The sequence below is a fragment of the Streptomyces sp. NPDC001351 genome, from assembly GCF_042896045.1.
Lineage (GTDB): Bacteria > Actinomycetota > Actinomycetes > Streptomycetales > Streptomycetaceae > Streptomyces.
Genome location: NZ_JBIAWS010000011.1, coordinates 227,519 through 318,356, shown reverse-complemented (window position 1 = coordinate 318,356; position 90,838 = coordinate 227,519). Strand labels below are relative to the sequence as shown.

The window sequence follows — 90,838 nt, the reverse complement described above, 5'->3', positions numbered from 1 at the left end:
GGCGCTGCGCGGCAGTTTCATCGAGCTGTCCGACGGCGTCACCCACTACGAGTTGACGGGGCCCGAGGACGGGGAAGTGGTCCTGATGGCGGGCGCTCTGACCATCCCGCTGTTCTACTAGGACGGCCTTGTCAGCGAGCTGCACGCCCGCGGGCTGCGCACGCTGACCTGCAGCGCCTACGGCCGCGGCTACTCCGACCGGGTACAGGCGCGATACGACGAGACGCTGTTCGCGCGGCAGCTGGCCGAGCTGACGGACCGGCTCGGCCTGACGGCGCGGCCCCTGCACCTGGTCGGCACTTCCATGGGCGCGCTGGTCAGCATGACGTACGCCGCCCAGTACCGCGCGTCGGTGTCCACGCTCACCATCGTCGGACCCGCCGGTCTCGCGAAACCGCGGTTGACCTCCCCCGACCGGCTGCTGCGCAACGACTGGCTGGCCGGCCTCATCGCCCGGCGGCGCGGCCAGCAGATACTTCAAGGACACCTGGGACACAACGTCCGCGACCCCGAACTCGGCGCGAAACTGACCGAGATGGTCCTCGAGACCCTCCGCTTCGAGGGCTCGCTGTACGCCGTCTTCGACACCCTGCAGCACCTGCCTTTCACCGGCCGCGACGAGCTCTTCCGGCGGACGGGGGCCCTGGGCATTCCGACGCTGCTGCTGTGGGGCGACGAGGACGACGTCACGCCGCTGGTGCACTTCGACAGGGCGCGCGCTCTGCTGAAGCCCCAGAAACATTACGTAATTAACAAATGCGGGCATATGGCCCCATTCGAACGGCCTCGCGACGTCGCCGATCAGCTCGTCCCGTTCGTGTCCGCACGCACCGAAAGGCTCGACTCATGAGCAACCCGCAGGCCATCGATGTACTGATCATCGGTGCCGGCCCATCTGGCTCCGCCCTGGCGATCGACCTCGTACGCCGCGGACTCGACGTCCGGATCGTCGACAGGTCCCCCCACGCTTTCGAGGGCTCGCGTGCCAAGGGCATCCAGCCCCGCAGCCTCGAAGTCCTCGAAGACCTCGGCGCTCTCGACGACGTGCTGGCCGGCGGCGACATCTATCCCAAGCTCGGGCTTCATGCAGGACCCATCGGTGTGCCGTGGAAGATGTTCCCCCACAAAGAGGCAACCCCGGACGTCCCGTACCCGAACACCTGGCTGATCCCGCAGTTCCGCACGGACCGCGCCCTGCACGCCCGGCTCAGTGAGCTCGGCCGCGAGGTCGAGTTCGGCAAGGAACTGACCGAGCTGACGCAGGACGAGGACACGGTGGTCGCCAAGGTGGTGGGCGCGGACGGGGTCGAGGAGATCGTCACCCGCTATGCCGTAGGGGCCGATGGCGGCTCCAGTGCGGTGCGCAAGCAGCTCGACATCGGTTTCGTGGGGACGACGGACGAGTCCGACCGCGTGCTGATCGTGGATGCCTCCGTGAGTGGCCTGGCCCGCAACCGGTGGCACATGTGGCCCGGCCTCGGCGGCAAGCTCATCGGCGCCTGCCCGATCCCCGACAGCGACATGTTCCAGTGGATGATCCGGCTCACGCCCGACGAGAAGCCGCCCCAGGAGATCGGCGCCATCATCGACCGGATCCACTCCCACACCCGCAACCGGCACATCCAGCTGCACGAGATCCACTGGAAGTCCGTGTTCCGGCCCAACATCCGTCTTGCGGAGCACTACGGCCGCGGACGTGTCTTCCTCGTCGGCGACGCGGCGCACGTCCACACCCCGGCCGGTGCCCAGGGCCTGAACACCGGTATGCAGGACGGCTACAACCTCGGCTGGAAGCTCGGCCAGGTCCTCGCCGGAGCCGACCCGGCCCTCCTTGCCACCTACGAGGCCGAGCGGCAGCCGATCGCCGCCGGGGTCCTGGGCCTGTCCACGGAGAAGTGGGGCGGCATCGCCAAGCTGGACCCCTCCAGCATGAAGCGCGGCAAGGACGAGCAGCAGCTCTCCCTGACCTACTACGGCGGCCCGCTCGCCCCCGCCGACGGCGACAGTGGCGACACCAGCACGCTGCACGTGGGCGACCGCGCCCCGGACGCCCGACTGCTCGGCGCCGACGGCGCCGAGACCCGCCTGTTCAACCTCTTCCAGGGACCGCACTTCACCGCCATCGCCTACGGCCCCGGCGCCACCCGGGACCTCGAACTCCTCGACTGGCCGACGACGGGCGCCCGGCTGAAGCGGCTCACCGTCGGGCCGCCCGAGGGCTTCTCCGACCCCGAGAACACGCTGCGCAGTGCCTACGGCCTGACCGGCGACACGCTGCTGCTGATCCGTCCCGACGGCTACATCGGGCACATCGCCACTCGGGATTTCCTCACCACCACACAATCCGCCGTGCGGGCAATGACGCCTGGGGCAAGGAGCCGCACCATGTTCCAGCCGAGCCACACCTCCCCAGGTTCGGGGGCCACTGGATGAGCCGCGTACTGCTGCGCGGGGCGCAGGTCATCACGATGACGCCGGATCGGCCGGACGCCGAGCAGGCCGACATCCTCGTCGACGGCGAGACCATCGCCGCCGTCGGCGAAACCATCGAGGCGCCCGACGCCGAGGCCGTCGACTTCTCCGGCCGCGTCATCATCCCCGGCCTGGTCAACGCCCATCTGCACACCTGGCAGACCGCGCTGCGTTCGGCGGGCGCCGACTGGACGCTGATGCAGTACCTCACCCATCTGCACGGGGAGTGCGTCGGCCAGTACACCCCGGCCGACATGCACATCAGCAACCTGGCCGGCGCGCTGAACCAGCTCAACTGCGGTACCACCACCCTCGGCGACTGGTGTCACAACGCCCTGTCGCCCGAGCACGCCGACGCGGCCGTCGAGGGACTGGTCCAGGCCGGGATCCGCGCCGTCTTCCTGCACGGCACTCCCTACCGCTCCCCGGACACACCCCATCCGTTCGCCGAGATCGACCGGCTGCTCGACGGCCCCGTCCGTGACCACGCCCTCCTCACCCTGGGCATGGCTCTGCAAGGCCCGCAGTATTCCTCGCCGGAGACCGCGGTGGCCGACTTCCAGGCCGGCGCGGAACGCGGACTCGTCGTCTCGATGCACCAGAGCGGCGGCGAACCTTCACCCGGCTGGGAAGCCGTGCGCAACGCCGAGCTGTTCAGCCCCCTGACCAACGTCGTGCATGGAGCGGACCTGCCCGCGGACTGGCTGAAGACGCTCGTCGAGGCGGGCGTCACCTTCACCACCACCCCGGAGAACGAACTGGGCCAGGGGCACGGCACACCCATCACCGGATCCCTGCTGAGCCTGGACGCGGCACCCTCCCTGGGCACCGACATCGACACCGCCGTACCCGGATCGGTCCTCACCGCCGCCCGGATCGCCCTGGCCCACCAGCGCAGCCTGGACCACGCCCACCACCGGCAGACGACCGGCATGTACGCCAACACACCGTCTGTCACCAGCAAACAGGCGCTTGCCTGGGCCACGGTCGAAGGGGCGAAGGCACTGGGCCTGGCAGACAAGGTGGGCCGGATCGAGGCCGGTATGCAGGCCGACCTGGTCGCCGTCGACGCCCGGGCGCTCAACCTGTGGCCGGCGCACGACCCGGTCGCCACGGCCCTGCACGCCGACATCGCCAACATCGAAGCCGTGATGGTCGCCGGCACCTGGCGCAAACGCGATCACGTCCTGCTCGCACCCGGCCTCGACGAGGTCAAGGGCCAGCTGCGCGAGTCCGGAGAACGGCTGCTGCGCGGCATCCGGCCCGCGGGCTCTCTCGGCTGACACACCGCAACGGCCCCCACACATGAATCGCGCGCCGACGCGCACGACACCGCGTCCTCGTCGGCCCGATGGCCACGCGCCCCCAGAGCCGCACACCGCGGCCTCGTTCCCACAGCAGGAAAGTGCCGTGAGCAGCCCCATGCCGCCTACCGCGGGGATGCCCCGCGACGCTCTGTACCAAGAGCAGATCGTCCAGGCAGCCATCGCCCTTCTGGACGAGGCCGGCATCGAGAGTCTGACCATGCGAAGACTCGGCAGCCGTCTTGGCATCACCGCGGCGGCACTCTACTGGCACATCAAGAGCCGACACGATGTGCTCCTGCTGGCCGCTGACACCGTCTGGGGGCGAATACCTCTCCCCGCTCTCGACGGCCTCGAATGGCGTCCAGCCCTCCTGGCCATGGCCGACAACCTGCGTTCGATGCTTCTCAGGCACCCCTGGCTGCTGGCCGCCATGACCATCCAGCCTCTCGACGGCCCGGCCAGGGACCGCCATGACGAGCACTTGCTCGCGGTCTGCGAGGCATCCGGCCTCACCAGGCGGGATGCCGAGCAAGCCGCCCAGAGCGTAGTCACGTTCGCGATCGGCGCCGCCCTCGCAGCCACCCCTCGCCCGTATGTGTCCTTCGGACTGCAGTCACTTCTCGACGGCGTCGAAGCCAGGCTTGCCGCCTGTACCTGACCCGACACAGCAGAAGAGGCGGACGCCCAGCTCGACCGCCTTCCTCTGAAGATCGCCTCTCAACCCGCTCAGGAGGCCGCGGACCGCACGATGGCGCGGACCGCGGCACGCCCCTCGGGAGCGGGGACGAGCGGGTAGGCATGGACCGCACCGTCGCACACGATGACATTCACGGCCGCCCCTTCCAAAGCAGCCCGTTCTTCCAGGCGCCGGACGTCCGGGTAGCACAAGTCGCGAGTGCCGATGTAGACGTCGACGGGCGCCAGGGGAGCAAGTGGGCCATTGACGGGACTGAGCCGGGGTTGGGCGGGGTCGTCCCCGTCGGCCCAGCCGCGCGCGGCCGCGAGCAGGCTGCTGGTGGTGAGGAACGGATCTCGGGCTTCGACCTCGGGAATCGCAGGGTTGGTGAGGGTCAGATCCAGCCAGGGGGAGATCAGTACTACTCGGGCCGGCTGGGCCAGCCCCGAGCCAACCAGGCTCTGCGCCACACCCAGAGCCAAGCCCGCGCCGGCGGAGTCGCCCATGATCGTGACCTGGCCGGCGTCCAGGTCGCCGAGCAGGTCGCGGTAGACGGCAGTGACGAAGGGATAGGCGTCACGGTAGGTGTACTTCGGCGCCAGCCCGTAGTGCGCCACCTCGACTCGTACACCGGCGTCCGCGAGCTGCGAGATCAACTGCCAGTGCCGGGGCGAGAGGTGTCTGATGTAGGCGCCGCCGTGCAGATAGACGACCGATCGCTCCGCCCGGCGCCCGCGCGGACTGACGGTGTGGCATTCGAAACCGTCGATGCGGCGCGACCTCACGTCGTGCCGCTGTACCAGTTTGGCGGGCGGACGAGGTGGCTCCTTCGACGCGGCCACGGGGTCCGGGGCCGCCTTGCCTTTGAGGGCCAACCGCATGAACGCGGCGACTACGTGCATCTGTGGACTGCTCATGTCTGGCTCTCCTTCTTGGCACCGCGATGCGGCGGTCCGCTTCGCCGACGATCATAACGGTTACACTGTTACCGTTATCGCGCTAGGGTGAGCCGCTGCATTGATCGACCACATCGCCCGTCTGGGCGCCGAGCGACGCACCCGGCCGGCAACTCGACCACGCCCGTCACATCCCATAACGGTCTCGTGATGACCCGTCCGCCATCAGGCCGTCACCCTTGACGCCCACGCCGCCGCGACGCCGGCACCCTGGAGATGCCTCATGATCCTCACCATCACCCTCGCCTGCGTCATCGCCCTGGTCTTCGGGGCGATCGGAGTGCTCAATGCACTCGCGTTGCCGATGGCGCGCGAGCTGGCCGCCGAGACCGGCTTCTCCGTCGCCGCCTACCGCCGCATCGGCGTGCTGCAACTGGCAGGAGTCGCCGGCGTGGCGCTCGGTCTCGCCGTGCCGCCGCTCGGCGGCCTCGCGGGGGCCGGGCTTCTCCTCCTGCTCGCCGGAGCTGTGGTCGTACACCTGCGCAAGGGCGATCCGATTGCCAAAATCGCGCCCGCCGTCGTGTGCGCGGTGCTTGTCGCCGCATACCTCGCGGCCTTGTTCGCCTGAGGGATGGCTTCAGGCCGCCACGCTCCCGAAGGGCAGATCCAGGGCTGACCAACGGGCATCCGAATGCGCCACTGGACCACAACCAACTAAACGGCTACGTTGTATCCAATATTAGAGGTGGCAGGAAACGCAGCCATCTGGGCTCGACGGCGCTCAAGCCGCGACCGCACGGCCCGCCTGCCTTCACCAGCGCCCCTTCGTCCACAGTGCACCCCGAGGGGTAGACGATGCCCATCCTGATCGTGATAGCGATCTACGCCATCCGGATCGCACGCGCCCCCTTGGACGCGCGCCTGAAGAAGCGCCACGTCGGACCCCTGGCGGTCACGACCGGAGCGGTCATGCTCTATCTGGCCTGGGACTGGCTCAGGCCCGAGGGCCTCAGCGCTGTCTATTTCGTCGGCGAGTTCGCCGGCGTCCTGTCCGTCTACCTGATGTCCTGCACCCTGGTACTGGCCACCCGCCTGATGTGGTTGGAGCAGTGGTTCGGCGGCCTGGACCGCATGTACCGTCAGCACAAGCTGTACGCCGTATGGTCCATACTCCTGCTCACCCCCCACCTGCTCCTCCACTTCTTCTCCGGCTTCGACGGGAGCCAGTACGGCTACGCCCACCGGGCCGCATCGGTAGGGATGGGCCATCTCCTCGGTGCCGTCTCCGCCATCGGCCTGCTGCTGCTCGTCCTCATCTCACTCGGCCAGGTCGGCCGCATCCTCCGACTGCCCTACGAGCGCTGGCTGTTCCTGCATCGCCTCACCGGCCTGCTGCTCCTGTCGGCGCTGGTGCACGGCTGGTTCCTCGATCTCATCATCAACGGATCCACGCCCCTCCTGGCGATCTACGTCACCATGGCCACCATCGGCATGACCGCCTACACCTACGACGAACTGGTGCTACGACACAGGGAACCCCGGGCGGACTACACCATCCACCGCGTCGAGCGGCCGACACCCGACATCCTCGACCTCACCCTCACGCCCACCGGCGGGACGACCCTTCCCGTGACAGGGGGCCAGTTCGTCTACCTGCGGGCCGGCGGCTGGCACGAACACCCCTTCAGCGTCGCAGGAACGCAGGCCGACGGCTCGGTACGCCTCACCATCCGTGCCCTGGGCCGCGGTACACGCCGCCTCTACACGGACCTGAGTGAAGGACACCCGGCAACCCTCAAGGGTCCTTACGGCATGTTCGACCACACCCTCGGCGGACCCCGGCAGATATGGATCGCGGGGGGCATCGGTATCGCACCCTTCCTCGGCTGGCTCACCCACCCCGGTGCGGCGCCGCCCCGCACCGACCTCTTCTACTGCGCCCCCACCGCCGAAGACGCGCCGTTCCTCCCGGAACTCGTCGTTGCGGCTGCACACCGCCCCGAAATCCGGCTCCACCCGACGTTCAGCCGCAGCCACGGCCGTCTGACCGCCGAAAGAATCCAGGCCCAGGCCGGACCGATCACCCCCGACACACACGTCTTCCTCTGCGGCCCCGCCTCCATGATCGAAAACCTCACCCGCGCCCTCCACCGCCAGGGCGTCCCCCGCCACCATCTCCACGCCGAGCACTTCGCCTTCCGCTGACGAACCGCCGACCGTACAAGATCACGCGCTCAGCACCAGCAGCTGTGGCGACGCTCCATGCCGACCGAGATGACTCCGTAGGTGGGCAGCCTCAGGTTCGCAGTGCCCTGGCTGGTCAGGCGTCGTCGCGCAGGCGGGCAAGCCCGCTGAGAAGGAGTTCGAGGCCGAAGGAGAACTCCTCCTCGATCGGAACGGGCATCGACCCGGCGACGGTAACCGTTGCCGGAAACAAGGCCGGATCGACGCCCTGAAAGACGGCGGACAGTTGCGCGTCGTCGAGTTGCCCGCCACCGCCATGACCGTTGGCCTGTATGGCGAATCCGAGGACGTAGCGGGAGAAGGTGGCAAACGCATGCGCGGCCAGTCGCGGCGGGAAGCCGCTGTCGAGCAGCGCCGCGACACAGTGCTCCCGCAGCGCCATGGCGTTCGGCCCCAGGGGAATCTCTTCGACCATCAGGCGCGCCGCGTTCCGGTGCCGGGCCAGGGCCTCGAACATGGTGTGCGCGACCGTCCGCAGGGCTTGCTGCCAGCCCATCGCGAGGAGTTCGTCGCCCTTCAGTTCCACGGCGCCGAACATGCGGTCCACGACATGGGCGACCAGCGCTGCCCGGTTGTCGAAATGCCGGTACAGCGTCGCCGTGCCCGAGCCCAGACGCTGGGCCAGCGTCCGCATCGAGAGAGCGTCGGCCCCCTCATCGTCCACGATCTGCAGTGCGGTAGCGACGATGCGCTCCAGCGGCACGGGCGGACGCCCCGGGCCCCGACCCGATGCCGTGGTCGCTCGCACAGGACCAGCTGCTGCCACTGAACGTCCACCTCCTCGGCCAGCACCATAACAGCAACACCGTATCCACTTTGGAGATCGCCGGTTGGGCGCCTGTTTGACCATGACCGGCCGCCGGCGCCCCGGACGAGCGCAAGGATGCGCTGGTAGTCCGGTGGCAGCGAGTCCACGTCCACGCCACGCCCGCGGTGCGGCACCAGTAGCACCGCGTGGCCCGTGACCTGCACCGCAGCCGGTGCGGCTCGGCCATCCGTTTCCAGACCCGTTCCGCGACGGCGCGTTCGTCGCGCTCGGCCCGCACCTGGTCCAGTTGCTTGACCAGCTGGTCTTCCAGTTCGTCCAGCTCCGCGCGTCGCGCCGCTCCGTTCCGCGTTCTCGGACCCCATCATGAACCGGCGAAACCGCTCCAGCCTGCCCGTCAGATGACCAAGACCGCGGACTTCCCCGCTCGACCAGCCTGAGCATCCCAGAGAGCTCGCACACCAGCACTCTGACCAGCACGTTCGAAGATGGCGGATCTTCAATGGGTCACGGCTCGATCAGCGCCGTGCGAAGCGCGTCGAGCATGGCGATGCGGAAAGCGGTCATCGATGCCGCCTTCCCGTCAAACAGAGCGTCGGCTCCGTGGTACGCGCCCGGCTCGACGCGCAACTCGCAGGCGACCCCCGCCTCACGCAGGCGCCGAGCGTATTCGGCACTTTCTGAACAGAAAGGATCGAGGTCACCGACGCCGATCCATGCCGGAGGAAGACCGGTCGGATCAGCACGCCTTGCCGCGGAGTTGTACGGGCGGTCGTCCTCTTCCTGCGGTGGCCGGCCGAGGTATCCGGTCCATGCGAAGCGGTGGGACGCCGGCGTCGGGTGCGGCCGCTACCGAGTTGCCGTGTTGACGTGAACCCCTGGATACCGGTGACCTGGATAACGGTGACGTTGTAGCCGTTATTATCCGCTCCGCCCCACACAGGCGTTCTTTTCACGACGGAGGCTGGGCCGCCGAGGCCCCGCACCTGGTCGGCGTAATCGGCGGCCGACGTCTCCGTTGTAGACGGCAGGAGCCTAACGGGCCGCCAGTCGGCGTTGCGCGGGGCGCTCGAGGAACCGACGAGCACGGTAGTGACATCCGCACCGTCCGTCCCCGGACGATGTGGCACCCATGGCCATCGAGCCTCCCATGGACCTCTGCCTGCGTGTCTCGTCGCAGACGGGCCTGTCACGCGAGAGGCGAGAGCGCAGTACTGGTGTGCCTGGAGCTGCTCTCATCGGGTGAAAGTGACCCGTCAGGCGATCAAGGCGTCCTTTTCTGCGGGTCGTGAGGAGTGGATGTACTGGTCGGCCCAGGCGCTGATGATGTGGGCGGCTCGCTGCGCCTGCCCTCGTGCGGTCAGGAGGTGGTCTGCTCCTTCGAGCGAGACGAAGCTTCGCGGGTGCCGAGCCTTGAGGAAGATCTCCCCGGCGTCGGCGATATCGACGGTGTCGTCGGTGGGCGAGTGCATCACGAGCAGGGGTCGGTCCAACTCACGGACCTGGTCGTGCAGACGGGCACGGCGGACGTCCTCGACGAAGGCGCGCTTGAGGACCAGGGTCCGTCCGCCGACGAACCACTCGTGCTGTCCCTCACTGAGCACGCGATCCACGACCGCGTCGTACTGGTGCTCCACGTGGCTGGGGTCGGCGGGTGCCCCGATCGTGGCGACCGCGCGGACGCCGGTCGCCTCGGCCGCCGCAGCGATGGCGGCGGCGCCTCCCCACGAGTGACCCACCAGCAGACTCGCGGGAGTCCCTCGCTCTGCCATGAGGTTTGCTGCGCGGACGGTGTCCTGGATCTTGACGGTGAAGGAGCCGTCACCCCAGTCGCCGTCGGAATCGCCAATCCCGAGGTTGTCGTAGCGCAGCATGCCGATCCCCTCGCGGGCCAACTGCTTGCTGACCCGCGAGGCGGCCGGCGAGTCCTTGCCGAGAGTGAATCCGTGGACGAAGATCCCCCAGCCCCGGACCTTGCCCTCCGGCAGGTCGATCGACCCGGCCAGCTCGGGGCCGACGACACTCTTGAATCTCACTTCTTCGGACATGTAGCGATCACTCCGGCCGGCTGTTCGTGGAGGTCGGTGTGGAGACGAGGAGTTCGGTGATCTCCTTGGCAAGGTGCGGGCCGAGCTCGCCCCAGCGTTCCTTGTAGCCGTAGACGCCGGCCAGGGTGCGGGCCTCGTAGTCGCCGTTCATGATCTCGATGTCGTTGGCGGTGATGAGCGCCGGGTGGGCGACCCCCACGGCCGCCGAGACCTTGGTCAGCTCCTTGCGCAGGGTGCGCAGGTAGACAGCGGCCCGGGTGGACTTCGAGGCCGGGTCGAGGCCGCGGGCCAGCCACTGGTTCTGGGTGGCGATGCCGGTGGGGCACTTGTCGGTGTGGCACCTCTGCGACTGGATGCAGCCGATGGACAGCATCGCCTCACGGGCCACGTTGACCATGTCGGCGCCCAGGGCGAAGGCGACCGCGGCGTTCTCGGGCAGGCCGAGCTTGCCGGAGCCGATGAAGGTCAGGTCGTCGGTCAGACCCAGCTCGGCGAAGGCGCCGTAGACCCGGGAGAAGCCCATCCGGAACGGCAGCGACACCGAGTCGGTGAAGATCAGGGGCGCCGCCCCGGTGCCGCCCTCGCCGCCGTCGACGGTCACGAAGTCGACACCACGATCCCCACGCGCCATCAGCGTGGCCAGCTCCTGCCAGAAGCCCATCTCTCCGACGGCGCTCTTGACCCCGACCGGCAGACCGGTCTCGGTGGCGAGCAACTCGACGAAGTCGAGCATCGAGTCGACGTCGCTGAACGCGGTGTGCCGCGACGGGGAGGCGCAGTCCTTGCCGACCGGGATGCCGCGGATCCGGGCGATCTCCGGGGTCACCTTCGCGCCCGGCAGCATCCCGCCCAGCCCTGGCTTGGCGCCCTGGGAGAGCTTGATCTCGATTGCCTTGACGGGGGCGCTCGCGACCACGTCCTTGAGCTTGTCGAGGTTGAAGCTGCCGTCCTCGTTGCGGCAGCCGAAGTACGCCGTACCGATCTGAAGGACGAGGTCGCCGCCGTTGCGGTGGTACGGAGACAGCCCGCCCTCGCCCGTGTTGTGCATCGTGCCCGCCAGCGCCGCCCCCTTGTTGAGCGCCGTGATGGCAGCGCCGGAGAGCGATCCGAAGCTCATCGCCGAGATGTTCACCACGCTCGCCGGCCGGAACGCCTTGGCGCGCCCCCGCGGCCCGCCCAGCACCTTGGCCGAGGGCAGTGGAGCGAGCGGGTCGTGCACATCAGGCAGCGTGCCGGCGAACGTGCGCTGCTTCAGGTAGGCGTGCCCCTGCACATGCTCGACGTCGACGTCGGTTCCGAACCCGAAGTAGTTGTTCTCCTCCTTCGCCGACGCGTAGATCCAGGAACGCTGGTCACGACTGAACGGCCGCTCCTCCTCGTTGGAGGTCACGATGTACTGCCGCAGCTCCGGCCCGATCGTCTCCAACAGGTACCGGGCGTGCCCGATCACCGGGAAGTTCCGCAGCAGCGCGTGCCGCTTCTGGACAAGGTCGCGGGCTGCCACCAGCGCCACTGCTGTTGCGGCGATGGCGCCGATCCTCCGGGCCTGCATGAAGATTCCTCCTCGAGGCACGGCTCCATCGCCATGCGGTGGAGCCCGCGTGTGTCACATCGGGTGCCGGACGGCGCACACAGTCAAAGGCGCGCCGGCGCCATCCAAGAAAGGCGAGCCGACTCTAGAAGGCCACACGAATATGCACAGCGACGGCGATCACACCACCCAGACGACCGGCCCCGGGCCGCGCCCGCACACAAGCGCCGGACATGAGCCTGCTGTTCAACCTCGCCGGTTCCTCTGACCTGCTGGTCTTGGTTCGTTCCTGAGACGGCAGGACGGCCGTTCCTCACGCATCGAGGTGTCGGACAACGTCGCGTGAAAGAACGGCCGCTGGTGAGGAGTCTCGTCCCTGAACAGCCCGCTGACGCCGAGCTGGGCATCGTGTTGCACGATGCTGGTGGCGCTTACCCGAGTGGTCACGAGGGGAACCGCTCCGGGCGGAAGTCGGCCAGCATCTCGTCCCTCTTCCCGCTGAGGATCTCCGAAGCGAGGAGCCGGCCGATGACGGGTCCGAGCGTGATGCCGCAGTGGGAAACGGCCTCGTAGTAGCCCGGTACGGACGGTACCGCTCCCACCGAGGGAAATCCGTCGGCTGGGATGGGCCGGTGGGCCACCCGAGTCTGTGCGATGCGGGAGTTGTCGAGTTCGGGAACGAACTTCCGCGCCGATTCATGGAGTTGCCGGGCGAGTTGCGCCGGCTCTTCGCCGGTGTCGATGAGTGCGTCGATCTCGCGGCTGTGGAGGACCACCGAAGCGTCCCCGTCAGGACGGATCTCGATGTGAGGTGCGTGCATGGCCCGGCGAACAGGCACCTGAGCACAGGCGATCCGGGTGACGAGGCCGGGTTCCCGGCGCATCGGCAAGTGCCGTGTGAGGAGCCCGCCGACGTGGGAGGCGCTGGGGCCCGCTGCGTTCACGACGATGTCGACGTCCAGACAGCTCCCCTCGGACAGGGCAACCGTCCGGATGCTCCCGTCGCCACCGGTGCCGATCTCGCAGACCGCGGTGTCGGACCGGAGTTCGGCGCCGTATGCAACAGCCTGGCCGACCAGGCGGCCGACGAGATGACGTCCGTGCACCCAGGCTTCGTCGGGGTAGAACACGACGGGAACCTCACCGGGCGTCGTGACAGCAGGCTCGAGGCGTCGGCGCACCTCGGCCCCGGTGCACACCTCGACCTGGTAGTCCCAACTGGCCAGCAGACCGGCCGTTTCCAGGAGCTTCGCCTGCGCTGCGGGATCCTTTGCTGACGGTGGGCTGCCATGCCCGCGACGTTCAGGTCGAAGTAGGACTTGCGAGCGGTCTTGTTGCTGGCGTTGACCCACGAGAAAGACCAGTCGGTGACGCCTTCGCCCGGCCGGCCCGCGTCGATGAAGACCACCTTGGCGCCCTGCCGGGATAGGTACCCATGTCTCCAGGTGATCAAGGGGAAGCGTCAGCCGTCGCCGGTCCGTCACCCCGCTCTTCAGCCTGATGACCCCGTTCGTCACACTGACGCCGTGCCTCGAACAGCCACCGCCACCTCGTCCCGGCAGGTCCGCCGCCTCACCACGATGGCGTACTTCGGCCCGCCGGTGATCGTCGGGCTGTCGTTGCTGGCCGCCAACCCGGACTGGAGCGGGCTCGGACTGGTGCTCGGGACCTTCGCACTGATCGCGACTCTCTCGCTGATGATCATCGCGGCGCCCAACGGGTGGCTGATCGTCGGCGGGGTGATCGTGGGGATCGCCGCGCTGTCCGGACCGGGACCGGTGCTGCAGGCGGAGGTGATGGCGCACCAAGGGCAGCGGGTGGAGGTGCGGGTCACCGCGGTGCAGGCGTACCAGGGCAAGCACGGGCCGGAGTACACCTGCCGTCTGGGGCGGGTGGACGGCAAGCCGCTCAACCATGCCGAGCTGGGCAACGACTCCTGCGACGGGCCGTTGGAAGTCGGGCAGACCGAGGACGTGCTCGTCGACCCGCACGGCTGGACGGCGCCGGAGCCGGCCGAGACGGACTACAGCGGGATCGACATCGCCGCATGGGCCTTGCCGGTGGTGCTGGTGCTCTTCGAGCTGCTGGTCTGGCTGTCCCGGCGGGCCGGGCTGCGACGGTTCGAGGGTCGATGACGGCGGCCGCGTCCAGCAAGAACGTGGCCTGGCCCCCGCACGTGGTGCGGCGGCTCGCCCGCACAGCCGCGCTCGCCCCCCTGCTGATGGTGGGCATCGGCGTGCTCGGCACCAGCCCGGACTGGTTTCCGGTGGCGCTGATCCTCGGTCTGCTGACCGGGGCGCTCGCGATCGCGGTGCTGATGGCGACCGTGACGAAGGGGTGGGTGTTCTACGCCGGGCTGATCATCCAACTGGCCGTCGTGCTCGGCTCCGGGCTGGTCTTCCGCGCCGCGCTGATGCAGAGCCAGGGGCGGCGTACCGAGGTGCGGATCACCTCGGTGTACACCACCGAGGGCAAGACCGGCCCGATCTACCACTGCAGGCTGAAGCGGACCGACGACAGGCCGATGGCCCATGCCGACATCGTCGGCATGGGCTGCAACGGCACGGAGGACGCCGGCACCACCGAGGACCTGCTGGTGGACCCGAGCGGCTGGCTGGCCCCGCAGCCCGCCGATGCCGACTTCAGCTCCCTCCCCGTCGGCGTCGTGGGAGTCGGCGTCGCGATCGGGTTGTGGGAGCTGACCGTCTGGCAGACTCGCCGGATCGGCCTGCGTGAGGCCGCGGCGAACCGGACGGCGCCCGGTCGGCCGAGGGGCAAGCCGAGCGCCGACAACCGGAGCAAGAAGAAGCGCAAGCGGCGCTGAGCGCTCCGCGGGATGTGCGGCGATGGGCCGTCGACCGTCCGCGGCACAGTCGTGGCTGGTCGCGCCCGCGCGGCGGAAGCCGCAAATTCCATACAGCCCCGCGCCCCTTCGGGGCGCAGCTCAGCCAGAACTGCCCAGCTGCAAAACCGCCGGTATTGCCTCTAGGGCCCCACCCGTCGCCAGTCCGTCACAGGGCCGGGGTTTGAGTGGTCCGCGGGGGTGACCCAGAAGGCTTTGCCCAGCTCAGCGCTGAAGTGGGCGCCTGCCCGGCCGTCCCCCGAGGAGCGGCCCGTCAGGCGGCGGCCGATCCACGGCAGCAGGTGCTGCCGGGCGAAGCGGACGTCCGCCACCCGTCGCGCAGCCCAGCCCGGAGGCGGGGTCGCAGCCATGGGCGTGTGCCATTCGGCGTCCTCGGGGTCGTAGCCGAGCGTCTGCCAGACCGCCTCGGCGACCCTGCGGTGCCCCTCCGCCGTCAGGTGCAGCCGGTCGACGTCCCACATGCGCGGGTCGGAGAGCGAAGCAGCCCCGTACAGGTCGACGACCACCGCCCCGTGCTGCGCCGCGAGCTCGTCGACCGTGGCGAACAGTTCCTCCATGCGTGGCCGGAAACGGTCCAGGACCGGCCCCTGTCGACCGGGGCTGCGCATCAGCACCAGCTGCTCGCAGGCCGGGGCCAGCCGCTCCACGGCCTCGGTGAGCAGCCCCCGTACGCGCCCCATGTCGCACTTGGGCCGCAGCGTGTCGTTGAGGCCGCCCACCAGTGTGATCACATCGGGCCGCATGGCGGCGGCCACGTCGACCTGCTCGTCGACGATCTGCCCGATCAGCTTGCCGCGCACCGCGAGGTTCGCGTACCGGAAGCCGGGGGTGACGGCCGCCATCCGGCCGGCGAGAAGGTCGGCCCAGCCCCGGTAGGAGCCGTCCGGCAGCAGGTCCGACATGCCCTCGGTGAAGGAGTCGCCGACCGCGACCAGGCTGGTGTGTATGGGGTTCTTCTGCATGGCGGAAGAGATGGTATCCCGGTTCCATACCCGTCGGTCGGTCGGCCCTGCCTGTTCGCCGGACGGCTCAGGCCCGCTGCCCGAACAGCTCCCGCAGCACGTCCTCCATGGTCACAAGACCGGCCAGCCGGCCGTCGCCGCCGAGCACGGCCGCCAGGTGTGTGCGGCTGCCGCGCATCGCGGTGAGCACGTCGTCCAGCGGTGTGCCTTCCCGTACCCGCGCGATGGGCCGCATGTCCCGCACCCGGAACGGCACATCCCGCGGAGAGGCGTCCAGCGCGTCCTTGACGTGCAGATAGCCGACGATGCGGCGGCCCTCGTCCACCACAGGGAAGCGGGAGAAGCCCGACTGGGCCGACAGCCGTTCCAGCTCCTCCGGGGTGACGCCCACGCGCGCGTGGACGACGCCTTCCAGCGGGAGCACCACGTCGCGCACCGGACGGCGCCCCAGCTCCAGCGCGTCGTGCAGCCGCTCCAGCGCGCGGTCGTCGATCAGCCCCGCCTCGCCCGAGTCCCGCACGATCCGGGCCAGCTCGGCGTCCGAGAAGGTGGCCGCGACCTCGTTCTTGGTCTCCACCCGCAACAGCTTCAGCAAGGCGTTGGCGAAGGCGTTGATCGCGAAGATCACCGGGCGCAGCGCCCGTGCCAGGGCGACCAGCGGCGGCCCGAGCAGCAGCGCGCTGCGCACCGGCTCCGCGAGCGCGATGTTCTTCGGCACCATCTCGCCGAGCAGCATGTGCAGATACGTCGCCAGGGTCAGAGCGATCACGAAGGACACCGCGTGCCCCGCGGACTCGGGCACGCCCACGGCGTGGAACACCGGCTCCAGCAGATGCGCGATGGCCGGTTCCGCGACCACACCCAGGACCAGCGTGCACAGCGTGATGCCCAGCTGCGCGGCCGCCATCAGCGCGGACACGTGTTCCAGGCCCCACAGCACGCTCTTGGCCCGCCGGTCGCCCTCGGCGTCTCCTTCCACATACTGCTCGATCTGCGAACGCCGTACGGAGATCAGCGCGAACTCGGCGCCGACGAAGAAGGCGTTGACGACGAGGGTCGCAAGGCCGATCAACAGCTGTACGGCGGTCACTTCGTGGCCTCCCGGTTCGTCCTGCCGTCCGCCTCGTCCTCGAAAGGCGCGTGCATCAGTACCCGCGCGGCCCTGCGCCCCGAGGCGTCCACCACGTCGAGCCGCCATCCGCCGACCTCGACGAAGTCGCCCACGGCCGGGATGCGGCCGAGCTCCGTCGCGACGAGGCCGGCCAGCGTCTCGTACGGCCCCTCCGGCGCCCTGAGGCCGACGCGCACGAGCTGGTCCACCCGGGCCGAGCCGTCGGCCGAGTACAGCGCGTGGCCCGCGTCGTCGCTGCCCGCGGGGGCCAGGTCGGGTGTCTCGTGCGGGTCGTGCTCGTCCCGTACCTCGCCGACGACCTCCTCGACGATGTCCTCCAGGGTGGCCACGCCCGCGGTGCCGCCGTACTCGTCGATGACGACGGCCATGGTGCGCTTGCCGGACAGCCGGTCCAGCAGCCGGTCGACGGTGAGGGTCTCGGGGACGAGGAGCGGCTCACGCATCAGTTCGGAGACCCGGGTGTGGATGCGGCGGTGGGCGGGTATCGCCAGGACGTCCTTGATGTGGGCGGTGCCCACGACCGAGTCGAGGCTGCCGCGGTAGACCGGGAAGCGGGACAGCCCGGTCGCGCGGGTCGCGTTCGCCACGTCCTCGCAGGTGGCCTGGACCTCGAGGGCGATGACCTGGACGCGGGGCGTCATCACGTTCTCCGCGGTCAGGTCGGCGAGGTTCAGAGTCCGCACGAACAGCTCCGCGGTGTCCGCCTCGAGGGCGCCCTCCTTGGCGGAGTGCCGGGCCAGCGCGGCCAGCTCCTTCGGGCCGCGCGCCGAGGCCAGTTCCTCGGTGGGCTCCAGGCCGAGGCGGCGCACCGCGTGGTTCGCCGTGTTGTTGAGGTGGCTGATGAAGGGGCGGAAGACCGCGCTGAACAGGCGCTGCGCGTTGCCCACCCGCTTGGCGACGGCCAGCGGCGAGGAGATCGCCCAGTTCTTGGGCACCAGTTCGCCGACGACCATCAGGAAGACGGTCGACAGGGCCGTACCCAGCACCAGGGCGAGCGAGCTCGCCGCCGAACTCGAGATGCCGAGGGCCTCCAGCGGGCCCGCGATCAGCTTGGCGATCGACGGTTCGGCGAGCATGCCGACGACCAGGTTGGTGACGGTGATGCCGAGCTGCGCGCCGGAGAGCTGGAACGTCAGGCTCCGGACGGCCTTGAGGGCGCCCGCCGCGCCCCGCTCGCCGCGCTCCGCGGCCCGTTCGAGCTCGGCCCGCTCGACCGTGGTCAGCGAGAACTCGGCCGCGACGAAGGCGCCGCAGGCGAGCGAGAGCAGGATCGCCACCAGCAGGAGGAGCACTTCGGTCATCGGGTCACCTCCGTCCCATCGTCGGACAGGGGCGGGAGGAACGCGCGATGTCGTGTACTGCGCGCACTACTGGGAGGCTCGCCCATGGGCGGACGCTCACACCTTTCATCAGAGGGCCGGAAGGGATCCGGATACGGTCCTCCAATAGTAAAGGATCGGCAAAGATGGTCAGGGTGTGAGGTGCTTCACCCACCGCCGCCAGTGCTCCTCCGGCGTGTACCCGGCCGCCCGCCAGGCATGCTGCCCGGTCTCATTGCGCACCAGCACCATCGCGTCCCCGCGCCGTCCCCCGAGCCGTACGAACCGTTCCTCGGCCGCGGCCAGCAGCGCCGAGCCGATGCCCTGGCGGCGGCGGTCCGGATGCACCGCGAGGCGGTACAGATGGCAGCGCCAGCCGTCGAAGCCCGCGATCACCGTGCCGACGAGTTCCCCGCCCCGCTCGGCCAGAATCAGCGCCTCGGGGTCCCGGGAGACCAGCCGCTCCACGCCGTCCCGGTCGTCGCTGATGCTCGTCCCTTCGGCGGCCACTTTCCAGAAGGCGAGGACGGTGTCGAGGTCCGCGGCCGTCGCGGCCCGAATCTGCAGATCGGTCATACGGAGATCCCAGCACGCACGCCCGGCCCGGACCCGGAATTCCAGCATCCGGACGGACAGGACGGTCAGTGTCCGCCGAGTTCCGCGACGACCGGCGCGAACGCCTCCATGTACGCCTCCAGGACCGTCAGATACGTGAAGCCGTACCGCTCGCGCTGGGCCAGCACCTGAGCGACGATCTGGTCCACCGTGCCGACGAGCAGGATCGGCAGCTCCAGCGCCCCCTCCACGGTCGCTCCGGGCACCTGTTCGACGAACGGCCGGACCGCGGCGGCACGATCGTCGGTCACGATCACGTGCTGGATGAGCAGGTTCAGTTCGGCCGGCTCCTTGCGGCCCTCGGCCAGCCGCCGGTAGCGCGCCACGCTCTCCTCGAGTGCTGCGGCCCCGACCGGCAGCAGCTGCCCCGTGGTGCTGCCCGGCACCAGGCGCGCACCCGTGAAGGCCGCGATGTCCGCGTGCTCGGCGGTGAGCCGCAGGATCCGGTCGCCGTTGCCGCCGATCAGCAGCGGCACCCGCCGCGAGTCGGGGAGTTCGTCGGAGCCGAGCAGCCGGTCCAGCTCCTCGATCGTGCGCTGCAGATGGTCCACGCGCTCCCGGGGAGAGCCGAACGGCAGCCCCGCCCGGTCGTGCTCGGCCCGTACGTAGCCGGTGCCGAGGCCCAGTTCGAGGCGGCCTGAGGTCAGGGCGTCCGTGGTGGCCACCTCGCGGGCGAGCAGCGTGGGGTTCCAGAAGCCCGCGTTGAGTACGGCCGTGCCCAGCCGCGGCCGTTCGGTGACCGCGGCCGCGGCGACCAGCGCCGGGAACGGCGCGACCATGCCGAGGTGGTCGGGGACCTGGATCACGTCGTAGCCGAGTTCCTCGGCGCGGCGGCACCTGGCCTGCCACTCCTCGGCGGGCGCGGGGTCGAGCAGGTTGACACCGAAACGGAACGGACGCGGCATGAACTCTCCTCACCGACAAGGGACTTGAGCGTCGGCCGCGATTCCATCACTCGTGCGCGATGGCCGCCAGTACATTCATGCGGGATGCACGCAACGCGGGCAGCAGTGCCGCCACGATGCCCACCACCGCGGAGCCGATCACCACCGCGACGATCGTGGTCCACGGGATCGCGAGGACCTTCATGCCCTGCAGCGCCAGGACCTGCTGGGTGCACACACCCCACACGAGACCGAGAGCCAGCCCGAGCACCGCGCCGAACACCGCGATCACCACCGACTCCAGCCGGATCATCCGGCGCAGCTGCCGCCGGGCGAGTCCGATGGCCCGCAGCAGCCCGATCTCCCGGGTCCGCTCCACCACCGACAGGGCGAGGGTGTTGACCACGCCGAGCACCGCGATGATGATCGCCAGCCCCAGCAGCGCGTACACCAGATAGAGCAGCACGGCGATCTGGTCGTGCACCAGCGTCTTGTAGTCGGCCTCGTTGCGGACCTGGACCTGCGGATACGGCTCGAGCGTGTGCTCCAGGCCCTTGCGCAGCTGGTCGGCGCTCGTGCCGGAGGCCTTGTTGACGTACAGCGCGGAGTCCTGTCCGCCGGGCACGTACTTCTCGACCGTCGCGATGCCGAAGAACAGCCCGCCCTGCATGCCGAAGCCCTCGGCCTGGTCCTGGTCGGTGAGGGCGCCGACCTTCAGCTCGGTCCTGCGGCCGGCCGGGAACTCGACGGGGATGGTGCTGCCGATCCTGACGTCGTGCTTCTTCGCGAACTTGACGTCCATGCCGATGCTGCCGCCCGCCAGTGCCGCCGCCGAGTTCCCGGCCGCGTACGTCACGTGTGCGACGTCGTCGACCTTGCCGTCGTAGCCCGCCGCGGTGGTCTCGATGCGCTTGCCGTCCGGGAGCCGTACGGCCACCGGTGCGAACCGCTGCCGTACGACGAGGCCGACGCCCCGCGTGGCGCGGACCTTGTCGGTGACTTCCTTGCTGAAGGGCACGAAGTTGGTGTTCTGGACGATGAAGTCGGCGCCCAGCGTCTTGTCGATCTGCTGGTCGAAGGACTTCGACATGGAGGCGCTGGCCACGGACATACCGCCGACGAGCGCGAGGCCCACCATGAGGGCGGCGGCGGTGGCCCCGGTACGGCGCGGGTTGCGCAGGGCGTTGCGCTGGCTCATGCGGCCGATCGAACCGAACAGGGCGGGGAAGGCCGCACCCAGGACCCGGATGACGGGGCGGACCAGCAGCGGTCCCGCGATCACCGTCGCGATCAGGGTCAACACGACGCCGAGCCCCAGCAGCGAGGCCGACGAGGCGGTCCTCGTCGCCGTGGCGCAGCCGACCAGGGCCGCCGCGCCGAGCGCTCCCACGACCGAGCCGACGATCGCCCGCGTCCTGAGCGGCTTGCCGATCCCGGCGATCTCGGCGTCGGCGAGCGCGGCCATCGGGGAGACGGTCGCCGCGCGCCGGGCCGGCAGATACGCGGCCACGAACGTGACGCCGACGCCGACGACGTACGCGGCCACGGGGGTTCCCCACCCGACGACCATCTCCGTGGTCTTGAGGTTCATCCCGAACACGCTCATCAGCTTGATCAGCCCGGCCGCGAGCCCGATGCCCGCCGCCAGGCCCAGCGTCGAGCCGACCAGGCCGAGCAGGATCGCCTCGGTGAGCACGGACCGCCGCACCTGCCGCCGGTCGGCGCCGAGCGCCCGCAGCAGACCCAGCTCCCGGGTGCGCTGGGCGATGAGCATGGAGAAGGTGTTGACGATCAGGAAGATGCCGACCAGGACGGCGATCCCGGCGAAGCCGAGCATCACGTACTTGATGACGTCGAGGAAGCCGCCGAGGTCCGAGGCGGCCGACTTGGCCTGCTCGTCGGCGGTCTTCACGTCATAGGCGCCGGTGTCGACCACGGCCGCCACACGGCTCTTGAGCTGGGCGTCGCTCACGCCCTTCGCCGCGTTGGCCTGGATGCTGGTGGCCTTGCCCGCCGAACCGAGCAGCTGGGTCGCCGCCGTCTTCGGGTCGAGGAAGACCAGGGCCGCGCCCGGGTTGGTCGTGGTGAAGGTGGCGATACCGACGACCCTGACCCTGAAGGTGCCCGGCTGGGCGAGCACGGTCAGGGTGTCGCCGATCCTCACGTGCTTCTTGTCGGCGGTGTCGGCGTCCAGGAGTGCCTGGCCGCCGCCCTGCGGGGCGTGGCCCGAGGTCAGTTTCACCGGGCTGCGGTCGGTGAGGTACCAGTCGGAGGCGATGGTGGGCGCCCCGGTGGTGGGGCCGACCGACTTGTTCCTGCTGTCGACGACGGTGATGTTCTGGACACTGACGTCCGCGTGGGTCGAGGCGACCCCGTCGACCTTCGCCACCCGCGCCGCGAGCGAGGCGGGCACCGTCTCGGCCGCGCCGGTCGGCACCCGGGACTTGAGGTCCTGCTTCGGCTCCACGGTCACATCGGCGGAGGTGGAGTGGAAGAGCCGGTCGAAGGTGCGGGTGACCGTGTCGGAGAAGATCAGGCTGCCCGCGACGAACGCCACGGACAGGATGATCGCCAGCGCGGAGAGCAGCAGCCGCCCCTTGTGGGCGAGGAAGCTGCGGAGTGTCGCCTTGAGCACAGTGTCAGCCCTCCTCGGCGGGAGCGGCGCTCTCGTCGAACTGGCTGCGGATCACGTCGAAACGCTTCATTCGTTCGAGAACCGCCTCCGCCGTCGGGCGCTCCATCTCGTCGACGATCCGTCCGTCGCCGAGGAAGAGCACCAGGTCGGAGTGGGCGGCGGCGCCCGGGTCGTGGGTGACCATGACGACGGTCTGGCCGAGGCTGTCGACGGCCTCGCGCAGGAAGGCGAGCACCTCGAGCCCGGCCCGCGAGTCGAGGTTGCCGGTCGGCTCGTCCGCGAAGATCAGCTCGGGCCGGGAGGCCAGCGCCCGCGCGCACGCCACCCGCTGCTGCTGCCCGCCGGACAGCTGGGAGGGCCGGTGCTTCAGGCGGTCCCGCAGCCCGAGGGTGTCGATGACCTGGTCCAGCCACTTCTCGTCGGGCTTCTTGCCCGCGATGTCCATGGGCAGGGTGATGTTCTCGGCCGCGTTCAGCGTCGGGATGAGGTTGAAGGACTGGAACATGAACCCGATCCGGTCCCGGCGCAGCCGGGTCAGCTCGCGCTCCTTCAGCCCCGTGATCTCCGTGTCGCCGAGCCACACCTGGCCGGCCGACACCGAATCGAGCCCCGCCAGGCAGTGCATCAGCGTGGACTTCCCGGAGCCCGAAGGCCCCATGACCGCGGTGAAGCGGCCGCGCGCGATGTCCACGTCCACCGAGTCCAGGGCCAGCACGGTCGTCTCACCCGAGCCGTAGGCCTTGGTCAGACCGCGGGCGCGGGCCGCGATCCCGTCGGCCGACGCATGGCCGGGGGCATGCTCCGCAGCTGCAGTGGTCAACGCTGCCTCCTCGCTCGCATGGAGTGTCGACTCCTCCGTCCCGGCCGAGAGTAGTGTGATCCCGCCCACACCGGATATCCGCCGAAGGTCCCGGGTGGTCTCCACCGCAGGTCGGGTCCCTGATTCCGATGTAAGGGGCACGCTCCATCCGGGGGAGGAGCTCTTGTCGTGCTAGCACTTCGGCGCTAGCTTTGAAGTATGGCGAAGACCCAGCTGAACGTGAGAGTGGACGAGGGCACGGCCCGTGCCGCCCGCGAGCGCGCCCTGGCCCGCGGCATGAGCGTCAACCGCTACATCGAGGAACTCGTGAGACAGGACACCGGGGAGGTCGGCCAGACGTTCGTCGAGGCCGCCGCCGACTTCATGAAGCAGTACGAGGCGGTCTTCGCCGAGGAGTTCGCCGGCGAGGACGACAGCACGCGCGAAGGTCGCCGCTGATCCCTTGAGCAACCTCAGCATCGATCTCGCCTGGCTTCTCATGCTCGCCGAACAGAAGACGCCCGGAGACCCCCAGGTCACCGACTGGGGCGCCCTCGTCGCGGCCGTCGCGCGCCACGAGGCCGAGATATTCGACGTCCCCGTCTACGACAACCCGCACGCACGCGCGGCGGCACTGCTCCAACTCCTCATGCACATCCCCGCGCTGGAGCGCTCGAACGCACTCTTCGCCTCGGCCGTCGCATACGCCTACCTCGTCGCCAGCGGCCTGCGGGTCACCACTTCGCCGGTGCAGGTGCGCGACCTGGCCCGCCTGGTCAAGAAGGGCAACGCCACGGTGTACGACATCGCGGCGGAGCTGCGCGGCTGGACCCTGTGAGCAGGGAGGTTCAGGTGCCCGCCCCGCCGGGATCCGGCCGCCACGCCGTGCCCAGCACGCAGTACGAGGTGGGCAGTCTCGGCCCCTTCTGCGGCATCAGCATCCGCCGGTAGGGGCCGAGTTCGAACCCGGCCTCGCGCAGCGCGGCGACCGGGTCGCGGGCCAGATGGCAGCCGCCGCTGAGGGGCGGCCACAGCGTGCGGTCCAGGGCGCGCTGGGTGAAGGTCATCGCCGGTCCGCCGCCCCGGCCGTGCTCGAAGAACCGCACCACGCCGCCGGGCCGCAGCACCCGCCGTATCTCCGCGAGCGCCCGCGGCATGTCCCGCACACTGCACAGCACCAGCGAGATCACCACCGCGTCGAAGGCTTCGCTCTTGACGGGCAGTGCCTCCGCGGCACCCGGCGCGACATCCACCGGCACCTCGCAGCGGCGGGCTGCGTCGAGGGCCAACTGCCGCAGCCGGCGCTCCGGTTCGATCGCCACCACCTCCGAGACCGTTCTCGGATAGTGCGCGAAGTTCAGTCCGTTGCCCGCGCCGATCTCGATGACCCGCCCGGACAGACCGGACAGGAGCCGGTCGCGGACGCCGCCCATACCCAGCCGGGTCTCGGCGGTCACACTGATCCGGGCGTAGTACCGGGCGAACAGCGGATGGTGCACGGGATCCCGCGCCGGCTTGGCGGCGCCGGGGGACCGCAGTGGCATGAGGACCTCCTCGGCAGGACGGGCCTACCGCGATTCTCCCCCGGACGGGCCCCGCGCACCCCCGCCGGTTCAGGCGCGGCTCACGAGACGAAGTCGCGCACCTGCTCGTACACGCCGTGGTCGTTGTTCATGTCGGTGTGCGAGATGCAGCCGGCGTCGACGTTGGTCGCGCCGTTCAGGAGCGCCGAGCTGTTCGGGACGACCGCGGCGTCGCAGTCCGACCAGTAGCTCGCGTAGGACACGGCGCCCGGTGTCTCGTCGCCCGAGTTCAGGGCGGTCAGATACGAACTGCCGATCTGCATCTCCTTGCAGGACGTGTACAGCCACGCGCACCACGAGGCGACGGACGTACCGTGGTTCACCCCGGCGACCGAGACGAAGTCGTCCACGTACGCCGTTCCGCCGAGGTTCTTCAGGTAGTAACGGGAGCTGAGCACCCCCATCGAGTGGGCGACGATGTCGACCTTGGACGCACCGGTCTTCGCCAGCACGTTCTCGACCTCGGTGGCCAGCTGCTGCGCGGTGGTGGCGTTGGACTGCCCCCAGTCGTACGACCACGCGTACAGCTCGGAGGACGAGTAGCCGTCCGCCTCGAAGTCCGCGACCCAGTCGTTCCAGCCGCTCGCGTCACCGCTGAGGCCGTGCACGAACACGATCGGGTCGTGGGTCGCCGCCCGAGCGGGGGCGGCGGAGAGGGAGAGGGACAGCAGGAGCGATGCGACCACGGCCGGGAATGCCGTGGCGATACGACGCTTGTGGCGCTGCATGGTGCCTCCTGACGGGGGTGGGGTCGCCAGGAGTGTCGGCTCGGGTCTACGCGCGACGCATCGGCGAAATCGCCGGTCTTTACGGTTCAATTAACTCGCCAGTAACGTCAGTTGAGTGGTGACTCCGGTGAACCCCCCTCCTCTTGACCGCACTTCGCCACCGCGGCGCACGGCGTCCCAGCTTCCCGAGGGCGTCCGCGTACGGGTCCTGCACGCCGTCTACGGTGATCCGCGCGCCGCCGCCGAACTCGTACCGCTGCTGACCGACCGCCAGTCGGCGGGCCTCGACCCGCTCCCGACGCAGCCGTCCGCACTCGCCCCCGGCCTGCTGCGTTCGCACCGCGCGGAGATCCGGGCCCTCCCGGACGACACCCGTCTGCTCCTGCTGCTCGCGGCCGCGGACCAGTACCCGGTCGCCACCCACGCCTTCCTGCGCGCGGTGGCGGCCGTCCGCCTCGACACCCGGCCGCTGGAAGCCGCCGAGACGGCCGGGATCGCACAGGCGGGAGCGGGCGGTGTCGTCTTCCGGGACGCCTGGACGAGGATCGCGGCGTACGAGACGGGCTCCCCGGCGGACCGCCGTGACGTCCACCGACTGCTGGCGCGGGTCCTGCACGGCGCCGGTGAGACACCCCGCCGCTCCTGGCACCGCGGGGCGGGCGCCCTCGGCCCGAGCGCCCGCCTGGCGGCGGAACTGCGCGCCGCGGCGGGGCAGGCCCGCGCCGCCGGCCAACTCACCCTGACCCGCGCTCTGTTGGAACGCGCCGCCACCCTCAGTCCCACCCCGTCCGAACAGTCCCGCCTCCGCGCCCGCGCCGCCACGGCCGCCTGGCACTCGGGCGACGCGGACCGCGCCCGCCGCCTGGCAGCCACCGCGAGACCCGACGACGGACTGACGGGCCTGTTCGCACTCCGGGCGGGGAACGCGACGGAGGCCTTCGACGCGCTGCTGACGGCGGTGGTCGAGGGCGGTGACGGGGAGGACGACCAGGGGAGCGGGAACGGACTGCCGGACGCCCCGAAGAAGCCGCGTGGCGCCGGACAGATGGAGGGCGCGCGAGGCGGTGACGTCGGGCGAACACCGGGACGCGGAGAGCGCGGCGGCGCCGGTGCACCGGGACGGAGCGAACAGGGCGGCGCCGGAGCCCGCCGGCCTGCGGAAGCGGCGGACGCCACGGGGGCGCGGGCCGACCGGCGTGCCGGATCGACACCGCACGGGACGGGAGCGGTTCGTGAGCGCGCGGCCCGGGACTCCGCGCCCGGCGCCCACCTCCTCGCCCGCGCCACCGAAGCCGCCATCTACACCGGTGACCTGCGCCGCTGCCGGGAGGCCGCCGTCGTGGCCGGGCGGCTGGGCATCGCGGCGCCCGGCACCTTGGGCGGGCTCGTCGCCGCTTTTGAGGGGCGGTACGAGGATGCGAGAGGGCTGTTGGAGGCGGCGGCCGGGCGGTGCGGGCCGGGAGGGGACCCCACCCTGCTGGTGCATGCCGGGATCGCCGCGCTGATGCTCGGCGACCACACCCGGGCCGCCACCGCCACCGTCCGGGCGGCCGCCTCGGCCCGGGCGCGGGGCGCCGCCGCCACCGTGGCGCAGGCGCTGGAGTTCCGTGCCTACGCCGACTTCTGGACCGGACGCCCGCAGGCCGGCGCGGCCACCGCCACGGACGCCCTGCGGCAGGCGTACGCCACCGGGCAGGACAACGGCGCGTGCCATCTGCAGGCCGCCCTCGCCATGTTCGCGGCGGTCACCGGCGACGCGGTCACCTGCCGCGAACGCGCCGCCACCGCGCGGTCGTACGCCCTTGCCCGCGGCCTCGGCCTGCCCGCCGCGCTCGCCCAGTGGGCGCTCGCCTTCCTCGACCTCGCCGACGGCCGCTTCGCGGGAGCCGCGGCCCGGCTGCGCGCCCTCGCCGGCTTCGGCCCGGGCCACGGCCACCGCGCCATCCGCCACCTGGCCACCCCGCACTACGTCGAGGCCGCCGTACGCACCGGCGACACCCGCGTCGCCCGGGCCGCGCACGCCGACTACCACCGCTGGGCGAGCGCCGTGCGCAGCAGCGACGACCTGGCCCTCAGCGCCCGCTGCAGCGCCCTGCTCGCGCCCGGGGACGAGGCCGTCGAGCACTACCGCACGGCACTCGACCTGCACGCGCGGGGCGACCGCGACTTCGAACGCGCCCGCACGGAGCTGCTGTTCGGCAGCGCGCTGCGCAGGCTGCGCCGCCGCACGGAGGCCCGCGACCGGCTGTCCAGCGCCCTGGAGGCGTTCGAGTACTTCGGTGCCCCGCACTGCGCGACACAGGCCCGCGCCGAACTCCGCGCGCTGGGTGTTCCCGCCGCCCCCGCGCCCGGACGCACCGACGACCCCGTCACGCGCCTGACGGCCCAGCAGCTCCTGATCGCCCGCATGGCCGCCGACGGCGCCACCAACCGCGAGATCGCCGCCCGCCTCGCCCTCAGCCCCCGCACGATCGACCACCATCTGCGGGGCGTGTTCAGCCGGTTGGGCATCCGCTCACGGATCGACCTGGTGCGGCTGCTGGAGGACGGCGGGCACGCGCCATGACGCCTGCGGGCCGCGAAGTGCCGTCCGCTGAGACGCTCAGCCGGCCACGTAACGGATCTCCGGACGGCGCGGTGAAGTGCCCGTCAGTACATGCGACGTGTCGGGGCAGTCGCGCAGGTGGGCGTCGAAGAAGGCCCGCACGGTGGCCCGTACGCCCTCCCAGCTGGGGGGAGAGGGCCAAACAAGGCGCCGCCAGGTCGGCACCGGCCCGCACCCGAGCGTCAAGGTCCATGGCGGCTGCTGCCGCCGCCCCGCCCCGGGAGTGCCCGAAGGTCCCGGTTCAGCTCGGCCCGGCAGTCCAGCACGAAACGCAGGTCGGCGGCGCGCCCCGCGACCGCTCTGCTCCGGACGTCGTCGTCGCCGTCGGACCGGGAGAGCACGACACTCTCGACGGGGCGATCAGATGCAACTCCACCGCAGACACCGGCGCGGGCCCGGTGGTCCGGCGAGGTGGAGAGGAAGGGAACCGGCCGTCGGCGAAGCGGCGACCGGGGGCGCTGCGGCTCCGGCGACAACTGCTCCGAGGCCACCGGCCGGCAGGACACGGCGAGTTGGGCCAAGGGGAGGCCTTGCGCTCCTTCCGGCTCCTCGTCAAGTCCCGTGGACTGTATGGCACTTGCTTGGTCCGGCCCTGCGGTGGGGCCGCTCCGCAGGTGTCGGCCCGTCCCGCAGCCGTGCCCTTCACCGCACCCGCGGCCCGTGCGCCGACGGCTCACCCGAATGGCGTACATAATGCCAATTCTCATGATTTCAATACAGGCTGTAGCCATGTTCGCGAAATACGCTGCCCTTCGCGAGCGTGTGGACACGCCGCGTCACGACGGTTCACTCCAGGAACGACGAAGGGCGCCGACATGACAGACCCAGACCGCTCCGTGCGGCGTCCGTCCCGGATCGTGCTGGGCTCGCTCGCCGCTGCGGCCGCACTGCTCGCGGCCGGTCTGCCGCAGTCGGCCCCTGCCGCCGCGACGCCGTCCACCTCCGCGCTCACGGCCGCCGCCGCGGACGGCGGTGCTCCGACGGACGACGTCAGCACGCTCTCCACGGGATGGCAGACGCCCTGGGAGATCAAGTTCATGCCGGACGGAAGCTCGGCGCTGGTGACCGAGCGGCTCACCTACCAGGTCTACCGCCTCGACCGGGACGGGCGCAGGACATGGGTCGGCGAAGTGCCGAACACCGTCCCCGAACCCTATGACGACGGCCCCGGCGGCCTGTTGGGTGTCGCCCCTTCCCCGACCTGGAACGGCACGACCGACAAGCAGGTGTTCTTCGTGCACACCACGAGGACCCGGACCCAGGTCGTCAGAATGGACTACGACGGCAGTTCGCTCTCGAACTACAAGGTGGTGCTCGGCGGAATCAAGCGGGTCGGCAACCACAACGGCGGCCAGATCGCCTTCGGCCCCGACGGTTACCTCTACGTCTCCACCGGCGACGCCTACCAGCCGAACCTCGCGCAGGACAAGAAGTCGCTCAACGGGAAGATCCTCCGCATCACCAGGACCGGCGCCGCGGCCCCCGGCAACCCGTTCGGCACCCGCGTCTACAGCTACGGCCACCGCAACCCGGAGGGCCTGGCCTGGGACCGCAGCGGCCGCCTGTGGGAGACGGAGGTCGGCGACCAGACCTGGGACGAGATCAACCTGATCAAACCGGGCGCCAACTACGGCTTCCCCGCCTGCGAGGGCGGCTGTGACGTCAAGGGCATGACCACCCCCAGGGTTGTGTTCCACCCGGAGTGGGGCGTGCCCGCCCAGCTCGTCATCGTGGACAACGTGATCTATGTGACGTCGCTGCGCGGCAAGCGGCTGTGGCGCATCCCGATCGACGAGGACAGCGAGTTCACCGGCACGCCGGTCGACTTCTACCCCGGCCGCTTCGGTCGCCTGCGCGCCATTGCCAAGGTGCCCGGCGCGGACGAACTGTGGGTGGGCACCAGCGACCTCGGATACGGCAAGGACAAAATCCTCCGCGTCTCCCTCAAGTGACCCTCCCTGCACCCCCAGAAACCCCACCGAAGAGGACGTATCACCCATGAACGAAGCCACGGAGCAGCTCAGGCCGGTCGAGCAGATCGCCTCGCAGGACGCGGACGGGGCCGCCTGGCAGACGCCCGCCTACGAGGTCGTCGACACCGCCCTCGAGGTCACCGCCTACTCCCTCAGCTCCCGCTAGCCGGCGCCATGCTGCTGCTGGTACTCGGCACCGCCGCAGGCGGCGGCATCCCCCAGTGGAACTGCGCGTGCTCCGGATGCTCCGGGGCACGCGCCCACCCGGGCCGACGCCGCCGTCATGCCTCCCTCGCCGTACGGACCGACGACGGCCGCTGGTACCTCGTCAACGCGACACCCGACATCGGCGACCAGATCGAAGCCCGGCCCGAACTCCACCCGGGACCGGGCCCCCGGCAGACACCGCTCGCCGGACTGGTCCTCACCGACGCCGAACTGGACCACACCCTGGGCATCGCACGGCTGCGCGAGGCGGACGCCCTCCAGGTGATCTCCACCGCCCCGGTCCGGCGGGCGCTCTTGGAGCGCCTGCACCTTGGCGACGTACTGGCCCCGTACACCTCCCTCACCTGGCGGGAGTTGCCGCCCCGCGGCGCCGAACCGCTGGACCGCGGCGCCTCGGGCCTGCAGATCAGCGGCATCCCGGTCTCGGGCAAGCGCCCGCGGTACGCCGCCGACGCCCCGGACGACGACGCATGGGTCGTGGCGCTGCGCCTGTACGACCCGGCCTCCGGCGCCACCGCGCTGTACGCACCCGCCCTGGCCGCCTGGCCGGACCGCTTCCAGCAGGCTGCCGCCGAGTCCGACTGCGTCATCGTGGACGGCACCTTCTGGGACGACGAGGAGCCCCGCCGCACGGGCATCTCCGAACGCACCGCCACCGGCATGGGCCATCTGCCCATCGAGGGACCGGACGGAACCGCCGAACGCCTGGCCCGCCTCTCCGCCCGGTGCCTCTACACCCACCTCAACAACACCAACCCCCTCGTCGACCCGGCCGCGCCCCAGCACAAGCGGCTCGCACGGCTGGGCCTCGAGGTGGCGTACGACGGGATGGTGATCGACCTATGAGCACGACAGCACTGAATACGACCGCACGGAACACGGCACCCGACCCGCTCGCGGAGCCCTGGCGCCCCGCCGAGTTCGAGGCACGGCTGCGCGCGGTGGGGGAGGAGCGGTACCACGACAGCCACCCCTTCAACCTCCGTATGCACAGCGGTGATCTCAGCCAGGACGAACTCCGCCGCTGGATCGTCAACCGCTTCCACTACCAGCGCCACATCCCCGTCAAGGACGCCCTGATCACGGCCAAGCTGGACACCCCGGTACTGCGCCGGATGTGGCTGCGCCGCATCACGGACCACGACGGGCAGCAGGACCGCGAGGGCGGCCTCGACCGGTGGCTGCGGCTCGGTGAGGCGGCCGGCCTGCCCCGTGAGACGCTGCTCGCCGGCGACGGCGTGCTGCCGGGCGTACGGCTGGCGGTCGACGGATACGTCAACTTCTGCCGGCTGCGCACGCCCCTCGAAGCCGTCGCCGCGTCGCTGACCGAACTGTCCGCCCCGGATCTGATGCGCACCCGCATCGAGGCCTTCCAACGCCACTACCGGTGGATCGAACCGCAGGGCCTCGCCTACTTCCGCACCCGGGTCTCCCAGGGCCGGCGCGACAGCCGTGAGGCCCTCGACCTGGTGCTCGACTGGGCCCGCAGCCGGGAGGACCAGGAGCGGGCCCTGGCGGCGCTGCGCTTCAAGTGCGACGTCCTGTGGTCGCTGCTGGACGCCGTGGACCAGGCGGGCCGCAGGGAGCAGGGGTGAGCGCGACGTCGGTGACCGACTGGCGGCCCGTGCCGGCACCCGCCGTCCTCCTGCGGCACGACCACACCCGGGACACGGACCTGCTGCTCCTTCCCGAACGTGTCGTCGTCCTGCAGGGCGGGGCCGGCGCGGTCGTCGCCCTGTGCGACGGCGCCCGGAGCGTGCACGACATCGTCGACGAACTGTCCGAACGCTTCCCGGGCGCCCCCGTGGCCACCGACGTCCCTCCCTTCCTCGAACGGCTGCGCCGGGAGGGCTGGCTGCGATGACCCTCACCGATCCGACCGCACCGGCCCCGCCGGCGCCCGCGCCCGCCCGGCCCTGGGCGCTGCTGGCCGAACTCACGCATGCCTGCCCCCTGCACTGCGGGTACTGCTCCAACCCGCTGGAGCTGACCCGGCGTTCACGCGAGCTGACCACCGGGCAGTGGGCGGACGTGATGCGCCAGGCGGGCGAGTTCGGCGTGGTCCACACCCATCTCTCGGGCGGTGAGCCCCTGTTGCGCCGGGACCTGGAGCAGATCGTCGCCGCGGCCGAGGCCGCCGGGATCTACACACAGCTGGTCACCAGCGGTGTGGGCCTGGACCGGGAGCGGCTCGCCGCGCTCACCGCCGCCGGGCTGCGCAGCGTCCAGCTGTCCGTCCAGCACGCCGACCCGCGCGCCTCGGACCGGATCGCCGGACGCCGTTCCTTCGGCGAGAAGGAACGGGCCGCCGCACTCGTACGGGCTGCGGGCCTGCCTCTGGGCCTCAACGTCGTCCTGCACCACGAGAACCTCGACGCCGTCGACGCCGTCGTCGAACTGGGCCTGTCCTGGGGTGTGGACCGCATCGAACTGGCCAACGCGCAGTTCTACGGCTGGGGCCTGCTCAACCGCGCCGCCCTGCTCGCCACGCGCGAGCAGCTCGCCCGGGCCCGGGACGCCGTCGAGCGGTGGCGCCGGCGGCTCACGCCGGACGGCCCCGAGCTGGTCTGGGTCGTCCCCGACTACTTCGACGGTGCGGCCAAGCCGTGCATGGGCGGCTGGGGCGTGATCTCGCTCACCGTCGCCCCGGACGGCACGGTGCTGCCCTGCCCGGCCGCGGCCTCGCTGCCGGACCTGGACCCGCCGAACATCAGGGACCATCCGCTGGCTTGGATCTGGGACCACTCCCCGGCCTTCAGGCGCTACCGCGGCACCGACTGGATGGCCGACCCCTGCCGCAGCTGTTCCCGCCGAGAGGAGGACCACGGCGGGTGCCGCTGCCAGGCATACGCCCTCACGGGCGACGCATCCCGCACGGACCCCGCCTGCCGGCTCTCCCCCGACCACGCCCTGATCCGCGCACTGACGCACGACAGCACCAACGGCCGACCGGCCATCAGGCGGCGGGCACCGGTCCGACCCGGGATCGCGCGGCAGCTGCCCTGATCCAGGCGTGAGCACGGGCCGACGACTATGTTGACCCCATGTACTCGGCGCAGGTCTCACGGCATGTGCAAGCCCCGCCTTCGGCGGTCTACCGGGCTCTGCTGGACGCGGACGCGATCGCCGAATGGCGCGTGCCGGACGGCATGAGCAGCCACGTGCACGCATTCGACGCGCGCGAAGGCGGGCGATTCCGCGTCTCGCTCACCTACGACGCGCCGGTCGGCACCGGCAAGTCGGCCGCGCACACCGACACCTACCACGGCCATTTCGCGAAGCTCGTACCGGACGAGCAGGTCGTCGAGGTGCTCGAGTTCGAGACCGCGGACCCCGCGCTGCGGGGCACGATGACGATGACCACCACGCTCACCGCCGCGGACGGCGGCACCGACGTCCTCGTCGTGCACGAGGGGATCCCCGACGCCGTGCCCGCCGCCGACAACGAGACCGGCACGCGCATGGCCCTGGCGAACCTCGCGCGGCTCGTCGAGGCGGACGAGCGCTCCGGCTGAGTCAGCGGGTCAGCGGCTCTACGGCGCCTCCCGGCCCCGGAACTCCTCCGCGTCCCAGGTCCCGTCCAGCCGCGGTGCCAGCCAACTCGGAGCGTTCGTGCGGAAGCCGGCGGGTGGCAGCGAGCCCGCTCCGGCGGGCAGGGCGCCCAGGAGCGGTGCGTCGGCCACCTCCGGCAGGTCCGCCACGTTGCAGCGGGAGGCGAGGTCGGGGGAGTCGGGCCAGCTGCCGATCACGATCCCGGCCAGGCCGAGCCGGCGGGAACGGAGTTCACGCGCGGTCAGCTCCGTCGTGTTCAGCGTGCCCAGGCCGGCCGACGCCACCACCAGCACCGGCGCCTTCAGCAGCTCCGCCGCGTCCGCGAGCGTCCCGCCCGCCGGGTCGAAGCGGACGAGCAGCCCGCCCGCACCCTCGACCAGCACCAGGTCGTGCTCGGTGGCCAGCTTGGCCGCGGCCTCGGCGACCGCCTGGGGGCGCACCGGGGGCATACCGGCTCGCCGGGCCGCCGTGCCCGGCGCCAACGGCTCGGGATAGCGGGCGATTTCGGCCGCCGTCACGGCACCCGCGAGCCGGGCGACCTCGGCGGCGTCCCCGGGCTCGTCCGGCCCCACGCCCGTCTGCGCGGCCTTCAGCACGGCCACCGACCGGCCGGCCCTGAGGGCGCAGGCGGCGACCGCGGCGGTCGTGACCGTCTTGCCGACCTCCGTGCCGGTGCCCGTGATCACCAGGATCGTCATGCTGTGCTCATCCCTCTCGCGCCGCCGCGCACACCGCGCGCGCGATCCGTGCCACGTCGGCGTCCCCGGTGACGTACGGCGGCATCGTGTAGATCAGATCGCGGAACGGCCGCAGCCACACGCCCTCGCGCACGGCCGCGTCCGTCGCCGCCTTCATGTCGACGGCGTGGTCCAGCTGCACGACTCCGATGGCGCCGAGGACGCGTACGTCCCGTACGCCCGGGAGGTCGACAGCCGGTGCCAGCCCCTCCCGCAGTCCCGTCTCGATCCGTTTGACCTCGCCGAGCCAGTCCTGGCCGAGCAGCAGCTCGATCGAGGCACAGGCGACGGACGCGGCCAGGGGATTGCCCATGAAGGTCGGGCCGTGGGCCAGCACCGGCACCTCGCCCTGCGAGATGCCGTCGGCCACGCGGGATGTGCACAGCGTCGCCGCCATCGTCATATAACCGCCGGTCAGCGCCTTGCCCACGCACATCACGTCCGGCGTCACGGCCGCGTGGTCGGCCGCGAACAGGGCGCCCGTGCGGCCGAACCCGGTCGCGATCTCGTCGAACACCAGCAGCACGTCATGCGCGTCGCACGCCTCGCGCAGCACCCGCAGATACGCGGGGGAGTGGAAGCGCATCCCGCCCGCGCCCTGCACCACCGGCTCGACGATCACGGCGGCCAGTTCGCCGGCGTGCCGCTCGATCGCCGAGCGCAGCTGCTCCGCGTACGACTCCTCGTAATCGGCCGGGGGCGCGTCGACGAACACCTGGCGCGGCAGTACCCCGCTCCACAGTTCGTGCATCCCGCCCTCGGGGTCGCACACCGACATCGGCTGCCAGGTGTCGCCGTGATAGCCGCCGCGCCACGTCAGCAGCCGCTGTTTGCCGGGGCGGCCCAGTGAACGCCAGTACTGCAGGCACATCTTGGCCGCGACCTCGACCGACACCGACCCGGAGTCGGCGAGGAAGACATGCTCCAGACCGTCGGGCGACATGCCGACAAGGTGCTGTGCGAGCCGGACGGCGGGCTCGTGGGTGAGCCCGCCGAACATCACATGGCTCATCCGGCCGAGCTGCTCGCGCGCGGCCTCGTTGAGCACCGGGTGGTTGTAGCCGTGGATGGCCGACCACCAGGACGCCATGCCGTCGACCAGCTCGCCCGAGCCGTCCGCGAGCCGCAGCCGCACCCCGCTCGCCGACTCCACGACGAGCGGTTCGACCCGGCCCGGCATCGGCCCGTACGGATGCCAGACATGCCGCCGGTCGAGCTCGAGCAGCTCGGAGACGGGCAGGTCAGGCATTGGGCGCGAGGTCCGTGCCGACGCCGCGGTGGCGCATGGCGACCAGGTCGGTGCGGGGCTCGGCCGAGGGCGCCGGGGCAGCCGTACCGCAGACACCGCCGTCCGCGTGCGAGCCGCAACCGGAACCGTCGTGGGAGCCGCAGCCGCCGCCCGACGTGACCCGGTGCTCCGGCAGCGTCACCTCGCCGGCGCCCTCCACCTCGAAGCCGGCGTCCGCGATCATCTCCAGGTCGGCCTTGCCGGCCTGGCCCTCACTGGTCAGGTAGTCGCCGAGGAAGATCGAGTTGGCCAGGTTCAGCGCCAGCGGCTGCATGGTGCGCAGATGGACCTCGCGGCCGCCGGCGATGCGCACCTCGACGTCCGGGCACACGAACCGCACCATCGCCAGGATCCGCAGGCAGCGCTGCGGGGTGAGGTGCCACTCCTTGGCGAGGGGGGTGCCCTCCATCGGGATCAGGAAGTTCACCGGCACCGAGTCCGGGTCCAGCTCGCGCAGCGAGAAGACCACGTCCACCAGGTCCTCGTCGCTCTCGCCCATGCCCGCGATCAGACCGGAGCAGGCGGACAGACCGGCCGCGTGCGCCTTGGTCACGGTGTCCACCCGGTCGGCGTACGTGTGCGTGGTCGTGATGTCCCCGTACGTCGCCTCGGACGTGTTCAGGTTGTGGTTGTAGGCGTCCGCGCCCGCCTCGCGCAGCCGCTCTGCCTGTCCGTCGGAGAGCAGACCGAGACAGGCGCACACCTCGACGCCCTCGTTCTGCTCCTTGATCGCCTTGATGGTGCCGGCGACCCGGTCCACGTCCCGGTCGGTCGGCCCGCGCCCGGACGCCACCAGGCACACCCGCTTGGCGCCGCCCGCAAGCCCGGCCGCCGCGGCCTGCGAGGCCTCGTCCGGCTTGATCCAGGTGTACTTCAGGATGTCGGCCTTGGAACCGAGCCGCTGGGAGCAGTACGAGCAGTCCTCCGGACACAGTCCGGACTTCAAGTTGACGAGGTAGTTGAGTTTCACCCGTCGGCCGAACCAGTGCCGGCGCACCTTTCCGGCCGCGGCCACCACATCGAGCACGTCGTCGTCGGAAGTGGCGAGGACGGCCAGAGCCTCTTCACGGGTCGGCAGCTCGCGCCGAAGCCCCTTGTCCACCAGCGTGTTCAGCAGGTCCATGAGAGCCGATCCTGTCCTACGGAAGCGCTCCCGGCCAAGGAGAGATTGAACAACAGGGACACTTCGTCGTGTGTGTATTGCCACACCATGGGGTGCGGCCGGTCCGGCTAGTGTCTGTTCACTGCCTACAAAAGCCCGGAGGAGCCATGGCGTTCGGCTGGATCGACGAACAGGCGCGGCAGCGCCGCCGCGCCGGACTCGTACGGACCCTGCGCCCGCGCCCGGCCGACTCCCCGCTGTTGGACCTCGCGAGCAACGACTACCTGGGGCTGGCCCACCATCCGGCCGTCGCCGAGGGAGCGGCGGTGGCCGCGCGGACCTGGGGCGGCGGCTCGACCGGTTCGCGACTGGTCACCGGTACGACGGAACTCCACACCGAGCTGGAGCACGAGCTGGCCGGCTTCTGCGGCTTCGAGGCGGCACTCGTCTTCTCCTCCGGCTACGCGGCCAACCTCGCCGCGGTCACCACGCTCGCCCCGCACGGCTCGCTGATCGTCTCCGACGCGGGCAACCACGCCTCCCTCATCGACGGCTGCCGGCTGGCCCGGGGCACCACCCAGGTCGTGGGACACGCCGACCCGGAGTCGGTGCGCAAGGCGCTGCAGACACACGAGGACAACGCCGCAACGGCGGTCGTCGTCTCCGACACGGTCTTCTCGGTCGACGGCGACGCCGCCCCGCTGGCCGAACTGGCCGCCGTCTGCCGGGAGCGCGGAGCGGGACTGCTGGTCGACGACGCGCACGGCCTGGGCGTCCTCGGTGACGGCGGCCGCGGAGCCCCGCACGCGGCGGGCCTCGCGGGCGCCGACGACGTCGTCGTGACCGCCACGCTGTCCAAGTCGCTGGGCAGCCAGGGCGGAGTCGTCCTCGGCCCCGCCCGGGTCATCGACCACCTCGTCAACGCGGCCCGCACCTTCATCTTCGACACGGGCCTCGCCCCCGCCGCGGCGGGGGCGGCCCTGGCGGCACTGCGACTGCTGCGCCGCGAGCCGGAGCGTGCGGCACGCGCGCGTGCGGTCGCCGCCGAACTGCACGCACGCCTGACCGCCGCGGGTCACGAGGCGGTACGCCCGGACGCCGCGGTGGTCTCCGTGCGTGCTCCGTCCCCGGAGGGGGCCGTGCAGTGGGCGGCCGGCTGCCGTACGGCAGGCCTCGCCGTGGGCTGCTTCCGTCCTCCTTCCGTGCCCGACGGCATCTCAAGGCTCAGGCTGACCGCGCGCGCGGACCTCTCCGAGGCGCAGATCGAACACGCTGTACGTGTGATCGGCGAGACGCGACCATGAGTCGGCGTGACACGGCCGTGTGCCGCACGATGCGGAACTGATCGGAGCTGATCAGGACCGATCGGGACTGATCAGGACCTGAATGCGGCTGTGAAGTCCGTCCAGCTCTCGGGGGAGAGGAGCAGGGCGGGCCCGGCCGGGTCCTTGGAGTCGCGCACGGCGAGCAGCCCGGCCCAGGGGCCGGAGCGCGGCCGTGCCGTCTCGACGCAGTTGTTCGCGCCGGTGCTGTAGCTGCTGCGCAGCCACTGCACGTCGTGCAGATCGGTACTGGAAGGTACGTTCCGAGGCAGAGCGGACATGGTGCCTCCTTACGCGCCGTCACCTATCCCGGCGATGTAATCCAACGAGTCCTCGGGCGAAAGGGCGTGGAACTGAAGGGCGTTGAAGGCCTCGGTGTAGGCCCGGAGGTCTTCTTTCCGTTCGAGGTAGAGGCTACTCGTCAAGTGGTCGAGAACAACCACGTCCAGATCAGAAGTGCTCGAAAATGAGAAGATTACGAAAGGCCCGGTGACGCCGACATGCGCTCCGGCGGCGAACGGCAATACCTGAAGCCGTACTTGAGGCAGCCGGGCCGCCTCCAGGAGCCGCTCGAGCTGCTGCTCCATGACGTCGGGGCCGCCGATCTCCCGGCGCAGCACCGCCTCGTCCAGTACCGCGCTCAGCTTCAGCGGAGGATCCGAACGCAACACGTCCTGCCTGGCCAGCCGCACCTCGACCAGGGCGTCCAGCCGCTCGTCGTCCAGGCCGCCGACCGCCGCCCGGGTCACCGCACGCGCATAGGCGGGCGTCTGCAGCAGGCCGGGGACGACGGATGTCTCCAGCGTGCTCATCGCGCTCGCCTGGGACTCCAGGCTGATGAAATCGCGGTAGGTCGGCGGCAGTACCCCGCGATAGGCGTGCCACCAGTGATGCCGACCGCCGCCCTCGTCGGAACCCGCCAACACCAGCAGCAATTCACGGAGTTGGGCGTCCGCCACGGCGTAGGCGTCCAGAAGTAACCGCACATCGGCCGGTTTCACCCCGCTGGCGCCGGTCTCGATCCGGCTCACCTTCGACTGGTGCCAGCCCACGAGCCGGGCGGCCTCACCGCTGGTGAGCCCCGCGCTCGTGCGCAACGCACGCAGTTCGGCGCCCAGTTTCCGGCGGCGCACCGCGGGACCGTGTTGCATGCGCTTCTCCTTACTCCTTCCGTGCCACCCAAATACGGTCTCTCGTCGTAGAGTTCACCGCTTTGAGCGACAGATATATGCATATCTTGGTGGATCGCCACCCGTGACGGGCGCGGTAATGGCAGTCTGGCGACGAAGCACCAGTCCGGGACCGTACTCGAACCATCCGCTCCGTGTCGGACTCCGGTCCCGTGGGAAAGGGACGACCGCGCCATGGCAGACCATTTGGAAGCATCCGTCACTCTGCCGAGCGATCCCGCCTCGGTCTCCGCGGCCCGCGGCTTCGTGGTCGGCACGCTGGCCGAGTGGGGACTGCCGGCGGACACGGAGGCCGCCGAGACCGTCCGCCTCATCGTCTCCGAACTCGCCACCAACTCCGTACAGCACACCTTCGGTCAGTCACCCACCTTCACGGTGGACATCGAACTCCACCGTGACGAGCAGCTCCGCATCGGTGTCACCGACAGCCACCCCCGCTTCCCCAAGCGCCTGCCCGCCGCCGTGCAGCAGGACAACGGCCGGGGCATGGTGATCATCCGCTGGCTGGCCGCCGAATGCGGTGGCCGACTGCATGTCCGCCCGACCCGCGAGGGCGGCAAGACGGTCACCATCGAACTTCCGTGGACGGTGGCGGCCCAGCCGGTGACGGCAGCGGGGCAGCAGGAGCCGTAGTCGCTCAACCGTGCCCAGCAGCTGCGCCCGGGGCGCTCCGGTGCCGCGTAATGCCCCGCGGGGGCGACGGCATGTCAGGTTGCCGTCGCCCCCGCGGGAGAGTCAGCTGACTCGGCCGTACCAGACGCTGGACGTCCAGATCTTCTGCAGCTTTACGACGTCCCCGGTCTTCGGGGCGTGCCAGATCTTCCCCTTCCCGGCGTAGATGCCCACGTGGTAGACGTTCGAGCCCGAGTGGAAGAACACCAGGTCTCCGGCCTTCCGGCTCTTCGCGGAGATGTGCTCGGTCTTGTTGTACTGCTGGGCCGCCGTACGGGGCAGTATCTTGCCCGCTTTCTTGAACGAGTACAGCGTGAGCCCTGAGCAGTCGAACCGGCGCGGTCCCGAGGCGCCCCACTTGTACGGGGAACCTTTTTTGGAAGCCGCGATCTGCAGTGCCTTCGTCGCCATCGTGGCTGCCGAGGCGTCGGAGGCGACACCCGGGACCACGATGGAGCCGCCCACCGCGGCGATGGTGAGGGCCGAGGCCGTACCGGCCCGGACCATGAGCGACGGGACACGATTGAGCGCAGTCATGCGCAACCCTTCGTCAGCCGCCTGTGAAGGATGACCTGTCGGATTCGGGCTGGCGAAGTTGCCCGGCCGCTGCTGCGGCTTCACCCCAAGGGCTGCTCGACCCGGTCATGGCGTGACCGTTCCGGCGACCCGTCTTGCTTGGGTCCTCCACTCCTGCCGATCCACTCCTGTCGACCGGTCATCCGGGCGGCGGCAGGACTCGGCGTCCGCCCGGATCGCCCCGCCGCTGCGGCGGGGGCTTGTCGTCAGACAGGGATCTTCACCCATACAAGTCCGAAAATCCCAATGGAACCGGGGGTTTGTGTCGTTACTCACCACTCACCCGTTCGGGTGGACACCCCTGTGTTCGGGGGAGGGTTGAGGCCCCCGAGGAGGCTCGGACCAGCACCGGAGCACCAGAAACCGCCCTTGAGTCAGGCGCGTTGCGCAACCCTGACGGTCGCGAAAAAGGAGCCGCGACTACGCCGAATGGGGGTACCTCGTTTGGTCCGTTTGAACTCCGGTCCGGACACTCCGCCGACGGGGCGGAAGGTCCGGACCGGTCGTACACGCGTCAACTGTCGGACTGCGGGGGCACCGTGACCCGGGCGGTGCGCCGCTCCCCGTCCAGCACCCGCAGGGCGCGCCCCAGCGTCGGTGCGTGCAGTTCCGTCTCGCCCCGCTGGTGCATCAGCGCCAGGGCGTCGCGCAGCTGGGCCGCCTTGCTCACCAGTGCCTGCGCGGCCCGCAGCCCGCGGTACGTGTCGCCGTGCTGCGCCGGGTTGATGCGGCCGAGCAGGTCGACCACGTCGAGGTAACGGTCGATCAACTCGCCCTCGGCGCGCGTGAGGGCGGGCAGCGGCGGAAGTTCGGGTGGGAGCACCGGCCGCTCACCGCCCGGTGGGCGGGGCGAGGGTGGCCTTGCGGCTGGGGATGATCCGGTCCACGAGGCCGTATTCCACGGCTTCCTGGGCGTTCAGGATCTTGTCCCGTTCGATGTCCGCGCTGACTTGCTCCGGGCTGCGTCCCGTGTGCCGTACGAGCATCTCCTCCAGCCGGTCCCGCATCCGGCCCAACTCCTCGGCCTGGATGGCCAGATCGCTGGTCTGCCCCTCGATGGGCTCGGCCAGCAGCGGCTGATGGATCACCACGCGCGCGCCCGGCAGCGCGAACCGCTTGCCCGGTGTGCCCGCCCCGAGCAGCACCGCGGCGGACGAGCCGGCCTGCCCCAGGCAGATCGTCTCCACGTCGCAGCCGACGTACTGCATCGTGTCGTAGATCGCCGACATGGCGGTGAACGAGCCGTCGGGGGAGTTGATGTACAGCGAGATGTCCTGGTCCGGGGCCTGGTACTCGAGGTGCATGAACTGGGCCATCACATCGTTCGCCGAGGTGTCGTCGATCGGTGTCCCGAGAAAGACGATCCGCTCCTCCAGCAGCTTGGAGTACGGATCCATCGTCTTGGTACCGGAGCTGGTGCGTTCGGTGAACTCGGGCAGGACGTAACGGGCGGACGGTCGGGTCATTGGTACCCCTCCTTCTGCGTCTGTAAAAAATGTACAGGACGTACATGACGTTATGATGGGGGTATGGCCTACGAGATTCCGGTGACGCAAGCCAGGGCTGAGCTCGCCGACCTGATCAACCGGGTGGTGTACGGCGGCGAGCGCGTCGTCGTGACACGGCACGGAAAGCCCCTCGTCGCCCTGGTCTCCGCCGCTGACCTGGAGCGGCTGGAGGAGCTGCAGGAGCTTCCCGAGCCCGCCGAGGAGCAGGTGATCAGCTCGGTCTCGACCGTCCGCGAGGTGGCGTCCGCTCCTCGCGAACAGCAGCGCTTCGGCATCGCGGCGCACCACCGCGGGACCGGCGCCTCGTAGGGAACGCAAAGACCGTGCACCCCCGTCCGCTACAGCGGGGGTGCACGGTCGGTTCGGTGCGCCGGAGGGTCAGCCGACCGGGGCGAGGTTCCGTTCGGCGGCGGGCTCGGTGGTCTTCGCCCGCGCTGTCAGCGCGTTGCCGAGCAGTACGGAGCCCAGGCCCACCAGGGCCCACCAGGTGAGGGTCAGGGCGGGGCCGGCCGCCGCAGCGCCGTCGAAGAACGACACCGAGCGGAGCAGGGTCGTCCCCGCGCCCGGCGGCAGCCACTGGCCGATCGTGCCGACCGGCTCGGGCAGCATCTGCGGGGCCGAGGGCGCGCCGGAGAAGGGGTTGCCGAAGAGCATCACGGCGCCCGCGGCGATCCCGATGCCGGCCCGGCCGAACAGCGCGCCGAGTCCGGCGACCGCGGCGCTCACGGCCAGGGTCGCCAGGCCCAGTACGCCGGCCTCCGCCCACCAGTCGCCGGTGAGCACCCCGAGCCAGCTGTGCGCGATGCCGGCCGCGGCCGCGCCGACCAGGGCGGCGGCCCCGATCAGTGCGGCCACGGCGCGCAGACCGCGCAGTCCGGCCATGGTCACCACCGAGCCCGCGGCGATCCCGGCCAGGGCCAGCGGCAGCACGCCGGCGTTCAGGGCGGCGCCGCGAGGGTCGTTCGCCGGGGCGGCCACGACGTCGACCGTCCTGACCTGCGTGCCGCCGGCGGATCCCGGCCGGGCCACCGCCTGTTGCAGCATCTGCGCCACGACGGGGCTTGCGGCCGACGCGGTCAGCAGCTCGGGGCCCTGGGCGGTGACGACGACCGCGCCGTATACGGTCCGGTCCTCGATGGCATCGCGGGCGGCGGCCTCATCGGCGTAGCGGTGGATCTCGAACGCGCCCTTGTGCTGCGCCAGCTGCTTCTCCACCTGGACAGTCGCCGCTGCGGGCCCGGCCACGCCGAGCGGGAGGTCGCGCGGGGCGGTGCGGGCGGCGGGCCAGGCGAAGGCCCACAGCGCCAGGGCGGCGAGCAGCGGGACGAGGGCGACGACCGCGACCAGGCGGCGGGTCTGTGTCCTTGCGGGGGTAGCGGACGTGGTGGACATGGCTTCCTCTCCAGATGGAGTCAAAAAGAAGGATCGTTCGTTTTAGTTGTGCCACCACCGTCCTGCGGTCCGAGGTCGCTTGTCAAGAAGGAACGTTCGTTTTACTTTGGGGGCATGGCCCGTGTATCCCAGGAACACCTCGACGCCCGCCGCCGGCAGATCCTCGACGGCGCCGCACTGTGCTTCGCACGCAACGGCTTCCACGCCACGTCCATGCAGGACGTGCTGAAGGAGGTCGACCTCTCCGCGGGTGCCGTCTACCGCTACTTCAGCGGCAAGGAGGAGCTGATCGCCGCGATCGTCGCCGAGGTGCTCGGCCAGGTCCACCAGGGCTTCGAGGAGGAGGCCGACAGCAGCCCGCCCCTGCCTCCGGACCTCCTGGTGTCGTCGGTGCTCGGCCGCGTCCTCGCGACCAAGGAGTCGCTGACCGTGGACGGGCGGCCCGCCTTTCCCGGGCTCGTCCTCCAGGTGTGGGCGGAGACCCTCCGCAACGACCGGCTCGCGGCCCTGCTGCGCGAGGGCTACGGCGCGGTGCGCGAGACCTGGGGGCGGATCGTCGAGGCGTACCAGGAAGCCGGGATGATGCGGTCGGACGTGTCCCCGGACGACGTGGCCCGCACGATGATGGCCGCCGCAATGGGCTTCCTCGCGCAGCAGGCCCTGTTCGGGCCCGCTTCGAGTGACGTCCTGCGAGATGGTCTACGGGCGTTGATGAGCGTGCGGGATCACAGCTCGGTTAACTTGCTTGAAACTCGGTCCAACTAGCCTGCCGATCCACGCCACCAGGGACTTTGCCCCGTGGCTGCGGCAACCGGACCCCGCACGGTCCGGGCGAGGACTGTGAGGTGGGACGTGCAACTGACCCCGCACGAGCAAGAGAGGCTGCTCATCCACGTGGCGGCCGACGTCGCCGAGAAGCGCCGGGCCCGCGGGCTCAAGCTCAACCACCCCGAGGCGGTCGCCCTCATCACCTCGCACATCCTCGAAGGCGCCCGTGACGGCCGTACGGTCGCCGAACTCATGGCCTCCGGGCGCAAACTCCTGACCCGGGACGACGTCATGGAGGGCATCCCCGAGATGATCCACGACGTCCAGGTCGAGGCGACCTTCCCGGACGGCACCAAGCTCGTCACCGTCCACGACCCGATCGTCTGAGGGGGCCTCGATGATTCCCGGCGAGATCCTGTTCGCGGACGAGCCCGTCGTGTACAACGAGGGCCGCGAGGTCACCCGGCTGACCGTCCTCAATGCCGCCGACCGGCCCGTCCAGGTCGGCTCCCACTACCACTTCGCCGAGGCCAACCCCGGCCTGGACTTCGACCGCGCCGCCGCCCGCGGCAAGCGGCTGAACATCGCCGCGGGTACGGCCGTGCGCTTCGAACCCGGGATCCCCGTCGACGTCGAACTCGTCCCGCTGGCCGGCGCCCGTGTGGTGCCCGGGCTGCGCGGGGAGACCGGAGGTGCCCTCGATGCCTGAGATCTCGCGTGCCGCGTACGCCGACCTGTTCGGCCCCACCACCGGTGACCGCATCCGGCTCGCCGACACCGATCTGATCGTCGAGATCGAGGAGGATCGTTCCGGCGGACCCGGGTTCGCCGGCGACGAGGCCGTGTTCGGCGGCGGCAAGGTCATCCGTGAATCCATGGGCCAGTCGCGTGCCACGCGCGCGGAGGGCACCCCGGACACCGTCATCACGGGTGCGGTGATCATCGACCACTGGGGCATCGTCAAGGCCGACGTCGGCATCCGCGACGGCCGGATCACCGGGATCGGCAAGGCCGGCAACCCCGACACCATGGACGGTGTCCATCCGGACCTGGTCATCGGTCCCGAGACCGAGGTCATCGCGGGCAACGGGCGGATCCTGACCGCCGGCGCCATCGACGCGCACGTCCACTTCATCTGCCCGCAGATCGCCGACGAGGCGCTGTCCGCCGGCGTCACCACCCTGGTGGGCGGCGGCACCGGACCGGCCGAGGGCTCCAAGGCGACCACGGTCACGCCCGGCCCCTGGCATCTCGCGCGGATGCTGGAGGCGATGGAGCAGTACCCGCTGAACATCGGCTTCCTGGGCAAGGGCAACACCGTCTCGCACGAGGCGATGCTGTCGCAGATCCGCGGCGGGGCCCTGGGCCTCAAACTGCACGAGGACTGGGGCTCCACGCCCGCCGTCATCGACGCCTCGCTGACCGTGGCGGACCAGACGGGCATCCAGGTCGCCATCCACACGGACACGCTCAACGAGGCCGGGTTCGTCGGCGACACCCTCGCCGCGATCGGCGGGCGCGGCATCCACGCGTACCACACCGAGGGTGCGGGCGGCGGGCATGCGCCGGACATCATGACCGTCGTCTCCGAGCCGCATGTGCTGCCGAGTTCGACCAACCCGACGCGGCCGTTCACCGTGAACACCGCCGAGGAACACCTCGACATGCTGATGGTGTGCCACCACCTCAACCCGGCGGTGCCGGAGGACCTGGCGTTCGCCGAGTCGCGGATCCGGCCGTCCACCATCGGCGCGGAGGACATCCTGCACGACCTGGGCGCCATCTCCATCATCTCCTCCGACGCCCAGGCCATGGGACGCGTCGGCGAGGTCGTCATGCGGACCTGGCAGACGGCGCATGTGATGAAGCGGCGGCGGGGGGCGCTGCCGGGTGACGGGCGCGCGGACAACCGGCGGGTGCGGCGGTACGTGGCCAAGTACACGATCAATCCGGCGCTCGCGCAGGGACTCGCCCGCGAGGTCGGCTCGGTGGAGACCGGCAAGCTCGCCGACCTCGTGCTGTGGGAGCCCGCGTTCTTCGGGGTCAAGCCGCACCTGGTCGTCAAGGGCGGGCAGATCGCCTACGCGCAGATGGGCGACGCCAACGCGTCCATCCCGACGCCGCAGCCGATCCTGCCGCGGCCGATGTACGGGGCGATCGGGCGGGCGCCCGCCGCGAACTCCTTCAACTTCGTGGCGCCGCTCGCCATCGAGGACGGGCTGCCGGAGCGGCTCTCGCTCGGGAAGCGGTTCGTCGCGATCGACTCGACGCGCGGGGTCACCAAGGCCGACATGCGGGAGAACGACGCGCGGCCCCGGGTGCAGGTCGATCCCGACAGTTTCGCCGTGCACATCGACGGGGAGCTCGTCGAGGCGACGCCCGCCGCCGAACTGCCCATGGCCCAGCGGTACTTCCTCTTCTGATGGCGCTCCCTGTTCCGATGACTCTCCTGATGGCGTGGTCGTGATGTCGCGGGCAGCTCTTCTCGTTCTGGCCGACGGGCGCTTCCCCGCCGGAGGGCATGCGCACTCCGGCGGGGCCGAGGCGGCCGTGAAGGCCGGGCGGATCAGTGGGGCCGCGAGCCTGGAGTCCTTCTGCCGGGGGCGGTTGCACTCGGCGGGGCTGGTCGCGGCCTCGCTGGCGGCCGCCGCCGTGCTCGGCGTGGACCCTGTGGCCTTGGACGCGGCGGCGGATGCGCGGACGCCGTCGCCTGCGTTGCGGGTCGCCGGGCGGAAGCTGGGGCGGCAGTTGACGCGGGCCGCTCGGGCTGCCTGGCCCTCGGACGAACTCGACGCGCTGGCGCGGGAGTTCCCCAAGGGGGCGCATCAGCCGGTGGTGCTCGGGGTGGCTGCTCGGGCGGCCGGTTTGGAGGCCTTGGACGCGGCCTACTGCGCGGCGTACGAGAGTGTGAGCGGGCCGGCGAGTGCGACGGTGCGGTTGTTGAGCCTTGATCCGTTCGATGCGACCGGGGTGCTTGCTCGGCTGGCGCCGGAGGTGGATCTTGTCGCGGATCGGGCGGTGGAGGCGGCGCGGGGGGTTGTCGACGAGGGGGTCGATGCGTTGCCCGCGGCTTCCGCGCCGTTGCTGGAGATTTCCGCGGAGGTGCATGCCGGCTGGGCTGTGCGGTTGTTCGCCTCGTAGCCCCGCGGCGGAGCCGCTGATGGATGCAGCGCCCCCGCCGCCCCTTCCCGTTCCCGACCCTGGGGGCTTTGCCCCCAGACCCCCGTATCGGCCTGAACGGCCTCGTCCTCAAACGCCGGACGGGCTGAGAGTGCCTGACCGGCGCTGAGATTGCACCGCAGAAAGCCAGGCAGAAAGACAGTAGGAGCCGCCATATGCACCTCGACCACACCCACGACGGCCCCGCCGCCCTCAGCGCCGACGCCCGTCGTCCCGACGGATCGCGGAGGGCCCTGCGGATCGGGCTCGGTGGGCCCGTAGGGTCGGGCAAGACCGCCACCGTTGCGGCGCTGTGCCGGGCCCTGCGCGACGAGCTGTCCCTCGCCGTCGTGACCAATGACATCTACACCCGCGAGGACGCCGAATTCCTGCTCCGGGAAGCCGTGCTGCCTCCCGAGCGGATCACTGCCGTGGAGACGGGGGCCTGTCCGCACACCGCGATCCGGGACGACATCTCCGCCAATCTGGAGGCGGTGGAGGACCTGGAGGACGAGGTCGGGCCCCTGGATCTGATCCTGGTCGAGTCCGGTGGGGACAATCTCACCGCGACCTTCTCCAAGGGGCTCGTCGACGCCCAGATCTTCGTCATCGATGTGGCCGGTGGTGACGACATTCCGCGGAAGGGCGGACCGGGGGTGACCACGGCCGATCTGCTCGTCGTCAACAAGACCGACCTCGCGCCGTATGTCGGCTCCGATCTCGAGCGGATGGCCGCCGACGCCAAGGCGCAGCGGGCCGAACTGCCCGTCGTCTTCCAGTCGCTCAGGAGCGAGGCCGGGGTGACGGACGTCGCCGGATGGGTGCGGGCGCAGCTCGCCGCGTGGAGGGCGTGACCGTGAGCGGGGTGCGGGCCACCGCTCGGATCGTCGCCCGCGAGGACGGCAGGGGCGGTACGGCCCTGCCGGTGCTTCAGGGTGAGGGGCCGCTCGCGCTGCGGCGGACGCGGGGCAGCGGTGCCGAGGCGCGGGTCATGCTCGTCGGGGCGATGAGCGGGCCGCTCGGCGGGGACGAGTTCGCCGTCGAGGCCGAAGTGGGGAGCGGGGCACGGCTGCGGGTCGGGTCGGCCGCCGCCACCATCGCGCTGCCCGGGCAGTCCAAGGGCGAGGCACGCTACGACGTGCGGCTCGACGTCGCCGACGGCGGCGAACTGGAGTGGCTGCCCGAGCAGTTGATCTCCGCGCACGGAAGTGACCTGTATGTCAGGACGCGGGTCGAGCTGGGCGGTGCCGCTCGGCTCGTGCTGCGCGAGGAGCAGGTGCTCGGGCGGGTCGGGGAGCAACCCGGGCGGCTGACCAGTCGTCTTACGGTGTGCGTCGAGGGGCGGGTGATCCTCGACCAGGAGCTGGCCTGCGGGCCCGGAGCGCCGGGCGGGTGGGACGGTCCGGCCGTGCTGGGCGGGCACCGGGCCGTGGGGCAACTGGTCGTCGTACGGCCCGAGTTCGGGGCGGAGCCCATGGCGGCCCGGGTGCTGGGGGAGAGTGCCGTGGTGATGCCGCTCGCCGGGCCCGCCGTGCTCGTCAGCGCCGTGGCGGCCGATGCCCTGGGGCTGCGGCGGGTGCTGGACGAGGCGCTGGCCGCCGTGGCGTGAGTTTCCGCTGAGCGGGACAAGGGTCACCGGTTATCGGATTGGTAAAGAAGGTCAACGACCCCTGTTCTCGGCATGTTCACAGTCGAAAGGATCCCTCTGACAATCGCAATGATGTTGGGGGAGGTCCCACTTGAGGGATATGAGACGAAAGAAGCGGGCCACCGCGCTCGGCTCGGCCGGAGTGCTCGCCGCGGCGACGCTCATAGCCGGCGCCGTCGCGGCGCCGAGTGCCAGCGCGACCGCCGGCTCTCGGCCCAAGCAGGACCGCGAGGCCCGCGGTGCCGCCATCGCGGCCGAGCGGGCGGCGAAGGCCGGGATCGACTGGCAGGACTGCCCCGCCGACTGGGGTTTTGAGAAGCCCATCCAGTGCGGGTACGTCAGCGTCCCGGTCGACTACGCGCATCCGTACGGCCAGCAGATCAAGCTGGCCGTCGACCGCATCGGCAACACGGGGACGAAGGAGGAGCGCCAGGGCGCGCTCGTCTACAACCCGGGCGGCCCCGGCGGCTCCGGTATGCGCTTCCCGCGCCGGGTCACGACCAAGAACCCGGTGTGGGCCAACGTGGCCAAGGCGTACGACTTCGTGGGCTTCGACCCGCGCGGTGTCGGCCACTCCGCGCCGATCTCCTGCATCGACCCGCAGGAGTTCGTGAAGGCGCCCAAGTCCGACCCGGTGCCGGACTCCGAGGCCGACAAGCTGGCCCAGCGCAAGCTGGCCGCCGAGTACGCCAAGGGCTGCCTCGAGCGCACCGGCAAGGCGATGCTCTCGCAGATGACCACGCCCAACACCGTGCGCGACCTGGACGTCATCCGTGCCGCGCTCGGCGAGAAGAAGCTCAACTACCTGGGCGTCTCCTACGGCACCTACATCGGCGCCGTCTACGGCACCATGTTCCCGGGCCATCTGCGCCGCATGATCGTGGACAGCGTCGTCAACCCGTCGCGGGAGAAGATCTGGTACCAGGCCAACCTGGACCAGGACGTCGCCTTCGAGGGCCGCTGGAAGGACTGGGAGGACTGGGTCGCCGCCAACGACGCCGCCTTCCACCTCGGCACCACGCGCGACGCTGTCCAGACGAAGTGGCTCGAGCTGCGCGCCACCGCCAAGAAGAGCCCCCTCGGCGGGGTCGTCGGCCCGGCCGAGCTGATCTCCTTCTTCCAGAGCGCCCCGTACTACGACTCCTCGTGGGTGCCGGTCGCCACGGCGTTCAGCAAGTACTTCGCCGGCGACACCAAGGCACTGGTCGACGCGGCCGCCCCCGACATGTCCAACACGGCGGGCAACATCACCGCGGAGAACGGCAACGCCGTCTACACGGCCGTCGAGTGCACCGACGCCAAGTGGCCCACCAGCTGGAAGAAGTGGGACAAGGACAACACCGAGCTCAACAAGAACTACCCGTTCATGACCTGGGCCAACGCCTGGATGAACCTGCCGTGCGCCACCTGGCCGGTCAAGCAGCAGCGCCCGGTGAACGTCAAGACCCACAAGGGTCTGCCGCCGGTCATGATCGTGCAGTCCACGCGTGACGCCGCCACCCCGTACGACGGCGCCGTCGAACTGCACGACCGCTTCCAGGGCTCCCGCCTGATCACCGAGAAGGACGCGGGCTCGCACGGTGTGACCGGCCTGGTCAACCCGTGCATCAACCAGAAGGTGGACGACTACCTCCTGAGCGGCAAGCTGGACGCCGCGGACGTGACCTGCACCCCGCACGCCACGCCCAAGCCGTAACCGGCAGCGGTACGAAGTGAGGGGCGGCCGGAACACTCCGGCCGCCCCTTCCTCGTGCTCAGCTCGTCCTAACCCAGCGGCAACCGCGGGAGGCGGCGCACCTTCTTCTCCGCCGCGCCGGCCGCCTCCGTCTGCTGCGCCTTGACGACGGCCGCGTACTCGTCGACGTACTCCTGCTCGGAGAGCTTCAGAATCGCGTACATGATCTCGTCGGTGATGGCGCGCAGGATCGCCTTCTCGTTCTCCATGCCGGCATAGCGGGAGAAGTCGAGGGGCTTGCCGAAGCGGATGACCACGGGGTGGATGTTCGGGATGACCTTGCCGGGCGGCTGCGCCTCGAAGGTGCCGATCATCGCGCACGGGATGACGGGCACCTGGGCCCGCAGGGCCATCACCGCCACCCCGACCTTGCCCTTGTAGAGGCGGCCGTCGTGCGAGCGGGTGCCCTCCGGGTAGATGCCGAGCAGTTCGTTCTTGCGCAGCACGCCGAGGCCCTCGCGGATGGCGGCCTGGCCCGCCTCCTTGCCGGTGCGGTCGACCGGGATCTGCCCCGCGCTGCGGAAGAAGGTCGCGGTGAGACGGCCCTTGATGCCGGGACCGGTGAAGTACTCCTTCTTCGCGAGGAAGGTGATGCGGCGCTTGAGGATGGCCGGCATCAGGAAGTGGTCCGAGAAGGACAGGTGGTTGCCGGCGACGATCGCCGGGCCTTCGGCCGGTACGTGTTCGAGGCCTTCGATGCGAGGCCGGAAGACCAGTCTCAGCAGAGGTCCCAGCAACACGTATTTGAGCACGTAGTAGAACAAAAGGTCGCTCCTCACTCCGGCGGATCGCCTGTGCCGCCGCGTTCCAGCAGGTCAACCGGCGTGTCGTGGGATCGCCAGTCTATGTGCAGGCGCAGTTCGCCGGAACACGGCGGACGCCGCGTCGCGCGCGTGGGGACAACTGCCGCACCAGCCTCCAGTTACCGACTGGTAGACAGCAACCTGACGGCACATCATGGCGCGATCACGTTCAACTGCTGGCGGACGCCCGGCCCTTGCGGCGCGCCGCCCCGTCTGTCTCCCTCACAGCCGCACGATGACCAGGGCGGTGTCGTCGGTCGCACCCCCCGGCGGCAGCAGCTCCAGCAGGACCGAGTCCGCCAGCCGTTCGGGGTCCTCCGTGCGGTGGCGGGCGAGGGAGTCGGCGAGGCGGGCCAGGCCGGTGTCGATGTCCTCGCGTCTGCGTTCGATCAGCCCGTCGGTGTAGAGGACGAGGGTGGCGCCCTCGGCGTACCGCGTACAGGCCTGGGGCCTCGGCATCGGGTCGGGGCGGGCGTCGAGCGGCGGGTCGGTGGCCTGGTCGAGGAACTCGATACGGCCGTCGGCGTGGACGAGGACCGGCGGGGGGTGCCCGGCGCTGCTGTAGGTGATGGTGTGCTCGTCGAAGTCGATGAACGTGGTGACGGCGGTGGCGGATTCGGCGCCGTCGACCACGTGCGCATAGCGGCCCAGCACGTTCAGCGCCTCACCCGGGCCCTCGGCGACGCGGGAGGCGGCGCTCAGCGCGCTGCGCAGCTGGCCCATGACCCCGGCGGCCGCGAGCCCGTGCCCGACCACGTCGCCCACCGCCACGCCGATGCGGTGGCCGCCCACCAGGTCGACCAGGTCGTACCAGTCCCCGCACACGTTGAGCGATCCGACGGCGGGCCGGTAGCGCACGGCGGCGTGCTGGTGGCCGGCCTGCCGACGGGCGGGGAGCATCGCCTCCTGCAGCGCCATGGCCACCTCGCGCTCGCGGGCGTGCGCCTGCCGCAGCCGCTCGTTGAGGTCCTGCAGTTCGCGGGCGCGGGTGTACAGCTCGGCCTCGAGCACCCTGGCCCGGCTGCCGCGCGGGCTGCCTCTGGCCTTGATCAGCTCGGTGACCTCCTCGACGCGGTGCACCAGCAGCACCACCTTGCCGTCCGGGCCGAGCACCGGGGCGTTGACCGGGCTCCAGTAGCGCTCCTCCCACTCGCCGGGCCGGTCGGGACTCTCGACGTCGTAGCGCTGCAGAGCCATGGCGTCGCGCTCGCCGGTCTCCAGCACCCGCTGCAGCGAGGCCGCCAGATTGCGCATGCCGGAGGCGGTGGAGTCGTTCGGGTTGTCGGGGAAGACGTCGAACAGATAGCGGCCCACCACCTTCTCGCGGGTGCGCCCGGCATTGCTCAGGAACTCCTGGTTGGCGTCGGCGAACACCAGCTCGGGCGTCAGCAGCGCCACCATCCCCGGCAGGCACTGGAACACTGCCGCGTAGTCGATCGCCCCATCGTTCATGGCTGCCGCCTCATCGCCGGGTTCACGTTATTTTCCCACGTGATGCGGTGTATGTGCGGTATCGGTGTGTCAGGCCGGGGGATCCGTCAGGGACTGCTCGGCCCAGATGACCTTTCCCTCGGGCATGAAGCGGGTGCCCCACCGCTGGGTGAACTGGGAGACCAGCAGCAGTCCGCGGCCGCCCTCGTCCGTGGTGCGCGGATGGCGCAGGTGGGGCGCGGTGGCGCCGCCGTCGGAGACCTCGCAGATCAGGGCGCGTTCCTTGATCAGGCGGAGCCGGATGGGGCCTTCGGCGTGCCGGATGGCGTTGGTGACCAGCTCGCTGACCACGAGCTCCGTGGTGAAGGCCAGCTCCTCCAGGCCCCACTCGGTCAGCTGCCGGGTGGCTTCCTTGCGGGCGTCCGCGACGACGGCCGGGTCGGCGGGCAGGTCCCAGTCGGCGACCTGGTCGGCGCCCAGCAGCCTGGTGTGGGCCATCAGCAGGGCCACGTCGTCGTCCGGGCGGTCCGGGATCAGCGCGTCGACCACGGCCCGGCAGCGCAGGTCGAGGGAGGGTGCGCTCCGTTCCAGGGCCCGGCGCAGCCGATCGCGGTCCGCGTCGACCGGACGGTCGTCGTCCTCGCGGGCCAGCAGCCCGTCGGTGTGCAGGACGAGCGTGCTGCCCGCGGCGAGGGCCAGCTCCACCGCCTCGAAGGGCCGCCCGCCGACGCCGAGCGGCGGCCCCTGCGGCAGGTCCACGAAGCTGACGCTGCCGTCGGGCAGGACGACGGCGGGCGCGGGGTGGCCCGCGGCGGCCATCGTGCACTGTCCGTCGACGGGGTCGTAGATGACGTAGACACAGCCGGACCCCGCGACCTGCACGTCGACGCCCTCCGGATCGCCGCCCTCCTCTCGGCCGGTCCGAGCGACCAGGTCGTCCAGGTGCGCGAGCACCTCCTCGGGTGGCAGATCCTGCGCCGCCAGGGTGCGCACGGCGGTCCGCAGGCGCCCCATGGCCGCCGCAGCGTCGATGCCGTGCCCCGGCACCTCGCCCACGACGAGGGCGACGCGGGCGCCCGACAGCGGGATGAGGTCGTACCAGTCGCCGCCCAGGCCGGTCAGCTCGTCGGCCGGCCGGTAGCAGGCGGCCACCTCCACGGCGTCCTGATCGGGCAGCCGATGGGGGAGCAGGCTGCGCTGCAGCACCAGCGCCGCATTGCGTTCGCGGGTGTAGCGGCGGGCGTTGTCCACGCAGACCGCCGCCCGCGAGACCAGGTCCTCGGCCAGGCTGAGGTCGTCCTCGTCGAAGGGTTCCTGACGCCGGCGCCGGAAGAACATGGTGACGCCGAGGGTGACGCCCCGGGCGCGGATCGGCACGACCATCACGGTGTGCAGCCCCAGCTCCAGGAACGTGGCCGTCCGGTCGCCGGGCAGGTCGGTGGCCCACTCCCGGGCCAGCGGGTCGAGCCGCTCCTCGCGCCAGGACAGGCCGGTGGCCAGGCAGCGGATCGGGGGCGATCCCGGCAGATAGGTGGCCGGCGCGCCGATCTCCACGACGGCCTCCAGGACCCCCGGGTTCACCGACTGGTGTCCGGCGCGCCGCAGCGGCACCGCCTCCGTGGGGCTGAGCGGTCCGTTCGGGGGCTCCGCGCCGCGCAGCACCCACTCCAGCAGGTCGACGCAGACGAAGTCGGCGCAGCCCGGCACGGCCACGTCGGCCAGCTCCTGGGCGGTCCGCGCGATGTCCAGGCTGCGGCCGATCTGCTCGCCGGCCCGGTCCAGCAGGGCCAGCCGCTGCCGGGCGCGGTGCCGCTCGGTGATGTCGACGACCGTGTAGTAGACGCCCATCGGATGGCCGTGGTCGTCATCGAGGCGGGTGAACGACATCATGTGCGCCGTCTCCCGGCGTGGTGCGGAGCGCACATGGCCGACGTGCTCGTACCCGACCACCGGCTGCCCGGTCTCCAGCACGCGCCGCATCTGCGTCTCGATGCCCTCGGAGTCGATGCCCGGCTGGATCTCCGCCAGCCGCCGCCCCAGCCGCTCCCCGGGGGAGCCGCCGCCGAACCGCTCCAGGGCCTCGTTCGACCAGACGCACCGCAGATTGGCGTCCACGACCGCGATGCCGATGGGGGATCCGGTCACCATCTGCTCCAGCACTGCGCGGCTCATGTCCCAGCCGCGTGCTCCGCCCATGTCGGAGAGCAGCACCAGCCAGTGCGCCCCGCCGCCGGGCCCCACCGCCGGAGTGATCCGGACCATCACCCTGACCTGGTGTCCGTCCTTGTGCCGGGCGGTCAGCAGCCCGGCCCAGCCGCCGTCCCGGCGGCACCGCTCGGCCAACTCGGGCACCCGTGCGGCGTCCTCCGCGGCCAGCAGGCCGACCACCGGGGTGCCGACCACCTCGGAGGCGGTGTAGTCCAGCAGCCGCCGGGCGTCCCGGGTCCAGCTGGTCACCACGCCCTGGGCGTCGAGCAGCAGAGGCGCGGCATCGGCCACGTCGAACCGCTGCCGGGCATGGTCCTGCTCCTCATCAGTGCCCACGGCCGACCTCTCTGTCGCTGAGAGTGGTCTACCACCTCTTGTCCCCATCTTCACCCTCCGGGCAACCGGCGGGGACGCAGAGAAAAGCGGGGGGCGGGGTCCGGCCGCCCCCCACCCCGGTCAGGAACCCAGGACCTTCTCCAGCGCCCCGAGCGCGGACTCCAGTTCCTCGCCGGTGATCGTCAGCGGCGGCGCCAGCCGAATGGTGGAGCCGTGGGTGTCCTTGACCAGGACCCCCTCGCGCTGGAGGCGTTCGCTGATCTCGCGGCCGGTGCCGATGGCCGGGTCGACGTCGACGCCCGCCCACAGGCCGCGGGCGCGGAAGCGGGCGACGCCCTTGCCGACCAGGGCGGCCAGACCACCGCGCAGGACCACGCCCAGCTCGGCCGCCCGGCGCTGGTACTCGCCCGTCTCCAGCAGCTCCACGACGGCCGTGCCGACCGCGGCCGCCAGGGGGTTGCCGCCGAACGTCGAGCCGTGCTCGCCCGGACGCAGCACGCCGAGCACGTCCCGGCGGGCGACCACCGCGGACACCGGCACGATGCCGCCGCCCAGCGCCTTACCCAGCAGCAGGACGTCCGGGACGACGCCCTCGTGCTCGACGGCGAGGGTGCGGCCGGTGCGGCCGAGGCCCGACTGGATCTCGTCCGCGATGAAGAGACAGCCCTTGCGGCGGGTCAGCTCGCGCACCCCGCGCAGATAGCCCTCGTCGGGGATGACGACGCCCGCCTCGCCCTGGATGGGCTCGATGAGCACGGCCGCGGTCGTCTCGTCGACCGCCGCCTCCAGCGCCGCCAGGTCGTTGTACGGCACGATCCGGAAGCCCGGTGTGAACGGGCCGAAGCCCGCCCGAGCGGTCTCGTCCGTGGAGAAGCTGACGATCGTCGTCGTACGGCCGTGGAAGTTCTCCGCCGCGACCACGATCGTCGCCCGGTCGGCGGGGACGCCCTTGACCTCGTACGCCCATTTGCGGGCCACCTTGATGCCGGACTCGACCGCCTCGGCGCCCGTGTTCATGGGCAGCACCATGTCCAGACCGGTCAGCTCGGCCAGCCGCTCGGCGAACTCGGCGAGCCTGTCGTTGTGGAAGGCGCGCGAGGTGAGCGTGAGGCGGTCCAGCTGGCGGTGGGCCGCCTCGATCAGCGCCGGGTGGCGGTGGCCGAAGTTGAGGGCCGAGTAGCCGGCCAGCATGTCGAGGTAGCGGCGGCCCTCGACGTCCTCCACCCAGGTGCCCTCGGCACGCGCGACGACCACGGGCAGCGGATGGTAGTTGTGCGCCAGGACCGGTTCCTCGGCGCGGATCAGCTCGGCGGACGAACGCGTGGTCACGGGAGCGGTCATGAACGGATCTCCTGAGTGCAGCACTTGATGCCGCCGCCTGCCTTGCGGAACTCGGACAGGTCGACGGGCACGGGGACATAGCCGCGGTCGGCGAGGGCGGTGGCGAGGGACTCGGCCTGGGGCGCGATGAAGACGTGGCGGCCGTCGGAGACGGAGTTGAGGCCGAAGGCCAGCGCGTCGTCCAGGGTGGCGAGCACCGCGTCCGGATACAGCCGGGCCAGGACCTCGCGGCTGCCCGGGGAGAACGCCTCCGGGTAGTAGGAGATGTTGTCGTCGTCCAGGACGAACAGCGCGGTGTCCAGGTGGTAGAAGCGCGGGTCCACCAGCGTCAGGCTGATCACCGGGTGGCCGAAGAACTCCTGCACCTCGCGGTGCGCCTCACGGGTGGTACGGAACCCGGTGCCGGCCAGGACGTAGCGGCCCGTCCAGACCAGGTCGCCCTCGCCCTCGCAGACGGCCTCGGGACGGTGGACGTCGAAGCCGGCCGCCTTGAACCACGTGTCGTAGTGGGTGGACTCCGGGCGCCGCTCGGGCGCGTGGAAGAGGGAGCCGAAGACGCGGCCGTCGACGACGACCGCCGAGTTCGCGGCGAAGACCATGTCCGGGAGTCCGGGGGCCGGCTCCAGGGTGTCGACGGTGTGACCATGGGCCCGGTAGGCGCCGATCAGCGCCTGCCACTGCTCCTGGGCCAGGTCCACGTCGACGCGGACGTCGGGTTGCATCCAGGGGTTGATCGCGTACTGCACGGCGAAATGTCTGGGTTCGCAGACCAGGAAGCGCCGCCGGCGCGGCACACGGGAATCGGACACAGAGGGGTTCCTCCGCTTCCTGCGGTGTCGAGGGTGGGTTGACACCAAGGTAGGAAGTGACGGAGTCGGGCGACAAGGAACGAGAATTGCGTGTCCGCGCAGGAATGCTGCGTCTTGGGCCGGTTTCGCGCAGCGCTGCTGCGTGCTCGGACGTTTATTCGGGAGCCGGTTGGGTGGCGCCCGCCTCCGGGCTCTCCGGGAGCAGATGGGACAGCACCATCACGCTGATCGTCTTGCGGATGAAGGGCTCGATGCGGATCCGCTCCAGGACCTCCTCGAAGTGGTCCACGTCCCGCGCCCGCACATGCAGCAGCGCGTCCGCGCCGCCGGTCACCGTCATCGCCGCCGTGATCTCCGGATGGTTGCGGACCACCTCCGCGAGCCGCCTGGGCGGGGCCGCGCCCTCGCAGTACACCTCGACGTACGCCTCCGTGCGCCAGCCCAGCGCCGCCGGCTGCACGGTGGCAGTGAACCCGGTGATCACACCCGTCTCGCGCAGCCGGTCCACCCGCCGCTTGACCGCCGTGGACGAGAGCCCGACGGCCGCACCGATCTCGGCGAAGCTCGTCCTGGCGTTCGCCATCAACGCGGTGATGATCTTCCGGTCGAGCTCGTCGAAGGGGGCCGGCCTGCTGTTCATGTGGGCACTGTATCCAGTACGAACGTCCACACCACGGCACATGTCCACCCGTGCGGATTCCACCTACACTCCGGGTTCATGCTGCGCGCCCTCGCCGTCGACGACGAACGCCCCTCGCTGGAGGAACTGCTGTATCTGCTGAACGCGGACCCCCGCATCGGCAGCGCGGAGGGCGCAGGCGACGCGACCGAGGCGCTGCGCCGCATCAACCGGGCGCTCCAGTCCGGTCCGGGCGGCCCCGAGGCCATCGACGTCGTCTTCCTCGACATCCACATGCCCGGCCTCGACGGACTCGACCTGGCCCGGCTGCTGACCGGGTTCGCCAAGCCGCCGCTGGTCGTGTTCGTCACCGCCCACGAGGACTTCGCCGTACAGGCCTTCGACCTGAAGGCCGTCGACTACGTCCTCAAGCCCGTCCGCAAGGAACGCCTCGCGGAGGCCGTCCGCCGGGCCGCCGAACTCACCGGCACCACCCCGCGCATCCCCGTGCACGAGCCCGACCCCGACCAGATTCCGGTCGAACTCGGCGGTGTGACCCGCTTCGTCGCCGTCGACGACATCACCCACGTCGAGGCCCAGGGCGACTACGCCCGCCTGCACACCGACAGGGGCAGCCACCTCGTACGGATCCCGCTGTCCACCCTGGAGGAACGCTGGCGCTCCCGGGGCTTCGTCCGCATCCACCGCCGCCATCTGGTCGCCCTGCGCCATGTCGGCGAACTGCGCCTGGACGCGGGCACGGTGAGCGTCCTGGTCGGCGCCGAGGAACTGCAGGTCAGCCGCCGCCACGCACGCGAACTGCGGGACCTGCTGATGAGGAGGCCCTGACCGTGCCCATCCAGGACCCCGCCGAGCGCCGCGTCGTCGTCACCGGCCCGCCCCGCCGCACCCGCCGCGCCTCCGGCTACTACCGCCCGCGCACCGAGATCGACGAACAGACCACCCTCGGCCACACCTACGTCCGCTCCCTCATGCGCACCCAACTCCGCGCCGGCCTCGCCGTGTTCGCCTTCCTCGGCCTCCTCATAGGCCCGCTGCCCCTGGTCTTCGCGGCCACAACGGACGCCCGCCGCCTGCAGTGGGTGATCCTCGGCTTCTGCCTCTACGCCCCGATGGTCCTGCTCGCCCTGTGGTACGTCCGGCGCGCCGAGCGCAACGAACGGGACTTCGTGCGCCTCGTAGAAGACCGATGAACTCGAGCTACGCCGTCCCGGCGGTGGCCCTCGTGGTCGTGGCGACCGTCCTGGTCGGCGCCTTCGGCCTGCGCATCTCCCGTACCACCTCCGACTTCTACGTCGCCTCCCGCACCGTCGGCCCCCGCCTCAACGCGGCCGCCATCAGCGGCGAGTACCTCTCCGCCGCCTCCTTCCTGGGCATCGCGGGCCTGGTCCTGGTCCAGGGCCCCGACATGCTCTGGTACCCGGTCGGCTACACCGCCGGCTATCTGGTCCTGCTGCTGTTCGTCGCCGCCCCGCTGCGCCGCTCCGGCGCCTACACGCTGCCCGACTTCGCCGAGGCCCGGCTGGCCTCGCAGGCGGTACGGCGGCTGGCCGGGGCGTTCGTCGTCGGTGTCGGCTGGCTGTATCTGCTGCCCCAACTGCGGGGCGCGGGGCTGACGTTGACGGTGCTGACCGGGGCGCCCGGCTCGCTCGGCGGGCTGATCGTGGCCGTCGTCGTGGTCGCCACCGTCGCTGCCGGCGGGATGCGCAGCATCACCTTCGTCCAGGCCTTCCAGTACTGGCTCAAGCTCACCGCCCTGCTGGTGCCCGCGCTGTTCCTGGTCCTCGCCTGGCAGGGCGACGGCGCGCCCCGCCACGCCTTCGAGGAACCGGCGACCTTCCGCGAGCAGCGCGTCGTACGCGTCGACGACAGCCTCGACCTGACACTGGACCGGCCGCTGACCGTCACCGTGACCGGCACGGTCGACGGCCGCACCCGCGACGGCGGTCGGATCCGACTCCCCTCCGGCACCCACCACATCGAGCGGGGCACCCGGCTGGCCTTCGCCAAGGGCACCACCGTCCCGGCCGCCGACCGCGACACCAACGGCGGGATGTCCACCTCGCTGGCCTCGAGCCGCGAGGAACGCCCGCTGTACGCCACGTACGGGCTGATCCTCGCCACCTTCCTCGGCACCATGGGGCTTCCGCACGTTGTCGTCCGCTTCTACACCAGCCCGCACGGCGTCGCCGCCCGCCGCACCACCGTGGCCGTACTCGGCCTGATCGGCGCCTTCTACCTCCTGCCGCCCCTGTACGGCGCCCTCGGGCGGCTCTACACCCCCGAACTCACCCTCACCGGCGACGCGGACGCCGCCGTCCTGCTGCTGCCCGACCGCATGATCGGCGGCGTGGGCGGCGACCTGCTGGGCGCGCTGGTGGCGGGCGGGGCCTTCGCCGCGTTCCTGTCCACGGCGTCAGGGCTGACCATGGCCGTGGCCGGGGTACTCACCCAGGACGTCCTGCCGACGCGCGGCGTACGCCACTTCAGGCTCGGCACGGTGCTCTCCATGGCGGTGCCGCTCGCCGCCAGCGTCATCGTCGGCGGGCTTCCGGTCGCCGACGCCGTCGGGCTGGCCTTCGCGGTGTCCGCGTCGTCCTTCTGCCCGCTGCTCGTCCTCGGCATCTGGTGGCGCAGGCTGACCCCGCCGGGCGCGGCCGCCGGGATGCTGATCGGCGGCGGTTCGGCGTTCCTGGCGGTGGCCGCGACGATGGCGGGCTTCCCCGGCACGGGCTCGCTGCACGCCTTACTGGCCTGGCCCGCCCTCTGGTCGGTGCCGCTGGGCTTCCTCACCATGGTGCTGGTGTCCTTGGCCACCCCGGGCCGCGTGCCGGGCGGGACGGAGGCGATCCTGGCGAGGTTCCATCTGCCGGAGGAACTGCGCGCGGAGGTGAAGGCATGAGCGGATTCCTCGCCGGACTGTGCGTGGCCGTCCTGCCGTTGCTCGCCGCCGGGTTCTGGCTCGGCCGGCGCACCGCCCGCCCCGAGAGCCTCGGCGGACTCGGCACTCCGGTCGAGCACGCCACCTTCCAGACCCTGCACACCGCCTCCCTCGCCGCACCCCCGCTGCGGGCCGGGCTGACGGAGGAGACCGCCCGCAAGTCCGCCCGCCGGCTGCGCACCCTCCTCGGCACGGACGCCCTGTGCTTGACGGACCAGAAGGAAGTTTTGGTCTGGGACGGCGTCGGCGGCCACCACCGCGACGAGATCATGGAACGCCTCGCCGGACCGCTGGAGACCGGCCGCGGCGAGGCCTTCCGCCTCAAGTGCCCCGATCCGGACTGCCAGGTGCGCTGGGCGGTCGTCGCCCCGCTCACCGTCGACGACCGCGTGCACGGCGCCCTGGTCGCCTGCGCGCCCCGCGAGTCCGCCGTCCTCGTCCGCGCCGCCGGGGAGGTCGCCCGCTGGGTGAGCGTCCAGCTGGAGCTGGCCGATCTCGACCAGTCCCGCACCCGTCTGATCGAGGCCGAGATCAAGGCACTGCGCGCCCAGATCTCCCCGCACTTCATCTTCAACTCGCTCGCGGTGATAGCGAGCTTCGTCCGTACCGACCCTGAACGCGCCCGCGAACTCCTCCTGGAATTCGCCGACTTCACCCGCTACTCGTTCCGCCGGCACGGCGACTTCACCACTCTGGCCGACGAACTGCACGCCATCGACCACTACTTGGCGCTGGTGCGGGCACGCTTCGGCGACCGCCTCTCCGTCACCCTGCAGATCGCCCCCGAGGTCCTGCCGGTCGCGCTGCCCTTCCTGTGTCTGCAGCCGCTCGTCGAGAACGCAGTCAAGCACGGCCTGGAGGGCAAGGCGGCGCCCGCCGGCAAGAGCCACATCAGCATCACCGCGCAGGACGCCGGCGCCGAGGCCCTGGTCGTCATCGAGGACGACGGCGCCGGCATGGACCCCGACCTGCTGCGCCGCATCCTCGCCGGCGAGGTCAGCCCCTCCGGCGGCATCGGACTGTCCAACGTCGACGACCGGCTGCGCCAGGTCTACGGCGACGACTACGGGCTCGTCATCGAGACCGCCGTGGGAGCGGGCATGAAGATCACCGCCCGGCTGCCGAAATACCAGCCGGGAGTGCACTCGGCCGGGCGGCCGAGCGAGGAATGAACGGCACGTGCCGCGGATGCGTCACGTGCTGCGGGAGGCGACCATCCCGAGGGTGAGCAGCCCCAGCACGACCCAGCCGAACCACAGCCAGCCGTTGGAGCCGAGGGCCACCGTGTAGGCGGTCACCACGACCAGGCCGCCGACCGTGATCGCCCCCATCGCCTTCGTAGAACCGTCCGTAGAACCGGGCATCGCAACACCCTCCTCAGGATTCGTCCCCCTCCATGGTGCCCCCGTTCTGCTTGCGGACGGTGCAGACGACGAAATGCGTGCCCGACTTCCAGGCGCCCTGGCTGCTCCAGGAACCGGAGGTGTAGACCGACGGGTCGAAGCCGTAGTCCCGCGGCGGCACGTCCTTCGCACAGGCCGCGTCCGACCGCGTACGGGCCTCGGTGAGCGTGACGTCCTGGCCCAGTTGGGTGAAGCCGAGCACCTGCTCGTCGTGCGGGCCGCCGCAGGACACCAGCCGGGCGTCCCGGGCGGAGCGGGTCTGCAGGCAGTCACGGCGCTGCATGTTCGCCGTGTCGGTGAAGTCCGAGCCGACCTTGCGCCGATCGCCGAGCGGCCCGTACACCGGCCCGTGCGCTCCCAGCACCAGACAGGCCGTGCGCCGTCCCGCGGCCTCGAACCCCGCCCCGGTCGGCACGACGGCGACGCTGCGGACGTCCGCCAGCCGCTCCCGGATCTCCTGCGTCCGCTCCTCGCACCGGGCCGGACCCAGCGTGCGCGCCTCGTCCGCGGACGCGGCCGACACGAACGCCACCACCTGTCCGTCGGGAGCCTTGTCCCGGCAGCTCGGATCCGGCGTCAGCCGCGGCACCCCCTCGAAACGGTCGCCCGGCCAGTCCGCGAGCACGCACTCCCCGTCCTTGAGCGGCGCCGACAGCCCCACGGCCGAACCGTACGGCGAGGCCGCACCGTCACCGCCGCTCCTCTGGTGCGCCACGGCGTACCAGACCCCGCCCAGGGCCAGCACCAGACCCAGCGAGACGGCAAGGACCGCCCGCAGCGCCCGCGGGAGCTCGCGGCGACGGTGGGCGGGACCGGACAGGGACGCGACGACCGGCCCGAAGCCGTCCACGCCGGGCCGGGGCGGAGGGGGAGCGGCTGCCGGCCCGGCCCAGGGCGGCTGCGAACCCGGGTCGGTCTGCGTACGGGCGTACGCCTCGGCCTGCGGTGTGACGATCCGTGACAGCGCCGCCTCCGCCTCCGGCGCGGACGGCCGCCGCGCCGGATCCTTCACCAGCAGCGCCTGCAGTACGGGGCCGAGCGCCCCCGCGCGCACGGCCGGACGCGGCTCTTCCATGACCACCGCGGTGACCTCGGCGAGGTGCGACTCACGCTCGAAGGGGCCGTGGCCCTCGACGCCGTGGTAGAGCGTGCAGCCCAGCGAGAACAGGTCGGCGGCCGGGGTCGGCGGCCCGCCCGTGGCGCGTTCCGGCGCCAGATAGCCCGACGTCCCCACCAGTACGGACGCCAGCGTGTACCGGGTCTCGCCGGCGTCCGGCTGCACCGAGATGCCGTAGTCGGTGAGCAGGATGCGCCCGTACGGGGCCCCGGAGCGGTCCGGTGCGAGCAGGATGTTCGCCGGTTTCACGTCCCGGTGCATGACGCCCCGCTCGTGCCCGGCGGTCAGCGCGTCCAGCACGGCCAGCCCGATGCGGGCGCACTCCGCGGGCGCGAGGGGGCCGCGCGTCTCGACCAGCTCCTTGAGGTCGACGGCGCCCGCCACGTACTCCATGACGATCCAGGGCAGCCCCTCGTGCTCCAGCACGTCGTGGACCGTCACCACATGCGGATGGCCGCGCAGCCCCGCCGCGTGCCGGGCCTCCGCGCGCGCCCGCGCGACCCGGGCCTCCCGCTCGTCGCTGGCCGGGTCCGGGTCCCGGAACACGATCTCCTTGAGCGCGACCTCGCAGGCGAGTCTCTGGTCGTGCGCGAGCCACACATGGCCCATGCCACCGCCGCCGAGCCGGTTCAGCAGCAGATAGCGGCCGGCGATGACCCGGCCCACTCCCGACGTAGGTGATCCTGATTGCATCCGGTGACTCCCGGGTTCTGCGGAGGCGCTACGTGATCGCGATCGAGGCGGGCCCGGAACTCACGGGCCCGCTCGGGGCAGGTGCGCTGCTCGCCGGCCCGCTGGTGGCCGGAGCGCTCGTGGCCCCGGGCGGGGGTGCGCTGCTGGTCGCCGGTTTGCCGGGCGGTGGGGCGCTGCTGGTGACCGGGGCGCTGCTCGCGGGCGCACGGGTCGTCGACGGCGAACTGGCCGGCGCACTGGACGGGGGCGCCTTGGAACTGGGCGGCGCACTCGACGCCGGGGCGGAGGACGACGGCTCGGAGCCGCTGCTGGACGGCGAGGACGGCGACGACGGAGAAGCTGGTGCGGACCGGGACGACGGCGGCGAGGACGGCGGCGCTGTGGACGGCCCGGACGTCGAGGGCGGCGGGGGAGCGGTCGACCCGTGGTCAGCCCCCTCGGCGACGCTCAGCGTCACGTACGCCCCGAACCCCAGCCTGCTCCCGGCCGGCGGGTCCGACGCCGTCACCCGCGCGTCGTCGGGCGGTCGCGCCGTCCCGTCGTACCCGACCGCGAGCCCCGCGTCGGCCAGCCGTCGGCTCGCCGCCCCGAACGTCGTCCCGGTGAGCCGGGGCACGGCCCGTTCCTTGCGCGTGTCGAAGGTCTTGTCGTGCGCCCCCGTCGTGCCGACCGGCCGGTCGATGCCCAGGGCGGGATCGCCGACATCGACCAGAACGAGCCGCTGCATTTTCCGGGGCGCCGGCTGCACCGCCACCACGGAGGAACGCTGATATCCCTGCCACTTCTTGTTTCCGTCCCCGAACTTGACCGAAATCCTGTTCGTGTCACCCGTGAAGGGGCGCAGTGGATTTCCGCACGAGCACTTCACAGCCGGAAGTCCCTGTTCATCGACGAGGACGGCGATTCCCGCCTGCAGCAGGGAGTTGAAGGGAACAGCCTTTCCCTTCTTGTAGTCGTGATTCTGCACGAGCGTGTCGTGACGCAGGAGAACGGGAGTGAGCCGGTCCAGGTATCCCGGAATCTCATCCGTGGTGATGTTCAGCGCTGTCGCCCACGCCTGCGCCTTCTGATGATTACCGGGATCCGTGAGGAACGCCTTGAGCCGCTTGACGTCGCAGATGGTCGGTTGCCTCGTGCCCCCGTACAGACCGGGCGTGTCCCCCTGCTGCAGACTCCCCTGCACCGTCTGCGGCCTGATCGCGGCGTCATGGCCCAGCCCGCTGCCCTCGTCGAAGAAGGGCGCGAGGGACGGAACTCCCGCGGCCACCGCCTTCACGACGAGCAGCGGTGTACTTCGATCACAACCGCTGAGCGCCAGTACGAAAACGAGCAGGACGGCGACCTTGCGAATCGCCGATTTCCCGGCCCCTTGCATAAATGCGCGAAGTGTCATCACCGCTCCCCCCGGCGGTTCCCCCCATGCGCTTCATGCTACTGAATGCTTCGGAATGGCGAGGCCTTTACTGCCCGCGTGCGTTCAATGAGGCCAAATAGGCGTTGTATGCCTCGAGTTCCTTGTCGCCGTCACGGTCGGCGGCCCGGTCCTTGCGCCTGGCCTGCCGCTGCTCGGAGCCGTACCACTGGAACAGCAGGGCGATCAGCACCAGCACCGAGGGAATCTCGCTGAACGCCCAGGCGATGCCGCCGGCCGCGGTCTGGTCGGAGAGCGCCTCGATGCCGAGCGAGGCGGGCGGGTTCTCGAACGTCTTCACCATCGGCGTCGAGGCCATCATCAGCGCGATGCCGAAGAACGCGTGGAACGGCATGCCCGCGAACAGCTCCAGCATCCGCATCAGATAACCCGGCCGCTGCGGCCCGGGATCCACCCCGATGATCGGCCAGAAGAACACGACGCCCACGGCGAGGAAGTGCACCATCATCGCGATGTGCCCCGCTCTGGAGCCCATCAGGAAGTCGAAGATCGGTGTGAAGTACAGCGCGTAGAGGCTCGCGATGAACAGCGGAATGGTGAACGCGGGATGCGTGATGATCCGCATGTACCGGCTGTGCAGCAGCATCAGCAGCAGTTCGCGCGGTCCCTTGCGGCCGTTGCCCGCGGTCGGCAGTGCGCGCAGGGCCAGCGTGACGGGCGCGCCGAGCAGGATCAGGATCGGCGACAGCATGCTGATGATCATGTGCTGCACCATGTGCACGCTGAACATGACCATGCCGTAGTCGTTGAGCCTGGTGCACATCACGAGCCCGATGGTCAGCACACCGAGGACGAACGACACCGTCCGCGCCGCCGACCACTTGTCCCCGCGCCGCCGCAGCCGCACCACGCCGTACGCGTACAGCCCGAGCCCCACCAGGCAGGCCACGAGGAAGAACGGGTCCGCCGACCACTGAAGACCCCGCCCCAGCGTGAACGGCGGCAGATCCATGGTCATGCCGTGCCCGCTGTGATCCATCCAACGGCTCCTGATTCGTGGGGGTTGTGCGCTGTCTGTCCGGACCCAGAGTAGAACCGCCCCCGGTCGCTGCTGCGACCGGGGGCGGACTCTTCCATTCCGTACGAGATCAAACGCGCACTACAGAACGCACTCCGCCTCGTCGTACCGCTCGGAGGGAACCGTCTTCAGGGTCTCCACGGCCTCGGCCAAGGACACCATCACGATGTCAGTCCCCCGCAGCGCGGTCATCTTGCCGAACTCACCCCGGTGCACCGCCTCCACGGCGTGCCAGCCGAAGCGGGTGGCGAGCACACGGTCGTACGCGGTCGGCGTGCCGCCCCGCTGGACGTGACCCAGGATGACCGGCCGGGCTTCCTTGCCCAGCCGCTCCTCCAGCTCGGTGGAGAGCTGGCGGGCGATCCCGGCGAAGCGCTCGTGGCCGTAGATGTCCTTGCCGCCCTCGTCGAACTCCATGGACCCGGCCTTGGGCTTGGCGCCCTCCGCCGCCACGACGATCGCGAAGCGCTTGCCGGCCTCGAACCGCTCGCCGACCCGCCTGGCCAACTCCTCGATGTCGAAGGGCCGTTCGGGGACGACGATGGCGTGGGCGCCGGCCGCCATGCCGGAGTGCAGTGCGATCCAGCCGGTGTGGCGGCCCATGACCTCCACGACCAGGACGCGCTGGTGGGACTCAGCGGTGGTCTTCAGCCGGTCCAGGGCCTCGGTCGCCACGCCGACGGCGGTGTCGAAGCCGAAGGTGACGTCCGTGACCGCGATGTCGTTGTCGATGGTCTTCGGGACGCCGACGATCGGCAGCCCGCTGTCGTACATCAGCCGGGCCGCCTTCAGCGTGCCCTCACCGCCGATGGGGATGATCGCGTCGAGGCCGAGCTCCTCGACGTGACCCTTGGCCCGCTCCACCCCGTCGCGCAGATGCGAGGGCTGGACCCGGGAAGAGCCGAGGATGGTGCCGCCGCGGGCCAGGATGCCGCCCACCGCGTCGAGGTCGAGCTTGAGGTAGTCGCACTCCAGGAGGCCTTTCCAGCCGTCCCGGAAGCCGATGACCTCGTCGCCGTGGTCGACGACGGCGCGGTGCACGACGGACCGGATGACGGCGTTCAGGCCGGGGCAGTCGCCGCCGGACGTGAGGACACCAATGCGCATAGCCCGAAAGAACCTTCTCAACGTGGGCCGGGACCGGACCCCGTCGTCCGGCACGAACCCCGCCACCCTAGCGGCAGGAGGGGGCGGGGCCGAAGCATGCGTCCGCCTGCTGGACGACCCCGCTCACCTGTGCGGACGGGCCGTCAGACGGGCCGGTTGAGACGGCCTTGCATCCAGGTGTCAGGCGGGTTGCTGGGCTGCTGCGATGCGCTCGTTGCGCAGCGCCTCGTACCAGCGGTCGTCGGTCGGGGGCAGCGCGTTCACGTCAAGGGCGAGCTTCAGCAGCAGGTCCGCGATCTGCGGGTTCCGCGCCAGCACCGGCCCGTGCATGTACGTGCCGAAGACCGTGTCGTTGTACGCGCCCTCCGTACCGTCGCCCGTGCCGTTGCCGTTGCCGAGCTTGACCTTGGCGAAGGGGCGGGCCGTCGGGCCGAGGTGGGTGACGCCCTGGTGGTTCTCGAAGCCGGTCAGCGGGGGCAGGCCGAGCCGCGGGTCGATGTCGGCGAGCACGTCACCGACGCAGCGGTCGCCTTCACCCCGTACCGAGACCACGTCCAGCAGCCCGAGGCCGGGCTCGCGCTGGCCGAGGTCGTTGATGAACTCGTGACCGAGGATCTGGTAGCCGGCGCAGACCGAGAAGACGATCGCGCCGTTCTCCACGGCCCGGTGCAGTCCGCCGTCCCGGCGCAGCCGCTCGGCCGCGAGCCGCTGCGGACGGTCCTCGCCGCCGCCGATCAGATAGATGTCGCCGGAGGTCGGGATGGCCTGGTCGCTGCGCACGTCCAGGCGCGCCACGTCGAGGCGGCGCTGGCGGGCCCGGCGCTCCACCACGAGGGCGTTGCCCTGGTCGCCGTACGTGCTGAGCAGGTCGGGATAGATCCAGACGACCCGCAGCTGGTTGTCGCTCACAAAAGTCCCCTGAGTGTCAGTTGCCGACGCGGCGGCGCAGGTCCTGGAAGGCGGTGTAGTTGGCGATGACCTCGATCCGGCCGGGCGGGCTCATCTGCACCGCCTGGTCGAGGTCGTCGCAGACCTGGAAGTGCTGGTTCGCGACCTCCAGACGCACCGCGAGGTCCAGCTTGCGGTCGCCGATCACGCAGATCGGGTGGCCGCTCAGGCGTGTGTAGTCGACGTCCCACAGCCAGGAGGTGTCGGTGCCGTCGGCGCCGCGCGCGTTCACGGAGAGGATCACCGGGGTCGGCGGAGGATCGATCAGGCTGAACGTTTCGAGCCAGCCCGCCGGGTTCTTCGCCAGCAGCAGGCGCAGGTCGCGCTGCTGGAACTGCACCACGTCGTAGCGCCCGGCGACGGCCTGCACCTGGTACATGCGTTCCAGGGCGACCTGGGGCGGCACACCGAAGACGGCGGCCACGGCGGCGGAACTGGCCGCGTTCGCCTTGTTGGCGCGCCCGGGCAGCTGCAGATGGATGGGCCACGCGGACCCGTGCGGGTCAAGGACGTGATCCCCGGAGAGCGCCCAGCTCGGCGTGGGCCGGCGGAAACCGCACTCACCGCAGAACCAGTCGTCGCCCGGGCGCTGCATCACACCGCCGCACGACGGGCAGGACCAGGCGTCGTCCTTCCACATCTGCCCGGCGGCGACCCAGATCACATTGGGGGAGGAGGACGCGGCCCACACGACCAGTGGGTCGTCGGCGTTGGCGACGATGACGGCCTTCGACCCGGCGAGCCCCTCGCGCCAGTTCTCCGCGAGCATGCGGGTCTCCGCGGCGCGGTCGAGCTGGTCGCGGGAGAGGTTGAGCAGCGCGATGCACTTCGGGTCGGTGTCCCGGGCGACGCCGGCGAGGTACTTCTCGTCGACCTCGATGACCCCGAACCGGGCGTCCGAGCTGCCCGCGAGGGCCGAGGTGATGCCGGCCGGCATGTTGGCGCCGAGCGCGTTGGAGACGACCGGGCCCGCGGCGCGCAGCGCCTCGGCGATCAGCCGGGTGGTCGTGGTCTTGCCGTTGGTCGCCGAGACCAGGGTGACGTCCAGGTTCTGGGCGAGCCGCGCGAGGAGGTCGGGGTCGAGCTTGAGCGCCACCCGGCCACCGATCACCGAACCGCTCCCGCGCCCAGCGGCGCGCGATGCCGCCGCGACCGCCTTGCCCGCGGTCACGGCCAGCTTGGCCCGCGGCGTGAGCGGGTCCGAGTTGCCTGCCATGAGTTCTCGATCCTCCTTGCGTACGCGCCGCGCCTCTGCCTGACGGCAACGTGGTGTGGACCTCAGCCTATCGAGATCCATTCACAGTCCCGAACCGCCGTACCCTGACGGTCATGCGAAACAGCTCCATTCCGGGCGCCCGAGGCCGCGTCCGGCCCCTCACCCTGCTCGGGGACCCGCTTCTGCACATCCCGTGCGAGGAGGTGACCGACTTCGGCCCGGGACTCGCGGCCCTCGTGGAGAACCTGTTCGCGACGATGTACGCGGCGCAGGGCGTCGGCCTGGCGGCGAACCAGATCGGTGAACCTTTGCGCGTCTTCGTGTACGACTGCCCCGATGACGAGGACGTCCGCCACGTCGGCCACGTGGTGAACCCCCGGCTCGTCGAGAAGGACGGCGTGGTGATCCGCGGCCCGGAGGGCTGCCTGTCCCTACCGGGCCTGGAGGCCGGGACGGAACGCTACGACCATGCGGTGGTGGAGGGCTTCACGGCGACCGGAGAGCCGATCACCGTCCATGGGACGGGCTTCTTCGCCCGCTGCCTGCAGCATGAGTGCGACCACCTCGACGGCAGGATCTACGCGGACCACTTGAAGGGCTGGCGCCACCGCAGACTGATGCGCCAGGTGACGCGAGCGTCCTGGCGCCGGTGAGTGCACGGCTTTTGCTTTCAGGGGCGCGGGCCTGTGTCAATGTGCGGCTCCGCCGCGCGGGCGCGATCAACCCCCACCGGCCCGCAGACGCAGAACAACCGTCAGAACCCAGGCCCACCTATCTTGTCGCCGGCCGCAGCCAGGCGACCCCACAGCAGATCCGCCAGGCTCCGCACCAACTCCCCCCGAGAACAAGGCCGTTCCCCCAGCCACCAGTCCCCGGCGGCATGCATCATGCCGACGATCCCGTGCCCCCACACCCGAGCCAGCTGCTGCCCTCCGGGCCCGAGATCCAGCCGGTCCTCGATGACCTGCGCCAACTCCTCGCCCATACGCCGCAGCAGCGGAATCGAATGCTTGCCGACGTCGAAACCCTGCTCCCCGCCCGGGCTGCCCTCCGCCGGATGCATCAGGAACCGGTACACCTGCGGACGTGCCTCGATCGCCGCGAGATAGGTGTCGAGGGTGGCCTCGACCCGCTCCCGCCGGTCCGCCGGGGCGTCCAGCGCCGCGCGGAGCGAGTTCAGCAGCGCGTCGGTGTGCCGCTTCGCCAGCGCGGCGTACAGCCCGCTCTTGTCGCCGAAGTGCCGGTACAGGATCGGCTTGGTGATGCCGGCCTCCGCGGCGATGGCGTTCATCGAGGCCTGCGGTCCGTCGCGCAGCACCACTCGGTCCGCGGCCTCCAGCAGCTCGCGCCGACGTCGGTCGGCGGACCGCTGCTGCTCGGTCCGCTGCGTGGTGTCCATGAGCTCTCCCCACCCGTGCTTATTCGGTGACGCCTGCGCAAACTAACACTCAGCATGGCCCCTGCATCGAACGGGCTGCCGACCCGTCCCGACCGTCAGCAGGAGTTGACTTCTCCTACCCGCGAGTAACAGACTGGAGTTACCGCTAGTAACATGCAAGAGCACCGCCGCCGCTGGAGGGGACATGGCCGAGTTCACCATGGAGCTCAACGACGAACAGAAGGAGGTCCGGGACTGGCTGCACGGCTTCGCCGCCGATGTCATCCGCCCCGCGGCCGCCGAATGGGACGAGCGTGAGGAGACTCCCTGGCCGGTCATCCAGGAGGCCGCGAAGGTAGGCATCTACTCCCTCGACTTCTACGCCCAGCAGTACTTCGACCCCACCGGCCTGGGCATTCCGATGGCCATGGAGGAGCTGTTCTGGGGCGACGCGGGCATCGCCCTGTCGATCGTAGGCACGGGACTGGCCGCCGTGGGCGTTCTCGCCAACGGAACCGAGGAACAGATCGGCACCTGGATCCCGCAGATGTACGGCGATGTGAACGATGTCAAGGTCGCCGCGTTCTGCTCCTCCGAGCCCGACGCCGGCTCCGACGTGGCCTCCATGCGTACGCGGGCCGTGTACGACGAGGCCAAGGACGAGTGGGTGCTCAACGGCACGAAGACCTGGGCGACCAACGGCGGCATCGCCAACGTCCATGTCGTGGTCGCGGTCGTCGACCCGGAGCTCGGCTCCAAGGGTCACGCGTCCTTCATCGTCCCGCCGAACACGCCGGGCCTGTCCCAGGGACAGAAGTTCAAGAAGCACGGCATCCGCGCCTCGCACACCGCCGAGGTCGTCCTGGAGGACGTCCGCGTCCCCGGCTCCTGCCTGCTCGGCGGCAAGGAGAAGCTCGACGAGCGCCTCGCCCGGGCCCGGGAGCGGGCGAAGGCGGGCGGCGAGCGCGTGAAGAACGCGGCGATGGCCACGTTCGAGGCGTCCCGCCCGGCCGTCGGTGCGATGGCGGTCGGGACCGCCCGTGCCGCGTACGAGGTGGCCCTGGACTACGCGAAGACGCGTGAGCAGTTCGGCCGCCCGATCATCGACAACCAGGGCGTGGCCTTCCAGCTCGCGGACATGCGTACGTCCATCGACGCCGCTCGGCTGCTGGTGTGGCGGGCCTCGTGGATGGCGATCAGCGGCAAGCAGTTCACGGCCGCCGAGGGGTCGATGTCGAAGCTGTTCGCGAGCGAGACGGCCAAGAAGGTCACCGCGCAGGCGGTGCAGATTCTCGGGGGCAATGGTTATACCCGGGAGTACCCGGTGGAGCGGATGCACCGCGATGCCGCGATCTACACGATCTTCGAGGGTACGAGTGAGATTCAGCGGTTGGTGATCGCTCGGACGCTTTCGGGGATGTCGATTCGGTAGCGCCGTTGGGGGGAGCTGTGTGATTCGGTCTGCGAGTTGTCGGTGGCTGGTCGCGCAGTTCCCCGCGCCCCTGTCGGGGCGCTTCACTCACCGGTGTTTGAGTGGTGTGAGTTGTTCGATGTCGTAGCGGCGGCGTAGGTCCTCGATTGCCTGGTGGTCCGGGGGACCGCCGCTGCCCAGGATTTCCAGCAGCTCCTCGAAGTACCGCTCGTGATCGGGCGGCGGGGACGCCTGGAAGAACATCTTCGCCGGGGTGCCGGTCGGGTTGGCGAAGGCGTGCGGGCACCCGGGTGGTACGACAATGACCGTGCCCGGGGTCGCCCGTACCACCCGATTGCCCGAACTCGACTCCCAGCGCTGCCAGTTGTCGGGGGTCCGTACCCGCGGCTCGAAGGCGAGGACGTCCAGTTCGCCTTCGAGCACGTAGAACAACTCCTCGCTGCGCGTGTGCACATGGGCGCCGACATCGAAGCCCGGCGGCACCTCCACCTCGAAGGTGGACGCCATGCGCGAGTGGTTGCCGGTCACCTTGAACGTCACGCGCTGGGCCGGCGTCTCCACGACCCGGCCGTGGCCCGGCGGTACCAGCAGACCCTCCGTCGCCGTCACCGACTGCTCACCAGGTGACCGGCAGTGCTTCGGGACCGCGAATCAACGCCCCCTTCTTGAAGGGCACTTGGTCCGGCGGTACGGCGAGCTCGAGACCCGGCACCCGGTCCAGCAGCGCGTCGACGAGCAGCTGCGACTCCAGCCGGGCCAGCATGCCGCCCGGGCAGTAGTGCGGGCCGAAGCCGAACGACACATGGGGGTTCGGGGCGCGGGTGAAGTCGATCGTCTCCGGGTCCGGGAAGACGTCCGAGTCGCGGTTGGCGGCCAGGTAGGAGACGTAGACCGGGTCGCCCGCGCGGATCCGTACGCCTCTGATCTCCACGTCCTCCATCGCGATGCGCGAGAGACCGACCGCGTTGCGGTGCGGGATGTAGCGCAGCAGCTCGTCGATGGCCTGGGGGCGGATCTCCGGCTCGGCGCGCAGCCGCTCGGCCAGGTCCGGGCGGGTCAGCAGGAGGTAGAACATCTGGCCGCTGTTGTTGGTGACCGCCTCGCCGCCGATCTGCAGGAGAACGGCCAGACCCACGGCCTCCTCCAGGGTGATCTCCTCGCGGCCGACGGCGGCACCGAGCAGGGACGTCACGTCCTCGTCGGAGCTGCCCTCCCGCAGGCCGATGAGGTCGGCGAAGTAGGCGCCCATCTCGTTCTTGGCCTTCTCGCTGACCTTCGCGCCGTGCGAGGAGGACAGGATCAGCTGGGTCCAGGTGTGCATGCCGTGCCGGTCGGCGGCCGGGACGCCCATCAGCTCGCAGATCACCGCGATGGGGAAGGGGCTGAGGACGGTCGCGGTGAGGTCCGCCGGCGGACCGTCCTGCAGCAGCTCGTCGACCAGCTCGTCCAGCAGCCGCCGGGACCGCTCGCGCACCCGCTCCACGCCCTTCGCCGTGAACGCGGCGGCGACCGAGCGGCGCAGCCGGGTGTGGTCCGGCGGATCGAGGAAACCGACCGCGCCGCGCTGCGGGATGAAGTGCGGGGCGAGCCGGGTGACCGGCTGGTCCATGACCGCCTCTCGGCTGAAGCGGGGGTCGTTGGTCACCATGCGCACATCGTCGTAGCGCGTGACCAGCCAGGCCCAGCCCTCGCCGTTGGGCAGCTGGATGCGGGTGACGGGGCCCTCGCGCATCAGCTCGGCCAGCACCGGGTCGAAGTCGACGCCGGTCAGGTCGAGGGCCGGCCAGTGCCGGATCGGAGGGAGGGTCTCGGTGAGGGTTTCTTCAGTCATGCCGTACTCATGCCGTCCTGTGGTCGGGGCTGTGCCAGCGGCCCAGCGCCATCTCCGCGGTGATGCCGGGCCCGAACCCGGCCAGCAGCCCGCGCGCCCGGTGCTTCGCCCCGCCCTCGTCGAACATCCGGCGCAGCGCGTCGAGGACGACGGCGCTGGCGATGTTGCCGTACTCGGTGAGCGTGGCCCGGCTGAACCGGAACGCGTGGGGGTCGACCTGCAGAAACTTGCTGAGGTCGTCGAGAATGCGCGGGCCGCCGGCGTGAATGATGTAGAAGTCCAGGTCGGAGGCGTCCCAGCCGTGCCGGCCTGCCAGCTCCTGCAGCGCCGGCGCCAGCGGTTCCATCGTGCCCGGCACCCGCTTGTCCAGCAGGAAGTGGAATCCGGTGGCCCGGACGTCGTACATGATCCACTCCTCGGTCTTGGGGATCAGGTACGAGCCGTTGCGCACCAGCTCGATGCCCTCGCCGCCCTGTCCGCGCACCACCGCGGCGGCGATCCCGTCGCCGAACAGGCCGTTGGAGAGCAGGGATCCGACGCCCAGGTCGGTGGGCTGGTAGCACAGCGAGCAGAACTCGCAGGCCACGATCAGCGCATTGGCGTCGGGGTAGGCGGAGCAGAAGTCGTGCGCCCGGTTGATCGCGGCTCCGCCGGCCGCACAACCGAGCTGGGCTATGGGTATCTGGCGGGTGGTGCTGTCGAAACCCATCTCGTTGATCAGCCAGGCCGTGAGCGAGGGCATCATGAAGCCCGTGCACGACACGTAGATGATCACGTCTATGTCCTTGGTGAGCAGCTCGGCGTCGTCGAGCGCCCGCTGTATGACCGCGGGGACCCGGGCCTTCGCCTCGGCCTGGTAGACCTTGTTGCGCTCCTCGAAACCGGGATGCTTCAGCGTCTCTTCGATGGGCTGCACGATGTGCCGGGTGCGAACGCCGGTGTTCTCGATCAGCCGGAGGGCCAGCGGCAGTTGTGGGTGGTCGGCGTGGCGGGAGCGTGCGAGCTCCAGCGTCTCCTCCATCGTGATCACGTGCTCTGGGACGGACACCGAGGGTCTGCACAAAGTCGCCATGAACCGTCCTGCTTTCGCCGTCCGGAAGGCTTTCGCCCCCCGGGTCGAAAAGGGTTCACCTCTGGGGGTGGTTCACCCACGATCACCCGACGAGGCGACGATCTCGCGCCGGACTACTCCGTATCGGGGACCCCGTGCCAAGGTCGGAGCAGGAGCCCCGCATCCGATCCCATGGAGGACGCAATGACGCGTACGGCCACGGAACTGCTGGAGACGACCACCGCGAAGCTCGCCCCGGACCCGCAGGCCAACCCGCTCGTCCCCCTCATCGCCCGGGGCGAGGCCTCCCGCGACACACTCGCCACGCTGGCTCTGGAACAGCGCTGGGTGATCCCCGCGGACCGCCGCGCGTTCCTCCATCTGGCCCAATGCGCCACGGAGGAACCGGAGGCCGCCGCGTTCTTCGAGATGCTCGCCGACGGAGAGGCGCTGGCGGCCGAACGGCTGCAGCCGTTCGCGCAGGCATGCGGCATCGACGAGGCAAGGACGAGGGCCTACGAGCCGCTACCGGGCTGCCAGGCCTATCCGTCCTACGTCGCCTGGCTCGCCCTCAACGCCTCCCCGACGGACGCGGTCCTGGCCATCACCGCCAACTTCTCGGCGTGGGGCGGCTATTGCGCCACCATCGCCCAGGCTCTACGGGTCCACTACGGCTTCCAGGACGAGTCCTGCGCGTTCTTCGACTTCTTCGCCCAACCGGCCCCGGAGCTGGACCACAGGGCGACGGCGGCGGTGCAGGCGGGCTTGGACACCGGGTTCCTGAATGTGGAGCTCGCACACGGCTACGGCCGCCTGCTCCAAAGCTACGAGTCACTTTTCTGGTCGACGTTGCTGCAACTGGCCCATTAGGGGGCGCGGGGCTGCATCAATGTGCGGCTCCGCCGCCCTACGGCGTACTCCCGCTGCTGTGAGCAATACACGCCACATCAATACGATCGGCCAGCTTCGCCAACTCAATGGTCAACGCCGCCACGGTGTCCTCATCGAGCCCCGCCTCCCCGTCCTCGACCAGGTGCAGCCACCTTCCACCCACCGTCCGCAGAAGCTTGCTCACATCAGCCGCAGCCACCTGCAGGACACCGCGGTCATCGACGATCAGAGGCAGAGTCACTTCGCGGTTCACAACCGGGATGTTAGCCGCGCAGCACTCACGCACCGTGCCAAACCGTGGTGATGTTGCAGAACTCCCGGATTCCGTGCCCGGACAGCTCACGCCCGTAACCGGACCGCTTGACCCCGCCGAACGGGAACGCCGGGTGGGAGGCGGTCATCCCGTTGACGTAGACGGCGCCCGCCTCCAGGTCCCGTACGAAGCGGTCCACCTCCGCCTCGTCCCGCGTCCATACGTTCGAACTCAGCCCGAACGGCGAATCGTTGGCGATGAGCACGGCCTCGTCGAGGTCGGAGGCGCGATACAGCGTGGCGACGGGCCCGAAGGCCTCCTCGCGGTGGATGCGCATCTCCCGGGTGATCCCGGTCAGTACGGTCGGCGGGTAGTACCAGCCGGGCAGCTCGGGCCTGCGCAGCCGATGGCCGCCGCACAGCACCTGGGCCCCGCTCCGCCTCGCGTCCTCGACGAGCTCCTCCAGGTCGTCGCGTCCCTGCTCGCTCGAGAGCGGCCCGACGTCCGTGTCCTCCTCCATCGGGTCGCCCACCTTCAGTGCCTTCATGCCCTCGACGAAGCGTTCGGCGAAGGCGTCGTAGACGTCCGTGTGCACGATGAACCGTTTGGCGGCGATGCACGACTGCCCGTTGTTCTGCACCCGCGCGGTGACCGCGATCTGCGCGGCCCGGTCGAGGTCGGCGGACGGCATGACGACATACGGGTCGCTGCCGCCCAGCTCGAGCACCGTCTTCTTGACCATGTCCCCGGCGGTGGACGCGACCGCCCGTCCGGCGGGCTCGCTGCCGGTGAGGGTGGCCGCCTTGACGCGTTCGTCGCGCAGGATGTCGTCGACGGCGCCGGAGCCGATCAGCAGCGTCTGGAAGCAGCCCTCCGGGTAGCCCGCCTGGTGGAACAGGTCCTCCAGGAACAAGGCGGTCTGCGGGACGTTCGAGGCGTGCTTGAGCAGGCCCACGTTGCCCGCCATCAGCGCGGGCGCCGCGAACCGGATCACCTGCCACAGCGGGAAGTTCCACGGCATCACCGCGAGAACGGGGCCGAGCGGCCGGTAGCGGACCCGGACGCGGGAGGCGCCCGAGTCCTTGACGTCGAACTCCGAGGGCTCCTCGTCCGCGAGGAGTTCCTCGGCGTGGTCGGCGTACCAGCGCATCGCCTTGGCGCACTTGGCGGCCTCCGCACGCGCCTGCTTGATCGGCTTGCCCATCTCGGTGGTCATGACGCGGCCGATGTCCTGCTGGATCTCGTCGAGGAGAGCGGCGGCCTTGTTCATGAGGCGGGCGCGTTCGGCGAAGGGCGTCGTCCGGTACGTGCGGAACGTCGCCTCCGCGAGCTGGAGCCGGCGCTCGAGCTCCTCCTCGCCCATGGCCTCGTACGTCTTGAGTGTCTCGCCGTTCGCCGGGTTCACCGTCGCGATGGGCATGGCTGACCTCCTGGGGGCGGGCTTGATTCGACCTTCCCGCGCGCTGCCGGTGACCGCAACGCGTGGGCGGCCGTGCGGTTACTCCGATTCCTGCGAGTGCTCCGCCAGCCGGTCGAGAAACGCGGACTGCGCCTTGACGATCACATCCCGGGCGCGGTCTAGCCCGAACCACTCCACCCGGTCCAGCTCGGGGAACTCCTGCGTCTGCCCGGACCTGGGCGGCCACTCCATCCGGAAGGTGCCGGGCACGATCGTCGCCGGGTCCAGGTCGGCCTCGACCGCCCAGGCCGTGACGGTCTTGCCGCCCGTCTGCCGGACCTCGCCCAGCGCCACGGCCTCCCCGTCGGGCGGCTCGAGACCCAGCTCCTCCTGGAACTCGCGCCGGGCCGCCTCCCAGGCCGTCTCCTCCTCGGGCTCGTACTCGCCCTTCGGGACGGTCCACGCCCCTGCGTCCCGCTTGGCGTAGAACGGACCGCCCATGTGGCCGAGCAGGACTTCCAGGCCGCCGCCGGTGTACCGGAACAACAGCAGGCCCGCGCTGCGCCTGCCGCTCATGGCTGCACCTCCGGGTGCGCCGCGAGCAGCGTCTCGACCGTGTCCGCCTCCTCCGGGCGCTTGTCCTCGCGGTAGCGGACCACGCGGGCGAAGCGGAGGGTGACGCCGGCCGGGTAGCGGGTGGACCTCTGCAGGCCGTCGTAGGCGATCTCGACGACGAGTTCGGGGCGTACGGTCACCACGTAGCCGTTGGTGCCGGTCGCGAGCTCCTGCAGGCGTTCGGTCTGCCAGGTGAGCATCGCGTCGGTCATGCCCTTGAAGGTCTTGCCGAGCATGGCGAAGGAGCCGTCGGGGTTGCGGGCTCCGAGGTGGAGGTTGGAGAGCTTGCCGGTGCGCCGGCCGTGGCCCCACTCGGCGGCGAGCACCACCAGATCGAGCGTGTGGACGGGCTTGACCTTCAGCCAGGACGCGCCGCGCCGGCCCGCGCTGTAGGCGGCGTCGAGGCCCTTCACGACGACGCCCTCGTGACCGCGCTCCAGGGTGGCGGCGAGGAAGTCCTCGGCCGCGCTCACCTCCTCCTGACCGGAGACCAGCGCGCGCCGTACTCGCATCGGCTCGGGGACCAGCCGGGCCAGCTCCGCGTGCCGCTCGGCGAAGGGCAGGTCGAGCAGGTCGCGGTCGTCCACGGACAGCGCGTCGAAGAACACGGGGGAGACGGGGACCGTCTCGGCGGCCGTCGCCACGTCCACGCGTGAGCCGACGCGCCCGGCCGTCTCCTGGAAGGACCGGGGCCGCCCGTCCGCCCCGAAGGAGATCACCTCCCCGTCCAGGATGAACCGGCGGACCTTCAACTCCAGTGCGGCGGCGGTGAGTTCGGGCAGGCGGTCGGTGATGTCGTCGAGGGTGCGGGTGTAGATCCGCACGCTGTCGCCGTCCCGGTGGACCTGCACCCGGATGCCGTCCAGCTTCTCCTCGACCGCGCACGCGCCGAGCTTGTCGACCGCCTCGGCCACCGAGGAGGCGCTGTGCGCCAGCATCGGCAGGACCGGGCGGCCGACGGTGAGGCGGAAGTGGTCCAGCGCCGCCGGCCCGTCGGCGAGCAGCGCCTGCGCCACCGTCTGCAGGGAGCCCGCGAGCATCACCGCCCGGCGTACGTCCGCGGGCGGTGCCCCGGTGGCCTGCGCCAGGCCCTCGACGGCGACGGCGTCCAGGGCGCCCTGCCGCACCTCACCGGTGAGCAGCCCGAGCAGGAACCGCTGCTCGTCCTCGGTGGCCGCAGCCATCAACTCGCCGACCAGGCGGCTCCGTTCGGCCTGCGAGCCGGTGCCCGAGACCTTGCCCAGCTCACTCAGGAGGGCGTCCACCTCCCGCACGGTGAGCGTGGGTCCGGCGGCCGGGGCGACCGGGCGGCCGAGCACCTTCCAGCCGACGCCGAGCCGCCCCTGCGGCAGCCGTCCCGCCAGATACGGGATCACGATCGGCACGTCGTCCGCCTCGGCGTCCCGGAACAGCTCGGCGAGCAGAGCGATCTTCCGGGACCGCGCCGAGGTGGCGGCGATCTCCTGGGAGACTTGGGCCAGGCGGGCGAGCAGCATGCAGACATCCTCCAACGGAGGCGGGCGCTCCACACCCGGACGGCGGTGGTCCTATGCCGGTACGGCCGTGTCGAGGTCGGTCATCAACAGCTCCCCGTTGATGAAGGCCCCCGCCCGGTAACCTCCCGCCGCCGCGTTCACGACCTGCTCGGCGAAGCCCATCGCGTTGCCGACCGCCCAGACGCCAGGCACAGAGGTGAGCCCGGTCGGGTCGACCACGGGGTACGCGCCGAAGGGGGTCTCCTGGAGTTCGGCTCCCAGCCGCTCCAGCAAGCCGGTCCCCGGGACCGGGCGGGGCGCGGTGAAGACGACCTCGCGTGCATGCGTCGTAGTGTCCGTCAGACGTACGCCGGTGAGCCGGTCGTCCTCCACCACCAGCTCCGCCACCTCGCCGGGCACCACCTTCACCCCTGCCGCCGCGAGCCTGCGCAGATCGTCGTCCGACAGTTCCTCCTCGGGCACGGTGTGCAGGAAGAGCGTCACGTCCTTCGACCACTGGGACACCATCAGGGCCTGGTGGACGCTCAGCGGGGTCGTGGCCAGTACGCCGAAGGCCTGGTCGCGGACCTCCCAGCCGTGGCAGTACGGGCAGTGCAGCACATCCCGGCCGAAGCGCTCGGCGACGCCGGGCACCGCCGGCAGTTCGTCCCGCAGGCCCGTGGCGATCACCAGCCGCCGTGCGCGCACGGTCCGGCCGCTCGCGAGGGCGACCGCGAAGTCCTCGCCCTTCGTGACGTCCACGGCCCGGTCGCGGACCAGTTCCACGCCGTACCGAGCGATCTCCTCCCGGCCGATCGCCAGGAACTCGGCGGGTGGCATGCCGTCCCGTGACAGATAGCCGTGCATATGGGCGGCGGGCGCGTTGCGGGGCTCGCCCGCGTCGACGACGAGGGTGCGACGCCGGGCCCGGCCCAGGACCAGCGCGGCGGAGAGCCCGGCCGCGCCCCCTCCGACGACGATCACTTCGTACTGCTCGCTGTGCTTCTCGGTCATGGGTGACCACCTCCACGCCCGACGGTCGCCCCACCGCTGCCGCATTGACAAACCTGTTTGCCGAAACTGCAATGTCGTCCATGAATGACGACGACACGGACGAGGTCCTCGCGGAGGTCGGCCCCCGGCTGCGCCGGATCCGCAAGGAGCGGGGTGCCACGCTCGCCGGGCTGTCGGCGGCCACCGGCATCTCGGTGAGCACGCTGTCCCGGCTGGAGTCCGGACTGCGCAGGCCCAGCCTGGAGCTGCTGCTGCCGATCGCGCGGGCGCACCAGGTGCCGCTGGACGAGCTGGTCGGCGCGCCGCCCGCAGGGGACCCACGGGTACGCGGCAAGCCCCTGGTGCTCCACGGCCGCACCTTCTGGCCGCTCACCCGGCAACCCGGCGGCCTCCAGGCCTTCAAGGTGCTGGTGCCGCAGGGCACCGAGGAGCCCGAACCGCGCACCCATGAGGGCTACGAGTGGCTGTACGTGCTGTCCGGTCGGCTGCGGGTGGTGCTCGGCGAGCACGACGTCGTCATGGCGGCGGGCGAGGCGGCCGAGTTCGACACCCGGGTGCCGCACTGGTTCGGGTCGACGGGCGAGGGGCCGGTGGAGTTCCTGAGCCTGTTCGGGCCGCAGGGAGAGCGGATGCATGTGCGGGCGCGGCCGAAGCGGTCATGACGGGCGGGGGGATGCTACAACTCCGCGCCGCCGCACGGCCGTTGGCCGTTTCCCTGCTGGTGGGTCCCGGCCCATGTGACTGCTGTGACGGGTGTTGCACACTGAGCCCATGACACGCATGAGGAAGATCGCAGCCGTGCTGTCGGCCGCGTCGGCAGCGCTGCTCGCGATACCCCCCACCGCCTCCGCCACCCCCGCCCCGCACAAGACCTTCTTCAAGGAGGACTTCGACCGTCTTCCCCTCGGGCCGGTCACCGCGGGCCGCGGCTGGAGTGCCGACACCTCCAACGGTTCGCTGACCGTCGAACCCGGCGCCACCGGCCATGGACACGAACTGCGGCTCCACACGGAAGGAAACGGCCGCGCCTTCCTCTCCCTGTCCGGTCTCGCGCCCGCCGGCAACAGCTTCTGGGCCAGGCTGAGACTGCGCGTGGACCGCCTCCCCACGGCTCCCGACTGGGCGCACTGGACCATCGCGGAAGCCTCCGGTTCCGATGTCCCCACGCTGGTGCGGCCGTTGGGCGGCCAGTACGTCCCCACCTCGAAGGGCAACTTCTGGGGGGTCGGCTCCGATCTGGGTCCGACCGGGGACTGGACCGCCTGGAAGACCTCCGCTCCCGCCACCGCCGGGACCTGGCAGTGCGTCGAATTCCACCTCGACGCGACCGACAACCGCGTCACCGTCTACCTGGACGGCTCGGAGAAGCCCGAGTTGACGGTGTCGACGAAGCAACACGGCGGCACGGCCGACGACTTCGTCTTCCCGCACTTCGACAAGCTCAAGCTGGGCTGGCAGTTGTACCAGGCCGACCCCACGCCCTCGTCGTACGACATGCACCTGGACGACGTGGCGCTGAGCAGCAAGCGGGTGGGCGGGTGCGGCTCATGACACGGCGCACACCGTACTGGTGCCGGTCCCGGGCATGTTCGGGGCCGCGAACGACTTCCGTGGCGGATCTGCGCACCGTGGTGCGGGCCGCGGCCTGCGGGGGCCGGCGCAGGGTCGTGCCCGGCGGGCCCTCCTGGGGTGCCACGACGGGGATGGCCTACGCCGCCTGGGACTTGAGTCCTCGTACGGATCCGTCACATCGGGGTCCACGGACGGTCTCGCCGGCCAGTACCACTCCCACACGGCCGGCACAGGACCGCCCGCGTGGGCCGTCGCGACCCGCCCGATGGGGGTGATTCCCGTGTCGACCCGGCGTGCCGAGCAGACCCGCACTCCGGCATCCTTCCTCGCCGGGCTGGGCTGGGCACGATTCCGTACGGTCGGCCCGCTCAGGGCAGCGTGATGAGCGCGATGCTCTCCGCCTGTGCGACGGCGAGCCGGGTGCCGTCGGGGTGGAGGGTGGCGACGGGGGTGGCCACGCGGCGGTAGCCGAAGCAGGCGGGCTTGACTGGGACGCGGACCTCGGGCCACTCCGCGACGATCCGCCCGGTCGCCGTGTCGAGCAGCCGCGGGTGGCCGTGCAGAGACACGACCTGATCGTCTCGGGGCAGGAGCAGCACGCCGGGGTCGGTCTCGGGGACGGGGCTGCGGTGCAGCCAGTGGCCTTCGGACACCGACCACACACCGAGGTGGCGCGGCGGGAGCGCAAGCTTCTCCTCCTCCTCGTCGTACCACTCCTCCGTCCCGGTCGCCAGGACCAGCCGGTCGGCGTCGAGCCAGCAACCGGCCGTCACCTCTCCGCCCATGACGGCCATGGTCGGCAGCAGCCCGTCGCCGTCCAGGCTGCCCGGGTCGGTGAGTGCGAGCGCGGTGTCGAAGACGACGGCCATCCCGAAGGGCTGCCAGACCCAGCCGACCGAGAGCAGATGGCGGCCGTCCGGGCTCAGGCTCAGCCTGGAATGGAAGAAGTCCTCCGGCTCGCGGCTGCCGGCGGTCAGCCGTTCGCCGCTCGCCGCGTCCTCGATCTGGAGCACGTTGTACTCCTCGGGGCAGTGCACGACGACCTCGCGCCCGTCGCCCAACCTGCCCAGAGCGAGCGGGTAGTCGTAGTCCGGAGCGCGGTAGTAGCTGCGGTTCAGCTCCCGTACGACCCGCTCCCCTTCGAGCAACACCCCCTTGGTGCCGCGCTCCTGGTACACCGCGGAGTACGGCCCCGAGGCCGAACTGGTCCCGGTGTCGAACGGAAAGCTCCACGTGTAGGGCGCCCGGTGCTCCACCCCGTCGCGATCCCACCGCCGTCCGCCGCCGACCCACGAGACCAGTTCGTCGCCCTGCCACACCAGCGACTTCGGCGCCGAAGTCACCGCTGTCGACTCGACGGTCACCGCTGACCACCCCCCCCACTCCGGAGAACCCTGCGCAGGCCCTCAGCCGGAATCTACGGGACCCCCTCGGCCGAGCAGCAGCCGGCCGTCCGCCTCACTCCTGGTACTCGATCTGCACCATGTCCGGCGCGCCGCTGCCCGCCTTCAGAGCCGTACGCAGCTTGGTGTACTGGGGTGTTCCCTGGCCGGCGTTGACGATCTTGACCTTGATGGCCGGGTACTTCTTCTCGAAGAGCGCGACCTCCTTCGCGATGTTGGGCACCCAGGTCCAGAACACCAGCTGGGTCGGGGGCTTCATGGCCTTGTCGATGTCGGCCTGGCTGACCGGCTTGGCGGACGCGGAGGAGCTGCCGGAGTCGCTGCCGCCGCAGGCGGTGAGGGCGGCGCCGAGCGACAGGGCGCCCGTGGCGGTCAGGAACAGCCGACGGCTCATGGCGGACGTGCTGGGCAGGGACGTGATTCTGGGCATGGTGAACTCCCGCCGGTGGCGAAGGTGACGGCACGCCTGGCGAGGGCGTGCGGGGGTGTGGTGGTCGAGGGGCGTGCGCGCTGACCGGGGCTGAAATGCCGAAGCGGTCGGGTATGCGCGTCCTCGTGGCGGGCGACCCGTGAGCGCTCCACCACCTGAAGGCGGAGCCCGGGGTCGGAAGCGAGGAGTGAGAAGCGGGGTGTCGGCGGAGCGGCGACTGGCGTGCGACCTGACTCGGGCCCGTTGGGGTCAGGGGCGGCTCTGTGGCGCCGGTCCGACGGGGGCGCTCGTGGATCGGTGCGCGATCAGTACAGCGGCTCGTTCCGGGGTCGCGCGCCGTTCAACGGCTGTGGTCGGCTCGGCTTGCGGACTGGTTCAGTGGCGGGTGGACGGGTCTCCGTTCGCAAGCGGCGGACTGGATGTCCTGGCGGCAGGGGAAGCGGTACGCCGCCCGCGGGCCGGGGTTTTCCGTCTCGGCGGTGGCGGCGCGGTCGAGGCACGGACGACGAGGTCGACCGGCGGGCCGCTCGGCGGCAAGGGCTCTGCCTTCGGGTTCTCGATGGCATGCACCAGGCGCTTGAGCCCTTCCTGGGCCACGGCGTCGAACGGCTGCCGCACCGTGGTCAGGGGAGGAGTCACATAGGCGGCGACCGGGATGTCGTCGAAGCCGACGACGCTGACGTCCTCCGGCACGCACCGGCCGGCCTCCGTCAGCGCGCGGATCAATCCGATCGCCATGTCGTCGTTGGCGGCGAGGACAGCGCTGACGCCGCCGTCCTCGGCCAGCTCGCGTCCCGCCCGGTAGCCGGAGGCGGCCGACCAGTCGCCCGCGACGACCGCGGGCACCTCCCGGTCCTGCGCGGTCAGGGCCGCCTGCCATCCCTCCAGACGGTCCCGGGCGGCGTACCACCGCTGCGGACCGGCGAGGTGATGGACCGTCATATGTCCCAGTTCCAGCAGATGTTCGGTGGCGGTCCGGGCCATCAGATCGGCGCCGTCGCCCGCGGTCAGCACCGTGGGTGCCGTGACGGGCGGCGGTGCGCCGATGAACAGGACCGGAACGTCGAGGCGGAGGGAGGGGGCTCCGCCGCCGGTCTGCTCGTCGATCGGTTCGGAGATGACGATGCCGTCCACGCCCTGATCGAGGAGCGAGTCCACGGCGCCCGCGACACCCGCCGGGTCACCCTCCGTCGTGTTGACCACGCGAAGCGCGTAACCGGTGTCCCGGACGACCCGCTCGACACCCATGAGCAGCGAGGCGGGTCCGTACAGCGCCGTGCCCAGCGTCACCACGCCGATCGAGCGGGTGCGCCCGGAGGCCAGCGCGCGGGCGGCGTTGTTGAGCCGGTAGCCGAGCTGCTCGGCGGCGTCCAGCACCCGCCGGCGTACGTCGGCCGAGACATACGGCTCGTCGTTGAAGACCCGGGAGACCGTCTTCTGCGAGACCCCCGCGAGCCGGGCGACGTCCACGCTGCGCGGCGCGGCGGAGCCTGTGCCCCGCTCTGTCCCTCGCGCCATGGTGCCTCCTGGTGGCCGTTCGGCCGAGCCCCATCATGCCATTCGCATCTCGGCTGACCGTGCGGCTGACTGCGTTGTCATGTCTGCGTAGTCATGTCTACGCAGTCATAGAGGTGCCGTCAAGAGTTCGAACCCCATCCGGTCACCCCTACAGGATGCCGATGTTGGTGAGCGGAATGTTCCAGTCGTTGCTCTCGACGTCGCCACGGCCGTCCTGAGCTGTGGCTGGTACCGCGAACAGCATCAGCCCGGCGAGGGCGAGGGCGAGGGCGAGGGCCAGGGCGGCGGCGACACGACGCTTCACGGTTTCTCCTCTGCTCCGACAGTGCGGCCCACCCTGCTCCGGACCGGCAGTCGCGCCGCTCCGGACACGCCGCGCGGCCCGAGGAATCAGCCGCTCGGTGGCGGCACCTCTTGTGCCGGCCGTCAGCCCTCCGGCAGCTCGGAGGCGGTGAAGCGCTCGAATCCCGCATGGAAGGCCGTGCCCTGCGGGTCGGTCGCGCTGTAGTGGAAGGCAGCCACACCGCAGCCCCTCGCATCGAAGGCCGCTCCGGTGTACGAGGCGACCCGGGTGCCGTCCACGCCGAGCTCGACCTTGATCCGGCCCGCACCGGCCGGGGAACAGGTCATCGACATGTCGACCTGCTGCTGACTCGCCACCTTCAGGCCCGCGTCCGCGAGGTCGACCTCGACGACCCGGTCATGCTGGAAAGCCCCTTTGAACCGGAACTCCCGCACGATCAAGGCCTCCTGGCCTGTCGTCAGATAGGTCGCCCAGCGGGATCCCTTCCGGTAGTCCCCCGAGCCGTCACACCACAGCCCGACGCCGCCCTCGCCGCCGTACCACTCCGCCTGGGTGCTCAGCCGTACCGCGAACGACGACGGCTCGAAGGGTGCCTGCGGCCACACCTCCAGCTCGGTCCTGGGGTCCACCAGCATGGTCCCGCCCTTGTGCGTGATCTTCGCCAGGGCCGGGTCCTTGTGCGTCCAGTCGCCCGAATCGGTCAAGTCGTCGGTGTACGAGAGGGGTGGGGAGCCCGCGGAGCTGCTCGGCCCCCCGGACGAGGGCGGTGAGCCCGAGCCATGGGCTCCCTGCGAGGAGGTGGTGCTCAGCACGACGGCAAGCAGCACCGCCGCCGCGGCACTGCCGGCCGCGAACCCCCACAGCCGCAGCTGCCTGGCGCTCGTGCCGAGGCGGGGGCCGCCCTTCCCGCGTCCGGACGGGGGCGGCGGCTGAGGTGTCCCCGGCTCCGACTGCGGGCCCTCCGCCGCCCCCGCGAGCCGGGTGACGAGCTGGGCGGCGGTGGGCCGCTGCGCCGGGTCCTTGCGCAGACAGTCGGCGACGACCGAACGCACCGGCTCCGGCACCGCCGCGAGATCCACGTCGCGCTCGCACACGGCGACGAGCACCTCGTAGCCGCTCTCCCCCTCGAAGGGGTGCCGCCCGGTGGCGGCGAAGTACAGCGTGCCGCCGAGGGAGAACACATCGGTGGCCCCGCTGACCCGGAGCGACTTGACCTGCTCGGGCGACATGTACGCGGGCGAGCCGAGCACACTGCCCGGTGTGGTGAGCGCCGACTCGAGCAGCCGGTCGTCGCGGGCGATACCGAAGTCGATGATCCGCGGTCCGTCCGGGGAGAGCAGGATGTTGGACGGTTTGATGTCCCGGTGCACGACACCCACCCGGTGCACCTGCGCCAACGCGTGCGCGACGGCCAGCGCCACGGACTGCAGCCGCCCGGAGGACAGCGGGCCGCCCGCGGCCACATGCTGGTGGAGCGTGGGGCCCGGCACGAACTCGCTCACGATGTACGGATTGCGCCCGGACAGGTCGGCGTCGAGGACCCGCGCCGTGGCCAGCTCGCCGACCCGGCTCGCCGCACCGAACTCCCGCCGTACGCGGGCGAGCGCGACCTCGTCGTACTCCTTGCCCGGCAGCAGGAACTTCACCACGACCTGCCGCCCCGCCCGGTCCCGGGCGAGCCACACCACCCCTTGCCCGCCCCGGCCCAGCTCGCGCTCGCAGACGTATCCGCCCACCGACAGCTGCATCCGTGGATCCATGCCCCCGCCCCCAGCCCCGCCCCCGGTCCATGGCCGTTGTCCAGCGTATCGGCCCACTTGGGCCAGGACAGGGCTCTTGTCCGGGTTTCATGCCTCAGCCCGAGGCGGGATCCACATGGATCTTGGGGCCGGGTCCGGCGCCGGGCGGGCGCTCGCCGGCGAGGACGGGGCCTGCCTCGTCGAGGCCCACGGTGGCGGCGACGAGCGGCCTGGGGTCGACCGATCCGGCGGCGTAGGCGCGGATCGTGGCGTCGAGGCCGGGGGAGGCGGAGAGGATGCCCACCGCGGTGACGTCCTTGAGGGCGAGGGTGCGGGTGTCGATCCTGCTGGGTTCGCCGGCCAGCCCGATGTACACGACCCGGCCGGACGGCTCGACCAACTCCAGGGCCCGGCCCGGCAGATGGACGGCGTTCGAGGCGTCGACGACCGCGTCGAAGGGCAGGTCCGGCAGGGAGTCCTCCGCCCAGACGTGCTCGAAGCCCAGCTTGCGGGCGAAGGCGAGGGAGCTGGCGGTGCTGCCCATGAGGTGGACCTCCGCACCGGTCGTACGGAGAAACATCGCGGCCAGCAGTCCGATGGTCCCGGGCCCCAGGACCAGGGCCCGGTCGCCGGGGCGTGGTGCCGCGGCCTGCGCGGCGCGCAGGGCGTTGCCGCCGGGCTCCACCAGCGCCCCGAGCACGGCGTCGACGGAGTCGGGCAGGACGTGCAACGAGGAGGCGGGGACGGTGAGTTGTTCGGCCAGGGCGCCGGGCCGGTTCCCGCGAATGCCGACCTCCTGCCGCTTCTCGCACACGTGCTGGTGGCCGCGCAGACAACGGCGGCACGCCCCGCAGCCGAGCATGGTGTCGCCCATGACGCGCCGCCCGAGCCAGCCGGGGTCGACACCGTCGCCGACCGCCGCCACCCGCCCCGCCCACTCATGACCGAGCCGCATCGGGTAGGCGGCGTGGCCCTGGTGGAGATAGGCCATCGCGCCGGTGAAGAACTCCACGTCGGTGCCGCAGACGCCCACCCGCTCGACGTCGACGACGACTTCGCCGGGTGCCGCCACCGGCGCGGGCACCTCCTGCACGGCGTACGTGCCCGGGCCGGTCAGGACGAAGGCGCGTATCAGGCGACTGCTCACCGGGGCCCGAGCACGTGCTGACGCTGGGTGCCGAGCTGCTGGATGCCGAGTTCCATCACATCGCCCGGCTGGAGGTACACGGGCGGAGTGAGGCCCATGCCGACACCGGGCGGGGTGCCCGTGTTGATCAGGTCGCCGGGCTCCAGGACGAGGAACTGGCTGAGGTAGTGCACGACGAAGTACGGGTCGAAGATCATCGTCTTGGTGTTGCCGGACTGCCGGCGCACCCCGTTGACGTCCAGCCACATGTCGAGCGCGAGGACGTCCTCGATCTCGTCGGTGGTGGCCAGCCACGGACCCGCGGGGTTGAAGGTCTCGGCCGACTTGCCCTTGGCCCACTGCCCGCCCCGCTCCAGCTGGAAGGCGCGCTCGCTGACATCGTTGACGACCACATAGCCGGCGATGGCCTCGCGCGCCTCTTCCACCGAGTCCAGGTAGCTCGTGCGCCTTCCGACGACGATGCCGAGCTCCACCTCCCAGTCCGTCTTGGTGGATCCGCGCGGGATCCGCACGTCGTCGTCCGGACCTACCAGGGTGTTGGGCGACTTGGTGAACAGGATCGGCTCGTCGGGCACGGCCATGCCGCTCTCGGCCGCGTGGTCGCGGTAGTTGAGGCCGATGCACAGGATCTGGTGCGGGCGGGCGACGGGAGCGCCGATGCGCTCCCCGGCGAAGCGGGACACCTGACCGGCGGCCGCCCGCTCCGTCACGAGAGGGCGGACGCGGTCGAGGCCGCCCGCGCCGAAGAACGCCTCGTCGAAGTCCGTGACGACGTCCGAGAGGTCCACGTAGGTGTCGTCGTCGATGCGGGCGACGGGCTTTTCGGCGCCGGCGGCGCCGATGCGCATGAGGTACACGAGCTCAGTCTCCAGGGTGGGTTCGGCGGGCGGGTGGGCGGCCCCGGCGGGGCTTCAGCGGTGGGGCTCGCCGAGGGGGCCGAGCAGGGCACGGATCTCGTCGGCCGCCTCGACCAGGGTGCTCAGCGGTGTCCGGTAGGTCAGCGCACTGACACTGACGGCACCGGACGG

88 protein-coding genes, 4 pseudogenes and 1 riboswitch (1 of these 93 only partly in view) are annotated in these 90,838 nt (G+C 70.9%); of the genes and pseudogenes, 38 read left to right on the top strand and 54 right to left on the bottom strand.

The genetic code is table 11. The features are described from left to right. The 4 genes and pseudogenes from ACFY1U_RS36020 to ACFY1U_RS36005 form a co-directional block, all read left to right on the top strand. Positions 1-850 (top strand): annotated as a pseudogene (locus tag ACFY1U_RS36020) (alpha/beta fold hydrolase); the annotation flags it as partial. Further along, on the top strand, positions 847-2,433 hold the full coding sequence (locus ACFY1U_RS36015; RefSeq protein WP_390698234.1) for an FAD-dependent oxidoreductase: 1,587 nt from the start codon (positions 847-849) through the stop codon (positions 2,431-2,433). The pseudogene ACFY1U_RS36020 and the gene ACFY1U_RS36015, both read left to right, overlap by 4 nt. Continuing rightward, a complete protein-coding gene (locus ACFY1U_RS36010; RefSeq protein WP_390698233.1) occupies positions 2,430-3,755 on the top strand; it encodes an amidohydrolase family protein in 1,326 nt (441 codons plus the stop codon). The genes ACFY1U_RS36015 and ACFY1U_RS36010 overlap by 4 nt, the downstream gene beginning before the upstream one ends. Positions 3,756-3,882: 127 nt before the next feature. Next, a complete protein-coding gene (locus ACFY1U_RS36005; RefSeq protein ID WP_390698232.1) occupies positions 3,883-4,437 on the top strand; it encodes a TetR/AcrR family transcriptional regulator C-terminal domain-containing protein in 555 nt (184 codons plus the stop codon). A 68-nt stretch (positions 4,438-4,505) separates the two neighbouring features. Here ACFY1U_RS36005 and ACFY1U_RS36000 read toward each other — a convergent pair whose 3' ends face one another. Then, positions 4,506-5,372 (bottom strand): alpha/beta hydrolase fold domain-containing protein, encoded by an 867-nt coding sequence (locus tag ACFY1U_RS36000; protein ID WP_390698231.1) that lies wholly within the window; start codon positions 5,370-5,372, stop codon positions 4,506-4,508. Between the two features lie 262 nt (positions 5,373-5,634). Between ACFY1U_RS36000 and ACFY1U_RS35995 the strand changes: the two genes are divergently transcribed. Together ACFY1U_RS35995 and ACFY1U_RS35990 are read left to right on the top strand one after the other, a co-directional pair. After that, on the top strand, positions 5,635-5,979 hold the full coding sequence (locus ACFY1U_RS35995) for a DoxX family protein (protein WP_390698230.1): 345 nt from the start codon (positions 5,635-5,637) through the stop codon (positions 5,977-5,979). 227 nt (positions 5,980-6,206) lie between these two features. After that, a complete protein-coding gene (locus ACFY1U_RS35990) occupies positions 6,207-7,556 on the top strand; it encodes a ferric reductase-like transmembrane domain-containing protein (RefSeq protein ID WP_390698229.1) in 1,350 nt (449 codons plus the stop codon). Positions 7,557-7,671: 115 nt separating this feature from the next. Here the strand turns inward: ACFY1U_RS35990 and ACFY1U_RS35985 are convergent, their stop codons facing one another. The 5 genes and pseudogenes from ACFY1U_RS35985 to ACFY1U_RS35965 form a co-directional block, all read right to left on the bottom strand. Beyond that, positions 7,672-8,298, bottom strand: coding sequence for a TetR/AcrR family transcriptional regulator (locus ACFY1U_RS35985; RefSeq protein WP_390698228.1), 627 nt, complete (start codon positions 8,296-8,298; stop codon positions 7,672-7,674). 570 nt (positions 8,299-8,868) lie between these two features. Further along, positions 8,869-9,186 (bottom strand): annotated as a pseudogene (locus tag ACFY1U_RS35980) (alpha/beta hydrolase); the annotation flags it as partial. Positions 9,187-9,617: 431 nt separating this feature from the next. Beyond that, positions 9,618-10,409 carry an alpha/beta hydrolase family protein gene (locus ACFY1U_RS35975; RefSeq protein ID WP_390698227.1) on the bottom strand — a complete coding sequence of 264 codons (792 nt, stop codon included), beginning with the start codon at positions 10,407-10,409 and terminating at the stop codon, positions 9,618-9,620. 7 nt (positions 10,410-10,416) lie between these two features. Continuing rightward, a complete protein-coding gene (locus ACFY1U_RS35970; protein ID WP_390698226.1) occupies positions 10,417-11,961 on the bottom strand; it encodes an FMN-binding glutamate synthase family protein in 1,545 nt (514 codons plus the stop codon). A 422-nt stretch (positions 11,962-12,383) separates the two neighbouring features. Continuing rightward, entirely contained in the window at positions 12,384-13,292 is a 909-nt protein-coding gene (locus ACFY1U_RS35965; protein ID WP_390698225.1) for an NAD(P)/FAD-dependent oxidoreductase, read from the bottom strand. Positions 13,293-13,466: 174 nt separating this feature from the next. Here ACFY1U_RS35965 and ACFY1U_RS35960 point away from each other — a divergent pair, with 174 nt between their 5' ends. Beyond that, entirely contained in the window at positions 13,467-14,075 is a 609-nt protein-coding gene (locus ACFY1U_RS35960) for a hypothetical protein (RefSeq protein ID WP_390698224.1), read from the top strand. Then, positions 14,072-14,764: a hypothetical protein gene (locus tag ACFY1U_RS35955; RefSeq protein ID WP_390698223.1), complete on the top strand. Its 693-nt coding sequence runs from the start codon at positions 14,072-14,074 to the stop codon at positions 14,762-14,764. Before ACFY1U_RS35960 ends, ACFY1U_RS35955 begins: the two co-directional genes overlap by 4 nt. A 161-nt stretch (positions 14,765-14,925) precedes the next feature. Here the strand turns inward: ACFY1U_RS35955 and ACFY1U_RS35950 are convergent, their stop codons facing one another. The 7 genes from ACFY1U_RS35950 to ACFY1U_RS35920 all read right to left on the bottom strand — a co-directional run bounded on the left by ACFY1U_RS35950 (position 14,926) and on the right by ACFY1U_RS35920 (position 23,170). Beyond that, positions 14,926-15,765, bottom strand: coding sequence for an SGNH/GDSL hydrolase family protein (locus ACFY1U_RS35950; protein ID WP_390698222.1), 840 nt, complete (start codon positions 15,763-15,765; stop codon positions 14,926-14,928). Positions 15,766-15,832: 67 nt separating this feature from the next. Continuing rightward, entirely contained in the window at positions 15,833-16,855 is a 1,023-nt protein-coding gene (locus tag ACFY1U_RS35945; RefSeq protein ID WP_390698221.1) for a hemolysin family protein, read from the bottom strand. Beyond that, positions 16,852-18,198 (bottom strand): hemolysin family protein, encoded by a 1,347-nt coding sequence (locus ACFY1U_RS35940; RefSeq protein WP_390698220.1) that lies wholly within the window; start codon positions 18,196-18,198, stop codon positions 16,852-16,854. Before ACFY1U_RS35940 ends, ACFY1U_RS35945 begins: the two co-directional genes overlap by 4 nt. A 168-nt stretch (positions 18,199-18,366) precedes the next feature. Next, a complete protein-coding gene (locus tag ACFY1U_RS35935) occupies positions 18,367-18,792 on the bottom strand; it encodes a GNAT family N-acetyltransferase (protein WP_390698219.1) in 426 nt (141 codons plus the stop codon). 65 nt (positions 18,793-18,857) lie between these two features. Beyond that, the gene (locus tag ACFY1U_RS35930; protein WP_390698218.1) at positions 18,858-19,736 is read right to left on the bottom strand and encodes an LLM class F420-dependent oxidoreductase; all 879 of its coding nucleotides are present in this window, start codon (positions 19,734-19,736) and stop codon (positions 18,858-18,860) included. 46 nt (positions 19,737-19,782) lie between these two features. Then, positions 19,783-22,350 carry an ABC transporter permease gene (locus ACFY1U_RS35925; RefSeq protein WP_390698217.1) on the bottom strand — a complete coding sequence of 856 codons (2,568 nt, stop codon included), beginning with the start codon at positions 22,348-22,350 and terminating at the stop codon, positions 19,783-19,785. Between the two features lie 4 nt (positions 22,351-22,354). After that, positions 22,355-23,170, bottom strand: coding sequence for an ABC transporter ATP-binding protein (locus tag ACFY1U_RS35920; RefSeq protein ID WP_390698216.1), 816 nt, complete (start codon positions 23,168-23,170; stop codon positions 22,355-22,357). A gap of 198 nt (positions 23,171-23,368) precedes the next feature. On the opposite strand from ACFY1U_RS35920, the gene ACFY1U_RS35915 reads away from it, so the two are divergent. Both ACFY1U_RS35915 and ACFY1U_RS35910 read left to right on the top strand, forming a co-directional pair. Next, on the top strand, positions 23,369-23,608 hold the full coding sequence (locus ACFY1U_RS35915) for a toxin-antitoxin system HicB family antitoxin (RefSeq protein WP_115914075.1): 240 nt from the start codon (positions 23,369-23,371) through the stop codon (positions 23,606-23,608). 4 nt (positions 23,609-23,612) lie between these two features. Further along, a complete protein-coding gene (locus tag ACFY1U_RS35910) occupies positions 23,613-23,987 on the top strand; it encodes a fic family toxin-antitoxin system, toxin component (protein WP_390698215.1) in 375 nt (124 codons plus the stop codon). Positions 23,988-23,997: 10 nt separating this feature from the next. Here ACFY1U_RS35910 and ACFY1U_RS35905 read toward each other — a convergent pair whose 3' ends face one another. Together ACFY1U_RS35905 and ACFY1U_RS35900 are read right to left on the bottom strand one after the other, a co-directional pair. Then, positions 23,998-24,693, bottom strand: a complete 696-nt coding sequence (locus ACFY1U_RS35905) for a class I SAM-dependent methyltransferase (protein WP_390698214.1) — start codon at positions 24,691-24,693, stop codon at positions 23,998-24,000. A gap of 80 nt (positions 24,694-24,773) precedes the next feature. Continuing rightward, the gene (locus ACFY1U_RS35900) at positions 24,774-25,460 is read right to left on the bottom strand and encodes an esterase/lipase family protein (protein WP_390698213.1); all 687 of its coding nucleotides are present in this window, start codon (positions 25,458-25,460) and stop codon (positions 24,774-24,776) included. 118 nt (positions 25,461-25,578) lie between these two features. Here ACFY1U_RS35900 and ACFY1U_RS35895 point away from each other — a divergent pair, with 118 nt between their 5' ends. The 8 genes from ACFY1U_RS35895 (at position 25,579) to ACFY1U_RS35860 (ending at position 33,781) form a co-directional block, all read left to right on the top strand. Then, positions 25,579-28,026, top strand: coding sequence for a LuxR C-terminal-related transcriptional regulator (locus tag ACFY1U_RS35895; RefSeq protein WP_390698240.1), 2,448 nt, complete (start codon positions 25,579-25,581; stop codon positions 28,024-28,026). Positions 28,027-28,880: 854 nt separating this feature from the next. Further along, positions 28,881-30,017, top strand: coding sequence for a PQQ-dependent sugar dehydrogenase (locus ACFY1U_RS35890; RefSeq protein ID WP_390698212.1), 1,137 nt, complete (start codon positions 28,881-28,883; stop codon positions 30,015-30,017). Between the two features lie 46 nt (positions 30,018-30,063). After that, entirely contained in the window at positions 30,064-30,204 is a 141-nt protein-coding gene (pqqA, locus tag ACFY1U_RS35885; protein ID WP_390698211.1) for a pyrroloquinoline quinone precursor peptide PqqA, read from the top strand. A gap of 8 nt (positions 30,205-30,212) precedes the next feature. Continuing rightward, entirely contained in the window at positions 30,213-31,112 is a 900-nt protein-coding gene (gene pqqB, locus ACFY1U_RS35880) for a pyrroloquinoline quinone biosynthesis protein PqqB (protein ID WP_390698210.1), read from the top strand. Continuing rightward, the gene (pqqC, locus tag ACFY1U_RS35875) at positions 31,109-31,861 is read left to right on the top strand and encodes a pyrroloquinoline-quinone synthase PqqC (protein WP_390698209.1); all 753 of its coding nucleotides are present in this window, start codon (positions 31,109-31,111) and stop codon (positions 31,859-31,861) included. The genes pqqB and pqqC overlap by 4 nt, the downstream gene beginning before the upstream one ends. Further along, positions 31,858-32,130, top strand: a complete 273-nt coding sequence (gene pqqD, locus ACFY1U_RS35870) for a pyrroloquinoline quinone biosynthesis peptide chaperone PqqD (protein ID WP_390698208.1) — start codon at positions 31,858-31,860, stop codon at positions 32,128-32,130. Before pqqC ends, pqqD begins: the two co-directional genes overlap by 4 nt. Further along, positions 32,127-33,272, top strand: coding sequence for a pyrroloquinoline quinone biosynthesis protein PqqE (gene pqqE, locus ACFY1U_RS35865; protein WP_390698207.1), 1,146 nt, complete (start codon positions 32,127-32,129; stop codon positions 33,270-33,272). Before pqqD ends, pqqE begins: the two co-directional genes overlap by 4 nt. Positions 33,273-33,310: 38 nt before the next feature. Further along, a complete protein-coding gene (locus ACFY1U_RS35860) occupies positions 33,311-33,781 on the top strand; it encodes an SRPBCC domain-containing protein (RefSeq protein WP_390698206.1) in 471 nt (156 codons plus the stop codon). An 18-nt stretch (positions 33,782-33,799) separates the two neighbouring features. Here ACFY1U_RS35860 and bioD read toward each other — a convergent pair whose 3' ends face one another. Genes bioD through bioB form a run of 3 tightly spaced genes read right to left on the bottom strand, consistent with a single transcriptional unit; the run spans position 33,800 to position 36,966 of the window. After that, entirely contained in the window at positions 33,800-34,516 is a 717-nt protein-coding gene (bioD, locus tag ACFY1U_RS35855; RefSeq protein ID WP_390698205.1) for a dethiobiotin synthase, read from the bottom strand. 7 nt (positions 34,517-34,523) lie between these two features. After that, entirely contained in the window at positions 34,524-35,804 is a 1,281-nt protein-coding gene (locus ACFY1U_RS35850; RefSeq protein WP_390698204.1) for an adenosylmethionine--8-amino-7-oxononanoate transaminase, read from the bottom strand. Further along, positions 35,797-36,966: a biotin synthase BioB gene (gene bioB, locus ACFY1U_RS35845; RefSeq protein WP_390698203.1), complete on the bottom strand. Its 1,170-nt coding sequence runs from the start codon at positions 36,964-36,966 to the stop codon at positions 35,797-35,799. The genes ACFY1U_RS35850 and bioB overlap by 8 nt, the downstream gene beginning before the upstream one ends. A gap of 146 nt (positions 36,967-37,112) precedes the next feature. On the opposite strand from bioB, the gene ACFY1U_RS35840 reads away from it, so the two are divergent. Further along, a complete protein-coding gene (locus tag ACFY1U_RS35840; protein ID WP_390698202.1) occupies positions 37,113-38,249 on the top strand; it encodes an 8-amino-7-oxononanoate synthase in 1,137 nt (378 codons plus the stop codon). A 71-nt stretch (positions 38,250-38,320) separates the two neighbouring features. Here ACFY1U_RS35840 and ACFY1U_RS35835 read toward each other — a convergent pair whose 3' ends face one another. Both ACFY1U_RS35835 and ACFY1U_RS35830 read right to left on the bottom strand, forming a co-directional pair. Then, positions 38,321-38,548: a DUF397 domain-containing protein gene (locus ACFY1U_RS35835; RefSeq protein WP_390698201.1), complete on the bottom strand. Its 228-nt coding sequence runs from the start codon at positions 38,546-38,548 to the stop codon at positions 38,321-38,323. Between the two features lie 9 nt (positions 38,549-38,557). Continuing rightward, complete coding sequence (locus tag ACFY1U_RS35830) at positions 38,558-39,418, bottom strand: helix-turn-helix domain-containing protein (RefSeq protein WP_390698200.1); 861 nt, start codon at positions 39,416-39,418, stop codon at positions 38,558-38,560. A 213-nt stretch (positions 39,419-39,631) separates the two neighbouring features. Here ACFY1U_RS35830 and ACFY1U_RS35825 point away from each other — a divergent pair, with 213 nt between their 5' ends. Next, on the top strand, positions 39,632-40,090 hold the full coding sequence (locus tag ACFY1U_RS35825) for an ATP-binding protein (protein ID WP_390698199.1): 459 nt from the start codon (positions 39,632-39,634) through the stop codon (positions 40,088-40,090). Positions 40,091-40,192: 102 nt separating this feature from the next. On the opposite strand, the gene ACFY1U_RS35820 is transcribed toward ACFY1U_RS35825, so the two are convergent. The 3 genes from ACFY1U_RS35820 to ACFY1U_RS35810 all read right to left on the bottom strand — a co-directional run bounded on the left by ACFY1U_RS35820 (position 40,193) and on the right by ACFY1U_RS35810 (position 42,171). After that, positions 40,193-40,666: a C40 family peptidase gene (locus ACFY1U_RS35820; protein WP_390698198.1), complete on the bottom strand. Its 474-nt coding sequence runs from the start codon at positions 40,664-40,666 to the stop codon at positions 40,193-40,195. A 3-nt stretch (positions 40,667-40,669) separates the two neighbouring features. After that, positions 40,670-40,881, bottom strand: a riboswitch (cyclic di-AMP (ydaO/yuaA leader). 338 nt (positions 40,882-41,219) lie between these two features. Further along, positions 41,220-41,528 carry a hypothetical protein gene (locus ACFY1U_RS35815; RefSeq protein WP_099927190.1) on the bottom strand — a complete coding sequence of 103 codons (309 nt, stop codon included), beginning with the start codon at positions 41,526-41,528 and terminating at the stop codon, positions 41,220-41,222. Positions 41,529-41,535: 7 nt separating this feature from the next. Then, positions 41,536-42,171 (bottom strand): ATP-dependent Clp protease proteolytic subunit, encoded by a 636-nt coding sequence (locus ACFY1U_RS35810; protein WP_390698197.1) that lies wholly within the window; start codon positions 42,169-42,171, stop codon positions 41,536-41,538. Between the two features lie 63 nt (positions 42,172-42,234). Here ACFY1U_RS35810 and ACFY1U_RS35805 point away from each other — a divergent pair, with 63 nt between their 5' ends. Further along, positions 42,235-42,522 carry a type II toxin-antitoxin system Phd/YefM family antitoxin gene (locus ACFY1U_RS35805; RefSeq protein WP_123963640.1) on the top strand — a complete coding sequence of 96 codons (288 nt, stop codon included), beginning with the start codon at positions 42,235-42,237 and terminating at the stop codon, positions 42,520-42,522. 69 nt (positions 42,523-42,591) lie between these two features. Here the strand turns inward: ACFY1U_RS35805 and ACFY1U_RS35800 are convergent, their stop codons facing one another. Continuing rightward, the gene (locus ACFY1U_RS35800) at positions 42,592-43,605 is read right to left on the bottom strand and encodes an ABC transporter permease (protein WP_390698196.1); all 1,014 of its coding nucleotides are present in this window, start codon (positions 43,603-43,605) and stop codon (positions 42,592-42,594) included. Between the two features lie 114 nt (positions 43,606-43,719). Between ACFY1U_RS35800 and ACFY1U_RS35795 the strand changes: the two genes are divergently transcribed. The 8 genes from ACFY1U_RS35795 (at position 43,720) to ACFY1U_RS35760 (ending at position 50,876) form a co-directional block, all read left to right on the top strand. Then, positions 43,720-44,370 (top strand): TetR/AcrR family transcriptional regulator, encoded by a 651-nt coding sequence (locus ACFY1U_RS35795; protein WP_390698195.1) that lies wholly within the window; start codon positions 43,720-43,722, stop codon positions 44,368-44,370. Positions 44,371-44,457: 87 nt separating this feature from the next. Then, positions 44,458-44,760, top strand: coding sequence for an urease subunit gamma (locus tag ACFY1U_RS35790; protein ID WP_010355509.1), 303 nt, complete (start codon positions 44,458-44,460; stop codon positions 44,758-44,760). Between the two features lie 10 nt (positions 44,761-44,770). Next, on the top strand, positions 44,771-45,082 hold the full coding sequence (locus tag ACFY1U_RS35785) for an urease subunit beta (protein WP_115914097.1): 312 nt from the start codon (positions 44,771-44,773) through the stop codon (positions 45,080-45,082). Beyond that, a complete protein-coding gene (locus ACFY1U_RS35780) occupies positions 45,075-46,796 on the top strand; it encodes an urease subunit alpha (protein WP_390698194.1) in 1,722 nt (573 codons plus the stop codon). The genes ACFY1U_RS35785 and ACFY1U_RS35780 overlap by 8 nt, the downstream gene beginning before the upstream one ends. A 43-nt stretch (positions 46,797-46,839) precedes the next feature. Beyond that, positions 46,840-47,514, top strand: coding sequence for an urease accessory protein UreF (locus ACFY1U_RS35775; protein WP_390698239.1), 675 nt, complete (start codon positions 46,840-46,842; stop codon positions 47,512-47,514). Positions 47,515-47,708: 194 nt separating this feature from the next. Beyond that, the gene (ureG, locus tag ACFY1U_RS35770) at positions 47,709-48,386 is read left to right on the top strand and encodes an urease accessory protein UreG (protein WP_390698193.1); all 678 of its coding nucleotides are present in this window, start codon (positions 47,709-47,711) and stop codon (positions 48,384-48,386) included. Further along, the gene (locus tag ACFY1U_RS35765; protein ID WP_390698192.1) at positions 48,350-49,141 is read left to right on the top strand and encodes an urease accessory protein UreD; all 792 of its coding nucleotides are present in this window, start codon (positions 48,350-48,352) and stop codon (positions 49,139-49,141) included. The genes ureG and ACFY1U_RS35765 overlap by 37 nt, the downstream gene beginning before the upstream one ends. 139 nt (positions 49,142-49,280) lie before the next feature. After that, positions 49,281-50,876, top strand: coding sequence for an alpha/beta hydrolase (locus ACFY1U_RS35760; RefSeq protein WP_390698191.1), 1,596 nt, complete (start codon positions 49,281-49,283; stop codon positions 50,874-50,876). A 68-nt stretch (positions 50,877-50,944) separates the two neighbouring features. On the opposite strand, the gene ACFY1U_RS35755 is transcribed toward ACFY1U_RS35760, so the two are convergent. The 6 genes from ACFY1U_RS35755 to ACFY1U_RS35730 all read right to left on the bottom strand — a co-directional run bounded on the left by ACFY1U_RS35755 (position 50,945) and on the right by ACFY1U_RS35730 (position 58,483). Then, the gene (locus tag ACFY1U_RS35755; protein ID WP_390698190.1) at positions 50,945-51,679 is read right to left on the bottom strand and encodes a lysophospholipid acyltransferase family protein; all 735 of its coding nucleotides are present in this window, start codon (positions 51,677-51,679) and stop codon (positions 50,945-50,947) included. Between the two features lie 261 nt (positions 51,680-51,940). Next, positions 51,941-53,170: a PP2C family protein-serine/threonine phosphatase gene (locus ACFY1U_RS35750; protein ID WP_390698189.1), complete on the bottom strand. Its 1,230-nt coding sequence runs from the start codon at positions 53,168-53,170 to the stop codon at positions 51,941-51,943. A gap of 69 nt (positions 53,171-53,239) precedes the next feature. Then, positions 53,240-55,693, bottom strand: a complete 2,454-nt coding sequence (locus ACFY1U_RS35745) for a SpoIIE family protein phosphatase (RefSeq protein WP_390698188.1) — start codon at positions 55,691-55,693, stop codon at positions 53,240-53,242. A gap of 120 nt (positions 55,694-55,813) precedes the next feature. Then, complete coding sequence (gene rocD / locus ACFY1U_RS35740) at positions 55,814-57,034, bottom strand: ornithine--oxo-acid transaminase (protein WP_390698187.1); 1,221 nt, start codon at positions 57,032-57,034, stop codon at positions 55,814-55,816. Continuing rightward, positions 57,031-57,843: a dimethylargininase gene (gene ddaH, locus ACFY1U_RS35735; RefSeq protein WP_390698186.1), complete on the bottom strand. Its 813-nt coding sequence runs from the start codon at positions 57,841-57,843 to the stop codon at positions 57,031-57,033. Before ddaH ends, rocD begins: the two co-directional genes overlap by 4 nt. A gap of 154 nt (positions 57,844-57,997) precedes the next feature. Then, positions 57,998-58,483, bottom strand: coding sequence for an Lrp/AsnC family transcriptional regulator (locus ACFY1U_RS35730; protein ID WP_351479364.1), 486 nt, complete (start codon positions 58,481-58,483; stop codon positions 57,998-58,000). A gap of 78 nt (positions 58,484-58,561) precedes the next feature. On the opposite strand from ACFY1U_RS35730, the gene ACFY1U_RS35725 reads away from it, so the two are divergent. From ACFY1U_RS35725 to ACFY1U_RS35710, 4 genes are read left to right on the top strand one after another with little or no spacing between them, the layout of a single operon-like run. Beyond that, positions 58,562-59,311 carry a LytR/AlgR family response regulator transcription factor gene (locus tag ACFY1U_RS35725; protein ID WP_390698185.1) on the top strand — a complete coding sequence of 250 codons (750 nt, stop codon included), beginning with the start codon at positions 58,562-58,564 and terminating at the stop codon, positions 59,309-59,311. 2 nt (positions 59,312-59,313) lie between these two features. Next, positions 59,314-59,676, top strand: coding sequence for a hypothetical protein (locus ACFY1U_RS35720; RefSeq protein ID WP_390698184.1), 363 nt, complete (start codon positions 59,314-59,316; stop codon positions 59,674-59,676). Further along, positions 59,673-61,385 carry a cation acetate symporter gene (locus ACFY1U_RS35715; protein ID WP_390698183.1) on the top strand — a complete coding sequence of 571 codons (1,713 nt, stop codon included), beginning with the start codon at positions 59,673-59,675 and terminating at the stop codon, positions 61,383-61,385. Before ACFY1U_RS35720 ends, ACFY1U_RS35715 begins: the two co-directional genes overlap by 4 nt. Continuing rightward, positions 61,382-62,596, top strand: coding sequence for a sensor histidine kinase (locus ACFY1U_RS35710; protein WP_390698182.1), 1,215 nt, complete (start codon positions 61,382-61,384; stop codon positions 62,594-62,596). The genes ACFY1U_RS35715 and ACFY1U_RS35710 overlap by 4 nt, the downstream gene beginning before the upstream one ends. Before the next feature lie 21 nt (positions 62,597-62,617). Here the strand turns inward: ACFY1U_RS35710 and ACFY1U_RS35705 are convergent, their stop codons facing one another. The 7 genes from ACFY1U_RS35705 to ACFY1U_RS35675 form a co-directional block, all read right to left on the bottom strand. Next, entirely contained in the window at positions 62,618-62,788 is a 171-nt protein-coding gene (locus ACFY1U_RS35705) for a hypothetical protein (RefSeq protein ID WP_030928253.1), read from the bottom strand. Between the two features lie 13 nt (positions 62,789-62,801). Beyond that, positions 62,802-64,637, bottom strand: coding sequence for a protein kinase (locus tag ACFY1U_RS35700; protein ID WP_390698181.1), 1,836 nt, complete (start codon positions 64,635-64,637; stop codon positions 62,802-62,804). Between the two features lie 28 nt (positions 64,638-64,665). Beyond that, positions 64,666-66,012 (bottom strand): DUF6777 domain-containing protein, encoded by a 1,347-nt coding sequence (locus ACFY1U_RS35695; protein ID WP_390698238.1) that lies wholly within the window; start codon positions 66,010-66,012, stop codon positions 64,666-64,668. Positions 66,013-66,097: 85 nt separating this feature from the next. Continuing rightward, positions 66,098-67,048 carry a cytochrome c oxidase assembly protein gene (locus ACFY1U_RS35690; RefSeq protein WP_390698180.1) on the bottom strand — a complete coding sequence of 317 codons (951 nt, stop codon included), beginning with the start codon at positions 67,046-67,048 and terminating at the stop codon, positions 66,098-66,100. Positions 67,049-67,168: 120 nt separating this feature from the next. Continuing rightward, on the bottom strand, positions 67,169-68,194 hold the full coding sequence (locus ACFY1U_RS35685) for a 6-phosphofructokinase (protein WP_390698179.1): 1,026 nt from the start codon (positions 68,192-68,194) through the stop codon (positions 67,169-67,171). A gap of 180 nt (positions 68,195-68,374) precedes the next feature. Then, positions 68,375-69,103, bottom strand: a complete 729-nt coding sequence (locus ACFY1U_RS35680; RefSeq protein WP_390698178.1) for a type 1 glutamine amidotransferase — start codon at positions 69,101-69,103, stop codon at positions 68,375-68,377. 16 nt (positions 69,104-69,119) lie between these two features. Beyond that, positions 69,120-70,358: a MurT ligase domain-containing protein gene (locus ACFY1U_RS35675; protein ID WP_390698176.1), complete on the bottom strand. Its 1,239-nt coding sequence runs from the start codon at positions 70,356-70,358 to the stop codon at positions 69,120-69,122. Positions 70,359-70,471: 113 nt separating this feature from the next. Here ACFY1U_RS35675 and def point away from each other — a divergent pair, with 113 nt between their 5' ends. Continuing rightward, positions 70,472-71,011: a peptide deformylase gene (gene def, locus ACFY1U_RS35670; RefSeq protein ID WP_390698175.1), complete on the top strand. Its 540-nt coding sequence runs from the start codon at positions 70,472-70,474 to the stop codon at positions 71,009-71,011. Between the two features lie 101 nt (positions 71,012-71,112). Here the strand turns inward: def and ACFY1U_RS35665 are convergent, their stop codons facing one another. Then, positions 71,113-71,757, bottom strand: a complete 645-nt coding sequence (locus ACFY1U_RS35665) for a TetR family transcriptional regulator (RefSeq protein WP_390698174.1) — start codon at positions 71,755-71,757, stop codon at positions 71,113-71,115. Between the two features lie 184 nt (positions 71,758-71,941). Between ACFY1U_RS35665 and ACFY1U_RS35660 the strand changes: the two genes are divergently transcribed. Beyond that, entirely contained in the window at positions 71,942-73,168 is a 1,227-nt protein-coding gene (locus ACFY1U_RS35660; RefSeq protein WP_390698173.1) for an acyl-CoA dehydrogenase family protein, read from the top strand. Positions 73,169-73,255: 87 nt separating this feature from the next. Here ACFY1U_RS35660 and ACFY1U_RS35655 read toward each other — a convergent pair whose 3' ends face one another. The 3 genes and pseudogenes from ACFY1U_RS35655 to ACFY1U_RS35645 all read right to left on the bottom strand — a co-directional run. Further along, positions 73,256-73,777 carry a cupin domain-containing protein gene (locus ACFY1U_RS35655; protein ID WP_390698172.1) on the bottom strand — a complete coding sequence of 174 codons (522 nt, stop codon included), beginning with the start codon at positions 73,775-73,777 and terminating at the stop codon, positions 73,256-73,258. Positions 73,778-73,784: 7 nt separating this feature from the next. Further along, a complete protein-coding gene (locus ACFY1U_RS35650) occupies positions 73,785-74,999 on the bottom strand; it encodes a cytochrome P450 (RefSeq protein ID WP_390698171.1) in 1,215 nt (404 codons plus the stop codon). Positions 75,000-75,006: 7 nt separating this feature from the next. Then, positions 75,007-76,086 (bottom strand): annotated as a pseudogene (locus tag ACFY1U_RS35645) (type III polyketide synthase); the annotation flags it as partial. Positions 76,087-76,254: 168 nt separating this feature from the next. Here ACFY1U_RS35645 and ACFY1U_RS35640 point away from each other — a divergent pair. After that, a complete protein-coding gene (locus ACFY1U_RS35640) occupies positions 76,255-76,920 on the top strand; it encodes a transcriptional regulator (RefSeq protein ID WP_390698170.1) in 666 nt (221 codons plus the stop codon). Positions 76,921-76,957: 37 nt separating this feature from the next. Here the strand turns inward: ACFY1U_RS35640 and ACFY1U_RS35635 are convergent, their stop codons facing one another. From ACFY1U_RS35635 to ACFY1U_RS35615, 5 genes are all read right to left on the bottom strand, one after another. Continuing rightward, a complete protein-coding gene (locus ACFY1U_RS35635; protein ID WP_390698169.1) occupies positions 76,958-77,194 on the bottom strand; it encodes a DUF6213 family protein in 237 nt (78 codons plus the stop codon). Between the two features lie 25 nt (positions 77,195-77,219). Continuing rightward, positions 77,220-78,614 (bottom strand): NADP-dependent succinic semialdehyde dehydrogenase, encoded by a 1,395-nt coding sequence (locus ACFY1U_RS35630; protein WP_390698168.1) that lies wholly within the window; start codon positions 78,612-78,614, stop codon positions 77,220-77,222. A 78-nt stretch (positions 78,615-78,692) separates the two neighbouring features. Next, a complete protein-coding gene (locus ACFY1U_RS35625) occupies positions 78,693-79,169 on the bottom strand; it encodes an NUDIX domain-containing protein (protein WP_390698167.1) in 477 nt (158 codons plus the stop codon). Then, positions 79,166-80,704 carry an ATP-dependent DNA ligase gene (locus ACFY1U_RS35620; RefSeq protein WP_390698166.1) on the bottom strand — a complete coding sequence of 513 codons (1,539 nt, stop codon included), beginning with the start codon at positions 80,702-80,704 and terminating at the stop codon, positions 79,166-79,168. The genes ACFY1U_RS35625 and ACFY1U_RS35620 overlap by 4 nt, the downstream gene beginning before the upstream one ends. A 51-nt stretch (positions 80,705-80,755) precedes the next feature. Further along, entirely contained in the window at positions 80,756-81,697 is a 942-nt protein-coding gene (locus ACFY1U_RS35615; protein ID WP_390698165.1) for an NAD(P)/FAD-dependent oxidoreductase, read from the bottom strand. A gap of 80 nt (positions 81,698-81,777) precedes the next feature. On the opposite strand from ACFY1U_RS35615, the gene ACFY1U_RS35610 reads away from it, so the two are divergent. Together ACFY1U_RS35610 and ACFY1U_RS35605 are read left to right on the top strand one after the other, a co-directional pair. Further along, positions 81,778-82,359 (top strand): helix-turn-helix domain-containing protein, encoded by a 582-nt coding sequence (locus tag ACFY1U_RS35610; protein WP_390698164.1) that lies wholly within the window; start codon positions 81,778-81,780, stop codon positions 82,357-82,359. Between the two features lie 109 nt (positions 82,360-82,468). After that, positions 82,469-83,248, top strand: a complete 780-nt coding sequence (locus tag ACFY1U_RS35605) for a hypothetical protein (RefSeq protein ID WP_390698163.1) — start codon at positions 82,469-82,471, stop codon at positions 83,246-83,248. A gap of 389 nt (positions 83,249-83,637) precedes the next feature. On the opposite strand, the gene ACFY1U_RS35600 is transcribed toward ACFY1U_RS35605, so the two are convergent. From ACFY1U_RS35600 to ACFY1U_RS35565, 8 genes and pseudogenes are all read right to left on the bottom strand, one after another. Further along, a complete protein-coding gene (locus ACFY1U_RS35600; protein WP_390698162.1) occupies positions 83,638-84,633 on the bottom strand; it encodes a hypothetical protein in 996 nt (331 codons plus the stop codon). Positions 84,634-84,733: 100 nt separating this feature from the next. After that, positions 84,734-85,102: pseudogene (locus ACFY1U_RS35595) on the bottom strand (extracellular solute-binding protein); the annotation flags it as partial. A 375-nt stretch (positions 85,103-85,477) separates the two neighbouring features. Next, entirely contained in the window at positions 85,478-86,620 is a 1,143-nt protein-coding gene (locus tag ACFY1U_RS35590; RefSeq protein ID WP_390698161.1) for a LacI family DNA-binding transcriptional regulator, read from the bottom strand. Between the two features lie 148 nt (positions 86,621-86,768). Then, a complete protein-coding gene (locus ACFY1U_RS35585) occupies positions 86,769-86,924 on the bottom strand; it encodes a hypothetical protein (RefSeq protein ID WP_390698160.1) in 156 nt (51 codons plus the stop codon). 122 nt (positions 86,925-87,046) lie between these two features. Then, positions 87,047-88,672 (bottom strand): serine/threonine-protein kinase, encoded by a 1,626-nt coding sequence (locus ACFY1U_RS35580; protein WP_390698159.1) that lies wholly within the window; start codon positions 88,670-88,672, stop codon positions 87,047-87,049. Positions 88,673-88,778: 106 nt separating this feature from the next. Continuing rightward, on the bottom strand, positions 88,779-89,810 hold the full coding sequence (locus ACFY1U_RS35575; protein ID WP_390698158.1) for a zinc-binding dehydrogenase: 1,032 nt from the start codon (positions 89,808-89,810) through the stop codon (positions 88,779-88,781). Continuing rightward, positions 89,807-90,667 carry a fumarylacetoacetate hydrolase family protein gene (locus tag ACFY1U_RS35570; RefSeq protein ID WP_390698157.1) on the bottom strand — a complete coding sequence of 287 codons (861 nt, stop codon included), beginning with the start codon at positions 90,665-90,667 and terminating at the stop codon, positions 89,807-89,809. The genes ACFY1U_RS35575 and ACFY1U_RS35570 overlap by 4 nt, the downstream gene beginning before the upstream one ends. A gap of 54 nt (positions 90,668-90,721) precedes the next feature. Then, a protein-coding gene (locus ACFY1U_RS35565) for an IclR family transcriptional regulator (protein ID WP_390698156.1) crosses the window boundary here: on the bottom strand, positions 90,722-90,838 show its final stretch. The gene runs 708 nt beyond the window's last position; 117 of the gene's 825 nt are visible here — the last part of the coding sequence; its start codon lies off the right edge, out of view; the stop codon is at positions 90,722-90,724.

Bases quoted from the DNA above. Each gene is read 5' to 3' on its own strand.
- ACFY1U_RS36015 (WP_390698234.1), top strand. From the start codon at position 847: ATGAGCAACCCGCAGGCCATCGATGTACTGATCATCGGTGCCGGCCCA.
- ACFY1U_RS36010 (WP_390698233.1), top strand. From the start codon at position 2,430: ATGAGCCGCGTACTGCTGCGCGGGGCGCAGGTCATCACGATGACGCCG.
- ACFY1U_RS36000 (WP_390698231.1), bottom strand. From the start codon at position 5,372: ATGAGCAGTCCACAGATGCACGTAGTCGCCGCGTTCATGCGGTTGGCC.
- ACFY1U_RS35995 (WP_390698230.1), top strand. From the start codon at position 5,635: ATGATCCTCACCATCACCCTCGCCTGCGTCATCGCCCTGGTCTTCGGG.
- ACFY1U_RS35990 (WP_390698229.1), top strand. From the start codon at position 6,207: ATGCCCATCCTGATCGTGATAGCGATCTACGCCATCCGGATCGCACGC.
- ACFY1U_RS35975 (WP_390698227.1), bottom strand. From the start codon at position 10,409: ATGTCCGAAGAAGTGAGATTCAAGAGTGTCGTCGGCCCCGAGCTGGCC.
- ACFY1U_RS35970 (WP_390698226.1), bottom strand. From the start codon at position 11,961: ATGCAGGCCCGGAGGATCGGCGCCATCGCCGCAACAGCAGTGGCGCTG.
- ACFY1U_RS35955 (WP_390698223.1), top strand. From the start codon at position 14,072: ATGACGGCGGCCGCGTCCAGCAAGAACGTGGCCTGGCCCCCGCACGTG.
- ACFY1U_RS35950 (WP_390698222.1), bottom strand. From the start codon at position 15,765: ATGCAGAAGAACCCCATACACACCAGCCTGGTCGCGGTCGGCGACTCC.
- ACFY1U_RS35940 (WP_390698220.1), bottom strand. From the start codon at position 18,198: ATGACCGAAGTGCTCCTCCTGCTGGTGGCGATCCTGCTCTCGCTCGCC.
- ACFY1U_RS35935 (WP_390698219.1), bottom strand. From the start codon at position 18,792: ATGACCGATCTGCAGATTCGGGCCGCGACGGCCGCGGACCTCGACACC.
- ACFY1U_RS35930 (WP_390698218.1), bottom strand. From the start codon at position 19,736: ATGCCGCGTCCGTTCCGTTTCGGTGTCAACCTGCTCGACCCCGCGCCC.
- ACFY1U_RS35915 (WP_115914075.1), top strand. From the start codon at position 23,369: ATGGCGAAGACCCAGCTGAACGTGAGAGTGGACGAGGGCACGGCCCGT.
- ACFY1U_RS35905 (WP_390698214.1), bottom strand. From the start codon at position 24,693: ATGCCACTGCGGTCCCCCGGCGCCGCCAAGCCGGCGCGGGATCCCGTG.
- ACFY1U_RS35900 (WP_390698213.1), bottom strand. From the start codon at position 25,460: ATGCAGCGCCACAAGCGTCGTATCGCCACGGCATTCCCGGCCGTGGTC.
- ACFY1U_RS35890 (WP_390698212.1), top strand. From the start codon at position 28,881: ATGACAGACCCAGACCGCTCCGTGCGGCGTCCGTCCCGGATCGTGCTG.
- pqqA (WP_390698211.1), top strand. From the start codon at position 30,064: ATGAACGAAGCCACGGAGCAGCTCAGGCCGGTCGAGCAGATCGCCTCG.
- pqqB (WP_390698210.1), top strand. From the start codon at position 30,213: ATGCTGCTGCTGGTACTCGGCACCGCCGCAGGCGGCGGCATCCCCCAG.
- pqqC (WP_390698209.1), top strand. From the start codon at position 31,109: ATGAGCACGACAGCACTGAATACGACCGCACGGAACACGGCACCCGAC.
- pqqE (WP_390698207.1), top strand. From the start codon at position 32,127: ATGACCCTCACCGATCCGACCGCACCGGCCCCGCCGGCGCCCGCGCCC.
- ACFY1U_RS35860 (WP_390698206.1), top strand. From the start codon at position 33,311: ATGTACTCGGCGCAGGTCTCACGGCATGTGCAAGCCCCGCCTTCGGCG.
- bioD (WP_390698205.1), bottom strand. From the start codon at position 34,516: ATGACGATCCTGGTGATCACGGGCACCGGCACGGAGGTCGGCAAGACG.
- ACFY1U_RS35850 (WP_390698204.1), bottom strand. From the start codon at position 35,804: ATGCCTGACCTGCCCGTCTCCGAGCTGCTCGAGCTCGACCGGCGGCAT.
- bioB (WP_390698203.1), bottom strand. From the start codon at position 36,966: ATGGACCTGCTGAACACGCTGGTGGACAAGGGGCTTCGGCGCGAGCTG.
- ACFY1U_RS35840 (WP_390698202.1), top strand. From the start codon at position 37,113: ATGGCGTTCGGCTGGATCGACGAACAGGCGCGGCAGCGCCGCCGCGCC.
- ACFY1U_RS35835 (WP_390698201.1), bottom strand. From the start codon at position 38,548: ATGTCCGCTCTGCCTCGGAACGTACCTTCCAGTACCGATCTGCACGAC.
- ACFY1U_RS35830 (WP_390698200.1), bottom strand. From the start codon at position 39,418: ATGCAACACGGTCCCGCGGTGCGCCGCCGGAAACTGGGCGCCGAACTG.
- ACFY1U_RS35825 (WP_390698199.1), top strand. From the start codon at position 39,632: ATGGCAGACCATTTGGAAGCATCCGTCACTCTGCCGAGCGATCCCGCC.
- ACFY1U_RS35820 (WP_390698198.1), bottom strand. From the start codon at position 40,666: ATGACTGCGCTCAATCGTGTCCCGTCGCTCATGGTCCGGGCCGGTACG.
- ACFY1U_RS35810 (WP_390698197.1), bottom strand. From the start codon at position 42,171: ATGACCCGACCGTCCGCCCGTTACGTCCTGCCCGAGTTCACCGAACGC.
- ACFY1U_RS35805 (WP_123963640.1), top strand. From the start codon at position 42,235: ATGGCCTACGAGATTCCGGTGACGCAAGCCAGGGCTGAGCTCGCCGAC.
- ACFY1U_RS35800 (WP_390698196.1), bottom strand. From the start codon at position 43,605: ATGTCCACCACGTCCGCTACCCCCGCAAGGACACAGACCCGCCGCCTG.
- ACFY1U_RS35795 (WP_390698195.1), top strand. From the start codon at position 43,720: ATGGCCCGTGTATCCCAGGAACACCTCGACGCCCGCCGCCGGCAGATC.
- ACFY1U_RS35785 (WP_115914097.1), top strand. From the start codon at position 44,771: ATGATTCCCGGCGAGATCCTGTTCGCGGACGAGCCCGTCGTGTACAAC.
- ACFY1U_RS35780 (WP_390698194.1), top strand. From the start codon at position 45,075: ATGCCTGAGATCTCGCGTGCCGCGTACGCCGACCTGTTCGGCCCCACC.
- ACFY1U_RS35775 (WP_390698239.1), top strand. From the start codon at position 46,840: ATGTCGCGGGCAGCTCTTCTCGTTCTGGCCGACGGGCGCTTCCCCGCC.
- ureG (WP_390698193.1), top strand. From the start codon at position 47,709: ATGCACCTCGACCACACCCACGACGGCCCCGCCGCCCTCAGCGCCGAC.
- ACFY1U_RS35765 (WP_390698192.1), top strand. From the start codon at position 48,350: ATGGGTGCGGGCGCAGCTCGCCGCGTGGAGGGCGTGACCGTGAGCGGG.
- ACFY1U_RS35760 (WP_390698191.1), top strand. From the start codon at position 49,281: ATGAGACGAAAGAAGCGGGCCACCGCGCTCGGCTCGGCCGGAGTGCTC.
- ACFY1U_RS35750 (WP_390698189.1), bottom strand. From the start codon at position 53,170: ATGAACGATGGGGCGATCGACTACGCGGCAGTGTTCCAGTGCCTGCCG.
- rocD (WP_390698187.1), bottom strand. From the start codon at position 57,034: ATGACCGCTCCCGTGACCACGCGTTCGTCCGCCGAGCTGATCCGCGCC.
- ACFY1U_RS35730 (WP_351479364.1), bottom strand. From the start codon at position 58,483: ATGAACAGCAGGCCGGCCCCCTTCGACGAGCTCGACCGGAAGATCATC.
- ACFY1U_RS35725 (WP_390698185.1), top strand. From the start codon at position 58,562: ATGCTGCGCGCCCTCGCCGTCGACGACGAACGCCCCTCGCTGGAGGAA.
- ACFY1U_RS35715 (WP_390698183.1), top strand. From the start codon at position 59,673: ATGAACTCGAGCTACGCCGTCCCGGCGGTGGCCCTCGTGGTCGTGGCG.
- ACFY1U_RS35710 (WP_390698182.1), top strand. From the start codon at position 61,382: ATGAGCGGATTCCTCGCCGGACTGTGCGTGGCCGTCCTGCCGTTGCTC.
- ACFY1U_RS35705 (WP_030928253.1), bottom strand. From the start codon at position 62,788: ATGCCCGGTTCTACGGACGGTTCTACGAAGGCGATGGGGGCGATCACG.
- ACFY1U_RS35700 (WP_390698181.1), bottom strand. From the start codon at position 64,637: ATGCAATCAGGATCACCTACGTCGGGAGTGGGCCGGGTCATCGCCGGC.
- ACFY1U_RS35695 (WP_390698238.1), bottom strand. From the start codon at position 66,012: ATGCAAGGGGCCGGGAAATCGGCGATTCGCAAGGTCGCCGTCCTGCTC.
- ACFY1U_RS35690 (WP_390698180.1), bottom strand. From the start codon at position 67,048: ATGGATCACAGCGGGCACGGCATGACCATGGATCTGCCGCCGTTCACG.
- ACFY1U_RS35685 (WP_390698179.1), bottom strand. From the start codon at position 68,194: ATGCGCATTGGTGTCCTCACGTCCGGCGGCGACTGCCCCGGCCTGAAC.
- ACFY1U_RS35675 (WP_390698176.1), bottom strand. From the start codon at position 70,358: ATGGCAGGCAACTCGGACCCGCTCACGCCGCGGGCCAAGCTGGCCGTG.
- def (WP_390698175.1), top strand. From the start codon at position 70,472: ATGCGAAACAGCTCCATTCCGGGCGCCCGAGGCCGCGTCCGGCCCCTC.
- ACFY1U_RS35665 (WP_390698174.1), bottom strand. From the start codon at position 71,757: ATGGACACCACGCAGCGGACCGAGCAGCAGCGGTCCGCCGACCGACGT.
- ACFY1U_RS35660 (WP_390698173.1), top strand. From the start codon at position 71,942: ATGGCCGAGTTCACCATGGAGCTCAACGACGAACAGAAGGAGGTCCGG.
- ACFY1U_RS35650 (WP_390698171.1), bottom strand. From the start codon at position 74,999: ATGACTGAAGAAACCCTCACCGAGACCCTCCCTCCGATCCGGCACTGG.
- ACFY1U_RS35640 (WP_390698170.1), top strand. From the start codon at position 76,255: ATGACGCGTACGGCCACGGAACTGCTGGAGACGACCACCGCGAAGCTC.
- ACFY1U_RS35630 (WP_390698168.1), bottom strand. From the start codon at position 78,614: ATGCCCATCGCGACGGTGAACCCGGCGAACGGCGAGACACTCAAGACG.
- ACFY1U_RS35625 (WP_390698167.1), bottom strand. From the start codon at position 79,169: ATGAGCGGCAGGCGCAGCGCGGGCCTGCTGTTGTTCCGGTACACCGGC.
- ACFY1U_RS35620 (WP_390698166.1), bottom strand. From the start codon at position 80,704: ATGCTGCTCGCCCGCCTGGCCCAAGTCTCCCAGGAGATCGCCGCCACC.
- ACFY1U_RS35615 (WP_390698165.1), bottom strand. From the start codon at position 81,697: ATGACCGAGAAGCACAGCGAGCAGTACGAAGTGATCGTCGTCGGAGGG.
- ACFY1U_RS35610 (WP_390698164.1), top strand. From the start codon at position 81,778: ATGAATGACGACGACACGGACGAGGTCCTCGCGGAGGTCGGCCCCCGG.
- ACFY1U_RS35605 (WP_390698163.1), top strand. From the start codon at position 82,469: ATGACACGCATGAGGAAGATCGCAGCCGTGCTGTCGGCCGCGTCGGCA.
- ACFY1U_RS35590 (WP_390698161.1), bottom strand. From the start codon at position 86,620: ATGGCGCGAGGGACAGAGCGGGGCACAGGCTCCGCCGCGCCGCGCAGC.
- ACFY1U_RS35580 (WP_390698159.1), bottom strand. From the start codon at position 88,672: ATGCAGCTGTCGGTGGGCGGATACGTCTGCGAGCGCGAGCTGGGCCGG.